Genomic DNA, 90,276 nt, shown 5'->3' on the forward strand with positions numbered 1-90,276 from the left:
ATGCCAAAATCCGTTTCCGCTGGACAGGCGATGCCTCCTACTTCTGGGCCATCGACAACATCCGCATCTACTCCCCCCTCTCCCGTGATGCCGGCCTGGCGAAGCTGAATGCCCCGGAGATGCCCTTTAACGCCGGCAGCCAGCCCATCAAAATAACCTTAGCCAACTTCGGTATCAACACCCTCACGAGCACTACCCTTAAATGGACTGTAAACGGTGTGGCACAAACTTCCAAAGCCTGGACAGGCTCTTTGGCTATAGGGGAAACAGAGGAAAATATTACGCTTGCTAATCTTGACTTTCAGCAGGGGAAGCAGTACAAGTTGAAGATATGGCAGGAGAACCCGAACGGGCAGCCGGACCTGAATGCGCTGAACGATACTCTGTATGCGACCTTGTATAGCAGCCTTTCTGGTGTTTACACAATAGGAGGAGTCTCTCCTGACTTTGTGAATTTCACGGAGGCTGTTACTGTGTTGAACAATGCTGGAATTGTAGGACCAGTTACTTTTAAAGTGCGTGATGGTGTCTACAATGAGCAGATTGTGATTGGCAAAGTAATGGGCGCTTCATCTACTAATATGATCGTATTTGAGTCGGAGAGTGGTGACAGTACCAAAGCTGTGTTAAGGTATGAACAAGAGAATTCAATTCTTGATTATACATTACTGTTGAATAGTGCTGAACACGTAAGTTTCAAGAAGCTCGGCTTTACAAGATCTTCCTATAGAAGTTACATAATAAAAGTTGAACAAGAGAGCAAGAATATAGATTTTAGGAACTGCCAGTTTAACGGAGATTTTTATTACGGAAGCAAAATAAGCACGAATTCTTCTACTAACGTTTCAATTACTGAGTGTAGATTAGTTAACAGTAAGATAGAGATGCTCTATACTCCTAATGGTATCATCAACCACAATGTCATGGGGAGAATAGGGTACTATACTACAAGCCAGGATAACATAGTTTATGTATCAGGTACTTATGATAAACCTGTTATGAGTATATCCGTGGAATCTAACGAGATAACATATGGAAGTATTGAGTTGTATAGAGTTAATAGTAGTAGTATAAAAGGCAACACGATAAATGAAGGTATTATCAAGTTAAATAACTCCTCTATTTCTACTTCGGTTACTATGCAGGATAATGTTGTATTAAACAATAATATGAAATTGTCTTCTGCTACAGGAAATGCCATGATTGTCTCTGGGAGAGGAACAACAGAAATCAGTGGCAACAGAGTTGCCTCAGTTACGAATGCTACAGGAATGTTACTTAGTTCACTGTATGGGACCATGGTTGCAAATAATATTGTGCAAACTCAGGGGCAGGGAACTACTTATGGCATATCCCTGACCAGCAGTTCCAATGTTAAACTTGTTTTCAACAGCGTGCATACCACTGGAACAGATTTAAGTCAGGCACGGGCTCTTTTTATACAAGGCAGCAACAGCAATATTACTATCAAGAACAACATCTTCGCCAACTCAGGCGGAGGTTATGCAGCCTACATCGCCACAGCACCTACAGGTACCAACGACATCGACTACAACAACTACTATTCCTCTGGCGGCAGGCTTGGCTACTATGCCGGCACCGACTACAGCAACCTGAGTAGCTGGGGACAGGCAGTGGGAGGGGATGCCAACTCCAAAGCTGTTAATCCCTTCTTTAAAAGCACGACTGAACTGAGTATAAATCACATTGCGCTGAACAGTGCGGGTGCTACTATTAGTGGGATAACCAAAGATATAGACGATACTGTACGGGATGCCAGCAAGCCAGACATTGGAGCTAAAGAATATACACCAGCGCCGGTGGATGCAGGTTTGGATGCTTTTACTTCTCCAACGAGTCCGCTTACTGGTACAGAGGTACCAGTAAAAGTGCTCTTACGAAATCAAGGCCTGAATATGCTCTCTACGGCTACTATTAATTGGCAAGTGAATGGAGTAGTACAAGCACCTATTAATTGGAATGGAAATTTAGTCAGCGGAGCGGCGGAAGAAGTAACACTGAATACATTTAGTTTTACCGGCGCCCCTCTTTTTAATATCGAAGCGAGGGTCAGTTACCCCAACAGTCAGCCAGACCCAAATCGATATAATGACACTGCTTCGGTAAAGAACTTGGTAGCAGCCTTATCTGGTGTTTACACAATAGGAGGAGTCTCTCCTGACTTTGTGAATTTCACGGAGGCTGTTACTGTGTTGAACAATGCTGGAATTGTAGGACCAGTTACTTTTAAAGTGCGTGATGGTGTCTACAATGAGCAGATTGTGATTGGCAAAGTAATGGGCGCTTCATCTACTAATATGATCGTATTTGAGTCGGAGAGTGGTGACAGTACCAAAGCTGTGTTAAGGTATGAACAAGAGAATTCAATTCTTGATTATACATTACTGTTGAATAGTGCTGAACACGTAAGTTTCAAGAAGCTCGGCTTTACAAGATCTTCCTATAGAAGTTACATAATAAAAGTTGAACAAGAGAGCAAGAATATAGATTTTAGGAACTGCCAGTTTAACGGAGATTTTTATTACGGAAGCAAAATAAGCACGAATTCTTCTACTAACGTTTCAATTACTGAGTGTAGATTAGTTAACAGTAAGATAGAGATGCTCTATACTCCTAATGGTATCATCAACCACAATGTCATGGGGAGAATAGGGTACTATACTACAAGCCAGGATAACATAGTTTATGTATCAGGTACTTATGATAAACCTGTTATGAGTATATCCGTGGAATCTAACGAGATAACATATGGAAGTATTGAGTTGTATAGAGTTAATAGTAGTAGTATAAAAGGCAACACGATAAATGAAGGTATTATCAAGTTAAATAACTCCTCTATTTCTACTTCGGTTACTATGCAGGATAATGTTGTATTAAACAATAATATGAAATTGTCTTCTGCTACAGGAAATGCCATGATTGTCTCTGGGAGAGGAACAACAGAAATCAGTGGCAACAGAGTTGCCTCAGTTACGAATGCTACAGGAATGTTACTTAGTTCACTGTATGGGACCATGGTTGCAAATAATATTGTGCAAACTCAGGGGCAGGGAACTACTTATGGCATATCCCTGACCAGCAGTTCCAATGTTAAACTTGTTTTCAACAGCGTGCATACCACTGGAACAGATTTAAGTCAGGCACGGGCTCTTTTTATACAAGGCAGCAACAGCAATATTACTATCAAGAACAACATCTTCGCCAACTCAGGCGGAGGTTATGCAGCCTACATCGCCACAGCACCTACAGGTACCAACGACATCGACTACAACAACTACTATTCCTCTGGCGGCAGGCTTGGCTACTATGCCGGCACCGACTACAGCAACCTGAGTAGCTGGGGACAGGCAGTGGGAGGAGATGCCAACTCCAAAGCCGTTAACCCCTTCTTTAAGAGTACAACCGACCTGCGGGCCTACCAGCGGGCACTGAATGGAGCCGGTATTCCAGTAGCAGGCGTCTTGCTGGACATAGACGGTGAAATCAGGAACAGCTCTGCCCCGGATATAGGAGCAGATGAGTTTATGGTGGACTTCGGTATTACCCGTCTTATCAGCCCGACCTTAGATTGTGATCAGACATCTTCCGAGCCCGTAACAGCCAATATTACCCAGTTCGGCGATGTTCCTTTTACCAATATTAAGATTGCGTACCAGGTAAATAACGGCACTGTCTATACCGAAACCATCGAAGGACAAATCAACACAGACATCGAGCACACCTTCCAGCAGGTGCAGGACCTGCTGCAGGATGGGCGTTATGATTTTAAAGTATGGCTGGTAGATATTCAGGACGACAACATCAACAACGATACCCTGTATGTGGCGCGCTTCAAGAAGCCAAGGCCGGTAGCCAGCTTCAGCTTCGTTACCCAGTGCGCCGGTGTACCGGTAGCCTTCCAGGGCACAGCCAGTGTGGCATCGGGTACTATTGCCCGTTACGAGTGGGACTTCGGTGACGGCAAGACGGCAGATGTGCAGAACCCAAACCACATTTATGAGCGTTCCGGTACCTATACCGTCACACTGCTCGCTTATTCCGACGAAGGTTGCTACGGTTCCGTAAGCCAGGAAATCACCATCACCACCACACCACTGGCGAAGTTTGCAGCATCCAATGCCTGTGCAGGCTCACCTGTGGCATTTCAGAACGAAAGCACCGTCAGCTCCGGCTCCATGACTTACCTCTGGAGCTTTGGCGACGGTACCAGCTCCACAGAAGAGCATCCGGACCATGTATACACGGCTGCCGGTACGTACCAGGTGCAGCTAACTGCCAGCAACAGCCTGGGCTGCAGCGATACCTACATTCGTAATATAACTATATACGCGTTGCCCGAGGTTACGCTTGCTGCTTTCAACCCTGTGTGCGAAGGTGCTCCGGCCTTTAATTTAACAGGAGGTCTGCCTAAAGGAGGAGCTTATTCCGGTACCGGTGTGGTAGATGGTAAGTTCAGCGCCCTGACTGCAGGCATTGGCACCCATACCATTACCTACACTTACACGAACGAGAACGGCTGTATCAATACTGCTACTAATACCATCCAGGTGAAGGCGCTACCGACAGTATCCTTTACCGGCCTGCCTGCAAAACTATGTGCAGATGCTGCTGCCGTAACACTAATCGGCTCACCGGTTGGAGGAGTATGGGTAGGAAATGGGATGAACAGTAGTGGTGTCTTCACTCCGGCAACAGCAGGTGTGGGTACGCATAGCATAGAATACGTGTACACCGATGCCGGTGGCTGTACCAACAAGGCAACCCAAACAGTGGAAGTAACCGCCACCCCATCGGCGCTGACAGCAGATAGCAACAGCCCTGTTTCGAGTGGCGGTACCCTTTCGCTCACTGCCAGCAGCATCAGCGGCGCTACTTATCTGTGGAGTGGCCCTGGCGGGTACAGCTCAACAGCACAGAATCCATCCAGAACATCGGTAACGGCAGCAATGGCGGGCACTTATACGGTTACAGCTACCGTTAATGGCTGCAGCAGTTCTGCCTCTGTAACAGTTGCTGTCAGTCAGGCTGCAGCTATTACTACCTTTAGCCCGACAAGCGGCGCCCCCGGAACGAGCGTAACCATAACAGGTAGTGGCTTTACCGGTGCAACAGGCGTTGCTTTCAACAGTACCACTGCCACGTATACGGTTGTAGATGATGCGACCATCACTACCTCCGTTCCGTCCGGCAGCACCACGGGCCTGATCAGCGTAACCACACCAACAGGAACAGTTTACAGCAGCAGTAACTTTACGGTTCTGCCAGCTACGGTTACCGTTTCGGGTACTGTACGCTCACAGGCAGGCGAGCCAATCGGCAACATTGTTGTAAAAGCCAAAAGTACTACAGACAGCCAAACTAGTACAACCCCTGCCTCCGGCGCCTTCAGCTTTAACCTGGCGACCGGCGAAGCCTATACGCTCGCACCTGCCAGGAGAACCGAAGTGGAGGTAGCCAACGGCGTTACCACGCTCGATATCGTACTGATACAGCGCCACATCCTGGGGCTGCAGTCACTGGGTTCGCCTTACAGGATTATTGCAGCGGATGTAAACAACTCCGGCTCCGTTACTACCCTCGACATTGCCCATATCCGCTCGCTGATACTTCGCAATACCACCAGCTTCCCCGGCAACAGGACCTGGGCCTTTGTGAAGAGCGGTTTCACCTTTGCCAATCCGGCCATGCCGTTCCCATACGACAGCACCCGTACCTACAGCAGCGTGTCGGCGCAGAGTAACCAGGACTTTACCGGCATAAAGCTGGGGGATGTAAACGATACCTGGGACGCCTCCACCGCCAGGCTGGCATCAGCAGGAAGTATTGCTTTTAAATTCAAAAATCAAGTGGTAGCTCCGGGCACAGAGGTAATCGTGCCAGTCACCGTGAATGACTTTACCGATGTCAGCGGCTATCAGTTCACCCTCAACTGGGATCCGAAGGTACTGGAATTCGCCAGAGTAGAACATGCCGGCCTAGAGGGAGCTTACGGCACACACAGTGTCCATAATGGCAAACTGACAACCGTGTGGGCAGAACCGAACGGCAACAGCCTGAGCCTGGAAAATGGCAGCAAAGTTTTCCAGGTAAGATTTAAGGTTCTTGGCGGAAACGGAGCAGAGAGTAAGATAGAGATTGGTTCCATGCTGACAAAGAGTGTAGCCTATACAGGTAACCTCGCTCAACTGGATATACAATCGCAGCATGCCGTGGTTAAGGTGAAAGGAGCAGCATATGCCCTGTATCAGAACTACCCGAACCCATTCACCGCAGAAACGACGCTGCATTTCGAACTGCCTGAAGCGCAGGATGTACAATTAACGATCTATAATGCGCTGGGACAGGTTGTAAGGCAGTTCCAGGGCAGCTATGCTGCAGGCGAACATTTTGTAACCTGGAAGGGTGATGATGCCAGCGGCAATAAACTAAGCCGGGGCGCCTACATCTGCCGCATGAAAGCAGGCAGTTTTACGGAGTCGGTGCAGATTATTCTGAGTAAATAAGAAAACATACCAGTTACCTGATTAAACAGGCAGGAGATGAGCCAGAATTAATATGGTGTCTTTCTATCTCCTGCCTGTTTTTTTCAAAGCCAGGACTTGTTAAAAGCTCAGTTCTGATAATGGGCATGATTACCGTTGCTCCTTAACTTCCTGCCATGGTTGATCCTTCTGAAGCAGAGGCTATGGTGGCAGCTGCTGAATACTTTTTGCCTTAAAACCAATTTCATTTTTAGTACCAAGTTAAGGTAAGGAGAGTGCACGCTGTCGAGAATACATTATTTACTTTTTCTCTTTCACCCAATTTATTGATCCAATTTTATTTAAAACAATGCGCAGTATTTTACCAACTCCCTTTTATTTGTTGCTTACATTCCTGCTGATTTTCCTAAACAAGACAATACAAGCTCAAACGTGTACCGCTACAATTTCCGCTTCCAATGGTACTGCTATCTGTGAAGGCAGTACCACCACTCTGAAAGCGTCTCCAGCCTTTACTGCTTTATCCTATCAATGGTATAAAGATGGTGTAGCAGTACCCGCTGCTACAGTTTCGTCTTTAGCCGTGAGTGAGGTTGGACGCTATTATGTTGTTGTTTCCGGCAGTGCTTGTTCAGACATTCGATCCAATGCATTGACTGTTACTGTTAGCCCTACGCCTACTCAGCCCAGTGTACATGTTAATCCCCGCGGTCCCATTTGCTCAGGAACTCCTGTAACTTTTACCATCATAAACCCGGACGATGCTTTCTATATGTGGAACTTTGGAGATGGTAGTTCCCTTACAGGGCGAGAAACAACCGTAACACACACTTATACGGTAACAGGCGGAGGTTCATCAGATTACGTCGTCTCCGTTTTCGCAGCCAGTGCTAATGGTTGTACATCCGGAGCAAGAACAACCTCTGTTACAGTTAATCAGGTTCCGGAGATAGGTTTTTCAGAAACTGATAATAATTTTGTTTACTGTCTGCACGATTCTGTTAAGGCTGATAAAATTTCAGTAGTCGCTACGATAGCGAATATGTCCTCAGCAGCATCGAAAGAAGCAATAAGAACTTACTTTGTTGACTTTAGCGATGGAAGGGGAGAATTACCTTACCAGCCTAACCAGTTTCCGGTCAGTAATGAAGCAGCTCCTTACCAAGCCATCGGCAACTATCCAATTCGCATCCGTGCCCTAACCAGCGGGGGCTGTGAGGTAGTAAAGGAATACACCTACAGCGTTACCCGAAAACCAGAGGCAAACTTTTCGCTCATGAAGAGCCGTGCCGAGGAAGCCCAAGTTCCACCTTGTGTTCCTGTAATTGTAACAACTACGGATAACTCTTCGGGAGGAAACCTGCGTTATTACTGGTCGGTACAACCTGAGCAGGGTTGGCAACTACAGTCTGGTACGCTGCAGTCGTCTGATCCTATATTTCTCTTTACGGAGCCCGGTCTTTATAATGTGGAGCTGATAGTCCAAAACAGCTGCGGAATAGACACCACTGAACAATATGTCATCATTGGTTGGCCGCAGTTGCAACTGCCTTCCGGAGGATTATTTTACGGCTCTACTACCATTGATTTTAGTGTTGGATCTTGGGTAGGTGCTAACGCTATGTATATAGATAAGAACCTCGGAAGCAACATAGCAGGATCTATTACGATTACAGGACCCAAAAGCACAACCTTCCGGTTCAATTCCGACGTATTTAATTTTTACTTTAATTTTGATGTGCCCGGCAGATATCTTGTTTCAGCAGAAGTACATAACGAATGCGGTAGCTCTAACAACATTTATATGGGACATACACCACTGCCAGTGGAGGTAGTAATTTTGTCCCAACCTACAGCCGCTTCCGATGATCTTGCAGTTTCTTCGCTTGCTGAACTTACTATATTACCAAATCCAGGACTTGGGCTCTTTACGGTTTCTGGTCCTGTCCTGCAACAAACCTTTGAAATAGTAATTGCTAATTCCGTGGGTAAAACTGTATACAGCCAGAGCCAAAGTAACTTTTCAGGTAAAGCGCAGCTAAACTTGAGCCATTTGCCTCCAGACCTGTACATTGTAATACTTAGAACAGCAAAGCAGCGAAAGGTAGTAAAACTGGTGCTTACAAAGTGAGTTGTTGACGTAAACGGTGGAGTTATTGCCTGACATTGAGCACTGTCAGAATAAAGGTTAATTACTACACCTTATCAGCATTCTTAAATGCTGTCAATTGCGCAGTATATTGGCGCTTCACATTATCCTCAAAGCTATCCAAATAGCTCTCTGTCGTTTTTAGGTTACTGTGCCCCAAAGATTCAGAAATAAATTCGATGGGTGCTCCGGCACGTTTCAGAACAGTTGAAAAAGAGTGTCTTGCCGTATAGGTGGTAACATTTTTATCGATGCCTACAGCAGCGGCAATACGCTTGATATATTTATTCATGGTCTTGGTCGCTTGCCTTACAGTGGCAAGTTCTTCTTCCGGAGTTAGACCATCGGTCAGAATTGGGAAAACATAGCTGTCTGACAGAGCAGGTTTATTACCCCACCTCTCGATAATCTGATCTATTTCAGGCGTACGCATAGCCACAATTGTTTTCAAATCGTGCCTGGAGGTGCGTTCTGTTTTGGCCCGGATAAAGGTAATCGTTTCCTTACTAAGCTGTTTGTATTTCAGCCTGGCAATGTCTTTAACATTAATACCGTTACATAAATAGGAGAATACCCAAAGGTCACGGGCTTTAGCCTCGCTCTTATGGCACGTTTCATAATGGAAAATCTTTTCAATGTCGGAAAGTACGAGTGCCTTCTTAACGCTTTTTCCCGCCGGGACCTGATATTTTCTCTTCCCGAACGGATACAAATCTTTATTCAGATCACCTGTAGCAATTACATCATTAAAAAGAGTTCTCAGCGTACGTAAGTACATGCTAATACTGGTTAAGGTCTTTCCCCTGCTGAGCATCCATTTTTCATATCCTTTCAAAAAGTCAACCGTCACCGATGAGAAGAGTAGAGGCTTTTTTTTCTTCACAAGATTCTCTTTTCGTTTTTTAACATCTTCCAGTTTTAATCCTTTGCGTGCTATCAACGGTTCTTTCAAGGTATAGGAAATCAAGGAGTAGTAGGCGCTCTCATAAAAGCTTGCTGTTCCAGCTTGTCCTTCACTTCTTAATTTGATAAGCTGTTGCTCATAAGTAGAAAACACCTCATCCCGGGACGATCTACCAAGAAATTTCTTTTCAAATTCCCCAAATGAAAAAGAAGGTATTTTGCCGATTACCTTTATTGCTTTCTGCTCAATGGCCTGGAATGCTAACTGGAGTTCTTTATACCTCCCCCTGGGCTTCTCTGATTGGGTTTTGGCAAACTCTTCCTCTGTTAAGTTATAGTTAGTATTAAAGTATTTGCGCTGCCGTTGGTACGTTAGCCTTAACCTTACCGGAAAGGAGCCATCTTTTAAAGGCCTTCGGGTATCCAGCATGACGGAAGTAAGTACAGGTATCATGTGTGTGCAAATTTTGTTATGTACACACAATTTGCACACAAACCCTCGAAATAACAAGAAAGAATAATAAATATGTATAACCAAAAACCCCGTTTTTAGCCTAAAAACGCATATATTGCAAATATCAATTATTAACAAAAATACCTGTTGTTATGCCTTCTAAGCAGTAGGTCTTTGGTTCGAATCCAAACGGGATCACTTGAAAATAAAGCACTTATTAGGTAAAACTTGTAAGTGCTTTTTTTATGTACCTACGATTTTCCCTTAGCAGTTCGGTGTGAACCCATTTCTATAATAGAGCCTAGTGATAATCTTAAATACTTCACAACAAGTATCGGCCTGCTAAAGCTTGAATTCTTATCTCCTGTTGTTAATACCCTTGTTGCCAGACCAGAGCCAGAGAATGATCAGAAACGTTTCAGCCACGGCATCCAACAGGTACACATCCCAGATCACATCATTCAGTGCATAAGATACATCGATGCCTGTAAGCCCTGCCGCTCCGGCCATGCCCAGCCACCTGATCTCATGAGTTACCTGTTTACGTATGCCGGCCGCTAACAGAACGCCTCCTATTACTACTATCAGCACACCGACTGTGTAGAGTAGCCAAATGTCTTCTTTTGGTCCTGTTACCCATAAAAAGCTTGGCAGGTGCACAAATGGCCATGATCCGGTCAGGACCCAGAAAAGTCCTTGTGCGGTCGCAATTAGGTTTGCGCCAGGTTTCGTAAAGCTAAAGGCCATTGGCAGACTAGATATGCAGCTGATCGAAGGTTGGAAGGGTATACTTTTCCCCGTCGGCAAGCAGGTGGACACGTAGTCCACGAACGGAGAAAGGCTCTCCTGTCTTTATTTTGTAGATGTCAGTGCAGTCAATGTCCATGCCATCCACAACTGTAATGAGGCCACTGCCCTTCACCAGCATGTTTGTTCCACCGGTTATGTAGACGGCCGTGTCCTCTTCTAGGCCTATCCCGATACAACCTGGATTAGTAACAATACACTGAGATACGCGTACCATCCGGCCACGTTTAATAAAGTGTGTATCAAAGGCCACATTCTTAATAAACTCAAGTCCGGTGGTAATTCGCACATCTCCCTTGATGTAGCCGCCATGTGTCATTACCTCATAGATCATTGGCGTTGAGAGTGCCACTGCGCCGGCACTGGTTCCAGCTATCAGAACATTATCGTAGGTGTAGCGCTCTTTCATCAGCTGCAGCACTTTGGTTCCTCCCAGTATGGAAGTAAGGCGTAACTGATCGCCTCCTGTAAAGAAGATACTAGATGCACTTTCCACTATTTCACAGTATTTTTTGTCTTTGGTGTCTTCGCGGTTACGTATATCCAGCACCTCTACCTTCTTTACTCCCAGCTGCTGAAAAGTCCTGGTATACTCACTGATCAACACATCCGCGATGTTGGAGGCTGTGGGCACAATGGCCACTACCGGGTTTTCGCCCTTCAGTTCCTCTATGAAGAACCTGAGGATTTCCTCGCTTTCGTAGTCCACATTTCGCACCTGCTCTTCCGATTTGTTTTCCCCGTCACCTTTGCTCTCGTGCCCGCCTATGGCCAACAGGCGCCCCTTTGGTACAGGAGCTTTACTGTGATGTTTGTGGCTTTGTGAATCTTTTTTCTTTGTCATTTTTAGGTGATGAGTACGTTAGCCAGGGTACTATATACGTCGGCTGGTTAGGGGGTGTTTCTGAGCGATGGCGGTTCGCCTGGCACAAAAGGTTTTGGCGTTTCTGCATTAAACCCATTTTCCCTTACCTTTGCACCATAACACACCAGGCTGTTTTGCCTGTGAATGAAATGAGTTTTCCAGAAGCACATAGGAATTATAGAAAAACTATGTTGCCGCTGATTTTTCCTGAAATGGCTACCACAGACATTAACGATTTTTTTAGAGCCCAACGCACCACCTCTGAAATTAAAGCAGAGATACTGAACGAGTTTTTTAAAGCCTGGTGTACTACTATGCTGCAGGGCCAGCGGTACCGCTCCGCCCATTCGCTTGCTTTTATAGACCTTTATGCTGGCGATGGCAAACCTGAAGACGGGAAGCCGGCCACTCCCGTTAAAATTCTCAATACAATTTTCGGGGCTACGGAGAAGTACATCCTCAATAAGATAGTTCGTTCCTTTTTTAACGATGAGAAGCCAGCAGTAGCAGCCAAACTGAAAGCGAACCTGACGCAACTGCCTTATTACGGGGAGCTGGTGCACAAACCTGTGATGCTGCAGGAAGAGGCTGGTTTCAGTCTGCTCGCAAAACTGCTGGGGCAGGATACGCCGGTACTGCTTTATGCAGACCCTTTTGGGTATGACTTTTCGAAACAGCTCCTGCTGCAAGGGGTAAAAAGGTGGGGCTTCGATTTGTTTATGCTGTTTACACCCGCCAGGTTGCGTGCAGCAGTACAGCAACTGCCGGACGACGAGCTGCTCACCGCTTTAGTTGGCGCATCGCGTGTGGCGAAGATCCGGGAGTTTTACGAGCGTTACCAGGATGCCGCAGCACGCGAAGACTTTGTGGTGGACTGCTTTGAAGACAGCTTCAAGGAAAAAGAATACAAAACCTTCCGCTTTAAAATCAGCCTGCCTAAAAAGAACCAGACAAGCCACTACCTCTTTTTTGTATCAAAGCACGATGGCGCTTACATGAAAATGAAAGAACTCATGCTCATGTACAGCGATTACCAGGAAGATGGGGTGCCCTTGTTCGGGGCCAATATCAAACACCAGCTCTCGCTTTTCCAGGAACAATACCGCTATTCCGTAAAAAACCTGGTAGCCGACCTGGCAGCCAAAGCAAGCTACTATAACGGCCTGCCCCTCGACAGCATCTACCGGCACCACAACATCGGCACAAACTATATCCGGGCCAATTACCTGGAGGCGTTCGAGCAGCTGAAAAAAGACAACATCGTGGAAACAATTAATCCGGTGTCCAGGAAGCCAATGCGGAAGGTGGCTTTTAACTCCCTTATCGCTTACCGCTAAGGAGCCCTTGTTCAAGCTGCTGTACCTTGCCTGTCATCCTGTAAAAATATAATTTTTGTACCCGAAACAGGAGCAGTGGGTGTGGTGGCAGCTGCAGCTGAACTTTTCAGGGACCTTCGGCAACAGAAAACTGCTGAAAGGCAATGGGCGGAACAGATTTGTTGCGGCTGCGTTAATTCCTGTGTAAAGACCAGGGAAAAAATGGGCCTGAAAAACATCCTTCCATTGCTTATTGCCGGTGCCGTTGGCGGGGCGGTTACCTTTGCTGCAATCGAGCTTGTGGATCAAGAAAGGCAGGAAGAAAAGGAAGATTCCGCTGTTCCTGTTTTTGCCCTTCCTGAAAATCAAAAAAGGGCAGCTGCCCGTGGGTTGCCGGATGGATTTGGCGATGCTGTGCAGCACTCGCTGCAGCAGGTGGTGCATATTCGGGCATTGGCCAGTATACAGCAACAGGAAAGCCAAAATCCGGAGCTGTACCAGTTGCCGGAGCCCTTTCGCCATTTTTTCGGTGATGAGTTCCAGGACGGAGATCCGTACCAGGGGCAGCGACCGCACACGGAACAGCTGGAGCAGTCTGGTTCAGGAGTTATTGTAAGCGACGATGGCTACATTGTAACCAACCTGCATGTAGTTAACCAGGCGCAGCAGGTGGAGGTGTCGCTCAACGACGGCAGGATATTCGAGGCAAAACTGGCCGGGAAAGACCCCGCTACCGACCTGGCGCTTATTAAAATAGATGGAAAAGCCCTGCCATTTATCCGGTTTGCCGACTCTGATAAGGTTGATGTTGGCGATTGGGTAGTAGCTGTCGGCAATCCGTTCAACCTGTCGTCTACGGTTACGGCTGGCATTGTCAGTGCCAAAGCAAGAGCCATCAATGTGCTGCAGTCCATCGACAATTCCGCAATAGAATCGTTTATTCAAACCGATGCTGCTGTAAACCCGGGTAACAGTGGCGGCGCGCTGGTAAATATGCAGGGCCACCTGGTGGGCATCAACACGGCCATTGCCAGCCCCACAGGCGTGTATGCAGGCTATGCCTTTGCCGTACCCAGCAACATAGTAGCCAAGGTCATCAGGGACCTTCGGGAGTATGGAACGGTACAACGCGGTTACCTGGGCATAACGCTACGGGAGCTGGACTGGGAACTGGCCCAGAAGCTGAAGCTGAAAACATCGGCAGGCGTAGTGGTAGAAAGCGTGATGAAAGGAAGTGCCGGGGCTGCCGCCGGCCTGGAAGAGCAGGACGTGATACGGCAGGTGGATGAGCGGCCAGTGGCCAACACCGCGGAGTTTATGGGGATTATTGCCCAGCACCGGCCTGGCGACAAACTGCAACTTCAGGTGATGCGCGACAATAAAGAGCGAACGCTGCAAGTGAAGCTCAAAAAGCAGCCGGGTAAAGAAGCATTGCTCGCTGAAGCAAAAGCCAGGCTACTGCAAAAAACAGGACTTGAAGTAGCACCGCTGACCATTGCTGAAAAGCGGCGGTTCCAGCTGAGGTGGGGGGTACGGGTGGTTCGACTGCTGGAAGACAAAACGGCTTATGCGGGTGGCCTGCGGGAGGGCTTTGTTATTATCAGAATAGACCGCCAGCCGGTTAACAGCGTGCAGGATGTGGCGAATTCCATTCAGGGCGCCAGAAGAGGCGTGCTGGTAGAAGGGGTGTATCCGGGTATGCCCGGTGTTTACTATTATGCCATCCGCCTGGAATGACAGCGCCGCATGGGTGCACAGTTCCTGCCTTATCTTATCTTCATTAAAAGAGCAGCGGCTGTGGTGGCAGGAGCAGTAAGGTTTTTTAATGCTGTTTTAGTTTACTGCACCTGCCACCATTGCCGCTGCTGTGCAACTGTAACGGCGAATGCCACTTCCGGGGATTTTCAAGCGAAGCCGCTGGTTTCTTAAAACAGGAAAGGCAGCCGACGTAACTGTGGCTGCCTTCCCGGGAAATGAAATGATAAAGCTTACAGCTTGTTTACAAGCTGCTTATAAATCAACTGGCTTGTACTTTGGAACCAGCAAATGCATGATCAGCCAGGCGGCCAGGTAAGCGCCACCGCAAATCAGGAACATGATAAAATAAGCTGTTTCCAGTTGGTTGATGCGCTCGTAGTACACAAACATTTGCTTCTGTACCAGCCACGACAGCAACACACCACCTACCGTACCGGCCATGCCACCAATACCAGTTACAGAGGCAACTGCTTTGCGTGGGAACATATCCGATACCGTGGTAAAGATGTTGGCGCTCCAGGCCTGGTGGGCAGAGGCTGCAATACCAATGATGATCACGGCCAGCCACATGTTTAATTCACCCAGTTCCTGAGCAAACACAATAGGTAGTACAGACAAAGCAAAAATCAGCATCGACATTTTACGGGCTTTAAATACCGCCATTCCGTTACGGATAAAGTTAAGCGGAATCCAGCCGCCACCAATACTGCCTACGCTCGACATGGTGTACACTAAGGCTACCGGTAAAGCTACTTCAGTACCTTCGAGGCCATATTGCTTGTTCAGGAAGTCTGGTAACCAGAAAAGATAGAACCACCAGATCGGGTCGGTCAGGAATTTACCGGCTGCGAACGCCCAGGTTTGTCTGAAGTTTAACAGCTTGAACCAGCTTACTTTGGGCTCTGTCGTGATAGATGCTGCAGCCATATCGTCAACATCGCTGTGGATGTATTCGAATTCAGCCTTCGTTAAGCGGGCATGGCGCTCCGGTACTTCATAAAGAATAAACCAGAAAATAAGCCACACAAAGCCTACTGCACCTGTGATGATGAAAGCCCACTGCCAACCCATTGTTTCGGCAATAAATGGAACCGAGAGTGGCGCAATGATGGCACCTACGTTTGAACCGGAGTTAAAAATACCTGTTGCCAGGGCTCTTTCTTTTTTAGGAAACCACTCGGCAGTCGCCTTAATGGCGGCCGGGAAGTTACCTGCCTCTGTTACACCCAGGAAGCCCCTGGCAACGGCAAAACCTAAGGTACTGCTCACGAAGGCATGCCCTACAGCTGCCAGGCTCCAGAGCGCAGTGGAAAGCGCATATCCTAGTTTGGTACCAAGTGAGTCGATCAGGCGGCCAACGCCCAGCATGCCTACACCATACGCCACCTTAAAGGCGATCTCGATGTTGGCATAATCACCTGCCGTCCAGTTAAACGCGGTTTCCAGGTAAGGTTTCAGCAGCGCGATAACTGCCCGGTCCAGGTAGTTGATGGTGGTGGCAAAAAATACCAACGAACAGATTGTCCAGCGGTAGGAACCGATTTTTTCCGTGGCGGTGTTCGTAATAGTTGGTTTAGTCATAAACATTAAACATTAATAATACTGATTCATACATTTAGTGCTATTGGTGTTGCAAAGCCGGAAAGACTTTCGCTACGACTGCCCTCGCCTGCCCGCAGGCATTTTGACAGACATATAAGGCAGGTTAGCGCGTAGTTTGTTCCACCTCCTGCCAAAAAACAGCAGAAAAAAACCTACCATCAGCCACTTCAGGCTGATGGTAGGTTTTCAGGACTAGAAATCGAAATAATTTTTAGCGTTGTTGTAGCTGATGTTCTCCACCATCTGGCCCATCCAGTCGAGTTCGCTTTCCGGCAATTCGCCGTTCTCAACATCTCGCCCGATCAGGTTACACAGAATTCTTCTGAAATAATCGTGGCGGGGGTAGGAGAGGAAGCTCCTGGAGTCGGTCAGCATACCCACGAAGCGGCTCAGCAGACCCATGTTGGACAGCGCATTCATCTGCTTCTCCATGCCGTCTTTCTGATCGAGGAACCACCAGCCGGAACCGAACTGGATTTTGCCAGGTATGGTCGAACCTGCGTTAAAGTTACCGATCATGGTAGCAAACACCTCGTTATCCCGTGGGTTCAGGTTATACAGGATGGTTTTTGTCAGTTGATTGTTGTTATCCAGCTTTCCGAGGAACCTGGAGAGCGGCTGTGCAATGCTGAAGTCACCGATCGAGTCGAAGCCGGTATCCGGGCCCAGTTCGCGGATCATGCGCAGGTTGTTGTTACGCAGCGCGCCCAGGTGGAACTGTTGTGTCCAGCCTCTGTCGTTGTCCATCAGGGCCAGGAATTCCAGCACAGCCGACTTAAACTTCAGCACTTCTTCCTGCGACAGGCTTTGCTTGTTCAGCGCTTTGTCAAAGATTTTGTTTATTTCTTCGTCGGTATAGTCTTCGGCATAAATGGTTTCCAGGCCGTGGTCAGAAAGCCGGCCACCCATTTCATGGAAGAAATCATGGCGCTGCTTCAGTGCATCCTGCAGTGCTTTGTAACTGTTGATGGAAACACCAGCGGCCTCTCCCAGTTTCTGCAGGTAAGGCAGGAAACCTTCCGTTTCAATGGCCATGGCCTTGTCGGCACGATAGGTAGGAAGCACCTGAATGCCAAAATTGTCTGCTTTAATTTTTTTGTGGTGCTCCAGGCTGTCGGCAGGGTCATCTGTTGTACAGATCACCTTTACGTTCATCTTTTTCAGGATGCCGCGCACGCTGAACTCATCGGTCTGCAGCATTTCGGTGCAGCTGTCGTAAATTTCGCGGGCTGTTTCCGGCTTCAGGATTTTCTGGATACCAAATGGTCTTTTCAGCTCCATGTGCGTCCAGTGGTACAGGGGGTTACGCATGGTATATGGAACCGTCTCCGCCCATTTCTCAAATTTGGCGTAGTCGTCGGCGTTGCCGGTGCAGTAGCGCTCATCCACGCCGTTGGTACGCATGGCGCGCCACTTATAATGGTCGCCTTCAAGCCAGATTTCGGTCAGGTTTTTAAATTTCCTGTCAGAGGCAATGTCTTCAGGAGGAAGGTGGCAGTGGTAATCGATGATCGGCATGTCTTTGGCATGCTCATGGTACAGTTTCTGTGCCGTCTTGGTCTGAAGTATAAAGTTCTCGTCTAGAAATGACATATAATTAAACTTTAATGGGGTTATAAATTGTGATGTTAGGTTTATTTAAATAAAAACAGGTTTGATATGGCGTTCCCACAGGTTCTGGGTAACATGTTTGCCAATCAGTTCGCTGTTTTGCTCCAGGGCATCGGTAAAGGCAGTGCCTTTTTTACCGGCAATTTTATAGGAACAGTGGATAAGCTGCCTGAAGCTTGGGTTGTACTGCGGGTTGTGCTGGTCGTGCCGCAGTGCGCTTGCAAATTGCGGCCCCGACCAGGTAGCAACTTCGTCAGTAGCCGGTAATTTGTCTTTTTGTATCGCCAGCACGGTAGCGTAAGGAGCCGTGAGTTCGTCGTATCGTTCTAGGGCTTCTTCGTAAACTTTTTTAGCCAGTTGTAAGCCTTCTTCTCCTGTTTCTGCCAGGGCTGCGATTTCTTCCAGCCAGGTAGTACCGGCCGTTTTAATATGGATGCCTGCATCGTGCTTCTGCAATATTTCTCTGATTGTTTTGTAGATGGAAAATTTGTCGCTACCGCTATGCACGCTCAGTTTCAGCGTATCGGGCAGGTTATACTTTTGCACGGCATACTTCAGCACCAGAATATCTTCTTCAAATTCTTTCGCAAACTGCTCCAGGTTTCCCTGGTAGTCTACACCTTTGTAGAACTGGCCGGTAAACTTAGGGGCGATCGTTTGCACAGGTACGCCATTTTTAGCGAGGAGCTGCAGGATAAAATATAACTCCACCGGGCTTTGCGGTTCGTTCACTTCATCCATGGATACTTCGGTAATAAAATTATCGGCTCCTTTCTTACCCGCTATGTAATCGTAAATCTTTTTTGCCTCCTGCGTAGCTGCCAGGAACTTGCCGGCTATTTTCGTAAGCTGATCTTTGTCTACTGAAAAGCTGGTAGCGATTCCCGGAATAGAAAATTCGCCCAGGTGATCCTGGTTCTCTTCCACAAATGCTGCTATATCATCCGGGGCAGCAGCTTTGCCAATGTACTCTGCAACGTCGATAGTGAAAAAATCCGAGACCTCCAGAAAAGGGTCCACGTTATTCAGGTTGATATGGTCGGCATCCACCAGGTAGTCAGATTGCCAGTTCAGGGCTTTTACTGCTTCGTCAGCTTCTTTCCTGACATCTTTCGGAGAAGAATTTACCGTTAAATGCTCCCTGTTCGACTTGTTCCAGACCGGTGTAATGGTAACGCCGGCTTCTCTGGCCTTTATAAAAGCCTGAAGCTGAGCTACTCCCTGATGCGCAAAGCGATCGCCAATACCAAACGAATATTTGTTGATTTTTTTCATCATTTGCCGTTTTGATACTTTTCTGCTGAGGCAAAAGGAGCCTCGTGCCGTCGTGTAGTATTACATATTTTTCAAATGCAGGAAAATGGTGTTACTAAATGGTTAACACTTCCCGCAAACTTTTATTAATTCTACTAGTTTAAAGACTGATATCCAAATAACAAACAGAAGTTTTCAGAAATAGTGACTAAATACATGTTTTATTAGCAGGAGTGGGCCCCCAAAGCTGCACGAACAGGTTTGGGGGCTTCCTTTGTAGAATGGGTATTATTTTGCCTGTACCGCAGTGTTCTGAAGCTGCTGCAACTGCTCGGTTACCTTTTCGGTGAAGCCGTCAATTTTAGTCAGGTCAGTTCCCCAGAAATCTTCGTTGGCAAGTACGGTTTTTACAACCTCCTGCTCAGCCTCTTTCTCCCAGGCATTCTGGAAGAAGCTCAGTACTTCCGGCGTATCGTTCAGCGGAATCTGCTCGCCATTCCATTCGCCTTTGTAGAAAAGGATAAGGGCCGCCAATGAGTGCAGCAAACGCTCTGGCAATTGGCCTTTACGCTTGTGGTACTCCAGCACCGAAGGAAGCACGCGCACTTTGTATTTTGAAACGGAGTTCAGTGCAATGGAAAGCAACTCATGACGGATGTAAGGGTTCTGGAATCGTTCGATTACATCGTTTGCAAACTGCTCCAGTTCCTCTTTCGACAGGTCCAGTGTCGGGATAATTTCTTCGAAGATGGCTTCTCTTAAGAATTTGCCTACTTTTTCATCTTCAACCGATTCGCGCACCGTTCTCAGGCCATGCAGGTAAGCTACTGGTACCAGGGTGGTGTGGGCGCCATTCAGGATGCGGACTTTGCGGGTGCGGTAAGGGGTAAGGTCGGGAGCGAAAAGTACCTGCAGACCAGCTTTCTCAGTCGGGAATGCAGCTCTTACAGCTTCCGGCGCTTCAATTACCCACAGGTGGAAAGGCTCCGCTTTCACAACCAGCTTATCTTCGTAGCCCAGTTCTTCCTGGATTTCTTTGATGGTGTCGCGTGGGTAACCCGGCACGATACGGTCTACCAGGGTATTGCAGAAAGAGTTGGAGTTGTTAATCCAGGCCGTAAATTCAGATGGAAGGTTCCAGTGTGCAGCAAACTGCAGAACGGTTTTCTTCAGGTTTTCGCCGTTCTTCTCAATCAGTTCGCACGGGATCATGGCCAGGCCTTTGTCGGCAGCACCGTTGAAGTGCTTAAAGCGGTGGTAAAGCAAAGCAGTCAGTTTACCCGGGAAGCTGTTTGGCAGGGTGTCCATGTTTCTGTCAGCTTCGTCGAAAGCGATACCGGCTTCTGTGGTGTTTGAAATAATGAACTGCAGGTCGGGGTTTTCGCCGCGTTGCAGGTAAGCCTGGTAATCGTCGTAGGGGTTAAGCGCACCAGATACACAGCTGATCAGTCTTGATTCGCGTGTCGGCTTTCCACCCTGCAGGCCTTCCAGTAACACATGGTACAGGCCATCCTGCTCGTTGAGCATATGCACGATGCCCTGGCTTAAAGGCTGAACAATCTCCACGTTCCCGTTGAAGTCGGTCTGCTCATTTAGTATATCAATAATCCAGTCCACGAATCCGCGCAGGAAGTTACCTTCACCAAACTGCAATACTTTAACAGGGCGGCTGGCAGGCAGGTTAGCTGTTTCTCGGTTTAGTTGTTTCATAAATTGTATAGTTTACTTTGTTTAAGGTTTGATTTCTACTAATTTTTTACGCTAAAATTCTGCTGCACCAGCCACCACTGCCTCTGCACCTGTATGCATATGCTACTGCACCAGCCACCACACCCACTGCACCTATTTAGCTAACCTAGTGCACTTTTTCCGCCAGCTGCGCCTCCTGCAGGGCTTCCTGCCGTAGCGTAGATTTCCGGATGATCAGCTCCGGTTTCAGCACAATTTTCTGTGCTATGTTTCTTTTGTCAATTGATTTCAGGTGCTCAAAAAATACCTCCGCCGTCACTTTTCCCATCGTGATGCTTAACTGATCTACTGTGGTAAGGGGGGGATCGGTAAAGGAGGTGAACGGGTCATTACTGAAACCTGCCAGCGCCACCTGCTCCGGTATGCGGATTTTTCGCTCCTTGAGCACCTGCATGGCACCCATGGCCCCGTAATCACTGGCCGAAAACACGGCATCGGGCATCTGGTCCAGCTGCAGCAACTGCTCCATGCTTTTTCTGCCGTCTTCCAGCTGCAGGTTGCTTTTAATAACAAGATCTTCGTCGTACGGAATATCATAATCGCGCAGCGCGTTTACGTAGCCGCGCAGACGCTCCTTAAATACACTTACTTTTTTCGGGCTGGTAAAGTGCGCAATGCGTCGGCAGCCTTGCTTAATCAGGTGCTCCACCACTTTGTAAGCGCCCAGGTAGTCGTCGATCATCACCTGGCTTACTTCCAGCGCATCGGTTGTGCGGTCGAACAGTACCAGCGGGATGCCCTTTTCAACTACCTTTTTATAATGGTCGAACTGTTCCGTGTTTTTTCCGATGGAGGCGATAATACCATCCACGCGGGCATTCAGGAGCGCGTCAATCGTCTGCAGTTCCTTTTCGTAGTTGTCGTACGACTGGCATATGATAACTTTATAATTCAGGTTATTGGCAATTTCCTCAATTCCTCTTACTACCGAGGCAAAAAAGGACCGGTCTGCCGTTGGCACAATTACGCCAATAATGTTACTTTTGCCGTTGCGCAGGGCAGCCGCAATATTGTTTGGCTGGTAATTTAACTGTTTCGCTACTTTCTGAACTGCTTTCTTCGTAGCATCACTTATACGCGGACTATCGTTTAAGGCGCGTGATACTGTAGATGCTGTTATGTTAAGCTTCTCTGCAATATCGTGAATGGTAACTCTATGTTTTGTAATCATAATTTTGTGCTTAAAATGCGCCGGGATCTGCCATATTAAAGATTAACACAGTTTTTTATAATCTTTAAAATTAATGTTAGTTATTTTGAAGATTATCCTGTGGGGTCCTGTGTTAACATAAACTTTTACCGTTCGCTCGTTTTGTTTAATTTTGGAGACAAACAACAAAATCTTCTCTTCTTGCTTATCCTTCAGCAGCTATATTCTATACTTATAGAACCAATCCGGAGGCTTAATAATTTCCTTTATGTAATCGTTTGCGCAAAATGCAAAAAAAAAATATTATTTGCGCAATTGTTAAATTATTTTTAAAAAAATAGTTGTCATTTTTTCTGTTGATCAGGGAAAGCACCTTTGCTTTTGCTCAAGGAAAATAGTTGGGAATAGATGTTATAAAATTTTAGCAGGATTACTTACAAACGTTTGTCTATTACAGGAAAAATTGTTAACTATGCAATCGGTTGCGCATGGGTGGGTTTGTTTCTGTGCTAAAAAGGAGTAAAGTCAGGGCGTGTGAACAACAGCTTGTGGATGATGGTGGGCGGTTGCAAGTGTAGGTGAACGTTGTTGTGAAGGGATGGGTGGGGGTAATACCAACGTTGGCTTTATAGATAGAGTAAGGGTGTGGTTTTGGTGGGATTGATTGTGCTGTAGATATGAAGAAGGGGGGTTGAAGGCTTTAAATAACGATTTTTAAAAGCTTTTAACCAATTTTTAAAACATCAGGCATACTCCCAGGCTTAACTTTGCTTAATATTTTGCCTGATTCTTACGGAAGCAACATATGCGCAAAGGAAGGTGCAAGCAATTGAGTGGCTGGTTAAAGGGCGATGAGTGGGCAAGCCGGTAGTAGATTGTTATGGCTTCTTCAGAAAGTTTGAGGATTGCCATGGAAAAGCCATTAATACGTTGAGATGTTGGAACGATTGTTAGCTAGTTTTTGATTTTGTATTTTATATAGTAATTAAATGTTCAACTGGTGTCATTGTAATAAAATGATTTTGAGGAAAAATATTTGTTTTGGATGGTTGCTGTTGCTGCTTCTTGTGTCGGGTATAAGGGTGGCTTCTGCTCAGGAGCTGAATAAAGCATATAAAAAATCTTTTAAAGTTCGCGTTTCAAACCCGGTGAATCTGCAGCGTGAGGATGTGATGGTTTTTCTTGGTGAGGCAGAATTAAAGAGAAAGCATCCGGATTTTAACCCTGATGCCTTTGTGGTGTTTGCCGGCGAAAAAGAAGTGCCAAGCCAGTATAACCGCCACGATGTATATAATAAAGGAGTTGTGTTGGTGTTGGATAAAATGGCGCCCAAAGCTGTGCAGGTCCTGACAGTGCGTTATAATGAAAATGGCGTATCCAAACGAGCTTATCCAAAACGCACCCAGGCCGAGTTGTCTCACAAAATGGGCGGCGCGTTTAAAGACCGGAAATACATTGGTGGAGCGTTTGCCAATGTAGATTCGTTGCGTGTTCCTGCCGAGCATACCGATCACTCCTTTTATATAAGATATGAAGGCCCGGGATGGGAGTCTGATAAAGTAGGCTATCGGTTTTACCTCGACTGGCGCAATGCGACCGATGTATTTGGGAAAAAAACGCCCGATATGGTGCTGCAGCAGGTGGGGCAGGACGGATTTGATTCTTACCACAACATGCAGCCCTGGGGAATGGATGTGCTCAAAGTAGGAAAAACGCTGGGGGTAGGTACATTGGCGCTGTTTGATGCCGGCAAAGCCATACGTGTAGATAAAACGGATAGCCTAAGAAGCAGCGTGAAGGAGAATGGTGCGGTCTATTCTTCTATTTTGACAGATTATTACGGATGGGAGGTAGCCGGCCAGAAACTGGATATTCATGCACAACTAAGTATACACGGCGGTAGCCGCCTGACTCATTATCAGGTTGATGTGGATGGTGGTCAGCCGCAAAACCTTAGTACTGGGCTGATAAAAGACAGTAAAGCAAAATTGTTTACCAGTAAAGGCGACGAAATGGAGTGGGGGTATATCGCCACGTATGGCGCCCAAAGCCTTAATAATGATAACCTGGGTATTGCAGTACTCTTTCGCCCGAACGATCTGATCGGGATTGACCAGGATGAACTGAGCCATGTAGTTAAACTGAAGCCTGTGAATAACAAGGTTGAATATTATTTTCTGGCGGCCTGGGAATTAGAGCCCCAAGGAATAAAAACAGAAGAACAGTTTTTAAGTTACCTCAAAAAAACGGCACAGGAATTAGCTAAACCTGTGCAGGTAAAGTTTTAATGTAATCATATTTGGTTGTAGAATAATAGTTGAATTGTGTGAATTTTTTAAGAGAAAAATCTCTGTCTTGTTTAATAATTAATAAAAAGTTGTATGAAAAATGAGTTACTTAAAAAGGTAAGGTATTTAATGATGCTGCCCTTTTTCTTTACAGCCATTACAGCGGCCCTGGCGCAGGGCTTAACTGTGACAGGAAAGGTAGTTGATACAGATGGCCTTGGCCTTCCGGGAGTTACAATACTTGTAAAAGGTACATCAGTCGGTACAGCTACTGACATGGATGGTAATTATTCTATTAATGTTCCGAACGGAAATGCGACCCTTGTGTTTAATTATGTAGGTTATAAATCACAGGAAGTGGCGGTTAACAGCCGCACCTCTATTAATGTTACGATGGCTACCGATGCCAAGGCCTTGGATGAAGTGGTAGTAATCGGTTACGGTACCGCTAAAAGGCAGGACCTGACAGGGGCTGTTACTTCCATGTCGGCAAAGGAAATTGAAACGATTCCTGTTGCTGATGTAGCCCAGGCTATGACCGGTAGAATGGCCGGTGTGCAGGTAACGACTACAGACGGTGCTCCGGGCGCTGAAGTAGTAATTCGTGTACGTGGTGGTGGTTCTGTAACACAGGATAACTCCCCTTTGTATATCGTTGATGGTTTCCCGGTTAATAGTATCAATGATATTGCACCAGCGGATATTACCAGCATCGACGTGCTGAAAGATGCTGCTTCTGCTGCTATTTATGGTTCTCGAGGTGCAAATGGTGTTGTTATCATCACGACTAAGAGCGCGAAAAGTGGCAAAACATCTGTTTCTTACAATGGCTATATGCAGGCTCGTACCTTGCCCCGAAAATTAGACGTGCTGTCCCCTTACGAATTCGTGTTGGCGCAATACGAATATGCAAAACTTAGAGGAGGTACTGATCTTACTAACTTCAACAGATATTTTGGGGTGTATGAAGATTTAGAGCTTTATAAAAGACAAAAGGGTACTGACTGGCAAGAGGAATTGTATGGTGATCCGGCTTTATCTCAATTTCATAACCTTAGTATAACAGGTGGTTCTGATAAAACCAAAATGAGCTTAAGTGTAGCGCATAACCAAGATGAAGGCATTTTGATCAACTCAGCTTATCAAAGAACCTACTTGAACTTTAAGTTAAATCATGAAATTTCAAAATCGCTGAAGCTGGATCTGGCAACGCGTTTCTCTAACGAAGATGTAGATGGTGCTGGAACATCAGGTAGTTCAAGTTTAAGAATTGGAGATGGTATTACCACACGCCCCGTAAATGGTTTGGCTGATTATTTTGATATCGATCCAAATACAAGTGCAGACGCTGCTGATGATTACGATCAGTTCTTAAGAAGTATTGTTAGCCCGACAGAGCTTGCTTTGCAGGATTTTAGAAACAGGGCTACAAAGCGCTTGAACATGAGTACCTCCCTTACCTGGTTTATTCTGAGTAACCTTTCTTATAGATCAGATTTTGGCGTTGATTTCTCCTGGAGAGAAGATAAGCGTTTCTGGGGACCTCTAACGGGAGAATCCAGAAATGTGGGAGGGAACTTGCCTCTTGGTCAAATTCAGAACTTTACGAATAAAAAGTACAGATGGACTAATACTTTGAACTTTACAAAGACAGTCAATGATGTTCATTCACTGGATTTATTGTTGGGTCAGGAAATGATCATGGGAAGTGGTAACTCCAGGTTCCAAAGAGCAAAGTATTTTGATGCACACTTGCAACCAGAGGTGTTATTTGAAAACATGGCTTTGGGAACTCCAGATAGGCTTGAGACAGAGGTAAGCACTCCAGACCATTTGTTCTCTTTTTTTGGTCGAGCTCAGTATCAGCTAAAAGATAAGTACTTGTTTAACTTCACAGTTCGTGCCGATGGATCAAGTAAGTTTGCTCCAGAAAATCGATGGGGGATATTCCCAGCAGCAGCAGCAGCTTGGAGAATTTCTCAAGAAGATTTTATGCAGGATCTATCCCTTGTTTCTGATCTTAAATTGAGATTTAGCTACGGTGAGGCTGGTAATAATAGAATTCAAGACAATGCTTATAGAAGAACCTATGTAATTTCAGCAAACAGACCAATTGGTTTTGGAGAAGAACCTCAACCATATTATGTGCCAGAATCTACAATACTAACTAATCCCGCGTTGAAATGGGAGACAACAGTAACAAGGAACCTTGGCCTTGACTTTGGCTTATTCAAAGATCGACTGTCTGGTTCTGTGGATGCGTATTGGAATACAACAAAAGATTTATTAGTAGAAAAGCCCATACCAGCCACTACAGGTTATCGGTCTCAGCAGCAAAATATTGGACAAACATCTAATAGAGGGATAGAACTTGCTTTGAATGGCAGTATCATTGATAAGCCTGATTTTACGTTGTCAGCTAACTTCAATGTTGGTATTAACCGTTCGAGGGTTGATGACCTTGGAGGTGTACCTAGTACTTCTTTTCAATCTAATTGGATTGGTACAAGCCTGAAAAATGCAGACGATTACCTACTAAACGTGGGGCAAAATATTGGCCAAATGTATGGTTTTGTAACTGATGGTTTTTACACCTTTGATGATTTTGAATCTTATGATTTTGGCGCAGGTACTTACTCTGCTGGTACATACTCATTAAATGAAGGCGTGGTAGATATGCAGAGTTTCCTTGGTGGCATGAAAGTGAGACCGGGTGTACTTAAGTTCAAAGACCTAAATGGTGATGGAGTCATCACTTTAGAAGGTGATAGAAAAATAATTGGTAACGCGATGCCTAAACATACAGGTGGATTTGGTATCAATTCAACTTTCAAAGGTTTTGATTTCTCCGCATTCTTTAACTGGGTCTATGGCAACGATGTGTATAATACTGGTAGAATTGAGTTTAACCAGATTTATAGAACTTCTTATGGTAATATGCTAAATACTGTGAATTATGATAATAGATTCAAATACATTAATGCGTCTGGTGAGCTAGTAACAGATTTGGAAGAATTACGAGCCTTAAATGCAAATGCCACTATCTGGTCACCATTCTCTATGAGCACTTCTGGTTCAGTGTTTCATTCAGATGCAGTTGAAGACGGATCTTTCCTTCGTTTAAGTAATCTGACACTTGGTTATTCTTTGCCAAAAGGTTTGATATCCAAGGTTGGTATGAAGCAGCTCCGCGTATATGGCACCGTGTATAATGCCTGGTTGTGGACAAAATATTCAGGATATGATCCAGAAGTGACAGCTACAAGAAGCAGTTCTTATGCAGCGTTAACACCTGGTGTAGATTATTCTGCTTATCCTAAAAGTCGTACGTTCACTGCCGGAGTTAATATTACATTTTAATTTAAACTACTGAGTCATTTTATAATGAAAAAGATATTTAGATATAGTGCAATTGTGGTTGCGCTTTTCTTTACCTCGTGTGAAGATTATTTGACTACTACTTCTCCTTCATCCTTTACCCAGGATTATATTTTCAGTAGCGAAACTGATGCGACAAGAGCTGTAAATGCCATTTATGCGTTGTTCAATCAGGATGCATACACTTCTAGGTTGTCTAACAACTTTATGGGTAATACCGATATTGAAATGGGTGGTGCCTCCAGTTCTGCTGGTGACAATGGACGAAGAGATATATGGACCTTTGAGGCCAGAGAACAAAACAGTGATGTGAGGGTAGTTTGGAATAATGCTTACATGGCCATCAATCGAGCAAATGAGGCTATTGAAGGGATTGAAGCTAGTCAACTTTATAAAGATGGAAATCCTATGATGCAACAGCTGTTAGGGGAGGCAAAGGGCTTGAGAGCTTTTTGGTACTACTATCTTGTAAACTTATGGGGAGATGTGCCTTTTTTTGTAACAGCTACTAAAGCAGGGGATGACTTTTACAAGCCAAGGACAAGCAGATATGAGATCCTTTCTTATATCATACAAGACTTGATTGGAGTAGAACCTAACATGATGTGGGCTGAGCAGGTACCATTTGGTGTCGAGCGTATGAATCGTGAATTCATCATGGGCCTGATAGCTCGAATCGCTTTAACGCGAGGAGGATATTCGCTCCATCCGGATATGACCATGAAGCGAAATGATGATTATCTGGAGTATTATCAGATTGCAAACACGTATACCAAAAAACTCCGTGATCTAAAACCGCATATTCTTAATCCAAGTTTTGCACAGGTATTCCGTAATCAGGCAGTTCTTACCGCCCCTGAAAATGCGCCTGCTGTACCTACCTCACAAGCAGACATTTTGTATGAGGTGGCATTCCATCCTGGTTTCGGTGATGTGGCCTGGAACCATGGTATTAAAGTAGATGCCGGTACCCATCCTTATGGATCCGGATCTAACTATACAAGCCTTACCGTAAACTACTATTATTCGTTTGATACCTTGGACACCCGTCAGGATGTAACTGCATCTTTAATCTATTATGATAAAGAATTGCTTCAGCAGCCTGTAGCTGTATCTTCAATTGCGCCAGGTAAGTGGAACAGGTTGTGGTTAAAGACCCCTCCGGGGCCCGCTACAGCGAAAGGTACTGGTATAAACTGGCCTGTTATGCGCTATGCAGATGTGCTGCTGATGTTGGCAGAAACAGACAATGAGTTGAATGGTGGCCCGACAGCCGACGCAATTGAGGCTTTGAAAAAGGTTCGCCGACGCGCTTTCCCAGAGTCAACATGGCCTGCTAAGGTTGATCAATATGTAGCTTCCGTTTCTGGCAGCAAAGATGCTTTCTTTGATGCACTTGTAGATGAAAGAGCCTGGGAATTGGGTGCTGAAGCGATCCGTAAATATGATCTTATCCGCTGGAACCTGTATGGTGATAAAGTAGCTGAAACTAAAGAAACGCTGTACCAGATGGGACTTGATGCTTTAAACCAAACAGGACAGTACGCTTATTTGCCACGTTACCTGTATTATAAGAGAAATCCGGATGGCACCATTACATTCTTAAACAAGTACAGAAGTTTAGCTGTTGCGCCACCTCTTAAAGACTCGCCAAATGTAGGTGATAATCCAGATGGTTATTCCAGACAAACCTGGTTGCTTGGTAATATTAACAGCACCACGATGGAACCAGCAAACTATATTCTTTATAACTGGAGAGGCTATCAGGATCCGTCAGGACAAGCACCTGTGCCTTATATTCTACCAATTCCAAGTGAGACTGTATTGAACAGCCAGGGTGTATTAAGAAATGATGGATATAATTTTTAAGGTAAAAGCATTAAATATATGAGTAATAAATATTTTAATATCAAGAATGTCTTTTTTGGACTTATAGGAGTCCTTCTTCTGTTGGCTGCATGCGATCCTGATGACGAGGAGTTGGTTGGACCTGACCGTTTGTTCAGGCCAACCCTGAAAGGGATAATGGAGTCTCGTGGAAACTGGCTAGCTGTTAACTGGCAAAAAAATGTAGGAGCAACTGGCTACAAAGTTGAGATTAGCCGCGACACGTTTAAAACAATAGAACAATCTGTTCAGGTCGATACCAATTATGTTGTTTTTAATGACTTGGAATGGGATGTTTTGTATCAGGTGCAGGTGCAGGCATTAGCTGCAGACCCTGCGAAGAATTCAGGTATGTCTTTCTTAGGAGAGATGAAAACGGCCAAGTTTCCAACTATTTTAGTGGCTCCAAGCATTAATGATGTAACAGACGTAGCAGCAATAGTGCGTTGGCAAAATAGTGGTGCCACTGCAACAACGCTTAAAGTTTATAAGGTCGAAGATCGGGAAAATCCAGTGCAGGAGATTGAATTAACTGAAGAGGATGTTGCCAACCAGTTTAAAAGGGTAATCGGACTGACTGGTGGTACTGAGTATGTGATCTATGCGTACAGTGGTGAAACATTAAGAGGTTGGGAGTATTACACAACGAAACCAGCGCAGGTGTTTGCGCCAGGCAGTAACATTGTTGACTTAAGAGGTATAACAGACAACCCAGCTATTTTACAGGAAACGCTGCAAAGCGGCTTACCCGCCGGCAGCGTAGTTGTACTGGAAAGAGGTATGACGTATACGATCTCTTCCACTCCTATGGTGAGCGGCGCCCTGACAGTTGTAAGTGGCCTCGGCTTTGAACCAATTGCCAAGGTAGTGATGAGCAGCAATTTTGACTTTGTCCCTGGTAGCACAATAGACTCACTCAAGTTCAAAGATGTGAGCTTAAGAGGTACTGACTTCGCAGGTAAATATGTAATGAACCCGAACGTAAGTGCTCAGACTACTGTTGGTAAAATCATCTTCGAGGCGTGTACGCTCAAGAACTTTAGAGGTATAACCCGCTTTAGAGGTCCTGTATCAATTAACACCTTATCCTTTAACAAATGTTTAGTAGATAGTATCTCTAACTATGGTATTGTGACGATTGACGATGAGGCAAGTAAAATTGATAACATCAAACTCCTGAACAGCACCTTTGCGCGCGTTGAAGTTGGTATTGTGAGCAAGTCTAACTCGCAGTCTGTTCGCATAGAAAACTGCACCTTCTATAAGTTCCTGCGACCTGGCCGGTACCTGGTATACTACCGTACTGCTTCAAGCAGCACGATAACCGATGGTGTGAAAATATATAACACAATATTAGGACCTGGCTGGCCAAACGAGGGGGAGACAACAGCAGCCATTCATGGGGTACGAGCTGATGCAAACGTAGACGCTATGGGTAGTTATAGTACCATTGGTTATGATGTCACAGCATCTTCATATCAGATACCAGGTCTTATACCTTACGGGCGTGACGCAGCTTCTTTATTCAAATCTCCGGAAAGTTTAGATTTCACAATCATGGACCAAACGTTTGCTGGCAAGAGTACCGCCGGCGATCCACGTTGGAGAAAGTAATAAAATCTAATTTAAAAGGTGCGGTCAGCAATGGCCGCACCTTTTATTAAGCCGCACCTTTTATTAATAGTATCACGCTTACTTTCCTAACGAAAACAACCTTTAAAGATATTCCTTTCCATAAGCAACCTTCACACCCTTCATGCTATTAAATTTCCGGCTGTACTGGAGATGCTTTTATAGCTTGGCTTTCCTGTTGATGAGCCTATCTGCCTGCAACATGAAGCCTGCAGGTGTGGCAGCTAGTGCGCTGGAAGAGGCAACGTTGCCGGTTTTCTATGGCGCGTAATGGATTGGCAAATACACCACCAGAGGCAATACTCCTGAAGTGACCAACCTGCAGGATGGTTGCGAAGCAGTTTGCTCAGTAAAAGGCTATTTAAAAATTTCGGAGGAGCTTCAATAAACATTTAAAAGAGTAAGATTATCTGAATTCAGCAGTTCAACCTTAGTCAAGAACAAAACGAACCATACCGAATGAACAATAAACTATTGAAAACAGGCCTGATCTGCCTGGCTTTTCAGGGAATAAGCTTCAGCGGTTGCACCAAACAGCCCGGGCAGGCAACAGCGCAGCAAACCACACCAACGGCAACCCAGCAGCCTGAAACTGTCACAGCACCGGCAGCCCAGCCCGTAGAGAACCAGGCGTTAGCGTTTCCGGGTGCGGAAGGTTTTGGCAAATATACTACTGGCGGTCGTGGTGGTCAGGTAGTAGTGGTAACAAACCTGAACGATACCGGCCCCGGAAGTTTGCGCGAAGCCATCCGCAAGAAAGGGCCCCGTATCATAGTATTTGCTGTAGCTGGCACCATAGCCTTAGCAGCTCCTCTGGATATCAATAACGGCGATCTGACCATTGCCGGCCAGTCGGCTCCCGGTGAGGGGATTTGCATTAAGAACTATCCTGTGAGTGTAAAGGCCGATAACGTAATTATCCGCTACATGCGCTTTAGGTTAGGCGATGCAGCGGCCCAACAGGCCGATGCCATAGGCGGCACCAAAGAAAAGAACAACATCATCATCGACCACTGCTCCATGAGCTGGGCGACCGATGAGTGCGCCTCTTTTTACGGGAACAGTAATTTTACCCTGCAATGGAGCATCATTTCCGAAAGCCTGAACCAGTCGGTGCATGAAAAGGGTGCGCACGGTTATGGCGGAATCTGGGGGGGCAAAGGCGCCACTTTCCACCACAACCTCATTGCCAGCCACAGCAGCAGAACGCCCCGCTTCAGCGGCTCCTCCTCCACGCAAAACTCTCCTGACGAAATAGTGGACTTCCGGAATAATGTGATTTATAACTGGGGTCAGAATAACATTTACGGTGGTGAGAAAGGCCGCTACAACATGGTTAACAATTACTACAAAGCAGGGCCTGCTACCACCTCTTCAAAAAAAGACAGGCTGGTTGAGCCTTACAAACCTTATGGCCAGTTCTATGTTGCCGGAAACTTCATCGAAAATTACCCGGAAATATCGCAAAACAACTGGGCCGGCGGCGTGCAGTGCGATAATCCCGATTCTGCACGAGCCACCACAGCCTTTGCTGTTGCAGCTATTCAGGAGCAGCCTGCGAAAGAGGCCTATGAACTGGTGCTAAAGTCTGCCGGTGCAAGTTACAGGCGCGATGCCGTGGATGCCCGGGTCGTGGAAGATGTGAGAAAAGGAGCGGCGCCCGGCGGTAAACAGAAGGGCCTGATCGATTCGCAGAAAGAAGTAGGCGGCTGGCCTGAACTGAAAAAAGGAGAGGCCCAAGCAGATAAGGACAAAGACGGGATGCCCGATGCCTGGGAGCAAAAGCAGAAACTCGATCCGAACAACTCTGCTGATGCATCACTGTACACCCTCGACAAGCAATACACCAACATTGAAGTTTACCTGAACAGTATCGTAAGTTAATAAGAATGATTCCGGTTAGAATTTTAGTCTTTTCTTTCTTTTTCCTTTTTTCCCTGGCAACGCAGGCACAGCAGAAACTGGTGGTGGCGCAGGACGGAAGCGGCGATTATACCACCATACACGCTGCGATTGATGCGGTACCCTCTTTTCCGCCCGAGCGGGTGGAAGTATTTATCAAAAATGGCACCTACCGCGAAAAGCTGTTCATTCCTACCTGGAAAACAAATATTTCCCTGGTCGGAGAAAGTAAAGAAGGCACTATCATCAGCTGGGACGACCATTCCGGGAAAGGCAATATCAATACGTTTACCTCCTATACCATGCTGGTTCGCGGCAACGATTTCAGGGCCGAGAACCTGACCATTCAAAATACGGCAGGCCGGGAGGCAGGGCAGGCTGTAGCATTACATGTAGAGGCAGATCGTTGTGTGTTTATAAACTGCAGGATTATCGGTGACCAGGATACGCTGTATGCCGGCATTGCAGACAAAAGACAATACTTCCTGAACTGTTATATCGAGGGCACCACCGATTTTATATTCGGGCCTGCCACCACGGTTTTTGAAAACTGCACGATCCATTGCAAAAAGAACTCCTACATTACAGCTGCCTCCACACCCCAGGAGCAGCCCTACGGTTTTGTGTTCCTGAACTGCAAGGTAACAGCGTCCGACGAGGCCACCAAAGTTTACCTGGGCCGTCCGTGGCGGCCTTACGCCAAAACCGTGTTCATCAACACCAGGCTCGGAAAACACATACGGCGGGAAGGCTGGCACAACTGGAACAAACCGGAAGCTGAAAAAACCGCCTTTTATGCCGAGTACAAATCCAAAGGACCAGGCGCTGCACGAAGAGCGCGTGTAGACTGGTCCAGGCAGCTGGATAAAAAAGAAGTGCCGAACTATCAGCCTGCTGTTGTGCTTGCCGGTGACGATAACTGGCAGCCGGTTAAACAGGATTAAACGTCAACGAATAAACCAGGCAAAACCTCTGAAGCCTGAAATCCAGCTTAATAGAAAAAATCAGTCAAATCAGAACAATGAAAAAAGCATCTTGTGCAGCCTTGCTGGTCGTTTTAGTAGCAGCCTCCTGCAAATCCGGCGAACCAACGGCAGCTACTGCCACCACAACCGCACCCAAAGTTGAAACTCCGCAGACAACCAACATCATCAAGCCGGTATCGATACAAATGGTCGATTCAGAAATGAAGCGCAGCCCGCAGGGATGGATGATCGATTTTGCGCCGAAGCCGAAGTGGGATTATACACAGGGTTTGTTTGCCAGTGCGGTGGAACAGGTCTGGAAGAAAACAGGAAACGAGCGCTACTACAACTACATCAAAGCCTTTGCCGATACCATGATCACGGCAGATGGCACTATCAAAACCTATAAAAAAACAGACTACAACATCGACCGCGTAAACCCGGGCAAGTTCCTGATCGGGCTTTACAAGGAAACAGGCGACAAGCGTTATAAAATAGCGGTAGATGAACTGCGCGACCAGATGCGCACGCATCCGCGCACGAAAGAAGGCGGCTTCTGGCATAAAAAAGTGTATCCGCACCAGATGTGGCTCGATGGCCTGTACATGGGCTCGCCTTTCCTGGCTCAGTATGCTGCCACGTTTAACGAGCCCGCCCTGTTCGACGATGTGGCCAACCAGATTTACCTCGTCGACAAATACACCTGGAACGAACAGAAAGGGCTTTTCCACCATGGCTGGGACGAAAGCAAAGAGCAGAAATGGGCCGACCCGGTTACGGGCAAATCTCCTGAAGTCTGGGGACGTGCCATGGGCTGGTATGCGATGGCACTGGTAGACGTGCTGGACTATTTTCCGAAAGATCATCCGAAGCGACAGGACATCCTGCGTGTGACGAAGAAGATGGCAGATGCCATTGTAAAATACCAGGACCCTAACACCGGCGTGTGGTGGCAGGTAGTGGACAAAGGAGGCCGCGAAGGAAATTACCTTGAATCTTCTGCCTCCAGCATGTACACTTATTTCCTGCTGAAGGCCCTGAAGAATGGCTACATCGACCAGAAATACATGCAGGCCGCCCAAAAAGGCTACAACGGCATCCTGGATACCTTCATCCGTACCGAAAGCGACGGCACCATGAGCATTACCAACGTTTGTGCCGTTGCCGGTTTAGGAGGCAATCCGTACCGCGAAGGAACTTACGACTACTACATCAGCGAACCGCGTCGCGACAACGACCCCAAGGCGGTTGGTCCTTTCATTATGGCTTCGCTGCTGTTCGAAGAACTGACTAAAACAGCAGCATCCAATTAACAGCCTGAACTCCTGATCATGAAAGAAAAAGCATTTGTTTTTAGCCTGCTGTTGAGCCTTTTCCTGTTCCAGGCGAAGGCACAGCAGTACGATTTTGTGGTTGCCAAAGATGGCAGCGGCAGCTTCACGACGGTACAGGAAGCCATCGATGCCGTACCCGACTTCCGGAAAACCCCCACCACCATCTTCATCAAAAATGGGGTGTATAAAGAGAAACTGGTGTTGCCGGCTTCTAAAACAGGCGTAAAGTTTATCGGCGAAAGCGTGGAAAAAACCATCCTGACCCACGACGACTATGCTTCTAAAAAGAACCGGTTTGGCGAAGAGATGGGCACAACAGGTTCCTCGAGCTTCTTTGTGTTCGGCGATGAGTTTTCGGCTGAGAACATCACCTTCGAGAATTCTTCCGGTCCGGTTGGCCAGGCGGTGGCCGTGCGTGTTGACGGCGACAAGGTTATGTTCACCAACTGCCGCTTCCTGGGTTTCCAGGACACGCTGTACCCGCACGGCGAAAAGAGCCGCCAGTATTACCGCAACTGCTACATCGAAGGCACCGTCGATTTTATTTTTGGCTGGTCTACTGCCGTATTTGAGAACTGCGAGATTTATGCTAAAAAAGGGGATGGTTACCTGACGGCTGCCTCTACCCAGGAAGGTGCTCCCTACGGATTTGTATTTATAAACTGCCGCCTTACCGGCAATGCCCCCGCCAACTCCTATTACCTGGGCCGTCCGTGGCGCCCGTTCGCGAAAACGGTGTTTATCAACACCTACATGGGCAACCACATAAAACCCGAAGGCTGGCACAACTGGGGCAAACCAGAGGCGGAAAAGCAGGTGCTGTATGCCGAATACAACTCTACGGGTCCGGGTGCTGCTCCCGGCAAAAGAGTGAAGTGGGCAAAACAGCTGACGGAGCAGGAAGCAAAGGCCTATACCGTAAAAAACATTTTTGGCGACTGGACACCCGGTGAGACTGCAGCGGCTGCGGCTAAATAAGGAGGAGAGGCTATGGTGGCTGCTGCAGAAAGAAAAATACTGTAAACCCCACGGTTTTGTGCCATCGATTGCATAACTTGCATTTGCAGTTTGTAACAGGTAGAGGAGTGTGGAGCTAACGCAGCCGGAACTGCTTCTGCAATAGTTTGTTGTAAGTGAAATTAATTTTGTAATAAGCCTTTATTTATTACGCATTTCAAAAATCATATCATGTTAAAAAAACTACTATTAGTTCTGAGTTTGTTCAGCTTCGGAACAGTACAGGCTCAGGAGCAATTAGCCTTCCCGGGTGCCGATGGCTTTGGCAAGTATACTACCGGCGGACGTGGCGGTAAAGTAATTAAAGTAACCAACCTGAACGATTCAGGTGCAGGAAGCCTGCGTGCAGCAATAGAGGCATCTGGTGCAAGGACCGTAGTATTTGAAGTTTCCGGTAATATCGTCTTAACCCGCAAACTACAAATCAATAACGGAGATATCACCATTGCCGGTCAGACTGCTCCGGGTGATGGTATTTGCATTCAGAACTATGAACTGAACATAAACGCAAATAATGTTATTATCCGGTACCTGCGTTTCAGGATGGGCGATCTTACTCAAAATGAGCAGGATGCGCTATGGGGTAGATACAAGAAAAATATCATCATCGACCACTGCTCTATGAGCTGGTCCATCGACGAAACTTCCTCGTTTTATGCCAACAAGGATTTTACCATGCAGTGGTGCATCCTGAGCGAGAGCCTCAACCGTTCGGCGCACGATAAGGGCGACCATGGCTACGGCGGCATCTGGGGCGGCGACGGAGCATCTTTTCATCACAACCTGCTGGCGCACCACAACAGCCGTAACCCCCGGTTTAACGGTTACCGCTCCGGTGTAAGCAATGGCATTTATCCGAATGAACTGGTAGATTTCAGAAATAACGTGATCTATAACTGGAAAGGGAACAGTTCCTATGGTGGTGAAAACGGCAAGTATAATATCGTTAACAACTATTACAAACCCGGGCCTGCCACCACCTCCTCCAGTGTATTTAAAAGAATTATGCAGGTATCCTTTGAAAGCAATACCGCTTACGGCGCCGGGTACGGTACCTTCTACATCGACGGGAACGTGATGCACAACAATGCTACCGTTACAGCCAACAACTGGAACGGCGGGGTAGATTACGACAGCTCTATCCCGACGGCTCAACGGGCGAATGTAAAACGCACGGAGCCTTACGAGTCCCAGTTATCCGTAACACAATCTGCTACGGAGGCTTTTGAGGCCGTGCTGGCACAGGCAGGTGCTTCCTACAAACGCGATGCAGTAGATGCGCGGGTCGTAAGTGAAGTGCGCAACGGTACCTTCACCTATAGAGGGGCTAATACAAACTATCCGGGTATCATCGACTCCCAGGCCGATGTAGGCGGCTGGCCTGTACTGCAATCGCTGCCGGCTCCAGCCGATACCGATAACGACGGCATGCCCGATACCTGGGAAACAGCAAACGGGCTGAACCCGAACGATGCTGCTGACCGCAACGGCTTCCACGCCAGTGGCTATACCAACCTGGAAATGTACATGAACAGCCTTGTTGCCGGAAATGTAACAGCCTTACCACAGGAAAGCCAGGTGACAGAAACCATCATCTACCCGAATCCATTTACTGCAGCTGCCACCATAGCCTTTGCTGTTAAGCAGCAGGGCCAGGTAAGCGTAACGGTAACCGATATTACCGGCAAGCAGGTAGTGCAGCTGTTAAACTCCCGCCTTACCCCTGGTGCTCATTCGGTGCAGTGGAACGGAACAGATGCCAATGGCAACAACCTGACCAGCGGCATGTACTTCGTTTCGATCCAGTTGGGCGACGACAGGGTAGTGAAGCGGGTGGCGCTGATACGGGAATAGTATATAGAATCTTAAACATAATTTAGGGACAAAACAACAGATCATGCATTTTAAAAAATACCTGACATTCGGTTTACTGGTAATTTGCGCTTGTCAAAGCGAAAAAACACGAACAGATATTGCATCCGCTTCATCAGCTGAAAAATCACAGGCTACCTCAACCATGCCTGCCATGCCTGCTCCTACAGGAAAGGTGTCTGATGTATGGGTGGCGGACCTGGGAAATGGCACCTATAAAAACCCGGTTCTCTATTCCGATTATTCCGACCCGGATGTGTGCCGGGTAGGCGATGATTACTACATGACATCCTCCAGCTTTAATGTTATCCCGGGTTTGCAGATCCTGCACTCCAAGGACCTGGTGAACTGGAAAATAATAGGTTATGCCCTCGACCGGCTCCCGCCTTACGAGCATTTCGCCAGGCCGCAGCATGGCAATGGCGTATGGGCACCCTCTATTCGCTACCACAAAGGCGAGTTCTACATTTACTGGGGAGATCCTGACTTTGGCATATACATGGTAAAAACCAAAAACCCGGCAGGGCCATGGGAAAAGCCTGTGCTCGTGATGGAAGGTAAAGGACTTATTGATTCGTGCCCGCTTTGGGATGAAGATGGCAAGGCGTACCTGGTGCATGGCTGGGCTGGCAGTCGCGCCGGAATTAAGAGTGTCCTGACGGTAAACAAGATGAACCCGGAGGGTACGAAAGTGATTGATGAAGGCGTCATTGTTTTCGACGGCCATGAAAATCACCCGACCGTGGAAGGTCCGAAATTCTACAAGCGCAATGGCTACTACTATATTTTTGCACCTGCCGGAGGTGTTTCTACGGGTTGGCAGCTGGTGCTGCGCTCTAAAAGTGTGTATGGTCCTTATGAAGAAAAAATTGTGATGGACCAGGGCAAAACGCCGGTAAATGGTCCGCACCAGGGCGCCTGGGTCGATACCAAAACAGGTCAGGACTGGTTTATTCACTTCCAGGACCTGGAGGCTTATGGCCGGGTAGTGCACCTGCAGCCAATGAAATGGGTAAACGACTGGCCGGTGATTGGTGAAGACCAGGATGGCGATGGCAAAGGGCAACCCGTGCTGGCACATAAAAAACCGGATGTTGGCAAAACCTACCCGGTGGTAACGCCGCAGGAATCAGATGAGTTTGAGGGGCATTCGCTGGGGCTGCAGTGGCAGTGGCATGCAAACCCGAAAGCTACCTGGGCTTTTATGAACCCTACCAACGGAAAGCTGCGACTCTACACCGACCAGCTTCCGGAGAACTATAAGAACTTCTGGGATGTGCCGAACCTGCTGCTGCAGAAGTTCCCGGCCGAGCAGTTCACGGTGACAACAAAGATGCAGTTTACACCAAACGAAAAGCTGCAAAACGAGCGCGCCGGCCTGATTGTGATGAGCGACAGCTATGCGCATATTTCGCTGGTAAGCAAAAAAGACGGGCTGTACCTGGCCTACACACAAGGCGAGAAGGCAGAGAAAGGCACACCGGACAAGGAGCAGCTGCTGGGCAAAGTGAAGAGCAACGAAATCTATTTCAGAGTGAATGTAGATAAGGGAGCTGTTTGCCAGTTTAGCTACAGCGAAGACGGCAACCAGTTCAAACCTGTTGGTACCCCGCTTATTGCCAAGCCAGGCAAATGGATCGGTGCCAAAGTAGGCGTTTTTGCCGTTCGCCAGGACAAGATCAACGACTCCGGCTTCGCCGATTTTGATTGGTTCAGGATTACAACATTACAACAGAACAATTTAAGTAATTAATCATTCCGCAGGGAAAATTTGAATCAATTTCAAGACTTTAATTTTTAGGTGCTGTCAGCAAGTGAATAGAAAATGGGACAACAGTTTGCATCTTTCAGAACATATATTTTTTTCAGATTTTCCCTGCGTCCTTCTTCCTTCGCAGGCGCCGCGGTAGTTGGCTGTTTAGCATGCAGCATCTTTTTTACAGGCTGTACCGGGCAGGCTCATACCGCTACTACCGCTAATCAGGAAGCTGTCAGCAGTACGGCTACTCCTGCTGCTGTTACTGCGGCTGAACCTGTTTCGTGGGGGAGAGCGCTCCGACAGAAGCAGGAATGGTATGCCGGTGCTGAAGCCCAACGTATTGCCGATAATCTGTTGTTGTATCAGCGCGATAACGGTGGCTGGGACAAGAATACGGACATGGCTACGATTCTTTCGGACGAAGAAAAAGCAGTTCTTCAGTCGAAAGCGGAAAAGGGCAAAATATCCACCATCGATAACAGAAGCACTTTTACCCAGATGGAATACCTGGCGAAGGTGTATGCGGCTACGGGGCACGAAAAATACAAAGAAGCGTTTCTGCGGGGGATGGATTACCTGCTGGAAGCCCAATACGAAAATGGCGGCTGGCCACAGTTCTACCCCATCCGGAAGGGCTATTATGAGCACATCACCTTTAACGATGGCGCCATGATCGGGGTAATGACCCTGCTGCGGGATGTGGCAAACAACGAAGCTCCCTATACCTTTGTAGATGCTACACGAAAAGACAAAGCAGCTAAAGCCATTGAAAAGGGACTGGATGTTATCCTGAAAACACAGATTAAAGTTGACGGCAGGTTAACGGCCTGGTGTGCCCAGCACGACAAGAACACATTTGCGCCGCAAAAAGCCCGTGCTTATGAACTGCCCTCTATCAGCGGTTCGGAAAGCATTGGCATATTAAAATACCTGCTGCAGGTTGAGAATCCTGGTCCGGAGGTAGTACGTGCCGTAGAAGGTGCCATTTCCTGGATGGAACGTGTAAAGATCACTGGCATCCGGCTGGATGTTATCAAAGACCCATCCATGTACAAAGGCTATGACCGGGTAGTGGTGAAAGATCCTGCAGGTCCTCCTTTACTGGCCCGTTTTTATGAGATTGGAACGAACAAGCCCATGTTTGTGGGGCGCGATGGCATCGTGCGGGAAAATCTGTCTGAAATAGAACAAGAGCGCCGGTCTGGCTATGGCTGGTATACAGAATTCCCGCAGGATTTGGTGGAGAAAGTTTATCCTGCCTGGAAGCAAAAATGGATGGTTGCCAAGTAACCAAACTGAATTTAGAAACCTGAACTTATCTTAATACATGAAACGGAATAAAACATTTTTTAGCAGGCAAAGCTTTTTAGCGGGGGCAGCAGGTATGCTGCTGTTCGCCTGCCAGCAACAGCCGAGCGGCACGACTGCAGCTGCCACCACAGCCTCAGCACAGGCTGCTGCGGCTGCAACCACCACGGCAGCAGCAAAACCGGCCTTCGATATTTACGAAGGCATAGAGTTTGACATGCCGCGGGTGAAAGAGACTTCTTTCCCGGACAATACGGTATCCATAACCGATTTTGGCGCTGTGGGCGATGGCCTGACCCATAACGGCCAGGCTTTTGCCAAAGCGATAGACGCGGTGGCAGCCAAAGGCGGTGGTAAAGTGGTTATCCCGCGCGGGATGTGGTTAACCGGCCCCATCGTCCTGAAAAGCAATATTAACCTGCATGCCGAAGCAGGCGCTATGGTTGTTTTCAGTACAAACTTCGACGAGTATCCGCTGGTAAAAGTGAGCTTCGAAGGATTGAATACCGTTCGCTGCCAGTCGCCCATCTCAGGTGTGAACCTGGAAAACGTAGCCATCACCGGCGAAGGAACATTCGACGGTTCCGGTGATGCCTGGCGCCCGGTAAAGAAAAGCAAGATGACCGATGCCCAGTGGAACAAGCTGGTGAAGTCCGGCGGCGTAATGAGCGACGACAAAAAAATCTGGTATCCTTCCGAAAAATCTAGAAACGGCGACAGAAAGGATAACTTTAATGTGCCCGACTTCAACAAAATGGAGGAGTTTGCGACCATAAAAGATTTCCTGCGCCCGGTAATGGTAAGCCTGGTGGGTTGCAAGCGGGTACTGCTCGACGGCCCGACTTTCCAGAACTCACCTGCCTGGAACCTGCACCCTAACATGTGCCAGGACATCATCATCCGCAACCTGAACGTGCGTAACCCCTGGTACTCCCAGAACGGCGACGGCCTGGACCTGGAGTCCTGCAAAAATGCGCTGGTGTACAACAATACCTTTGACGTAGGCGACGACGCCATCTGCTTTAAATCCGGAAAAGACAAAGACGGACGCGACCGTGGCATCCCGACGGAGAATGCGATTGTGAAAAACTGCGTGGTGTACCATGGTCACGGCGGATTTGTGGTCGGCAGCGAAATGTCGGGTGGCGTGAAAAACGTGCACGTATCCAACTGTACCTTCATGGGTACCGACATTGGCCTTCGTTTTAAGAGCACGCGTGGCAGAGGTGGTGTGGTAGAAAACATCTACATCTCCAACATCGACATGATCGACATCCCGACCGAAGCCATCAGCTTTAACCTGTTCTACGGCGGCAATTCGCCCGTGCTGGAAGAAGACCAAAGTGCCAAAACAGAAGCCAGAGACGAGAGAATGGTGCCTGTAACTGAAGAAACGCCGGCTTTCAAAGACATTTACATGAAGAACATCCGGGTAGCAGGCGCCGAGCAGGCACTGGCCTTGCAGGGGCTTCCGGAGATGAACCTGAAAAATGTGAAACTGGAAGATGCCGTGCTAAAAGCCCGGAAAGGCATCACCTCGGTAGATGCGGATGGAATTGAGCTGAAAAACGTGAAAGTAATTACAGAGCAGGGACCTGCGCTTACCATCTACAACAGCAAGAACATCAGCGTAAGCGGCCTTACCTACAACGAGACAAAAGAACCGGTTGTGAAGGTACTTGGTCCTAAAACAAGCAACGTTAAACTGAACAACAAAGACTTCAACGATACCTCGAAGCAAATTTCAAAAGGAAAAGATCTGAGCGCTTCAGCATTGACGTTGGAGAAATAATAAAAACACGATTTTCCTGCATAGCACAGCAGCCGGTTCCTGATAGGCAAGGGCCGCTTGCTGTGCTATTTTTTTGGTAATCCTTGTTGTCAGTTTGAACAGACAAGACGATTTTCCTTTTCTGTCGCTGCAAAAGAGCTGTTTTTTTTCTGCTGCGCCTGCCACCATAGCCACACCTGTAGCTATCCGGAAAAAATAATCTGCCAATTGTTAGCGCTGAGGCTTCCTGGGGTAGGGGGCCTGCCTTATGTCCTCTGTTTCAGCCAGATAAACAATGTTCCGGGTCGTCCTGGTCAATCCGGATGTTCCCGCTTGACAGAGTGTCGGAATAGCGGTATATTGCTAGAGCTTAAGTTAGCCTGTTTTGAGTTTGGAGAGAGTTTATCTGTTTTATGCGTAGAATAGCGGTACTGTTGAAGTTGATCATAGGTGTGTGCTTATTAGGGGTAACAACACAGGTAAGGGCACAGCTGAAGTGTAAAATTGAGCGTTATACGACCGAGGAAGGTTTGTCGCATGATAACGTCACCTCCATGCTCAAAGATCGCGAAGGGTTTATGTGGTTTGGCACCTGGGACGGCATAAACCGCTTCGACGGGCATGACTTCGTAGCTTACAAAGCCTACCCGGGCGACAACTCCAAGCTAAAGAATAACAGGATCGTAAGCATTGTAGAAGACGAGGCAGGTTTTTTATGGCTGAAAGCCTATGACAACCAGATTTACCGTTTTGATAAAAAAACAGAGAGCTTTTTTTCGCTGGAAGAGCTACTGAACCGGAAGGGGTATAAAAGTATTGTTTTTGATAAAGTTATTCTGGGAAAGAATGGGTACATCTGGTTAACAACCAAAAATCAGGGCGTTTACTGTGTAAGCAAGGCAACGTCAGCACAGCCATCTATCAGCAGGTTTACGCACGAGCAGATAACCGGCCAATCGCGTTCAAGCAGCCAACTCAACTTTTTCTACCCGGATAAATCCGGCACTATCTGGATTGGATCGCCCCACGGACTCAGTCGGCTTACCCGGAATAAAGCAGGCAATTATGCCCTTAAAATCATACGCTCCGATTCTTTAAACAAACTGAATTTTACCGCTGTGCTGGAAGGCACCAATAAACTCTGGTTTGGGACGGGAGAGGGCACCCTGGTTACATTTGATAAAAAGACAAACCGCGTCAGGAAGCACAAAGCCAGCGACAGCAGCATCAATTCGCTTTGCCTGTCCAGGAAAAAGCAGGTGCTTTACCTCTCCAATTCCGGAAGGCAGCTCATCACCTTAAATCTTTCAGGTGTACAAACCTCGGTTGCTTCTATGCCCGGAAAGGGAGCTTTCCTTTCTATTTTTGAAGATAACGCAGGGCTGTTGTGGATAGAGCCGGAAAGCCAGGGGGCAATCATGTTTAACCCGGCTACCAGGGAGTTCAAACATTTTGTTCAGCCCAAAGATGCTACCTTTCATCCTTCCATTAAGTTTTATCATATTTTCGAAGATCACCAAAAAAGGATCTGGGTAAGCATGCAGGGCGGCGGGTTCGGCTATTACGATTCCACAACAAATGATATCAACTATTTCTACAATAAACCCGGCAGCCCCGACCAGCAGTTTTCCAATTTCGTGAGTTCTCTTTATTTAGATCCTGCAGGCGTCATGTGGATGTGCACCAACGACAGAGGATTAAATAAAATAATATTTCAGGAAAATTATTTTGATCACCAGGTCCTGGTGCAGCATACGGCAAATAAATCCGAAAATGAAATACGATATATTTTCCAGGATAGCAAAAACAGAACCTGGATAGCTACGAAGGGGGCGGAACTGTATGTGTACGAGCAGGGGAAAGTTGTAACAGGCTTGTTGGATTCCGAAGCTGACTTTGGCTCGGGGATCTATTGCATGCTGGAAGACCGGCAGCATAATTTATGGCTTGCAACAAAAGGAAATGGTTTATATAAGGCAGTACCCCAGGATAATACCCGCTCAAAGTACCGTCTGACACATTTCATGCCCGACCCCAATGACCCCTATAGCCTGAATAATGAACAACTCTACTGCATACTCGAGGATAGCAAAGGCAGGATATGGGTAGGTACCTATGGTGGCGGCCTGAACCTGGTGGAGCAGACTGCTGGTAAAACCCGGTTTTTAAACGATAAGAACCTTTTACGGCATCATCTGAAAGGATTTTTTGAGAAGGTAAGGCATTTGAATGAGGGGCCTGATGGCGCTGTTTGGGCAGGTACAACGGATGGCTTGCTGGTTGTAAAGTCCGATCCGGAAGCAGGCTTTACATTTGAAACCTACCAGAAAAGAGCAGGAGATAAGGCGAGCCTTGGAAACAACGATGTGCAGTTTGTTCTGAAGGACAGCCGGAACACCATGTGGCTGTGTACTTCCGGAGGTGGTTTGAACAAAGCTGTCGTTACGAAAAACAACAAACTGAAATTTCGGGCTTTTACAAAAGAAGATGGCTTATCCAATGATTACATCTTAAGTGCGGTAGAAGATAACAGCGGCCACCTGTGGTTGGCTACTGAAAAGGGTATTTCCAGGTTCGACCCCGGCAAGCAGCAGTTCAGAAACTACGACTCGTACGATGGCTTGCCCAAAGCAAAATTCTCGGAAACAGCTGCCGCAAAGCTCGCGAATGGCAGGTTGCTTTTTGGTACCAGGAATGGCTACCTGTCCTTTAATCCGGCTGAAATCAGTAACAAAAAGCTCCGGGCCAACATGGCTTTTACTAATTTACAGGTTAACAACAAAGATGTAGCGCCGGCCGGAAAAAATTCGCCACTCAAGTACAACATTAACAACACCCGGCAGATTGCGCTCGCCCATGATCAGAATATCCTGGGGATCGATTTTACTGTGCTGGATCATTATTGGGGTAGTAAACAGGCCTATGCGTATCGCTTAGCTGGTTTTGATGAGCAATGGCATCATGTAAAAAATCAGCACCGTGCTGTTTATACTAACTTGCCGCCTGGCCACTATACCTTCGAAGTAAAAAGCCTGGACCCGGAAATATATGAAAGCATCCCTTCCAAAAAATTAGCGATCACTATTCACCCTCCCATTTGGCGAACTACCTGGGCTTACCTGCTCTACATCCTGCTCACGCTAACGCTGCTCGAGATAATAAGGCGAGTTGCTTTTTCGATGATAAAACTGCGAAACAGAATTTCAATTGAACAGAAACTGACGGACTTAAAACTGCGGTTTTTTACCAATATTTCGCATGAGCTGCGCACACCCCTAACCTTGATTGTGAACCCGATTGAGGCTATTGCAAACCAGGAAGAATTGTCGCCAAAAGGCCGCGAGTACATAAAGGTGGTGCGCAAGAACACCAGTCGCATGGTGCGCTTTATCAACCAGTTACTCGACTTCAGGAAAGCGCAGAGTGGCAAAATGAAACTGAAAATTGCGCAGGTAGAAGTGGTGTCGCTGGTAAAGGAAATCAGCAGTCACTTCGCTGAAGCTGCCGCCGAAAAACAGATCCTGCTTCAAACGGTTTCCAATGTAAAGGAGCTGTATGCCTGGCTCGATGCCGAGAAAATAGACATCGTGCTCTACAACCTGCTCTCCAATGCGCTGAAGTTTACGCCAAACGGGAAAGTAATTACCATCGAAATTAAGCACACGGGCAACGACGCTTTTACCATCAAGGTAATTGACCAGGGGGTTGGGGTGCCAAACGACAAGCTTGCAGCTATTTTTGAACTCTATTATGAAGTAGAGAAACAAGAAGGAAACAATACCGGTGGCACTGGGATTGGCCTTGCGCTTGCAAAAGAATTTGTGGAGCTGCACCATGGTAAAATATTCGCCCACAACAATGCTTCCGAAGGATTGACAGTAACGGTTGCTTTAAAAGACGGAAAAGAGCATTTCCACCCTGAGGAGATTGTTGCTGTAGAACCAACAGCTGCGGAGCAAGGGCAGCCGGCCCTGCCGCTTGAGTTGCTTTCTGCTGAAGAAGTAACGGAAGCCGTACCGGCAGTTCAGAGCGCATTGCCCCTGGTACTGCTTGTAGAAGATAACGGGGAGTTGCGAAGATTCCTGGCAGATCAGTTAGGGAAAGCCTACCGCGTAGAAGAGGCTGAGGATGGCGAAGAAGGACAGGCAAAAGCTCTAAAACTGCTCCCGGACCTGGTCATAAGTGACATCATGATGCCTAAAATGGATGGTATCCAGTTGCTCGACAAACTCAAAAATACGGAGGCCACAAGCCATATTCCGGTTATTCTGCTTACGGCAAAAACATCGGTAGAGCACCAGATAGAAGGATTGAATTATGGCGCCGACTATTATATTACCAAGCCTTTCCAGACTGATTTTATACTTGCTTCTGTTAAGAACCTGCTGGCGCAGCGCAAGAAAATTTTTGATCACCTGCTTTCCGATAAAAAACAGCTTGAACTTAGTCCGGGCGAGATTGTAATTACATCCAAAGACGAAGCGTTTTTAACGGAAGTAATCAAAATAGTTGAAGATGGCATGTCGGACCCGGACTTTAGCATCGATGCAGTGGCAGAAACGGCTGGCATGGGCAGAACAACGTTTTATAAAAAGTTCAGCAGCCTTACTAATTTAGCCCCTGTGGAATTTGTGCGCGATATGCGCCTGCAAAGAGGAAAGCAGCTAATGGACGCCGGTGAAGCCAACATATCGGAAATCGCCTATAGTGTTGGTTTTAACAGTGCCGGTTACTTTAGTACCTGCTTTAAAAAGAAATATAATTGTACGCCATCTGAATACCTGAAGAAATTAAAAGTAGAGCAGGTGTAAGGAAACTGCAACAAAGACCCCTTTTTGTGATTGTGGTAACCTTTGCAGCTCATCTGATTATTAAAAACAAAGGCCATTGGCAAGTATATGCTCTTCTTGTCCAACATTCTTTTTCTCCAAATCAAGCTGCCAAAGAAGAAGTCTGACAAGCAGCTATTCCAAGTTTAAATTCAGACTGATAATTCTGTTTCTTAATGTAAATCTTTGAACAACAAAACATTGCTGGAAGCCTTTGGGCTAGATGACAGAAAAAAATGTTTGTGCAAACGTTGGCATGGAACAAATTTAATTTTTATTTTTACAAACTATTGTTAGTTATTGTGTCTTCAGAAATGAAAAGCAGCAGGTAAGCTGTGATAGGAGTAAGGTGAATTAAGTTTCATAACAGTGCCAGTTGAAAATTAACTTCTGCCCGGACAAGTATGGAAATGATTAAAGATTTGTTATCTGTAGAGAAGGAAGTTTGCATAACCACATCGGATGCAGTTGCTTCTGATCTGTCTGTAGGCGAGCAGAATGCTGCCCTACCAGATAACGAGCTGCTCATCAGGAAAGCTTTCGAGACAGACCCGAAACAGGGTTGCGAGTTGCTTTTCCAGTATTATTACAAGGGCTTATGCAGCCATGCCGCGCGCTTTGTTTACTCCCGAACCATTGCGGAAGATATTGTGTCAGATGTGTTCTGCCAGTTTTATTTGAAGGGCACTTTCCATGAAATAACCACTTCTTACCGCGCCTTCCTGTACAAAAGTGTTCGTAACCGGGCCTATAACTACCTGAAGTTGGAGGCTACGCGGTCCGTTGAGTTGGATGCTGCTTATGAATCCACTGCCACATCGTTTGCACAGCAGCCTGACGCTGTTGTGGAGTATGACGAGCTGTGCCAGCAGGTAGAAGCTGCTATCAACGCGCTTCCCGCCCAGTGCCGGAAAATTTACCTGATGCACCGCTTTGAAGACAAAAAATATGCTGAAATAGCGGAAGAACTGCAGCTCTCGCCCCGGACGGTGGAGGTACAGATCAGGAAAGGGAGCCAGCATGTGCGGGAGTTTCTTTCCAGGCATTGGTTATTCCTGGTGCTGTTCCTGTGTGGCCTCTGCTAAGTTTTTTTTACAGCCCTTGCTTTTCCGGGTAAGTCGTTTCTATTTTTTCTAATAAAAACCGCACCTCCTCAACAAAATCCTGATTTAGCCTGCCTCCATTCTTTCTTCTCCCGCAAAATATACCTCCTGCTTTTCTGATGCGGCCTTGTTGTGGTGCAGTGGCTGTGGTGGCAGGTGCAGTCAACTGTTTTGCTGCCTAAACCCTCAAAAAAACAAGTATTTGCCGCCCTAGGAAGAGCTTCTGAAAAAAAATAAAAAATATTTTCGTTTCGCGTAAGGGTTTTTTCAGGTTCAGTTGTCTTACTATTATAACACAGAAAGATGCCATCACAATCATTAGTTACACGAGAGCTATTACACGCTTATTTCGCAGGGCAGGCAACGCCCCTGCAGAAGCGGCTAATAGAGCGTTGGATGGAGGAAGAGGCTGCTAATGAAGAATTCTTCTATGCCTGTCTGCATGAGTGGGAGACCAGGTTTCCGCAATACCCAGCAGACGTTCATGCAGGAATTGCCAGGTTTCATGAAAAGCTTGAGCAGGCAAGCCGCCTGACTGTAGAGGCCGATGAGAACCAGGTGCAGGATGAGCCGGTGCGGAAGTCTGGGCGCTGGCAGCGGTGGATGGTTGCTGCCGCTGTGTTGTTTCTGGTGCACGTTGGCGCCTGGCAATTTCGGGAGGCTATCCTGTATAAAAGCTTTGCCACCGGCAGCGGTGAAATAAGCCAGTTGTTACTGGAAGATGGCAGCCAGGTAACCCTGAACGAAAATTCGACACTTCGTGTACCGCGCTTTGGTTTCGGGAAGTATAGCCGCAATGTGCAGTTAAGCGGAGAAGCAAAGTTTTCGGTGGTGCACACGCCCGACGATAAAAAATTTGTAGTCTCTACTGATTCTGTTTTTCAGGTCGAAGTGCTGGGCACAGTGTTTAACGTAACTGCCCGCGACCAGGACACCAAAGTGGTACTGCAGGAGGGGAAGGTAAAGGTGCTGTATAAAGAAGAAATCAAACAGGCTGCTACGCCGCTCATTATGGCACCAGGCGATTTGGTGACGGTGGATCATGGACAAAAGCAGCTCACCCTGAAAAAAGTAAAGCATCCTGAAAATTATTCTGCCTGGCAGAACGGGCAATTTATTTTCGACAAAACCTCGTTGGGCGAGATTAGCGAAATCCTCCGCGATAACTATGGCTTAACGGTAGAAACTGGGGCGATTGATACCTCAAGCGTAACCGTATCCGGGTCGTTCAAGGCGAGCAACGCAGACGAACTGCTGCAGGCACTTTCGGAGATTTTAAATATTCGTGTAGAACGGCAGGATGCTAACGTAATTCTGACCGAAAAATAAATAAGGTGCTCCTAAGGAAAACCTGAACATACATGTTTGCAAAGATTAACGAATGTTAGTTTTACGGTGGATTCAATATTCCATGCAGGCTTATTTTGATAAGTACAGGTAAGGCTCCTGCAAAAAAGCACAGTTAATTTCTCTCATACAAAGATAATTTATTACATCCTGTAATACCATTGCTATAGTTACAGCAGCGCGTCGTCTTGCTATAGCTATATCTTAATGGTATTTGAAAAAATGCTATTCGGTAGCCGGGAAAGCTATTGCCTGTATTTTAGCTTTCCGGTTTTAAATGATAACTCTGAGATGTTTTATTTCAACATTTTATCCCTCCTCATATGAAGAAGAAAGTTTACAGGTTAGGTTCATGCGGTATGCTGATTGCCTTACTCTGCGGTTTGCAGCCTCATAGTAAGGCCCAAAGTCTGGCATTCACACCCCCTTCACAAAATGTCCCTCAAAAACCCGGTAATACGGCTACTGTTAAATTAAAAGACGCCCTACATAGCTTTAGAGAATATTACAAGGTAGACATCCTGTTCTCGGACCAGGCGGTGAAAGACCTGGTTGTGCCGGAAAGCGTAATAAAGCTAAACCTCTCGCTGGAGCAAAACCTGGAGTTGATATTGAAATCGTTCGACCTGCAGTTCAAAAAATCGAAGGATGGCACATATCTGATAACACCAGCTACTAAATCAGAAGGACTCCCTGTACGAAACTTTGAACATGCCCAACTGCTTACCGGTATCAATAGCCTTCAGGTACAGGATACTGAACTGGCAAAAGCACAGACAGCTAAAACTGTAGCTGGTAGAATTACAGATGATAAGGGCGATCCGATACCCGGTGTAACGGTATTGCTGAAAGGGACTTCAACGGGTACTGCCACTGATGTTGATGGTAAATATCTGCTAACAGTACCGAGTGGGGAGGGAACATTGCTTTTCTCGTTTGTAGGATACCAGACAAAGGAAGTACCTATTAATAACCGGGCAGCAATCAATGTTACCATGTCTTTAGATTATAAAGCACTCGAAGAAGTGGTGGTTATTGGCTATGGTACTGTTAAAAAATCGGACTTAACGGGAGCCGTTGTGTCGGTTACGCAGGAGCAGATAACTTCTACACCGGTAACCAACGTGCTGGAATCGTTACAAGGCAAAGTGGCCGGTTTAGACCTTACCCGCAGCAGTGGCGAAACGGGTGCTGCCATGAGCTTTACCTTAAGGGGCAACCGCTCGTTAAGAGCCTCCAACGCACCGCTCATTATAGTGGACGGCATTCAGTATAGTTCGTATGTCGACATCAACCCCAACGACATCGCTTCGGTTGAAGTGCTGAAAGATGCCTCCTCTACGGCTATTTATGGTTCGAGGGGTGCCAATGGCGTTATCCTGATTACAACCAAAGGCGGACAAGCAGGCAAAACTAAAATTGAATTTAACAACTATGTTGGCGTAAACACACTCACCGCCTTTCCGTCCATTACCAACACCCCGCAACTGGTAGATTACTGGCGGGAAGAGCACCGGTCAGCAGGGCAGTGGAGCAGTCCTGCCGACGACCCCAAAATTTTTAACGATGCCATGGAGCGGATAAATAACGGGGTGAATACCAACTGGGTAGATCTGATGGTGCATAACGGAACGGTGCAGAACAACCACATCGCTATTTCAGGCGGTTCCGAGAAAACCACCTTCCGCCTCTCTTCCGAATTCTTTAAGGAAAAGGGCCTGCTTGTAAACGACCAGCTCAACCGTTTTGTCCAGCACCTTAACATCGACCACCAGGTAGCAGATAGGGTAAAAATAGGCACCATCATCAACTTCAACACTTCTAAGCAGGACAGGCGGAATACCAGCTTCTGGAACCTGATAAAGAACAGCCCGCTGGGTATGCCATACAACGAAGACGGTACCATTCGTAAATATCCTTTCCCGGGTGGTTCGCTGGCCCTGAACCCCCTGTTCGACGAAAGTGCAGAAGATTATGTGAACAAAACCACCATCAATCACCTGTTCTGGCAAGGCTTCGGCGACCTGAAAATTATGAAAAACCTGTCTTTCCGGACAAATATCGGGGTAGATATCAACTCCACGCACCAGGGAGTTTTCGAAAGTGCCAATACCACCTTGTCGGGTGTTAACAGCGGTTTTTCACGCGCAGCCCAGATAGACAACAAATCGAACGGCTTTACCTGGGAAAACTTTCTGACCTACAACGCCGAACTGAACAACCATGCCATTACCGTGATGGCCGGTAACAGCTTAATTAAAAACCGGGCGACGCTTCTTTCAGCTGAAGGAAAAAACCAGCCCTACGCCTCGTCGCAGTTTTATAATCTGGGCACCAACAGCCGCGACATCATTACGAACAGCCGACTGACCGAAAGTGCCCTGAGCTCCTTTTTTGGCCGTGTTAACTACAAGTTTAAAGACCGTTACCTGCTAACAGGTTCCTTAAGGGCAGATGGCTCCTCCGTATTGGCTGAAGGACACAAATGGGCCTACTTTCCGTCGGTAGCCGTTGCCTGGCGTCTGGTAGAAGAACCAGTATTTTCAGGACTTAAAAATGTGTTCTCCGATTTAAAAATCAGAACCAGTTACGGTGTTTCAGGAAACAGCGCCGTTACGCCTTACCAGACACAGGGAAGCTTATCGCGTGTAGCCTTTTCGTTTGACGAAACAGCGGCTTTCGGTTACTGGCCCAAGCTGCTGGCCAACAAAGAGCTGGGCTGGGAAACCACAGCCACCCTCAACTTCGGTCTTGATTTCAGTCTCTTCAGCAACCGCATCAGCGGTACTGTAGATGCGTACAGCACCAAAACAGACGATCTCCTGATGGACCGTATCCTGCCTTCCTTAACAGGATATAGCTCCACAATTGCAAACATCGGCAAAACCAAAACGCACGGCATTGATGTGGTGCTCTCCAGTGTGAACGTGGCCACTAAAAACTTTACCTGGACAAGCGACTTCAATATTTCCACCTTTAACGAACAGATTGTAGAATTGAGCCGTGCCGGAAATGATATTGGTAACAGGTGGTTTATCGGTCAACCAACCCGCGTTTTCTACGATTACGAGAAAATTGGCATCTGGCAGCAGGAGGAGGCAGACGAGGCATTAAAATACCATCAGAACAACAAGCCCGGCATGATTAAGGTGAAGGACCAGGATGGCGATGGCAAAATTACGGCCGACAAAGATATGATAATTGTAGGGCAGGCCACGCCGAAGTGGACGGGCGGTTTCAACAACAATTTTACCTACAAAAATCTTTCCCTGTCTGTATTAACCTTTGCACGTGTTGGCCAGACCATTAGCAGCGACTACCATGGCTATTTTTACCCGGGCCACACAGCTGCCGTAGTAGACTACTGGACACCTGAAAATCCTACCAATGCCTATCCACGCCCCAGCCGAAGCGCCGACCCTTACCTGTCTACCTTAAAGTACAAAGACGGTTCTTTTATTAAAATTAAGGATGTGCGCCTGGCCTATAACTTCAAAACCCAACTGGGGAAAGGAGCGCCTCTTGATATTACCCTCTATGGCACAGCTAAGAACTACTTTACTTTCAGCAGGATAGGCGATTATGACCCCGAAAGAGGCGGCTCATTGGATTTCCCGCTTACCAAGCAACTGGTGTTCGGCTTAAACATAGGACTGTAGTGCAGCCGGAAAAATTGATAAAGGTTTAAATTAGAAAGAATATGAAAAGAGTTTATATAAAAGTCGTGCTGTTAGCAGCTTTCGTTACAGGCGTTTTTTCGTCATGCTCCGATTTCCTGGAAGAGGTAAACCGGAACGATGTTACGGCAGATAATTTCTATAAAACGGCAGAAGGCATGGAAGGCATCGTGAATGCCTGTTATGCGCCCACCCGTATCTGGTATGGCAAGGTAATCGGGCACCTGCTCACCGAAGCAGGAACCGATGAAATGCTCTACGGTAATACGGCTGGTAACACGTACCCGCACTACAGCTACAATGCCCTGATGCAAGGCGCCAACACCAACGGCACCGGCCTTTACTTTGTCTGGAAATCCTTTTACAAAGGAATAAATGCATGCAACACGGCCATAGAAAGGCTGCCGGAATCGCCGCTTGCGGATAATTTAAAAGCGGTAAGAGAAGGAGAAGCCCGTTTTTTAAGAGCATTCTACTACTACCACCTCGTAGAAACATTCGGTCCGATTCCGCTTCGCTTAAAGGAAACCGTAGCGCCGGAAGTAATGGCAACCCGTGCTCCTGTTGATGATGTTTACAAACAGATAATCGAGGATTTAACCATTGCGTTCAACAACCTGAATGGCAAAGTTGCGCCCGAAGGCGGACGAGTAACGCAGCCAGCGGTGGCCGCCATGCTGGCCCGGGTGTACCTGACCAGAAATGATAATGAAAACGCTTTGCTTTATGCCAAAAAAGTAATTAATGATTATGGCTTCGCGTTAAACAGCAGTTATAAAGATCTGTGGGACATAGAGAACAGCAGCGGCAGCACCAACAAGGAAGTAATCTGGTTTGTAAATTACGCTGCAAACAACACGTTTAACGATTACGGCCGGTACGACGACTTAGGGTACTTCTGGTTATGGGAGGGCGGAAACCACTCGCACTTGCTCTACCTGCCTTTCTTTGTAGGCCTGAAGGGATATACCGGAACCCTGGAAACCGGCAGGGCACTACTGCAATATATGCCTTCCAAATACCTGCTGGACCTGTATGATGAAACAAAAGATGCGAGATACAAAGGTTCTTTCAGAACGGCCTGGTTTGCCAATGACCCAAAAACATTGCCGGACGGAATGACTCTTGGTGACACGGTTGTAGTTGTTTCCAAAGAGTCTCTTAGCGAAGAACAGAAAGCATCAAAGCCGTATACTGTTTATGATATCAATGATATTTATGAGCCAAACGGGGTGCCTAAAGAACCACGCTGGAGATACCATGCTTTATGGAAATTCCATGATCCTTCCCGCTCTACGGTGAACGTAGTAGAAAGTAAAAGAGATGTGTTTGTGTTCAGGCTTGCCGAAATGTACTTGATTGCTGCCGAAGCAAGCATGAAACTGGGTAAGAACGGCGAAGCGGCGGACTTTGTAAACAAAGTAAGGGAAAGGGCAGCCCTGCCTGGTAAAGTAGATGCTATGATGGTACAAGCATCTGACATGAACATCGACTTTATTTTGGATGAGAGAGCCCGTGAATTAGCTGGTGAACAGCTACGGTGGTTTGACCTGAAACGTACAGGTAAACTGGTAGAGCGCGTTAAATTATACAATCCCGATGCAGCTCCCAATATCCAGGATTACCACCTCTTACGGCCTATCCCGCAAATCGAAATTGATGTGTTAGAGAACAAGGCGGAGTTTAAGCAAAATGTAGGATATAATTAAGTGGAATGTCAGCAGCCAGTAAACACAAGCTTTACTGGCTGCTGTTTATTGGACTACCTGAAACCATAAAATGCCCAGCCTGCCTTTCTGCTTCAGGCAAAATCATTAGTAGTTAAGTAGACTGGCCATTTTATTATGGACTTACTTAAACAATTAAAAGAACTCTGTCGCTACTTTTAACCTTGTAAACTTAATTAAACTAAAAGCAATTATTGATGTAACTGCGTTTTAGCTTAAACCTTGAAAAGTGCGATGAGGCTGTAACAACTTACCTGTAGACAGGAGCAGAGGCTGTGGTGGCAGGTGCAGCAGAATTCTTAAGAACGAAGCCAACCTGTTGCTTTGCCAAACTTCTGAAAAAGTTACTACCTTTACCTAGTGTACAAAACTGTTATGAATAGATTATTCTGCCTGCTATTTTGTTGTTTGCTGTTCTGTAGTGCCGCCCAGGCACAAAAAGCCACATTCCCCCGCGATACTTCTTACACGGTGGCCAGTACCTATCAAAAGCTGAAGAAGCAGTACCCGTTTATTAAACCGGTTCAGGCGCAGTTGCCCAAAGGCGTACAGAGCAAAAAAGAGCTTGTCTACCGGAAGCTCGGCGACCGGGAATTGCACCTGGATGTGTTTTACCCAGCCAGAAAAAACAAAAACGGCTATCCGGGAGTGTTGCTGATTCATGGCGGTGGCTGGCGCTCGGGCGACAAAAAGCTGGAGTGGCCCATGGCCCAGCAGTTAGCGGCCCAGGGCTATGTAGCGGTAACGGCAGAGTACCGCCTTTCGATGGAAGCGCCTTACCCAGCAGCGGTACACGACCTGAAAGCGGCCCTGCGGTGGATGCGGGCACACGCAAAAGAATTTAAGTTAGATACCACCAGAATGGCCACCTACGGCACTTCTGCCGGCGCGCAACTGGCCTCGCTGCTCGGCACAACCAATGGCCTGGCGAAGCTGGAAGGGGAAGGGGATTATCTGAACCACTCCAGCGCGGTGCAGGCCGTTGTGAATGTAGATGGTGTGTTAGCCTTCAAACATCCCGAATCGGTGGAAGGTACCGTGGCAGCCCAGTGGCTGGGAGGCACCTCCAGCGAGGTTCCGGAAACCTGGGCAGAGGCATCCGCCCTTACGCACGTCGGCAAAAACACACCACCGGTGTTGTTTATCGCCAGCTCCCACCCGCGCTTCCATGCCGGAAAAGGGGACATGATAAAGGTGCTGGAGGCAGAAGGCATTCATTACGAGTCCTACTACATACCAGATACCCCCCATTCGTTCTGGCTTTTTTCGCCCTGGTTCGAGCCTACCCTGCAGTACACGCTTCACTTCCTGGACAAAGTGTTCAAAGAAAATTCGAAGGCAGCCAAGGAGTAGTTCCTGCAGACAGCGACGGATGCGAAAACGCGGCCGCGCGGCCGACGAGCGCGAAAGTTAACAATGAAAAAGGGAGCAAGTAGATACAGATGAACATACACTAAGAGTAAGAAACATTTAACGCTGTCATGTTAAACTTTAAGCACTTTGAAATAGTGTAACCCATCGAAATGACACAAAAGGTTAGAATGAAACAGCCCTAAGCCGTAAGTGGATCTTGTGGGCGAACTGCAAATAGACCAGCTATTCCATTTTTTAAAGTAGAAAGTCCTTTTTACTATCCGGTAGAAGGAGGGATATGGTGCCAAAAACATTTTTTTTGACGTGAAATAACAGTTTTTGGAAGCTTTTTACCAATTTTTAAAATTCAGACCTCCCCAATCCGGGTATATTTGTTTTAGAAACTAAGCTGTGAAAGCTGTTTGCACTGGTGGGTGTTCTATGTTAAACAAATGTTAGTTTTTTCGCCTGTTGCAATTTTGCTTCACGAGGATTCCCGATAGCAAATGGTAGGATAACGGTTGTGGCTTCCTGTGAAAAACGCGCTGTTGTGCCATCGTTTGCATAAGGTGTTTAGCATACATCTACTAAAAAAGCATTTGTGTCAGCGGATTCAGAGAGCATAGTTTTCACAGTGGCTTCGACAGCGCGCGCTCCTTTATATTTGTACATGCAATTTAAGATGCCTTGTTTATGTTTAAAAAACTTATATTAGTTCTCTTTTTATTTAGCTGCGGGGCCTTACAGGCACAACAACTTGCCTTTCCGGGAGCCGAAGGCTTCGGGCAGTATGCATTAGGCGGACGTGGCGGAGCAGTATATGCTGTTACCAACCTGAACGATTCCGGTTCGGGCAGTTTACGGGATGCTGTAAGCCGGGCCGGGGCGCGTACTGTTGTTTTCCGGGTTTCGGGCACCATCACCCTGAAGTCCAGCTTAAACATCAATAACCCAAACATCACCATTGCCGGCCAAACCGCTCCCGGCGACGGAATTACCCTCAAAGACTATCCTGTCAATGTAAATGCCGATCATGTAATTATCCGGTACATGCGCTTCCGGATGGGCGATGAGGCGCAGCAGGAGGCTGATGCGTTAGGCGGCAGGTTCCATAAAAACATAATCATCGACCACTGCTCCATGAGCTGGTCAACCGACGAGTGTGTGTCCTTTTATGCCAACGAAAACTTTACGCTGCAGTGGTCCATCATCTCCGAAAGTCTTCGAAATTCGGCACATGCCAAAGGCGCGCATGGCTATGGCGGTATCTGGGGCGGCAAATACGCTTCGTTCCACCACAACCTGATGGCCCACCACGATAGCCGCAACCCCCGCTTCGGGGAATACGCCGGATCAGCGTTCGCCCTGACCGACCTGGTGGATATGCGCAACAACGTTTTCTACAACTGGGGAGGTAACAGCGCCTATGGTGGCGAGGGCATGAACATCAATATTGTGAATAATTACTACAAACCCGGCCCGGCTACATCCAAAAAGGAACGTATTTTTTCGCCTGATAAAAATAAAAATGAGGGAACAGAAGTATACGATATCTGGGGCAAGTTTTACATTAACGGCAACTACGTAGACGGCAGCACCCGTGCCACAGACGATAACTGGACCTACGGCGTCTACAACCAGTTCCACGGCAGCTACGGCACGGTATCGGAAGCCGACAAAGCAGCCATGCGCTTGTCAGAACCTCATCCTGTCGATAATAACGTTACCACGCACACAGCGGAACAGGCTTACGAACTGGTTTTGCAAAATGCTGGCGCTTCGCTCAAACGCGATGCCGTAGACGAACGCATTGTCGGCACAGTACGCAACAAGACTTACACGGCGCCTGGTTCAGGTGGCAGCACCAACGGCATCATCGATTCGCAGGCCGATGTAGGCGGCTGGCCGGTACTGCAGTCGTTACCTGCCCCCGCCGATGCGGATAACGATGGCATGTCCGATGCCTGGGAGCAGCAGAACGGTCTCAATCCCAACAATGCAGCAGACGGATATGCCTTCCATGCCAGCGGCTACACCAACCTCGAAGTGTATCTAAACAGCCTGGTTGCCGGTAACATCACCAGCCTGCCCCAAGAGCTGCAGCTAGGGGAGTCTGTTATTTATCCGAATCCTTTTTCTGATGCTGTCACCATTGCCTTTGCTCTTCAGCAGCAAGGTCAGGTAACTGTTACGGTAACCGACATCACCGGGAAGCAGGTGGCCCTGCTCCTGGATGCGCACTTAAAGCCGGGCTCGCACAGCCTGCAGTGGAGTGGGACCGATGCGAACGGCAACCACCTCAGCAGCGGAATGTACCTGGTGCGTATCCGGAAAGGGAACGCTGGCCTGGTGAAGCGGCTGGCACTTGTCCGGGAATAAAATCAAACCCTAAATAGAACACGGAATGAAAAGTATCTGGAGCAGTATTTTACTCTTTGTATTTGTACTGACAAACGCCTTTGCCCAGAAAGATGCAGCCATGAAGCTGTGGTACGACAAGCCTGCCGCTGACTGGAACGAAGCGCTGCCGCTGGGCAACGGGCGCATAGGCGCGATGGTGTTTGGCGGTGCTGCCAAAGAACAGTTGCAGCTGAACGAAGAAACGGTTTGGGCTGGCGAGCCCGGTAACAACATTAACCCAGCATTAAAAGATGGCCTGCCGGAAATCAGGAAACTGATTTTCGAAGGAAAGCACAAGGAGGCACAGGCACTGGCGCTCGAGAAAGTGCCAAGACAGGCGCCCGCCCATTTGAACTACGGCATGCCATACCAGCCGGTCGGAAACCTGTTTATTACGTTTCCCGGGCATGAGGCTGCAGAAGCGTATTACCGCGACCTGGACATTGCGCAGGCAATAGCTACGGTTACTTACAAAGTAAACGGCGTTACGTACAAACGCGAAATGTTCTCCTCTTTTCCGGATGAAGTGATCATGGTCAGGCTGACGGCCGACAAACCCAGGAGCATCACGTGTACCCTGGGAGCCGATAGCCCGCACAAAAAATACAGCGTGCGTACGCAGGATAAGCAGCTGTTGCTGTCCGGCGTTTCTGGCGATGCAGATAACAAGCAGGGGAAAGTGAAATTCCAGGCCCGCATCCAGCCGGTGGTGAAAGGTGGTAAGGTAACGGCAACAGCTGACAAGCTGGAAATAACGGGTGCCGACGAAGCTGTGATTTACATCTCGATGGCCACCAACTTTAAAAACTACAAAGACCTGAGTGCCGACGAAGCGGCCAAAGCAGCAGGCTACCTGGCCAGTGCCCTGAAAAAGAAGTACAGCAAAGCCAGGGAAGCGCACATCAGCAGCTACCGCAGGTATTTCGACCGGGTATCGCTGGATTTAGGGGCTACCGGGGCCATCAAAAAACCAACCGATGTACGCCTGGAGCAGTTTGCCGGTGGCAACGATCCGCAGCTTATTTCGCTCTACTTCCAGTTCGGGCGTTACCTGCTCATCTCCAGTTCGCAGCCGGGTACGCAGCCTGCCAACCTGCAGGGCATCTGGAACGATAAAGTGTCGCCGCCCTGGGACAGCAAGTACACCGTGAACATCAACACCGAGATGAACTACTGGCCTGCCGAGGTAACCAACCTCCCGGAGATGCACCAGCCGCTTTTTGCCATGATCAAAGAGCTGGCGGAGACAGGCAAGGAAAGTGCCTCAAAAATGTACGGCGCCCGCGGCTGGAACATGCACCACAACACCGACATCTGGCGCATGACCGGTCCCATAGACGGTGCCTTTTACGGCCTGTGGCCCATGGGCGGCGCCTGGCTCACGCAGCACCTGTGGCAGCACTACCTCTACACCGGCGATATGGCGTTCCTGAAAGAATATTACCCGGTGCTGAAGGGTGCCGCTGCCTTTTATGCCGATGTGCTGCAGGAGGAACCAACGCATAAGTGGCTGGTAGTAGTACCCTCCATGTCGCCCGAAAACGGACACCAGAGCGGCGTTTCTATTGCGGCCGGCACGACCATGGACAACCAACTGGTGTTCGACGTATTCTCCAACGCTATTCGTGCTGCTGAAATCCTGAATACCGACAAAGCATTTGCAGATTCTTTAAAAGCCATGCGCAACAGGCTGCCTCCTATGCAGGTGGGGCAGCACGGGCAACTGCAGGAGTGGATGCACGACTGGGACCGCACCAACGACAAGCACCGCCACGTGTCGCACCTGTACGGCCTGTTCCCCGCCGACCAGGTTTCGCCCTACAGTCATCCCAAACTATTTGAAGCTGCCAAACAATCCCTCGTTTACCGGGGCGATAAGTCTACGGGCTGGTCCATGGGCTGGAAAGTAAACCTGTGGGCAAGACTGCTGGACGGGAACCGTGCTTATAAACTGATCGAAGACCAACTCACGCCAGCCGGTTTAGCGGAAAAGGGCGAGGGAGGCGGTACCTATCCGAACCTGTTCGACGCGCACCCGCCTTTCCAGATAGACGGCAACTTTGGCTGTACGTCGGGCATTGCCGAAATGCTGTTGCAGAGTCACCTGGAAAGCCTGCACCTGTTACCCGCCCTGCCGGAAAAATGGCAGTCTGGTGAGGTAAAAGGATTGGTGGCAAGAGGAGGATTTGTGGTAGACATGCGCTGGGAGAACGGGAAAGTGAAGCAACTGACCATCCACTCGAAACTGGGCGGTAACTGCCGGATCAGGGTAGCCAATACCTTAGCCTTACAGGGTAAAGGGGATTTGAAAAAGGCCACCGGCGACAACCCGAATAAATTTTACCAGGCTACGAACATTAAAGAACCGCTTATTTCACCAAAAGCAACTGTAGGAGAAGTAGAACTGCCAGCTTCACAGTTGTTTGATCTTGAAACACAGAAAGGCAGGTCTTATACGTTCGTGGCCCAATAAAGCAATTCCTGTATTGCCACTTTCTGACAAACAGATAGCAGAGCCTGTTTAAATTTTTACTTACGTTAATTATCCCTTTTCTAAACTAAAAAAGCTTATGAGAATGCAAAAACCTTTACAACAGTTGTTATTGCTGCTTTGTGTGCTTCTGGCGGGGTATACTGCCCAGGCTCAGTCAAGGCCATTTAATGCCGATATGGTAGTTGCCTTAGACGGTAGCGGAGATTTTATCAAAATTCAGGATGCCATCAATGCTGTACCTTCCAACAGCGAGCGGCGCACGGTCATCTACATCAAGCGTGGCCTCTACAATACCGAAAAACTGATTGTTCCGGGCGATAAAAAGAATGTTACTTTTATCGGGGAAAGCCGCGACGAAACGATCATCAGCTATCATATCTTTGATTGTGCCACCGGTAAATGCCCGACAGCAGATGCTGCCAAGTGGACAGGCGAGAACATTCGGACTTCTGCAACCATTACCCTGCAGGGCGATGGTTTCCGGGCCGAAAACCTCACCTTCCAGAACACGGCTGGTCCGGTAGGCCAGGCGCTGGCTTTAACGGTAAAATCAGACAAAAACATTTTCCTGAACTGTAACTTCCTCGGTTACCAGGACACGATTTACCTGTGGGATGCCGGCAAGCGCAGCTACTTCGAAAACTGCCTGGTGCTGGGCCGTACCGATTATATCTATGGAGCCGGCATTGCCTGGTTCGAAGAATGCGAAATCCGCAGCTGGGGCGGCGGCTGGATTACAGCGCCCTCAACACCAAGGTCACAACCGTTTGGCTATGTCTTCAACGAGTGCCGCTTTACCTATGCCACCAACAGCCCGCGTGCCGGAGACGACGGTGCGATGGTACGAATTGGCCGTCCGTGGCATGAGTATCCGAAAGTGACGATCATGAACTCTTACATGACGGAAAAGATCCACCCGGAAGGCTGGGGCGATAAATGGGGCATGGACTATTCCGATACCAGTCCCGACCTGCACCTGTACGAGTACAACAACAACGGGCCAGGCGCCGATATGAGTGGGCGTGCCAACTGGGCAGGTCTGAAAGCGTTAACTGCTGAAGAAGCAGCTACCTATACGATTCAGAATGTGATGGGTGGTTCTGACAACTGGGATCCTACGGCACAAGCTCCGGCTGTGCGTACTTTTAACTGGACCGGCAGCGGCGCCACCAAAGGCTGGCTGGTAGCCGGAAACTGGAATCCGGGCGAAGTACCTGCTGTTGGTGAATCTGCCACCGTTGACGGCCAGCACGAAGTTTTGGCCACAGGCGGCTCCTTCCTGGCTGACCTTAACTTGTCGAACAGCGCAAAACTCAACGTGACAGACAACAGCACAGCAACTTATATTTCGATGAGCGGCGCTGAAATTACCACTGCTGAGAATGTTACCCTAGGAGGAAAAATCGCTACAAAAGAAGCGAACAAGCTCTCCGGGGCAGGTACCCTTACTCTAACAGCTGTGCTGAACGGCGTGCATACCTTCACAAAAGAAGGAGCAGGCCGCGTAGTACTGGATGCAAACAACAGCGACTTCTCAGGAAACTGGCTCGTAACAGCCGGCACGCTGGAAGCAAAGTCCGCAAACGCATTGGGCAAAGGTGGTGTAACGGTAAGTATTGGTGCTACTCTGGCTGTTGGGAACGGCGGTGCTATGCAGCCAACGTCTGCGCTACGCGTAGTAACAGGGGCCTCACTTGTACTCAATGCCGATGTTACCCTGAGCGAGTTCTATATCGACGACGTAATGCAGCCGCTGGGTGAGTACACAGCTGCCACAAATGCTGGCTTAATCAGTGGCACCGGAAAGGTAATAGTAGGTCGCCCAAGCACATTTACATTTACTGGTGCAGTTAGTGGCTATTGGGATGTTGCGGGCAATTACTCTCCGCAACTAATGCCAGAGGCAGGCGAAACTGTTATTGTAAGTCGCGAAATTGAAACGGCAGGTCCCGCGGCTTTTCCAGCCAATATGCTTGTTACTAGCACAGGTACAGTTCGCCTTAGAGGGGTTCACAGAGCAACAGGCACTATCAGAATGGAAGCAGGTTCCAGGATGAGTTATGCGACCAGCGGTACAGGCTTTACCCTGGATGCCCCAATCGAAGTGTTAGGTGACGTTCGTATGGAGATGAGCAGCGGCAGTGCGACAGGAAGCTCCATGGTGTTGCCTGGCAGCATCAGTGGTAGCTCCAAGATCACGGCGCGAAACACCAGAAACGAAGCAGTAGTGGCTACTTTGGTGCTGGGCGGTAACAACAGCAATTTCACCGGTACCTGGGATTTGACTAATGCACCGACGCATGCCAGTGGCGTTGTGCGCATAGAAGGTACCTCCGCCAATGCTTTTGGTGGCGGTCTGATTGACGTTGGCCTGAACAACAAAGTACTCTTCAGCCACGAGAAAAGCGCAGGCGATGTATTAAGGTTAAACACCAGCGGCAGCGGAAAAGCAGTACTGAACACAAATGTTCAGGTAAACTCTTTCACGTTGAACGGCACAGAAATGGCTGCAGGCACTTATACTGCCACTACGCATCCTGCCATTTTCGAAGGTACTGGTTCCTTAATTGTGGGTGGTGTAACTTCTATTAAGAAAGACATCGATAATAAACTTATCGATTATGCTGATAAAACCCTTACCATTACAGGTGCTAAAACACTGGTTTCAGTTTACAATGTAACCGGTTCAGTGCTTGTAAAAGAAAGTACAGCCAAAACCATTTCATTCCGCAACCTGAAGCCTGGTCTGTACATCGTACGCTATGCATCGGACGGTACGCAGGGAAGTGCCAAAGTTTTGTTAAATAAATAGTAGTAGTTGTTGTTGTTAAGCCTGGCGTAGTTTTCTGCGCCAGGCTTTTTTAATGAAGCGGGAGGATACGCTGATAAGCATCGCTCCTGTAGCTTCAGCCTTCGAAGAGCAGCAGAGGCTGTGGTGGCAGGTGCAGCAGAACGGAAACAGCACCTGCATGAGGCATTTTAAAGCTGAAAAGTTTTCTGCAGCTGCCACCACACCCGCTGCTGCTGCTTTTTTTCAATTTTATCAAAAATCAAAACCTATGAAACACAGATTCAGAGGCCTTTTGCTGTTGGTGAGTTGCCTGCTGGCCATGGCCTTTGTGCCGCAAAAAAAGAAAGACATTGTTAAGGTTTACCTCATCGGGGATTCTACGGTAGCGGATTATGCCAACAACTACGACGATGAAGATTACATGGTAAAACGGTACCCGGTAACCGGTTGGGGACAGGTATTCCAGCCATTCCTGCGCTCCGACAGCCTTTCTAAAGTAAAGAGCATCATCAAAGCCGACAGTGTGGTGGTAGACGACAGGGCCAGGGGCGGAAGAAGCACCCGTACCTTTTTTGAAGAAGGCCGCTGGCGCGAAGTGTACAATGCGCTCAAAAAGAACGATATAGTGATGATGCAGTTCGGCCATAACGATGCTGCTGTCGATAAGCACGAACGGTATGTCAACATTCAGGGCTACAAAGAATACCTGCGGCTGTTCGTAAACCAGGCCCGCGAAAAAGGCGCTACGCCCATTCTTATCACGCCTGTTAACCGCAATTATCCCTGGAAAGATGGCAAACTGAGCAACGTGCACGGCGAGTATCCGCAGGCCGTAAAAGACGTAGCCAACGAACTGAACGTACAGCTCATCGACCTTACACAACTTTCGATTGATGCATTCACCGCCAAAGGGCAGGAGTACGTAACGCAGCATTATTTCATGAACCTGCCAGCCGGTAAATACAAAGCCTATCCCGAAGGGCAGAAAGACAATACCCACTTCCAGCCGGAAGGAGCAAAAGAAGTGGCCCGCCTGGTGTTCCAGGGCATGCAGCAGCTGAAGCCGGTGACGGCAAAAGCTAAATAAATACGGCAGTTCTTCCGATAGCAAAGACTTACAAAAGCTCACTTTAAAGATTAAAAAGTAGGAATGACTTTTGAGAATAAATAAATTTGGGTACAAACCTGCTAAACCAATTTAAGATAGAGAAATGACAAAACACCTTGTAAGCACCTTCCTGTTTGTTCTTTTATTAGTTCCGTACGCATTCGCGCAAAAAACATATCCGTCCACGCTTACGGTGGCACAGGATGGCAGCGGGGACTACAAAACAATTCAGGAGGCGGTCAATTCGGTTCGTGATTTAGGCGAGGAGCGGGTGCGTATCCAGATCAAAAAAGGCACCTATAACGAAAAGATCGTCATCCCTTCCTGGAAGACCAATATTTCGCTTATCGGCGAAAGCCCGGAAGCTACCATCATCACCGGCGATGATTATTCAGGGAAACCGGTAGCGGGAGGTAAAGATGCTTTCGGCCTGGAGAAGTTTTCTACCTTCACCTCCTACACCGTGCTGGTGCAGGGCAATGGTGTAACGCTGGAAAACCTGACCATCCAAAATACCGCCGGGCGGGTAGGGCAGGCGGTGGCCTTGCATGTGGAAGGTGACCGGTTTATTGCCCGGAACTGCCACATCCTGGGTAACCAGGACACGCTATATACCGCGAGTGCGAACAGCCGCCAGTACTACGAGAACTGTTTTATCGAAGGCACCACCGATTTTATTTTCGGGGAAGCAACCTGTGTCTTCAAAGACTGCACAATCAAAAGTTTATCCAACTCTTACATTACCGCCTCTTCGCAGCGGCAGTTCCAGAAGTTTGGGTATGTTTTTATTGACTGCAAATTAATAGCAGCGCCCGAAGTCGATAAGGTTTTCCTGGGGCGGCCCTGGCGACCGCATGCCAAAACGGTCTTCATCCGAACCGAAATGGGACCTCAGATTGTAGCGGAAGGCTGGCACCACTGGCCAGGCGATAAGATGTTCCCGGATAAGGAAAAGACAGCCTACTATGCCGAATACCAAAGCAAAGGCAAAGGAGCCAATCCAGCCAAGCGCGTGGCCTGGTCGAAGCAACTGACGAAGAAAGAGGCGGAGCAGTATACCCTGGAAAACATTTTTGCAGGAGATGATAAATGGCTCCCGGCAGAAGCTAAAATAAACTAGCAAAAGCCGGCACAGCTTTTTTAGTTACCCGGTGCTGTTGCCACAGCGCAGTCAGCTCTCCCTGCTGTAGAGCCGACTGCGCTGTGGCATTACCATTAGTAGCAGGTGCGCTCCAGCGCCTGCTGTAAACAATGAATGATAACGATCACTTTTATTTAGATACAGCTGCCTGTTCTGTTGCTACACAACCATTATATTTGACCTGTTCAAAACCCGATGGTTAAACACTGAAACGGCGGCTCCCGGAAAGAACCATGTGTAAAAGACCTGAACTTATTATGTTAATCCTGCTCTTCCTGGCATGGGGTGGGAAGTCGGTGGCCCAGGTACGGCAGGAAAAGCTGGAAGCAAAATTTCCGGAAGCGACTGCCGCTCTACCGCTTATCCGGGAGTTTCCTTTACTAGAACAACTGCTACAGGTGCAGCAGCCGTGGCAGGGAAATCCGTTGCTACTGAAGGATGTTGTTTTCCCGGCAGAACTGGGTCTGGCACAGGGCTCCGAAAAGTACCCGCTCCTGTACAACGCCCAACGGAGCACGGGCTGGCCGGGCCTGCCGGTTTTCGGGCAGCATGCCTACGAGGTGGAGTACTATGTGTTTGATCCGGCCCGTCCGGTTATCAAAGTGCATATTGGCAGACCGGTGCGTTTCGACATGCAGCATGGGCGCGTGGAAGCGCTGGCAGCTTCGGAAAAAGGAAAGACCGAATTCCCTTTCCTGGACGAATCCGTTCGCCAGCCGCTTCTTGATAAGATAGACCGCATGGTGCAGGCGCTGGCACCTTATGGCGCCAAAGAACTTCCGTTCCGGCATCCGAAAATAAAGAAATACCTGCTCCCGGAAGGAACAGTACTCACCGTCAGCGATTACAGCGGCTCCACCAATGGAACGGTTTACGTACAGCTGACCCTGGAGCCGGAGCAGCCCATCAAAACCATGCTCCACACGCAGCTTCCTGCTTTCCCGGGGGCTGAAGGCTATGGTAGCTACACACCCGGTGGCAGGGGCGGCAAAGTTTATATTGTTACCACCCTGGAAGATTACCTCCCCGAAAACAGGCCCGGGCGGCGGGAAGGGTTGTACGGACAGGCAAGCGAATATGCCACCACCTTGGGAGAAGGCAACTGGATACCCTATGTAGATGCCCTGGGCAAAGAACACCCGGGTGTGGGAAGGCCCAAGCTGCCTGGCTACCCCATGATACCCAAGGAAAAGCCCATACCCGGCAGCCTGCGTGCCGCCGTAGAAGCCGAAGGCCCACGCATTATTGTCTTTGCCGTTTCCGGAACCATCGAACTGAAAGCGCCGCTTACTATCACGCACCATTACCTGACCGTAGCCGGTAACACAGCCCCCGGAGCCGGTGTCCAGCTAAAGAATTGGGGCGTGGATGTGCGGGCGCATGATGTGGTGCTGCGGTACCTCCGCATCCGGGTAGGCGAAACCAAAGGTCCCGGAAAGTTGCAGCGGGTTCTCGGCGACCAGACACACGGCCTGGATATCCGGGCGATGAACGTGGTGGTAGACCATTGCGAAGCAGCGTACGCCAACGACCAGATCTTTAACTTTTATGGCGCCCAGGACCGCATCGCCTCTACGGTGCAATGGACTTACATTTATGGAGCACCCCGCAAATCCACGCACGAGAAAGGCAACCATTCCATGTCGGCGGCCGCGAACGGCTGGGGTTATGCTTCCTTCCACCATAACCTGGTTGCACACGGCGAGCGCCGTAACATCCGCGCCGAAATGCTTTCGCTCGATTACCGAAACAACGTCCTCTACAACTATGGCGGCGCCGGCTACGGCAGCCCCGAAGATTATATCCGGCTGAACTACATCGGTAATGTGCAGCAGGAGGGGCCGGACTCCCCGAAACTGAAGCCCTGGAAATGGGGCTTCCAGAGCGAGTCGCTTTATGCGCAGTTTCACGCCAAAGACAACAGCATGCCCAATGGCAGTACTGCCGACCTGAAGGTGCTGCCGGAAACAGTCATGCCCGAGCCTTTTGAGGCTTTCCCGGTGACAACCGATTCGCCGGAAGAAGCTTACCGGAAAGTGCTGCACACGGGCGGCGCCAACCTGCCGGTGCGGGACAAAATAACGACTTATGTGGCGCAGTCGGTGCTGGAAGGGAAAGGTACTATCCCGGCCACACCTGCCGACTGGCCGGACGGTGGCTTTGCTGCGTATCCACCGGCAAAAGCGCCGAAAGACCGGGACCAGGATGGCATGCCCGACAGCTGGGAGAAAAAGCACGGCCTGAATCCGAAAGATCCGGCTGACGCTGCTACAGACAAGGATGGGGATGGGTATACCAACATAGAGGAGTACATCAATGGGACTGATCCGGTTAAGTTTATAGATTATAAGAATTCAGAAGCCAATGAAAGATAAATTCGATAGTGTTATTTTCGACCTGGATGGCACCCTTTGGGATGCAACGGGTACAGTAGCCAGGGCATGGCAGGCAGCCAGAAACAAGGTGGATTACATCAGGGAGGATATAACGCAGGAGGTTGTCCGGTCCATTTCCGGGATGACCTACAAAGCGATTTACGACAAACTGTTTCCCTACCTGCCGGAGGAGCAGCGCCTGGAGTTCAAAAGCAAATGTGCCAAGGAAGAGCTGGAGCACATGCACCAGTACGGCGGCGAGCTGTTTCCGGGGCTGGAAGAAACGCTGCAGTACCTGCAGACGCGCTACAGGCTTTTTATTGTGAGCAATTGTCAGACCGGCTACATCGAGTCTTTCCTGGAGCACCACCGCATGCATCAGTATTTTGAAGGGCACCAGTGCTATGGCACCAAAAACCGGCCTAAAGTTGAAAACATACAAGATGTAGTGGCCGATTATAACCTGCAAACACCCGTGTATGTTGGCGATACCCAGGGCGACTACGAAGCCAGCAGGGGCGCCGGTGTACCGTTTATTTTTGCGCGCTTCGGTTTTGGAAATGTGGAGGAAGGGCAGATCGCTTCGGTTGACAACTTTGAGGAGTTGAAGTCGATCTTATAAACTGATTGCAGCTGCCACCATAGCCACTGCTGTTTCAGGAGCAGTGGCTGTGGTGGCAGCTGCTGTTAAGTTTTTGGGCGGGTACAAAAGCGAAATGACAGCAGGACTAGTTGCTCACTGCGTCAACCGGCACAATTTTGTAGACGTTGCCGTTTTCCACCGCCACATACAGGTAATCGTCCGGACCCATGCGGACATCGCGTACGCGGCCTATGCCTGTCAGGAGCTTTTCTTCACCGGTTATTTTGTCGTCCTCTACCTTGCAACGGCTCAGGAACTGGAAACGGAGCGAACCCACCAGCACGTCGCCTTCCCAGCCTTTGTAGCGGTTGCCGGTAACAAAAGCCATACCCGAAGGAGCAATAGAAGGTACCCAGTAGTAAATCGGATCGGTAATGCCGGGAGCGGTGGTTTTATCGGTCATGGGTTTCCCGTTGTAGTTGATGCCGTAGGAGGTAATCACCCAGCCGTAGTTGTTTCCTTTCCGGATGATGTTCACCTCGTCGCCTCCCCTGGGGCCGTGTTCGTTTGCCCACAACTCGCCGCTTTTCGGGTTAAACGCCATCCCCTGCGGATTCCGGTGCCCATAGGTAAAGATAGAGCCGACCGCACCCGCCTGGTTTACAAAAGGATTATCAGCAGGGATACTGCCGTCTGGCTTTATCCGGTGGATTTTGCCCGGGTAACGGGTCAGGTCCTGCGGATTTTCGTCGTGGTTGCCCCGCTCGCCTACCGAAATGTACAGGTAGCCGTTCTTGTCGAAAGCCAGCCGTGAGCCGTAGTGGTGCCTGGTTCGGGAATAGGGCAGTGCCTCGAATATTACTTTCTGGTTGGTGAGCTGGTTACCCTGCAGTCGCGCACGCATCACGGCAGTAGTCGATACGGTGTTGCCGTCTTCCTTTTTAAAGGCAGAGTAAGAAAGGTACACCAGGTTGTTCTGCTTGAAATCAGGATCAAGCGCTACATCCATCAAACCACCCTGGCCTTCTGCCAGCACATCGGGGCTGCCCGACACTTGCTGCAATGCTTTACCGGGGGTGGAGCGGTGCAAGGTGCCGGCACGGGAGGTGATCAGCATGTCGCCATCCGGTAAAAAAGCCATTCCCCACGGCACGCCCAGTCCGGTAGCCACGGTTTCGAGCCGGAAGCTGAGTTCTTCCGAGTGAAAAATAGCAGGTAAGGATTCACGTTTTTCGAAGCTGTATTCCTGAACAGAAGTAATGCCTTGCCGGATGTAAGCCACCAAACCTTCGATCTGCTGGTCGGTAAAAGCTTCCTGAAAAGCAGGCATACCCGCTTCCGGGTGCCCGAACTTAATGCTTTTAAAGATGTCGGCATCCGTATTGCCGAATTTCCAGCGCCGGTCGGCAAAGGTTACCGCTTTTTCGCCGTGGCAGCCTGAGCAGTAGCTGGTATAGTTAACCCGTGCCTTTTCGAGCGGGCCATCGGCCAGGGCAACAGTTGCGGAGGCAGTTACAACAGCTTCTTCAGCGCCAGAGGCAGCTGCTGTTGTAGTGGAAGTGCTTGTTTTGGAATTGGAACAGCTGTAGAGCGTGTAACCACCCAGTACTACCAGGATGAGTAGCTTTATAAAAGTTGAGTTCATAAGGAGTTAAAATATAGTAATGGCATCAGGAACCAGGCATAAAATTAACTAAATTTTGTGCAGGAAACAGCTATTCTTCCCGATGTTGTTTTGGCTGCCAGTGCTTCAGCAGCGGTCCCTTTGCTCCGGCCACCGGGTCGGCAACAGGAAGCGGTACCCGGGCAATGTTCTTTTTCTTTTCGGCTGTGTCATCTTCCTCCGTGCAAATGTCATAATCTTCCTGCCCGTTGGGGTAAGCGCCTATCACCTTGAAATCGGGGGATGCGCTTTGGCGGCAATGGCCTGTGCCGGCGGGCAGCACCACCAGATCGCCTGCCTGCACGTCCACCTCTTTTCCTTCCGGTCCTCCGAAAATCAGCGTAGCGGAACCAGCAATCACACCCAGTACCTCGTGTGCCGTGCTGTGGTAGTGGTGGTACCTGAACACGCCATTTACCCAGCTGCCGCCCCAGTTGTTTTGTTTAAACGCCTCTTTAAAATTTTTCTCAAGCTTGCTGTCGGTGGCAAACACCTGCCGGTAAAGCAGCAGGGGCAGCTCCGGGTTGTTGGGAATATTGCCGCTGGCGGCAAAGTGGTAGGACTTTACATGTGGTGCCGGCATAAAAGCAAACGTATCTGGTGAAACAAAGCATATATACTCCAAACAGGAGGTAAAAAGTTGTGTTGCTGCACCACCTCAACCTGAAAACGTTAATTTTAGCAGCAGCAGTGGCAATGGTGGCTGGTGCAGCAGAAGGTTTAAAGCCGTTTTGGCAACACAGGACGAGCCGCAGGCGCATGTATAGCGTGAACCTTGGCGGTACTTACACATGCCGCTGCTAAAAGCTGGTTTACAGGCTTTGCGATGGAAGTGGCTGTCGGCACTGCATTGGTGGAAGAATTTGGGTTACCTGTTAGTATATTTGGGATAAACTATTATAAAATTGGATAAGTGTGTGCGGCAGGACAGTCTGTTTAAATATAAATTTGTTGTTTTGTTAGCTTTGTTTGTGGTGAATTTTGTAATTTTACAGGGTGGTTTTTGCTTATTATCAATAAAATAAAGCTGCTATTTGAAATAAGCATAAATTGACTGTTTGTAATGTGATATGAGATGGTGAATAATTACACAGAGGAGGCGCCGCCATCAAGTGGCGATGACAGAAAGACCTGGAAAAAGTGGGGACCGTATGTTACGGAGCGGCAGTGGGGTACGGTGCGCGAAGATTACAGTGTAGACGGAGATGCCTGGAACTGTATTACCCATGAACTGGCCCGCAGCATTGCCTACCGCTGGGGCGAAGAGGGCATTGCCGGTTTCTGTGATAATCGCCAGATCCTTTGCCTGGCCCCGGGCTTCTGGAACGGACAGGACCCTATTATCAAGGAAAGACTTTTTGGCTTAACAAACGAACAAGGCAACCATGGCGAAGATGTAAAGGAGCTTTACTTCCACCTCGATTCCTCGCCCGACCATACCTATTGCAAGTACCTGTATAAGTATCCGCAGGCCGCTTTCCCGTATGAAAACTTAACAACCGAGAACTGGCACCGGAACCGGCTGACACCCGAATATGAGTTGCTGGATACGGGTATATTTAAAGAAAACCGCTATTTTGATTGCTACATAGAATACGCCAAAGCCGATGTAGACGATATCCTGCTCAAGGTAACGGTGTATAACCGCGGACCGGAGGCTGCTCCTGTTCACGTACTGCCGCACCTGTGGTACCGAAACTACTGGAAGCATAACAACTGGTTTAAGCGCCCCCTGATCAGCTCGAAGGGCGAAAATTGTATAAAATCAGATTCCAGCAGAAGCGGCGTTTATTACCTTTACCACGAAGAGGGGGAGCAGCTTTTCTGTGAGAACGAAACAAATAACCAACATATTTACCATACGCCAAACGAGTACCCTTTCGTAAAGGACGGCATCAACAATTATGTGGTAAAGGGCGGGCATACCGTAAATCCTGACAAAATAGGTACCAAGGCGGCCATTTGGCAAAAAGCTGAAATACCTGCCGGGGGGCATAAGGTTTTCCGGGTAAGGTTAAGCAAAGAACAGCTCGCTGACCCGTGGCGGACATTCGATACGGTGTTTGCAAGGCGCAAATCCGAAACGGATGCTTATTATGATAAACTCACACCCGGTACTCTAAAGCCCGAACATAAAAAACTGCTTCGGAATGCATTCGGCGGACTGCTCTGGACCAAGCAGTTTTATTACATGGATGTGTACAAGTGGCTGCACGGGGAGCAGGGCGATACGCCGCCCCTCCGCAACAAAACGCGGAACACGGATTGGGGGCACCTCACGAACCGGCACATCATTTCGATGCCCGACAAATGGGAGTACCCGTGGTATGCTGCCTGGGATCTTGCGTTTCATGCCACCACGTTTGTGTATGTCGATCCGGACTTTGCCAAAGAGCAGCTGCAACTCATGCTCCGGGAGTACTACATGCACCCGAACGGGCAGATTCCAGCTTACGAATGGAACTTCAGCGATGTAAACCCACCGGTGCACGCGTGGGCTGTGTGGGAGGTGTATGAAAAAGACAAACGCAAAACGGGTAAATCTGACTGGGATTTCCTGGAGCGGGCGTTCCAGAAACTGCTGATAAACTTTACCTGGTGGGTAAACCAGAAAGATGAAGATGGTACCAACCTGTTCGAGGGCGGTTTCCTGGGGCTCGATAACATTGGCGTGTTCGACAGGAGCAAGATGCCTGCCGGTATCAAAAACATGCAGCAGGCCGACTCTACCAGTTGGATGGCGATGTTCTCGCTGAACATGCTGCGCATTTCGCTGGAGCTGGCGGTTAATAACGCGGCTTATGAAGAATCTGCTGCCAAGTTTTTCCGCCATTTCCTGAACATTGCCTGGGCTATGCACCATATCGGGAAGCGGGATATTTCGCTGTGGGACGATGAAGATGCCTTTTTCTACGATGTGGTGCAGTTTGAGAACGGTGGAAGCCAGCTGTTAAAAATCAGGTCGCTGGTGGGCATTATTCCGCTGTTCGCCGTCGAGAAAATCGGGCGGCACCTGTTTGAGCATTCGTATGAATTTAAAGTGCGGGTACAAAACATCATCCGCACCCGCCCCGATTTAGCTTCCCTGATCTCCAGGTTCGAAGAAAAGAATGACAAAGGCGATCATATGCTCTCGGTGCTGCGCGGCCACCGGCTGGAACATCTCCTGAAAAGGCTGCTCGATGAGTCGGAGTTTTTGTCTGATTACGGCATCCGGTCTTTGTCGAAGCACCACCTGGAGCATCCGTTTGAGTTCGATCATCATGGCAAGCATGTGATCCAGTACGAGCCTGGCGAAAGTTCTTCGTACATGTTCGGCGGTAACTCCAACTGGCGCGGCCCGATCTGGTTTCCGCTGAACTACCTCATCATTCAGTCGCTGCGGGAGTATTACAGCTACTATGGCCCAACCTATGTGTATGAATTTCCGACGGGTTCGGGCAAAAAGCTCAACCTGAAGCAAATTGCCCATGAACTGACGCTCCGGCTCCTGAAGATTTTTGAAAAGGATGAGCAGGGGAAATACCGCTATCATTCCAACCATGCGGAGTTTGCGGAAAACGAGCACTTCCAGGAGCACCACCTTTTCTACGAGTTCTTCAACGGCGACACCGGCCAGGGCCTCGGCGCCTCCCACCAAACCGGCTGGACCGCCCTGATCGCGAACCTACTTTTAGAGCTCGACGAAGACGATGCCACGAACACGGTTACAGACTCGTTAAAGGAAATAGCGCTCAGCTTTATGCAGCGGTAGAAAGATTGGGAGATAGGGAGTTTGGGAGATAGAAAGTTTAGGAGTTTGAGAGTTTAGGAGTTTGAGAGTTTGAGAGTTTGAGAGTAGGAGGTAGAGAGGTAGGAATTTTTGTAGGGGTTGAAAATCTCCTGCACGAACCACAGACAAACCTAATCCTGTTAATCCACTAATCTGGTTAATCCTGGTTCAGACAACCCCAATCCTGAAAATCCTACAATCCCGTAAATCCTGATTCAGGCAAATAATCCTGTTAATCCATTAATCTGCTTAATCCTGTTCAAGACAAAAAAAGGGCTGCTGCACCTGCCACCACAGCCACTGCTCCTTTTTTGTAGAGCAATACAGCTACCAGCCCACAACTTCGACGGTGCTCACGCCGCCTGGCTGCTTCTGCACTTTTATTTGGGTACCGATGCGTTCTTTCAGGGCTTCTACGTGCGAGATGATGCCAATCATTTTGCCGCCGGCCTGCAGGTTTTCGAGCGTGGTGACGGCAGCATCCAGGGTTTCGGCATCGAGGGTGCCGAAGCCTTCGTCGATGAACAGCGAATTGATCTGGGTGCGGCGGCCGGCCAGGTCGGAGAGGCCGAGTGCCAGCGCCAGGCTTACCAAAAAGCTTTCGCCGCCCGATAGGGTATTCATGGGGCGCACGGCATCGGCCTGGTAGGTGTCTACAATCTGCAGCTCCAGGTCTTCGGTTGAATTTTTGAGGATGCGGTAGCGGTCGTTGAGCTTGAGGAGGTGGCGGTTGGCCAGTTCCACCAGCCTGGCCAGTGTGAGCCCCTGCGCAAAACGGCTGAACTTGTTGCCATCGGCGGAGCCAATCAGGTGGTTGAGCTGCTCCCAGCGGTTACATTCCTGCTGCTGCGTATGCAGCTGCGTGGCCAGTTCCTGCAGCCGCACACGCTGCGCCGCATCCTGGTCCAGCAACTGCTCCAGCTGTGCCCGTTTGGTAATCACCTCCCGCATCAGACCTGTTTTTTCCTGTAGCTGTTCCTGCAGCTCCGCTTCCGAAGCCGTGGTGAGGGCCAGTTTTTGTGTTTCGGCCAGTTCCTGCTCTACATCGGCCATGCTTTTGCGCAGCTCGGTCAGGTGCTTTTCGGTTTGCGCTTTCTGGTTGGCCAGGCGGTTGGCTTCGTCCTTGTCGAGGAGCATCTGGCTGAGCAGTTCGATGGTGGCAATGCCTTCCTGCTGGAGCACGTGCAGCAGTCCCTGGCGCAGTTCTTCCAGTACCGATTTGTTTTTGCTGTGTTCCTGCAGGAATTCCTGTTGCCGTTGTTGTTGCTCACGTATTTCCTGTTGTTTTTGCAGGAGCTTTGCCCGCGCCTCCTCCGCTTGATTTGTTAAAGCTCTGAGCTGTTGCTGTGCCAGTTGCCGCTCCTGTTGCGGATCTTTTTCGCCAAAGAGCGAGGTGCGTTCCGCTTTAAATTGCTGCAGCACCTGGTGCTCTTCCACCAGCTTTTCTTTTCGCTCCTGCAGTTCTTTGTTTTTCCCGTCAGTATTCTGTTTCAGGTTTTGAACCAGCGCCTGTAGCTGGAAAAAGGGCTCTTTCAGTTTTTCGTATTCTAATTTATTTTGCTGGAAAGCAACTGCACGGGCTTCCAATGCCTTATAAGTTGCTGCCATTTCTTCAATTTTGAATGTCAGTCCGAAGGTAGCGGCAAACGAAGCAGCCATTTCGGTATGCGCCTGCTGTGCTTCGTGTAAGTCGCGGAGTTGGTGCTGCAGGTTTTGCAGTTGCTGCTCCAGCAGTTTTTGCGACTGGAGCAGTTGTTCCTGCCGGGCTTCGGTGCGCACCTGCTGTTCGCGGAGCTCCTGCTGCCGTGTATGCATGGCTTCTAACGCTTTGCTGCAGGTGCGTGCCTGCGCCAGGGTTTGCTGCAGCTGTGTTGCCTCCTGCTTCTGCTCCCGGAGCAATTGCGCCAGTTGTGCAGTTACTGTGATGGAAACGGTTAATTCAGTCTCCTGCCGGAGCTTTTCAAACTGTTGCTGCAGCTTTTCTGCTTCTGCGGCAGCATCGTCGCTGGCTTTGTTGTCGGTTTTTTGCTGGTGCAGCTGCGTGTTCAGTTGTAGTTGTAGCTGCTGAAACTGTTTTTGCAGTTCTGCAACCAGTACCTGCTGCGCATCGCGTTTCTGCTCCTCCTCCGAAAGCGTGGAGCTGTAGTTGTTTTCCACGAACGGATGATGTTCGGAGCCACAGAGCGGGCAGGGCTGGTGCGGCTGCAAAGTCTGGCGGGCCTGCTCATACTCCTGGATGCGTTGCTGCAACACCACAATTTTCTGCAGGTCTTCGAGGCGTACTTTAGCCTGTTGCTGCTTTTGCTCCGTAGCGGCCAGTTGTTCCGTCAGGGATGCAACGGCCTGCGCATGTGCTGCCAGCGTTTTGGCGAGCTGCGCCTGCTTCTGTGTTTGCGTACCGAACTGCTGCGAGAGGTCCAGCAGCTTTTCCAGGCGCTGCAGTTTGCCTGGTGCTTCCTGTGCGGCCGTTTCCAGTTCCTCGAACGAACGTGCTGCAAGCAAAGTCTTCAGTTGCGTCAGCTTTTCCTCTTTCTGCGCCTTCAGTTCGTGGAGCTGTTTCTGAACGTCTGCCTGTTGTGCCGCATACTGCGCCAGCTGCTTGCCCTCCTGCTGTAACTGGGCCAACGCTGCTTTTTGCTCTTCTTGCAGCCGCCGGCTGTTTTGTGCAGTGTCGGAGAGGTCTTTTAGCGTCTGACGGAATTCCGGCAGGTGTTCCCGCAGTTCCTGGTCGCCCTGGTGCTGTTCGAGCCACTTTTTAAGCGTGGTGGCTTGGGTTTTAATTTGATGCAGCTCTTCCTGTTTCTGTTGAAGCGTAGCTTGCTCCAGTTTCAGCTGGTTCTCGAAGGCAACATAGGCTTCTTTGCTGCGGTTGTACTGTTCGCGGCAGGTATTTACCTGGTGGTCGAGGCGGCTGACCTGCGCCAGCAGCGGCTCGAGTTCCTGAACGGCTTTTTCCTGTTGCTGTTGTTCTTTTCCGGCCGCTTCGGCTGCCGTGGCCGTTTTCTTCAGCTCTACTTCCAGGAGGGGCAGCTGCTTTTCCAGGGTGTGCAGCTGTGTCTGCACCTGCGATAACTGCCCGTTGGCGGCTTCGATGCGCGTGAGTTCGCCTACGTACTGGTGGGCCTGCTGGTGCTGGTTCAGCTTCTGGAAATCCGGTCGAAGCTGCTGCAGCTTCGCTTCCTGCTCCTGCAGCTCGCTTGCCTGCCTTCGGGCTTTCTCCCGGAGCCTTGAAATTTGCTGCAGCCATTGCCACCGCTCCCGCAGCACCGTGGTTTCCTGTTTCAGCGCTTCTTCCTGTTCGGTCAGTTCGGTTATGGTTGCTTTGTAGGCCTGTAGCTGCTCCTCGGGCAGCAGTTTGTTGTCTGCCAGCCTGCGCTCCAGTTCCTCTTTTTTCAGCCGTTCGGCTTTAGCTTTCTCGAAGGCGAAGCGGGAGATGTCGGAGTAAACTCCCGTATCGGTTATCTTTTCGAGCAGGCTGCTGCGTTCGTTGTTATCTGCTTTCAGGAAACGCGCAAAATCGCCCTGCGACAGCATCACGGAGCGCAGGAATTGGCTGTAATCGAGCCCGCACACTTCGGCCACTTTGTCGGGCACCTGGCTCGGTTTTAAATCGAACGGCTTTTCATCAGGTAAAATACATAGCTCCATGTGCACCGCCTGCATTTTACCGTCCGCCTTGCCACGGCTGCGGCGGATGTGCCACTTGGAGCGGTATCGTTCTCCGTTTGCTTCAAACTCCACTTCGGCCCAGGCTTCTGCGGTGTGGCGCGTCATCAGTTCCAGCGGTTTGTCGGTGCTGTGGCGGTGCGCCTGCCCGTACAGCCCTACCGTGATGGCATCGAGTATAGTAGTCTTGCCGGCTCCGGTCGGACCCGTAATAGCGAACAAACCTGCATCTGCCAGCGGGCTCTGGTCGAAACGGATTTCATGCACTCCCTTCAGGGAGTTCAGGTTCTGGAAACGGACGGCAAGTATTTTCATGTGCGTAATATGCTAATTTGGTAATGTGTTAATGTGCTGAATTTTTGGTTAATGAGCAGCAGTGGCTGTGGTGGCAGGTGCAGATAGGTTTTTCGTTTGTGATTTTTTTGTCTTGAACAGGATTAAGCAGATTAATGGATTAACAGGATTACTTGTCTGAATCAGGATTTACAGAATTTTAGGATTTTCAGGATTGGGTTTGTCTGTGGTTCGTGCAGGAGACGCGGGCACCGCGTCTCTACAGCCAGCTCTCCAACCTTTCTGCCTTTCTGGTACAGGGTTGAAAATCTTCAACCCCTACAAAAATTCCAAAATTTCTACCTCTCTACCTCTCTACCTCTCTACCTCTCTACCTCTTTACATCTTTACCTCCCAAACTCTCTAACTCCCAAACTCTCTAACTCCCAAACTCTCTACCTTTCTACCTCATTCATCAATTCCAGCAGTTCGGCGAATGTTGCTACCAGTTCGTTGTGGTCGGCGCCGGGGTATTGGCTTTCGCAGCGTTTCAGGAAAACGTCCTGCTCGCGCAGGGTCTGCAGGTCGGCTTCCGGGACTTGTTTGTCCAGTGCCTGCCGCTCGGTTTTGAGGAGGGGCGGGCGGTGGATGAGGAGCTGCAGCTCGGGTTTTAGTTGCAGGACAGCCTCCAGTTGCTGGTTCAGGTCAGGGAGGGGCGTGTCGAGCTCCACCTGTATTTCGGCCCAGGCGGTCAGGGAATAGGCGCTGTTGTCGTAGACGGCGATTTGCTGTTTTACTTTTTCCAATGGGCCTTTAAAGCGTACCAGTTTGCGGGTGCAGGGAATATCCAGCGGGCGCAGGTCCGCCAGCTTTCCGGCTTCAAAATCGAGGATGTACACCACTTTCTTATCGGTTACCTCGCTGAAGCTGAGCGGAATCGGGGAGCCGGAGTAGCGGATGTGGTGGGTGCCGTTTACCTGCTGCGGGCGGTGCAGGTGGCCTAGTGCCACATAGTCGAACTCCTTCGGAAACTGGTCGGCGCCGATCTGGCCGAGGTTGCCCACATGAATCTCGCGCTCACTTTCGGAGGCTGAACCACCGGCAGCGAACAGGTGGCCCATGGCTATTACCGGAATACGCTGCTGCTTGTAAGGCTGCAGGTGCGGTACAAAAGCTTCGTAGTGCGCAGCAATGCCCTGTTTTATTCTGGCTTCCCGTTCTTCGTAGGTTTCGCCGGGCACAGATAAACGCACGTCGCGGTCGCGGAGGAAAGGCACGGCACATACCACCAGCTCCAGGTTCCCCTGCTTGTCTTTCAGCTCGATCAGCTCGTCGAGCGGGTCGGGCGTGGCGCCGCCGATTACCCGGATGCTGAAGCACTCAAGCAGCTCTTTGGGCGCATTTAAGGTAGAAACGGAGTCGTGGTTGCCGCCTGTGAAAATGATGTGGCGGCAGCAGGTGGCGCAGACTTTGGTCAGGAAGTCGTAGTAGAGTTTCAGGGCGGTGTTGGAAGGGGTGCCGGTGTCGAACACATCGCCGGCCATCAGCAGTACCTCTACCTGCTCCTCTTCAATGGTCTGAAGCAGCCAGGCCAGGAACTGCTGGTGTTCTTCGGTGCGTTCGAGGTTAACGAGGCGCTGGCCCAGGTGCCAGTCGGATGTGTGTAATACGCGCATAGCTTTCTTCTTTCTCCAATACCGTTCTAAGATACATTAAAAGATAGCTATACTACAAGAGTAAGCGGTACTTTTTAGCAAACGCCCGGACAGGGCAGAAAAAAAGCGGCTGCCCGCATAAAACAGGCAGCCGCTTTTACAGGGAAGCAGATTTACAGCCTAATCGCTGTACTTATCTTTTCCTTCCACTTTTACTATTTTATTATAAATTCCCAGCAGCAGGAAAGGTGCAGGCCACTGCCCTACAAATAAGGCCTCCTCATCTTTTTTCATGATTTTCAGGGTGGCCGATACTGCCATGGAGCCTATGGCTGCCCATAGGAAAACATCGGAAGGTAACCGTGAGGTATATTCTTCAATGGTTCTGGCTACGGGGCCTTCTTTCTTCTGCGGATTAAAGTTGTCTGCTTTTGCTTTTAAATCTTCTGTTGCCATAATTTTATTTTGTTGAAATTTGTGTGACATTTCTATGCAAACGGGATTGCATTATTGAATGTTTACAAAATTTGCGTTAAGACATCGGAAGATTTCCGGGGTTTAAATTTATAATTCTGTTAATCAGGCGTTTATGGTTGATAAGCATGACGTGTACAGGAGGCGGATGCAGCGAACTGCTGAAGCAAGGCCTGTTATGCTTTCAGTAGCTTACTGCTCCTGGTTTTGCTTCTGGTTTTTAGCGGTTACCGGCAGGCCGGCAGCCTTCAGATCTTCGTATCCGCCAATGTTGTAAATGGTTTTAAAACCGGCTTCTTCCATAAGTTTAGCTGCTTTTCCGCTGCGGTTGCCGGAGGCGCAGTAGAGGTAATAGGTTTTGGATTTATCCCAGTGCTGCATGTCTTCCTGAAACTGTCCGTTCAGGTAGTCCGAGTTCAGGGCTTCCCGGAGGTGTCCTTCTTTAAACTCAGCAGGAGTGCGCACATCAACCAGCACAGCATCTTTCGTGTTGTCATGTTCTTCTTTGTATTCTGTGGCTGTAATCCTTTTATTAATGCTGTTATCCTGTACGGGCTCGTTACAGGTTAGCAAAATAACCGCTAAAGTGGCAATCAAAATTTTCATAGTCGTAAGTTAACCAATTAAACATGATTGTAAAAGCTATAAGCTATACGAAAATCTCCGGCTTTAGGGCTTTAGAAAAACGCTTAAAACAGCAAAGGCCCCCAACCGGAGGCCTCTGCTGTCTCTATTATTCAAACTATGGAATTGTTCTTAGTTAAGTGAAGCGATCGGATCGGCTTTAGAATCTTTATCGCCGGTGATCGTTCCTTTGCCGGATACAGTGCCTTTCAGCAGCAGGATACCAGCTACGTGTGGTGCGGCAAAAGAAGTACCGTACGCACCGCCTCCGATAGAACCACCTTTTGTAGTCGTCGTTACGTTCACACCAGGGGCGGCAAAGTCTACTGCTAAACCATAGTTAGACCGGTCCCACAGGCGGGCATAGCTGTCCATGGCTGATACAGTGTATACACCAGCAGCATCTACACGTGCAGGAGAAGTAGAGGCACAATCCACGCCGCTGTTACCGGCTGCAATGGCAAACTTTATTCCTTTAGAAGCTGCACTCTTCACCAGGTAATCCAGTGTAGAAGAGATACCGCTACCGATGCTCATGTTCACTACATCACCAGCTTTAGCATAAGAGTTCACGTGGCTCACGGCAGAGATCGCACTTGAAAGCGTACCGGCTCCGGCATTATCAAACACGCGCAGGGCTACGATGGTGGCGCCAGAGGCCACGCCAATCATACCAGAACCGTTGTTCTTGGCTGCAATGATACCGGCTACGGTTGTTCCGTGGCCATAGCCATCTTCTACCGATGTAGTGCCGCTCACAAAAGACTTGCTTTTCGACAGGTCCACGGTCAGGTCCGGGTGGTCGGTATCCACGCCAGAATCGATGATCCAGACGGTCTTACCGCGTCCGTCGCCGTAACCTACTTTCTGGATGTTCCAGGGCACCAGCTCTCCGGAAAGAGGCGTGATAGCGGCTACCGTACCAGACGAGGTAGTTGTGGTCGTGGTAGTAGTAGGCGACGTGGTGGTAGTTGTGGTCGTAGTGGTAGTCGGCTCGGTAGTAGTAGTACTTGTATTGGTATCAGTGGTTGTGCTGGTACTTGTTTCGGTAGTTGTACTTGTACCGGAAGGTTTGCCTTTACCGTTGTTGTTATTTTTACCTAAAGAGATAATTTTGTCCTGCTCTATGTAAGCCACTTCCGGGTTATTGCGCAGCTCTTTCAGCTGGTCGGAAGAAAGTTTGGCGGCAAAACCTTTCACAGCTCCCTGGAACGTTTCTTTCACGGCGGTAGCCTGGATGCCAGACTGTGCCAGTACTGCCTGGCGAACAGAAGCCGAAGCTAAGGCGCCTCCTGCAGAACTTGTTCCCGTGGTTCCGTCCTTGAATACCACAATGTATTGTCCTTCAATGGCCTGGCTGGTTTCTGATGTCTGCTGTGCCTCGGAAGGGGAAGCAAACTGTTGCTCCATCATTTCTTCTTTCTGGCAGCTTGACAGTACCATAGCAGAGGCAAGGGCGGTAAGAGAGAGTGCTTTTCCGAATGTGAACTTCTTCATAGTATTTGGTTAAGTTGAAAACTTCTTTATTGTAAAAAGCTATTTCTTTTCCTGACGATGTTTTTCCCGTCAGTCAGTTATCAAACCATTCTCAGCACAACTTTAGTTCATTTTAATTTTAGAAACGCTAAAGAAAATATCCTAAATCAATTCCAGGGATGTGCGAAAATTAGAGAATATATTTATTCGTATATAGTGAGTTTTTGAATGAAAATATGCCTTTGAAGGACGTATATATTGTTTTTAGATTTATGATAGGTAGGACGCATTTCGTGGTTAAAGTTCAAATTCAGAGAAAATTAAGGAAGGGAAGAGGTGTGTTTTTTTACTATTTTGCTGCTCCCGGTGACTTACAGGTGTTATCTGCTCCCGGTTAAAAACTGTTGCAGTACATCTTTTTTTCAGGAGCAGCGGCTGTGGTGGCAGGGGCAGCAGAACTTTTGCCCGGGAAGGAAGCTATGACAAAGAGGAAGCAAAAGAGGAGAAGGACCAGGGCGGGGGGTAAAATAAAATAGCCTCCGCTGATGTCAGCGGAGGCTATCTGTGAGTTATGAGTAAGTTATTTACGAATTATTTGTTGCCATCTACTTCTTCGTAGTCGACATCGGTTACACCGCCATCGCCGGCAGCTGCGCCACCCTGGCCGTTTCCGGCAGGACCACCTGCTGCGCCACCGAAGTCAGCGCCCGGGGCACCGCCGGGCTGGCCTTGTGTAGCCGCATACATTTCCTGAGAAGCTGCGCTCCAGGCATTGTTCAGGCTTTCGATAGCTGCATCGATACCGGCAACATCTTTCGCGCCGTGTGCTGTTTTCAGCTGGCCAAGGGCGCTCTCGATGTTAGACTTGTTGCCGTCCGACAGTTTGTCGCCGTATTCTTTCAGCTGCTTTTCGGTCTGGAAGATCATAGAGTCGGCCGCATTGAGCTTTTCGATCTCTTCCTTCGCCTTTTTGTCAGCCTCAGCGTTTGCCTCTGCCTCCTGACGCATTTTCTCTATTTCCTGCTCGCTTAAGCCGGAAGAAGCTTCGATACGGATTTTCTGCTCCTTACCGGTTGCTTTGTCCTTGGCTGTTACATGCAGGATACCGTTGGCGTCGATGTCGAAAATAACTTCGATTTGCGGAACACCACGTGGTGCCGGTGGAATACCATCCAGGTGGAAGCGGCCGATGGTGCGGTTGTCGCGGGCCATGGGGCGCTCACCCTGCAGTACGTGGATCTCCACAGACGGCTGGTTATCCGATGCCGTCGAGAAGGTCTCTGACTTCTTCGTCGGGATGGTTGTGTTCGACTCGATCAGTTTCGTCATTACACCACCCATGGTTTCGATACCCAGTGAAAGCGGTGTTACGTCGAGCAGGAGTACGTCTTTTACTTCACCTGTCAGTACACCACCCTGGATAGCAGCACCGATGGCTACCACCTCATCCGGGTTTACACCTTTAGAAGGTTTTTTGCCGAAGAATTTCTCTACTTCTTCCTGTACTTTCGGGATACGGGTAGAACCACCTACCAGGATCACTTCGTCGATATCGGAAGTAGATAAACCGGCATCTTTCAGCGCCTGACGGCATGGCTCCATGGAGCGGCGGATCAGGTCGTCGGCAAGCTGCTCGAACTTAGAACGAGATAATTTACGTACTAAGTGTTTCGGAATTCCGTTCACCGGCATGATGTACGGCAGGTTGATTTCAGTTTCGTTTGAGCTGGAAAGCTCGATTTTCGCTTTCTCGGCTGCTTCTTTCAGACGCTGCAGGGCCATTGGGTCCTGGCGCAGGTCAATGCCTTCGTCTTTCTTGAATTCTTCGGCCAGCCAGGTAATGATCACCTGGTCAAAGTCGTCGCCACCCAGGTGCGTGTCGCCGTTGGTTGAAAGTACTTCGAATACGCCATCGCCCAGTTCGAGGATGGAAATATCGAACGTACCACCACCTAAGTCGAACACGGCAATTTTTTGGTCTTTGTGCTTTTTATCCAGCCCGTACGCCAGTGCAGCGGCAGTTGGCTCGTTGATGATACGCTTTACCTCAAGGCCTGCAATCTGACCGGCTTCTTTTGTAGCCTGGCGTTGTGCATCGTTAAAGTAAGCAGGTACGGTAATAACCGCTTCCGTTACAGTAGTGCCCAGGTAATCTTCTGCAGTAGCTTTCATTTTCTGAAGCACCATAGCCGAAATTTCCTGTGGCGTGTACTGCCGGTCACCGATTTTCACGCGAACCGTGTCGTTTGAGCCCTGCTCCACATCGTAAGATACGTGCTTCGACTCCTCGCGAACTTCGGAGAAGTGACGGCCCATGAAACGCTTGATAGAAGCAATCGTGTTTTTTGGGTTGGTGATCGCCTGACGTTTGGCAGGGTCACCTACTTTACGCTCACCGTTTCCGTTATCGAGAAAAGCTACGATAGACGGCGTTGTGCGGCGGCCTTCGCTGTTTGGGATTACAACCGGCTCGTTACCTTCCATTACGGCAACGCAGGAGTTGGTTGTACCCAAGTCAATACCTATTATCTTTCCCATTCTATAGTTTTATTATTTAAGTATAGTTTCCTGAATAATTTTACTTTTCCTGATTATTAACAAGGCATGTGCCAAGCCCGGATACTGGTGTTATTTATGTCATTATGTCACATATAAACCGGGGCTTCACTTTTTTGTCTTGTTTACCCGGAATGAAAAGCGCGGGTTGCGCCAAAATTTCCGTGGCAGGAAAGCAAGGGTACAGTAGATGGGAGCGGATTGATTGTGTGTGGCAGGGAAACAGGAGGGAGTGCTATGGCCAACGCCGTCAACTTTAAAATTTTTATAGCGCGAGCGTCCTCGCCCGTTTCTACTATTCCGCGGCCTCTGGCCGCCGTAAATGGTCTGTTCGTGGTTCACGGCGGCCAGAGGCCGCAAAATAGTCGGCACGAGCGAGGACGCTCGCGCCATGTTACTCTTAAGTGGACGGCATTGGTAAAGCAGGAGGGAGTGTTATGGCTGCTCGATCAGGAAGCTTCTTCCACCACCAGGATCGCCTTCTTTACATCGCCTTTCTGCTCAAGTCCCGGGTAAGGTTGTACTTCTTTTAAGGTGATGCTGTAGGTGGTGTTGCCTGAAAGGGTGGTGACGGTGTGGGTGGAACGGAGGGGGCCGCTGCCACAACTGCCGATGCAGAGTTCGATGTTTTCAGTTTTCCCGTTGCTGTCGGTAGCGAGCAGTAAAACCGTGGCGCTGCCATAGTGCACGCAGTTGGCATTGGCAGGGCAGCGGGAGTCGTTCAGGTTCTGTAGTTTTAGCTGCAGCTTATCAGGTGTGCCGGCAACCTGGACCTGTTCCCCGACCTGCAGCGAGAATTCCTGTTTGCCGGTGATACTTTTGGTGTCTGTTTCCGGGGAAGCAAGCATGTTATCGTTCTGGCATTGCCAGAAGAGCAGCAGCAGGAGCAGCGGGTGGAGGTATTTGAGCATTGTCATATTTTGTTATAAGTTAGGGGTTCAACTACTAACAGGATGCCGCAACTTGCGTAAAGGTTGCAAGCAGCAAGCAGCTTTTAACGCTTTAATACAGGAGCAGCGGCTATGGTGGCAGCTGCAGCAGAGTTTTTTAAGGGTAGTTTACCCTGTAACCGGCTTTGCGGGTGGTTCAATTCTTTGCCTGGATGTTCCGTAAGGCGATTTTTATACGCTTCAGCAGCACATCTTGTAGGAAAAAGTGTTCTGCAGCTGCCACCACAGCCTTAGCTCCTCAAAAGAGGAACTGTTTTAGTTGCACCTGGACCAGGGATTTTTTTTAAACAAAATCTATGTTTAAACTATCAAGGCTAACGTACCTGATTATTTTTTTTCTTTTACACGTCGCCTTTTCGGGGGCCGCTCAAACGGTAACGGTGCTCGATAAGACTACCTGGCAACCATTGGCAGGCGTAACGGTAGCGGCACTCCGGGAAGGGAAAGGAATTTATACGGATGAAAACGGGAAGGCGGACCTGGCGGTACTGGGTGCTTCCACCGATTCTGTCCGGTTTTCTTTTGTAGGATACCAGCAGCGGTCGGTTTCGCTGGCCTGGCTCAAGGCGCAGCAGTACCAGGTCGGGTTGGCGCAACGCAGCCAGTCGATAGAGGAAGTGGTGGTAACGGCAGGAAAGTTTACGCAGCAGCGGCAGCTGGTACCGCAGCAGGTAACGGTGCTGAAGGCAAAGGAAATCGGTTTTATGAGTCAGCCTACCACGGCCGACCTGTTGCAGCAGACAGGGGAGGTGCTGGTGCAGAAAAGCCAGCTGGGCGGGGGCAGCCCGGTGGTGCGGGGTTTTGAGGCGAACAAGGTGCTGCTGGTGGTGGATGGGGTGCGCATGAACAACGCCATTTACCGGGGCGGCCACCTGCAGAATGTGATTACACTCGACAACAGCATGCTGGAGCGGGTTGAAATTGTGCAGGGCCCCGGTTCGGTTATTTACGGCAGCGATGCCCTGGGCGGTGTGCTGCACTTCCGGACACTGCAGCCGCAGCTTGCCGACAGCAGCCACAGGTCAAACTTCAGAGCCGGCGCCTATGCCCGCTACGGTACCGCCGCCTCCGAAAAAACAGTGCATGCGCAGTTCAATTATGGCCGCCGGAAATGGGGACTGCTGACCGGTTTTACCCGGACCGACCTGGGTGATCTGCGGCAGGGAGAGAACCGACCGGCGAAGTATGGGGAGCTGGGCATCCGGAACTACTATGCCGCCCGCATCGGCAACCGCGACACCATGCTGCTGAATGAAGACAGCGCTGTTCAACGCCCTACCGGCTACACGCAGTACGACCTGCTGCAGAAAGTGCTGTTCAAAGCTTCCGACAACCTGAGCCACGGGCTTAACCTGCAGTATTCAACCAGTTCCGACATTCCGCGTTACGACCGCCTGACGGAAACAGGTTCTAACGGAAAGCTGAAACATGCGCAATGGTATTATGGTCCGCAGGAGCGCCTGCTGGCGGCTTACACCCTCACCCATACCGACACCACCACCCTGTACGACGCGGCACGGGTGGTGCTGGCCTATCAGCAACTGGAAGAAAGCCGGCATAACCGGGGCTTCGGAAGCAACAGCCTGGCCCATCGTACCGAAGATGTGGACGTGTACAGCCTCAGTGCCGATTTCAGCAAGCAGCTGGCGCAGCACCGCCTGAGCTATGGCCTGGAGGCGATCTATAACAACGTGCAGTCAGCGGCTTTTGCAGAAAATATGGTTACGGGAGTGCGGCGTGCCATTTCTACGCGCTACCCCGATGGCGGGTCTTCCATGCAGAGTGCTGCTGCTTTTGTAACAAACTCCTGGCAGGCAAGGCCTTCCCTGGTGCTCACGCAGGGGCTGCGCTACAGTTGGGTGGGGTTAAATGCCCGTTTCCGTGACAAGCAGTTTTTCCCGTTCTTGCAGGATGCGGTTAGGCAGCGCAACGGCGCCCTGACCGGGAGCGTAGGTGCTGTGCTGCTGCCAGGGCATAACTGGCGCCTGGCGGTATTGGGTGCTTCCGGTTTCCGGGCGCCCAGTGTGGATGACCTGGGCAAAGTTTTTGATTCGTCGCCGGGTAACGTAATTGTTCCGAACCCGGAGCTGGCGCCGGAGTACACCTATACTCTGGAGCTGAGCGTTTCGAAAAGCTTCCTGGACCGGGTACACCTGGAGGCTACCGGCTACTACACCTGGTACCGCGATGCGCTGGTGGTGCGGCCTTTTGCGTTGAACGGGCAGGAGACGGTGCTGTACGACGGGCAGCCCAGCCAGGTGATGGCCCATGTAAATGCCGGCAGCGCTTTTCTCTATGGCTATAACGCCAGCCTCGCCGCCGACCTCAGCAATGCCTTAGCCCTGACTTCGACGTTGAACTATACTTATGGACGGGTGAAGGAAGCAACCGGCGATGTACCGCTCGACCACATTCCGCCGCTCTACGGTAAAACAAGCCTGACGCTACAGCTAAAGAAATTACGTGCAGAATTGTATGCACTCTACAACGGGCCGAAACACCTAAGCGACTACAGCGCCTCGGGCGAAGACAACCTGCAGTATGCCACCCCGTCCGGTATGCCCGGCTGGCACACCTTTAACCTGCGAACGGCTTACCAGCTCTCACCACACCTTCAGCTGCAGGCCGCCCTCGAAAACATCACCGACCGCTACTACCGCGTCTTCGCCTCCGGCATCAGCGCCCCCGGCAGAAATTTTGTGCTTACGCTACGGGCGAAAATTTAGGAGGCTACCTGCATCTTCTCCTGTTGCTCCGGAACAGCATTTCTTTCAGCCGTTACTTAAACGTTTCTAAACAGGTGTAAATGTTTAATACCAAATAGTTTTTATTCGCTTCCACATAAATATTTCTCCCTCCTGTCATCCCGGAGGGATCTCATACCTTTACCACAAGCGTATACAGTACAAATTTTATATACTTTTAAAAGACAGATGCAGGAAGGTAACTATAGGGAATCTACATACACTTGGTGATATGGACCACAAGGAATCTCCTTCCTGTAT

At 48.9% G+C, this 90,276-nt stretch carries 49 protein-coding genes (1 of these 49 running past the window's edge); 32 read left to right on the forward strand and 17 right to left on the reverse strand.

Features of this window, described 5'->3' with window-relative positions; genetic code table 11:
• Both DCW36_RS11485 and DCW36_RS11490 read left to right on the forward strand, forming a co-directional pair.
• Positions 1 to 6,524 carry the 3' portion of a PKD domain-containing protein gene (locus DCW36_RS11485; RefSeq protein ID WP_114778747.1) on the forward strand. Its footprint begins 478 nt before the window's first position, so the window shows 6,524 of its 7,002 coding nt (coding positions 479-7,002); the start codon falls outside the window, past its left edge; the stop codon is at positions 6,522 to 6,524.
• A 328-nt stretch (positions 6,525 to 6,852) separates the two neighbouring features.
• Positions 6,853 to 8,634: a PKD domain-containing protein gene (locus tag DCW36_RS11490; RefSeq protein ID WP_114778748.1), complete on the forward strand. Its 1,782-nt coding sequence runs from the start codon at positions 6,853 to 6,855 to the stop codon at positions 8,632 to 8,634.
• Positions 8,635 to 8,698: 64 nt separating this feature from the next.
• Here DCW36_RS11490 and DCW36_RS11495 read toward each other — a convergent pair whose 3' ends face one another.
• The 3 genes from DCW36_RS11495 to DCW36_RS11505 form a co-directional block, all read right to left on the reverse strand.
• Complete coding sequence (locus tag DCW36_RS11495) at positions 8,699 to 10,009, reverse strand: site-specific integrase (protein WP_114778749.1); 1,311 nt, start codon at positions 10,007 to 10,009, stop codon at positions 8,699 to 8,701.
• 357 nt (positions 10,010 to 10,366) lie between these two features.
• Positions 10,367 to 10,600, reverse strand: a complete 234-nt coding sequence (locus tag DCW36_RS22860) for a hypothetical protein (RefSeq protein ID WP_240676139.1) — start codon at positions 10,598 to 10,600, stop codon at positions 10,367 to 10,369.
• A 163-nt stretch (positions 10,601 to 10,763) separates the two neighbouring features.
• Positions 10,764 to 11,660, reverse strand: a complete 897-nt coding sequence (locus DCW36_RS11505) for a cyanophycinase (protein WP_114778751.1) — start codon at positions 11,658 to 11,660, stop codon at positions 10,764 to 10,766.
• Between the two features lie 209 nt (positions 11,661 to 11,869).
• Here DCW36_RS11505 and tcmP point away from each other — a divergent pair, with 209 nt between their 5' ends.
• Positions 11,870 to 13,018, forward strand: coding sequence for a three-Cys-motif partner protein TcmP (gene tcmP / locus DCW36_RS11510; RefSeq protein ID WP_240676140.1), 1,149 nt, complete (start codon positions 11,870 to 11,872; stop codon positions 13,016 to 13,018).
• 201 nt (positions 13,019 to 13,219) lie between these two features.
• The gene (locus DCW36_RS11515) at positions 13,220 to 14,734 is read left to right on the forward strand and encodes a Do family serine endopeptidase (protein ID WP_114778752.1); all 1,515 of its coding nucleotides are present in this window, start codon (positions 13,220 to 13,222) and stop codon (positions 14,732 to 14,734) included.
• A gap of 273 nt (positions 14,735 to 15,007) precedes the next feature.
• On the opposite strand, the gene DCW36_RS11520 is transcribed toward DCW36_RS11515, so the two are convergent.
• The 5 genes from DCW36_RS11520 to DCW36_RS11540 all read right to left on the reverse strand — a co-directional run bounded on the left by DCW36_RS11520 (position 15,008) and on the right by DCW36_RS11540 (position 22,142).
• Positions 15,008 to 16,336, reverse strand: a complete 1,329-nt coding sequence (locus tag DCW36_RS11520) for an MFS transporter (RefSeq protein WP_114778832.1) — start codon at positions 16,334 to 16,336, stop codon at positions 15,008 to 15,010.
• Between the two features lie 213 nt (positions 16,337 to 16,549).
• A complete protein-coding gene (gene uxaC / locus DCW36_RS11525) occupies positions 16,550 to 17,950 on the reverse strand; it encodes a glucuronate isomerase (protein ID WP_114778753.1) in 1,401 nt (466 codons plus the stop codon).
• Positions 17,951 to 17,995: 45 nt separating this feature from the next.
• Positions 17,996 to 19,246, reverse strand: coding sequence for a tagaturonate epimerase family protein (locus DCW36_RS11530; RefSeq protein ID WP_240676141.1), 1,251 nt, complete (start codon positions 19,244 to 19,246; stop codon positions 17,996 to 17,998).
• Positions 19,247 to 19,510: 264 nt separating this feature from the next.
• Positions 19,511 to 20,932, reverse strand: a complete 1,422-nt coding sequence (locus DCW36_RS11535) for a tagaturonate reductase (RefSeq protein ID WP_114778754.1) — start codon at positions 20,930 to 20,932, stop codon at positions 19,511 to 19,513.
• Between the two features lie 145 nt (positions 20,933 to 21,077).
• On the reverse strand, positions 21,078 to 22,142 hold the full coding sequence (locus DCW36_RS11540) for a LacI family DNA-binding transcriptional regulator (RefSeq protein WP_114778755.1): 1,065 nt from the start codon (positions 22,140 to 22,142) through the stop codon (positions 21,078 to 21,080).
• A gap of 1,127 nt (positions 22,143 to 23,269) precedes the next feature.
• Here DCW36_RS11540 and DCW36_RS11545 point away from each other — a divergent pair.
• The 25 genes from DCW36_RS11545 to DCW36_RS11665 all read left to right on the forward strand — a co-directional run bounded on the left by DCW36_RS11545 (position 23,270) and on the right by DCW36_RS11665 (position 70,201).
• Complete coding sequence (locus DCW36_RS11545; protein WP_240676142.1) at positions 23,270 to 24,409, forward strand: DUF4861 domain-containing protein; 1,140 nt, start codon at positions 23,270 to 23,272, stop codon at positions 24,407 to 24,409.
• A gap of 93 nt (positions 24,410 to 24,502) precedes the next feature.
• Positions 24,503 to 27,769 carry a SusC/RagA family TonB-linked outer membrane protein gene (locus DCW36_RS11550; RefSeq protein ID WP_164891107.1) on the forward strand — a complete coding sequence of 1,089 codons (3,267 nt, stop codon included), beginning with the start codon at positions 24,503 to 24,505 and terminating at the stop codon, positions 27,767 to 27,769.
• Between the two features lie 24 nt (positions 27,770 to 27,793).
• A complete protein-coding gene (locus DCW36_RS11555; protein ID WP_114778757.1) occupies positions 27,794 to 29,656 on the forward strand; it encodes a RagB/SusD family nutrient uptake outer membrane protein in 1,863 nt (620 codons plus the stop codon).
• 18 nt (positions 29,657 to 29,674) lie between these two features.
• The gene (locus DCW36_RS11560) at positions 29,675 to 31,288 is read left to right on the forward strand and encodes a DUF5123 domain-containing protein (protein ID WP_114778758.1); all 1,614 of its coding nucleotides are present in this window, start codon (positions 29,675 to 29,677) and stop codon (positions 31,286 to 31,288) included.
• A 477-nt stretch (positions 31,289 to 31,765) separates the two neighbouring features.
• Complete coding sequence (locus DCW36_RS11565) at positions 31,766 to 33,190, forward strand: pectate lyase family protein (protein WP_114778759.1); 1,425 nt, start codon at positions 31,766 to 31,768, stop codon at positions 33,188 to 33,190.
• 5 nt (positions 33,191 to 33,195) lie between these two features.
• A complete protein-coding gene (locus tag DCW36_RS11570; RefSeq protein WP_114778760.1) occupies positions 33,196 to 34,152 on the forward strand; it encodes a pectinesterase family protein in 957 nt (318 codons plus the stop codon).
• 77 nt (positions 34,153 to 34,229) lie between these two features.
• The gene (locus DCW36_RS11575; protein ID WP_114778761.1) at positions 34,230 to 35,486 is read left to right on the forward strand and encodes a glycoside hydrolase family 88/105 protein; all 1,257 of its coding nucleotides are present in this window, start codon (positions 34,230 to 34,232) and stop codon (positions 35,484 to 35,486) included.
• Between the two features lie 18 nt (positions 35,487 to 35,504).
• The gene (locus DCW36_RS11580; protein WP_114778762.1) at positions 35,505 to 36,485 is read left to right on the forward strand and encodes a pectinesterase family protein; all 981 of its coding nucleotides are present in this window, start codon (positions 35,505 to 35,507) and stop codon (positions 36,483 to 36,485) included.
• Between the two features lie 210 nt (positions 36,486 to 36,695).
• The gene (locus DCW36_RS11585; RefSeq protein ID WP_164891108.1) at positions 36,696 to 38,378 is read left to right on the forward strand and encodes a T9SS type A sorting domain-containing protein; all 1,683 of its coding nucleotides are present in this window, start codon (positions 36,696 to 36,698) and stop codon (positions 38,376 to 38,378) included.
• A gap of 163 nt (positions 38,379 to 38,541) precedes the next feature.
• Entirely contained in the window at positions 38,542 to 40,149 is a 1,608-nt protein-coding gene (locus DCW36_RS11590; protein WP_114778763.1) for a glycoside hydrolase family 43 protein, read from the forward strand.
• Between the two features lie 72 nt (positions 40,150 to 40,221).
• Entirely contained in the window at positions 40,222 to 41,445 is a 1,224-nt protein-coding gene (gene pelA, locus DCW36_RS11595; RefSeq protein ID WP_114778764.1) for a pectate lyase, read from the forward strand.
• A 37-nt stretch (positions 41,446 to 41,482) separates the two neighbouring features.
• Positions 41,483 to 43,255, forward strand: a complete 1,773-nt coding sequence (locus tag DCW36_RS11600; RefSeq protein WP_240676143.1) for a glycoside hydrolase family 28 protein — start codon at positions 41,483 to 41,485, stop codon at positions 43,253 to 43,255.
• A gap of 413 nt (positions 43,256 to 43,668) precedes the next feature.
• Entirely contained in the window at positions 43,669 to 48,045 is a 4,377-nt protein-coding gene (locus DCW36_RS11605) for a hybrid sensor histidine kinase/response regulator transcription factor (protein ID WP_164891109.1), read from the forward strand.
• A gap of 422 nt (positions 48,046 to 48,467) precedes the next feature.
• Positions 48,468 to 49,148, forward strand: coding sequence for an RNA polymerase sigma-70 factor (locus DCW36_RS11610; protein WP_114778770.1), 681 nt, complete (start codon positions 48,468 to 48,470; stop codon positions 49,146 to 49,148).
• 321 nt (positions 49,149 to 49,469) lie between these two features.
• On the forward strand, positions 49,470 to 50,495 hold the full coding sequence (locus DCW36_RS11615) for a FecR family protein (protein WP_114778772.1): 1,026 nt from the start codon (positions 49,470 to 49,472) through the stop codon (positions 50,493 to 50,495).
• 341 nt (positions 50,496 to 50,836) lie between these two features.
• Complete coding sequence (locus DCW36_RS11620) at positions 50,837 to 54,172, forward strand: SusC/RagA family TonB-linked outer membrane protein (protein WP_240676144.1); 3,336 nt, start codon at positions 50,837 to 50,839, stop codon at positions 54,170 to 54,172.
• Between the two features lie 41 nt (positions 54,173 to 54,213).
• Positions 54,214 to 55,899, forward strand: a complete 1,686-nt coding sequence (locus DCW36_RS11625; protein ID WP_114778776.1) for a RagB/SusD family nutrient uptake outer membrane protein — start codon at positions 54,214 to 54,216, stop codon at positions 55,897 to 55,899.
• A gap of 393 nt (positions 55,900 to 56,292) precedes the next feature.
• Positions 56,293 to 57,270, forward strand: a complete 978-nt coding sequence (locus DCW36_RS11630) for an alpha/beta hydrolase (RefSeq protein WP_114778778.1) — start codon at positions 56,293 to 56,295, stop codon at positions 57,268 to 57,270.
• Positions 57,271 to 57,963: 693 nt separating this feature from the next.
• Positions 57,964 to 59,649 (forward strand): T9SS type A sorting domain-containing protein, encoded by a 1,686-nt coding sequence (locus tag DCW36_RS11635; protein ID WP_114778780.1) that lies wholly within the window; start codon positions 57,964 to 57,966, stop codon positions 59,647 to 59,649.
• A 25-nt stretch (positions 59,650 to 59,674) separates the two neighbouring features.
• Complete coding sequence (locus DCW36_RS11640; protein WP_114778782.1) at positions 59,675 to 62,143, forward strand: glycoside hydrolase family 95 protein; 2,469 nt, start codon at positions 59,675 to 59,677, stop codon at positions 62,141 to 62,143.
• Positions 62,144 to 62,246: 103 nt separating this feature from the next.
• Positions 62,247 to 64,976 (forward strand): pectinesterase family protein, encoded by a 2,730-nt coding sequence (locus DCW36_RS11645; protein WP_164891110.1) that lies wholly within the window; start codon positions 62,247 to 62,249, stop codon positions 64,974 to 64,976.
• A gap of 247 nt (positions 64,977 to 65,223) precedes the next feature.
• Positions 65,224 to 66,042 (forward strand): rhamnogalacturonan acetylesterase, encoded by an 819-nt coding sequence (locus DCW36_RS11650; protein ID WP_114778838.1) that lies wholly within the window; start codon positions 65,224 to 65,226, stop codon positions 66,040 to 66,042.
• 124 nt (positions 66,043 to 66,166) lie between these two features.
• A complete protein-coding gene (locus tag DCW36_RS11655; RefSeq protein WP_114778786.1) occupies positions 66,167 to 67,183 on the forward strand; it encodes a pectinesterase family protein in 1,017 nt (338 codons plus the stop codon).
• Between the two features lie 278 nt (positions 67,184 to 67,461).
• Positions 67,462 to 69,579 carry a hypothetical protein gene (locus DCW36_RS11660; protein ID WP_114778788.1) on the forward strand — a complete coding sequence of 706 codons (2,118 nt, stop codon included), beginning with the start codon at positions 67,462 to 67,464 and terminating at the stop codon, positions 69,577 to 69,579.
• Complete coding sequence (locus DCW36_RS11665) at positions 69,569 to 70,201, forward strand: HAD family hydrolase (protein WP_114778790.1); 633 nt, start codon at positions 69,569 to 69,571, stop codon at positions 70,199 to 70,201. Before DCW36_RS11660 ends, DCW36_RS11665 begins: the two co-directional genes overlap by 11 nt.
• Before the next feature lie 106 nt (positions 70,202 to 70,307).
• On the opposite strand, the gene DCW36_RS11670 is transcribed toward DCW36_RS11665, so the two are convergent.
• Positions 70,308 to 71,807: a PQQ-dependent sugar dehydrogenase gene (locus DCW36_RS11670; RefSeq protein ID WP_114778792.1), complete on the reverse strand. Its 1,500-nt coding sequence runs from the start codon at positions 71,805 to 71,807 to the stop codon at positions 70,308 to 70,310.
• Between the two features lie 70 nt (positions 71,808 to 71,877).
• Positions 71,878 to 72,408, reverse strand: a complete 531-nt coding sequence (locus tag DCW36_RS11675; protein WP_114778794.1) for a cupin domain-containing protein — start codon at positions 72,406 to 72,408, stop codon at positions 71,878 to 71,880.
• A 192-nt stretch (positions 72,409 to 72,600) separates the two neighbouring features.
• Here DCW36_RS11675 and DCW36_RS22585 point away from each other — a divergent pair, with 192 nt between their 5' ends.
• Positions 72,601 to 72,738: a hypothetical protein gene (locus DCW36_RS22585; protein ID WP_164891111.1), complete on the forward strand. Its 138-nt coding sequence runs from the start codon at positions 72,601 to 72,603 to the stop codon at positions 72,736 to 72,738.
• A 162-nt stretch (positions 72,739 to 72,900) separates the two neighbouring features.
• A complete protein-coding gene (locus DCW36_RS11680; RefSeq protein ID WP_114778796.1) occupies positions 72,901 to 75,579 on the forward strand; it encodes an MGH1-like glycoside hydrolase domain-containing protein in 2,679 nt (892 codons plus the stop codon).
• Between the two features lie 345 nt (positions 75,580 to 75,924).
• On the opposite strand, the gene DCW36_RS11685 is transcribed toward DCW36_RS11680, so the two are convergent.
• The 7 genes from DCW36_RS11685 to DCW36_RS11715 all read right to left on the reverse strand — a co-directional run bounded on the left by DCW36_RS11685 (position 75,925) and on the right by DCW36_RS11715 (position 87,232).
• Positions 75,925 to 79,578: an AAA family ATPase gene (locus tag DCW36_RS11685; protein ID WP_114778798.1), complete on the reverse strand. Its 3,654-nt coding sequence runs from the start codon at positions 79,576 to 79,578 to the stop codon at positions 75,925 to 75,927.
• 413 nt (positions 79,579 to 79,991) lie between these two features.
• On the reverse strand, positions 79,992 to 81,212 hold the full coding sequence (locus DCW36_RS11690; RefSeq protein WP_114778800.1) for an exonuclease SbcCD subunit D C-terminal domain-containing protein: 1,221 nt from the start codon (positions 81,210 to 81,212) through the stop codon (positions 79,992 to 79,994).
• Between the two features lie 159 nt (positions 81,213 to 81,371).
• Positions 81,372 to 81,647 (reverse strand): hypothetical protein, encoded by a 276-nt coding sequence (locus DCW36_RS11695; RefSeq protein ID WP_114778840.1) that lies wholly within the window; start codon positions 81,645 to 81,647, stop codon positions 81,372 to 81,374.
• A gap of 210 nt (positions 81,648 to 81,857) precedes the next feature.
• Positions 81,858 to 82,271: a rhodanese-like domain-containing protein gene (locus tag DCW36_RS11700; RefSeq protein ID WP_114778802.1), complete on the reverse strand. Its 414-nt coding sequence runs from the start codon at positions 82,269 to 82,271 to the stop codon at positions 81,858 to 81,860.
• A 150-nt stretch (positions 82,272 to 82,421) separates the two neighbouring features.
• Positions 82,422 to 83,786, reverse strand: coding sequence for a S8 family serine peptidase (locus tag DCW36_RS11705; RefSeq protein ID WP_240676145.1), 1,365 nt, complete (start codon positions 83,784 to 83,786; stop codon positions 82,422 to 82,424).
• 570 nt (positions 83,787 to 84,356) lie between these two features.
• Positions 84,357 to 86,303: a molecular chaperone DnaK gene (gene dnaK, locus DCW36_RS11710; RefSeq protein ID WP_114778804.1), complete on the reverse strand. Its 1,947-nt coding sequence runs from the start codon at positions 86,301 to 86,303 to the stop codon at positions 84,357 to 84,359.
• A 467-nt stretch (positions 86,304 to 86,770) separates the two neighbouring features.
• Complete coding sequence (locus tag DCW36_RS11715; protein ID WP_125185173.1) at positions 86,771 to 87,232, reverse strand: hypothetical protein; 462 nt, start codon at positions 87,230 to 87,232, stop codon at positions 86,771 to 86,773.
• A 335-nt stretch (positions 87,233 to 87,567) separates the two neighbouring features.
• On the opposite strand from DCW36_RS11715, the gene DCW36_RS11720 reads away from it, so the two are divergent.
• Positions 87,568 to 89,997: a TonB-dependent receptor gene (locus DCW36_RS11720; RefSeq protein ID WP_114778808.1), complete on the forward strand. Its 2,430-nt coding sequence runs from the start codon at positions 87,568 to 87,570 to the stop codon at positions 89,995 to 89,997.
• Positions 89,998 to 90,276 lie beyond the last annotated feature (279 nt).

Source organism: Botryobacter ruber, assembly GCF_003347595.2.
GTDB lineage: Bacteria > Bacteroidota > Bacteroidia > Cytophagales > Hymenobacteraceae > Pontibacter > Pontibacter ruber_A.

Excerpts from the sequence above, each read along its gene's own strand:
- DCW36_RS11560 (WP_114778758.1), top strand. The coding sequence starts at position 29,675 with ATGAGTAATAAATATTTTAATATCAAGAATGTCTTTTTTGGACTTATA.
- pelA (WP_114778764.1), top strand. The coding sequence starts at position 40,222 with ATGGGACAACAGTTTGCATCTTTCAGAACATATATTTTTTTCAGATTT.
- DCW36_RS11515 (WP_114778752.1), top strand. The coding sequence starts at position 13,220 with ATGGGCCTGAAAAACATCCTTCCATTGCTTATTGCCGGTGCCGTTGGC.
- uxaC (WP_114778753.1), bottom strand. The coding sequence starts at position 17,950 with ATGTCATTTCTAGACGAGAACTTTATACTTCAGACCAAGACGGCACAG.
- DCW36_RS11715 (WP_125185173.1), bottom strand. The coding sequence starts at position 87,232 with ATGCTCAAATACCTCCACCCGCTGCTCCTGCTGCTGCTCTTCTGGCAA.
- DCW36_RS11695 (WP_114778840.1), bottom strand. The coding sequence starts at position 81,647 with ATGGCAACAGAAGATTTAAAAGCAAAAGCAGACAACTTTAATCCGCAG.
- DCW36_RS11625 (WP_114778776.1), top strand. The coding sequence starts at position 54,214 with ATGAAAAGAGTTTATATAAAAGTCGTGCTGTTAGCAGCTTTCGTTACA.
- DCW36_RS11690 (WP_114778800.1), bottom strand. The coding sequence starts at position 81,212 with ATGCGCGTATTACACACATCCGACTGGCACCTGGGCCAGCGCCTCGTT.
- DCW36_RS11655 (WP_114778786.1), top strand. The coding sequence starts at position 66,167 with ATGACAAAACACCTTGTAAGCACCTTCCTGTTTGTTCTTTTATTAGTT.
- DCW36_RS11685 (WP_114778798.1), bottom strand. The coding sequence starts at position 79,578 with ATGAAAATACTTGCCGTCCGTTTCCAGAACCTGAACTCCCTGAAGGGA.
- DCW36_RS11720 (WP_114778808.1), top strand. The coding sequence starts at position 87,568 with ATGTTTAAACTATCAAGGCTAACGTACCTGATTATTTTTTTTCTTTTA.
- DCW36_RS11585 (WP_164891108.1), top strand. The coding sequence starts at position 36,696 with ATGTTAAAAAAACTACTATTAGTTCTGAGTTTGTTCAGCTTCGGAACA.
- DCW36_RS11565 (WP_114778759.1), top strand. The coding sequence starts at position 31,766 with ATGAACAATAAACTATTGAAAACAGGCCTGATCTGCCTGGCTTTTCAG.
- tcmP (WP_240676140.1), top strand. The coding sequence starts at position 11,870 with ATGTTGCCGCTGATTTTTCCTGAAATGGCTACCACAGACATTAACGAT.
- DCW36_RS11590 (WP_114778763.1), top strand. The coding sequence starts at position 38,542 with ATGCCTGCCATGCCTGCTCCTACAGGAAAGGTGTCTGATGTATGGGTG.
- DCW36_RS11505 (WP_114778751.1), bottom strand. The coding sequence starts at position 11,660 with ATGACAAAGAAAAAAGATTCACAAAGCCACAAACATCACAGTAAAGCT.
- dnaK (WP_114778804.1), bottom strand. The coding sequence starts at position 86,303 with ATGGGAAAGATAATAGGTATTGACTTGGGTACAACCAACTCCTGCGTT.
- DCW36_RS11680 (WP_114778796.1), top strand. The coding sequence starts at position 72,901 with ATGGTGAATAATTACACAGAGGAGGCGCCGCCATCAAGTGGCGATGAC.
- DCW36_RS11495 (WP_114778749.1), bottom strand. The coding sequence starts at position 10,009 with ATGATACCTGTACTTACTTCCGTCATGCTGGATACCCGAAGGCCTTTA.
- DCW36_RS11570 (WP_114778760.1), top strand. The coding sequence starts at position 33,196 with ATGATTCCGGTTAGAATTTTAGTCTTTTCTTTCTTTTTCCTTTTTTCC.
- DCW36_RS11555 (WP_114778757.1), top strand. The coding sequence starts at position 27,794 with ATGAAAAAGATATTTAGATATAGTGCAATTGTGGTTGCGCTTTTCTTT.
- DCW36_RS11670 (WP_114778792.1), bottom strand. The coding sequence starts at position 71,807 with ATGAACTCAACTTTTATAAAGCTACTCATCCTGGTAGTACTGGGTGGT.
- DCW36_RS11540 (WP_114778755.1), bottom strand. The coding sequence starts at position 22,142 with ATGATTACAAAACATAGAGTTACCATTCACGATATTGCAGAGAAGCTT.
- DCW36_RS11660 (WP_114778788.1), top strand. The coding sequence starts at position 67,462 with ATGTTAATCCTGCTCTTCCTGGCATGGGGTGGGAAGTCGGTGGCCCAG.
- DCW36_RS11650 (WP_114778838.1), top strand. The coding sequence starts at position 65,224 with ATGAAACACAGATTCAGAGGCCTTTTGCTGTTGGTGAGTTGCCTGCTG.
- DCW36_RS11575 (WP_114778761.1), top strand. The coding sequence starts at position 34,230 with ATGAAAAAAGCATCTTGTGCAGCCTTGCTGGTCGTTTTAGTAGCAGCC.
- DCW36_RS11520 (WP_114778832.1), bottom strand. The coding sequence starts at position 16,336 with ATGACTAAACCAACTATTACGAACACCGCCACGGAAAAAATCGGTTCC.
- DCW36_RS11640 (WP_114778782.1), top strand. The coding sequence starts at position 59,675 with ATGAAAAGTATCTGGAGCAGTATTTTACTCTTTGTATTTGTACTGACA.
- DCW36_RS11665 (WP_114778790.1), top strand. The coding sequence starts at position 69,569 with ATGAAAGATAAATTCGATAGTGTTATTTTCGACCTGGATGGCACCCTT.
- DCW36_RS11700 (WP_114778802.1), bottom strand. The coding sequence starts at position 82,271 with ATGAAAATTTTGATTGCCACTTTAGCGGTTATTTTGCTAACCTGTAAC.
- DCW36_RS11630 (WP_114778778.1), top strand. The coding sequence starts at position 56,293 with ATGAATAGATTATTCTGCCTGCTATTTTGTTGTTTGCTGTTCTGTAGT.
- DCW36_RS11675 (WP_114778794.1), bottom strand. The coding sequence starts at position 72,408 with ATGCCGGCACCACATGTAAAGTCCTACCACTTTGCCGCCAGCGGCAAT.
- DCW36_RS11615 (WP_114778772.1), top strand. The coding sequence starts at position 49,470 with ATGCCATCACAATCATTAGTTACACGAGAGCTATTACACGCTTATTTC.
- DCW36_RS11600 (WP_240676143.1), top strand. The coding sequence starts at position 41,483 with ATGAAACGGAATAAAACATTTTTTAGCAGGCAAAGCTTTTTAGCGGGG.
- DCW36_RS11530 (WP_240676141.1), bottom strand. The coding sequence starts at position 19,246 with ATGATGAAAAAAATCAACAAATATTCGTTTGGTATTGGCGATCGCTTT.
- DCW36_RS11620 (WP_240676144.1), top strand. The coding sequence starts at position 50,837 with ATGAAGAAGAAAGTTTACAGGTTAGGTTCATGCGGTATGCTGATTGCC.
- DCW36_RS11490 (WP_114778748.1), top strand. The coding sequence starts at position 6,853 with ATGCGCAGTATTTTACCAACTCCCTTTTATTTGTTGCTTACATTCCTG.
- DCW36_RS11580 (WP_114778762.1), top strand. The coding sequence starts at position 35,505 with ATGAAAGAAAAAGCATTTGTTTTTAGCCTGCTGTTGAGCCTTTTCCTG.
- DCW36_RS11645 (WP_164891110.1), top strand. The coding sequence starts at position 62,247 with ATGCAAAAACCTTTACAACAGTTGTTATTGCTGCTTTGTGTGCTTCTG.
- DCW36_RS11635 (WP_114778780.1), top strand. The coding sequence starts at position 57,964 with ATGTTTAAAAAACTTATATTAGTTCTCTTTTTATTTAGCTGCGGGGCC.
- DCW36_RS11535 (WP_114778754.1), bottom strand. The coding sequence starts at position 20,932 with ATGAAACAACTAAACCGAGAAACAGCTAACCTGCCTGCCAGCCGCCCT.
- DCW36_RS11705 (WP_240676145.1), bottom strand. The coding sequence starts at position 83,786 with ATGAAGAAGTTCACATTCGGAAAAGCACTCTCTCTTACCGCCCTTGCC.
- DCW36_RS11550 (WP_164891107.1), top strand. The coding sequence starts at position 24,503 with ATGAAAAATGAGTTACTTAAAAAGGTAAGGTATTTAATGATGCTGCCC.
- DCW36_RS11610 (WP_114778770.1), top strand. The coding sequence starts at position 48,468 with ATGGAAATGATTAAAGATTTGTTATCTGTAGAGAAGGAAGTTTGCATA.